At 59.5% G+C, this 115,343-nt stretch carries 106 protein-coding genes (2 of these 106 running past the window's edge); 54 read left to right on the top strand and 52 right to left on the bottom strand.

What is annotated here, in order from left to right; all coding sequences use genetic code 11:
* The 5 genes in view from HCK86_RS10660 to HCK86_RS10640 are tightly spaced (at most 11 nt apart) and all read left to right on the top strand, a layout consistent with a single transcriptional unit that may run on beyond the window.
* Nucleotides 1–69 carry the 3' end of an ABC transporter substrate-binding protein gene (locus HCK86_RS10660; RefSeq protein WP_176084433.1) on the top strand. 1,533 nt of this gene lie to the left of the window's left edge, so only the last 69 of its 1,602 coding nucleotides appear in the window; the start codon falls outside the window, past its left edge; the stop codon is at nt 67–69.
* An 11-nt stretch (nt 70–80) separates the two neighbouring features.
* Nucleotides 81–1,130, top strand: a complete 1,050-nt coding sequence (locus HCK86_RS10655; RefSeq protein WP_176084432.1) for an ABC transporter permease — start codon at nt 81–83, stop codon at nt 1,128–1,130.
* On the top strand, nt 1,127–2,053 hold the full coding sequence (locus HCK86_RS10650; protein ID WP_176084431.1) for an ABC transporter permease: 927 nt from the start codon (nt 1,127–1,129) through the stop codon (nt 2,051–2,053). Before HCK86_RS10655 ends, HCK86_RS10650 begins: the two co-directional genes overlap by 4 nt.
* Nucleotides 2,050–2,907 (top strand): ABC transporter ATP-binding protein, encoded by an 858-nt coding sequence (locus HCK86_RS10645; protein WP_176084430.1) that lies wholly within the window; start codon nt 2,050–2,052, stop codon nt 2,905–2,907. The genes HCK86_RS10650 and HCK86_RS10645 overlap by 4 nt, the downstream gene beginning before the upstream one ends.
* A complete protein-coding gene (locus tag HCK86_RS10640) occupies nt 2,904–3,659 on the top strand; it encodes an ABC transporter ATP-binding protein (protein ID WP_176084429.1) in 756 nt (251 codons plus the stop codon). The genes HCK86_RS10645 and HCK86_RS10640 overlap by 4 nt, the downstream gene beginning before the upstream one ends.
* Before the next feature lie 48 nt (nt 3,660–3,707).
* Here the strand turns inward: HCK86_RS10640 and HCK86_RS10635 are convergent, their stop codons facing one another.
* Together HCK86_RS10635 and HCK86_RS10630 are read right to left on the bottom strand one after the other, a co-directional pair.
* Entirely contained in the window at nt 3,708–4,916 is a 1,209-nt protein-coding gene (locus HCK86_RS10635) for a M20/M25/M40 family metallo-hydrolase (protein ID WP_176084428.1), read from the bottom strand.
* 67 nt (nt 4,917–4,983) lie between these two features.
* Entirely contained in the window at nt 4,984–5,901 is a 918-nt protein-coding gene (locus HCK86_RS10630) for a MurR/RpiR family transcriptional regulator (protein WP_176084427.1), read from the bottom strand.
* Nucleotides 5,902–6,018: 117 nt separating this feature from the next.
* Here HCK86_RS10630 and HCK86_RS10625 point away from each other — a divergent pair, with 117 nt between their 5' ends.
* The 6 genes from HCK86_RS10625 (at nt 6,019) to HCK86_RS10600 (ending at nt 10,609) form a co-directional block, all read left to right on the top strand.
* On the top strand, nt 6,019–7,044 hold the full coding sequence (locus tag HCK86_RS10625; RefSeq protein ID WP_176084426.1) for an ABC transporter substrate-binding protein: 1,026 nt from the start codon (nt 6,019–6,021) through the stop codon (nt 7,042–7,044).
* A 97-nt stretch (nt 7,045–7,141) separates the two neighbouring features.
* Nucleotides 7,142–7,921 (top strand): ABC transporter ATP-binding protein, encoded by a 780-nt coding sequence (locus tag HCK86_RS10620; protein ID WP_246739547.1) that lies wholly within the window; start codon nt 7,142–7,144, stop codon nt 7,919–7,921.
* Nucleotides 7,918–8,673 carry an ABC transporter permease gene (locus HCK86_RS10615; protein WP_176084424.1) on the top strand — a complete coding sequence of 252 codons (756 nt, stop codon included), beginning with the start codon at nt 7,918–7,920 and terminating at the stop codon, nt 8,671–8,673. The genes HCK86_RS10620 and HCK86_RS10615 overlap by 4 nt, the downstream gene beginning before the upstream one ends.
* Nucleotides 8,670–9,416, top strand: coding sequence for an ABC transporter permease subunit (locus HCK86_RS10610; RefSeq protein ID WP_246739546.1), 747 nt, complete (start codon nt 8,670–8,672; stop codon nt 9,414–9,416). The genes HCK86_RS10615 and HCK86_RS10610 overlap by 4 nt, the downstream gene beginning before the upstream one ends.
* Before the next feature lie 24 nt (nt 9,417–9,440).
* Complete coding sequence (locus tag HCK86_RS10605; RefSeq protein WP_210259877.1) at nt 9,441–10,022, top strand: AAA family ATPase; 582 nt, start codon at nt 9,441–9,443, stop codon at nt 10,020–10,022.
* On the top strand, nt 10,019–10,609 hold the full coding sequence (locus tag HCK86_RS10600) for a nucleoside 2-deoxyribosyltransferase (RefSeq protein ID WP_176084423.1): 591 nt from the start codon (nt 10,019–10,021) through the stop codon (nt 10,607–10,609). The genes HCK86_RS10605 and HCK86_RS10600 overlap by 4 nt, the downstream gene beginning before the upstream one ends.
* Nucleotides 10,610–10,648: 39 nt before the next feature.
* On the opposite strand, the gene HCK86_RS10595 is transcribed toward HCK86_RS10600, so the two are convergent.
* From HCK86_RS10595 to HCK86_RS10565, 7 genes are all read right to left on the bottom strand, one after another.
* Complete coding sequence (locus tag HCK86_RS10595; RefSeq protein ID WP_176084422.1) at nt 10,649–11,740, bottom strand: sensor domain-containing diguanylate cyclase; 1,092 nt, start codon at nt 11,738–11,740, stop codon at nt 10,649–10,651.
* A 300-nt stretch (nt 11,741–12,040) separates the two neighbouring features.
* A complete protein-coding gene (locus tag HCK86_RS10590) occupies nt 12,041–12,766 on the bottom strand; it encodes a GntR family transcriptional regulator (RefSeq protein WP_176084421.1) in 726 nt (241 codons plus the stop codon).
* A complete protein-coding gene (locus HCK86_RS10585) occupies nt 12,763–14,052 on the bottom strand; it encodes a TRAP transporter large permease subunit (RefSeq protein WP_210259876.1) in 1,290 nt (429 codons plus the stop codon). Before HCK86_RS10585 ends, HCK86_RS10590 begins: the two co-directional genes overlap by 4 nt.
* A complete protein-coding gene (locus tag HCK86_RS10580; RefSeq protein WP_176084420.1) occupies nt 14,045–14,569 on the bottom strand; it encodes a TRAP transporter small permease in 525 nt (174 codons plus the stop codon). The genes HCK86_RS10585 and HCK86_RS10580 overlap by 8 nt, the downstream gene beginning before the upstream one ends.
* 49 nt (nt 14,570–14,618) lie before the next feature.
* Nucleotides 14,619–15,599 carry a TRAP transporter substrate-binding protein gene (locus HCK86_RS10575; protein ID WP_176084419.1) on the bottom strand — a complete coding sequence of 327 codons (981 nt, stop codon included), beginning with the start codon at nt 15,597–15,599 and terminating at the stop codon, nt 14,619–14,621.
* Between the two features lie 13 nt (nt 15,600–15,612).
* Nucleotides 15,613–17,307 (bottom strand): hydantoinase B/oxoprolinase family protein, encoded by a 1,695-nt coding sequence (locus HCK86_RS10570; protein WP_210259875.1) that lies wholly within the window; start codon nt 17,305–17,307, stop codon nt 15,613–15,615.
* The gene (locus tag HCK86_RS10565; protein ID WP_176084418.1) at nt 17,304–19,379 is read right to left on the bottom strand and encodes a hydantoinase/oxoprolinase family protein; all 2,076 of its coding nucleotides are present in this window, start codon (nt 19,377–19,379) and stop codon (nt 17,304–17,306) included. The genes HCK86_RS10570 and HCK86_RS10565 overlap by 4 nt, the downstream gene beginning before the upstream one ends.
* A 324-nt stretch (nt 19,380–19,703) precedes the next feature.
* On the opposite strand from HCK86_RS10565, the gene HCK86_RS10560 reads away from it, so the two are divergent.
* The 3 genes from HCK86_RS10560 to HCK86_RS10550 all read left to right on the top strand — a co-directional run bounded on the left by HCK86_RS10560 (nt 19,704) and on the right by HCK86_RS10550 (nt 22,241).
* Nucleotides 19,704–21,002, top strand: a complete 1,299-nt coding sequence (locus HCK86_RS10560) for an OmpP1/FadL family transporter (protein ID WP_246739545.1) — start codon at nt 19,704–19,706, stop codon at nt 21,000–21,002.
* Between the two features lie 86 nt (nt 21,003–21,088).
* A complete protein-coding gene (locus HCK86_RS10555; protein WP_176084417.1) occupies nt 21,089–21,502 on the top strand; it encodes a DUF2147 domain-containing protein in 414 nt (137 codons plus the stop codon).
* A gap of 67 nt (nt 21,503–21,569) precedes the next feature.
* Nucleotides 21,570–22,241 (top strand): DUF1176 domain-containing protein, encoded by a 672-nt coding sequence (locus HCK86_RS10550; RefSeq protein ID WP_176084416.1) that lies wholly within the window; start codon nt 21,570–21,572, stop codon nt 22,239–22,241.
* Here the strand turns inward: HCK86_RS10550 and HCK86_RS10545 are convergent.
* From HCK86_RS10545 to HCK86_RS10520, 6 genes are all read right to left on the bottom strand, one after another.
* Nucleotides 22,226–23,647 carry an FGGY-family carbohydrate kinase gene (locus HCK86_RS10545; protein ID WP_176084415.1) on the bottom strand — a complete coding sequence of 474 codons (1,422 nt, stop codon included), beginning with the start codon at nt 23,645–23,647 and terminating at the stop codon, nt 22,226–22,228. The two genes, HCK86_RS10550 and HCK86_RS10545, sit on opposite strands and share 16 nt — an antisense overlap.
* On the bottom strand, nt 23,644–24,651 hold the full coding sequence (locus HCK86_RS10540) for an ABC transporter permease (RefSeq protein ID WP_176084414.1): 1,008 nt from the start codon (nt 24,649–24,651) through the stop codon (nt 23,644–23,646). Before HCK86_RS10540 ends, HCK86_RS10545 begins: the two co-directional genes overlap by 4 nt.
* A complete protein-coding gene (locus HCK86_RS10535) occupies nt 24,648–25,631 on the bottom strand; it encodes an ABC transporter permease (RefSeq protein WP_176084413.1) in 984 nt (327 codons plus the stop codon). Before HCK86_RS10535 ends, HCK86_RS10540 begins: the two co-directional genes overlap by 4 nt.
* Nucleotides 25,631–27,166: a sugar ABC transporter ATP-binding protein gene (locus HCK86_RS10530; RefSeq protein WP_176084412.1), complete on the bottom strand. Its 1,536-nt coding sequence runs from the start codon at nt 27,164–27,166 to the stop codon at nt 25,631–25,633. The genes HCK86_RS10535 and HCK86_RS10530 overlap by 1 nt, the downstream gene beginning before the upstream one ends.
* A 91-nt stretch (nt 27,167–27,257) precedes the next feature.
* Nucleotides 27,258–28,253 carry a rhamnose ABC transporter substrate-binding protein gene (gene rhaS / locus HCK86_RS10525; RefSeq protein ID WP_176084411.1) on the bottom strand — a complete coding sequence of 332 codons (996 nt, stop codon included), beginning with the start codon at nt 28,251–28,253 and terminating at the stop codon, nt 27,258–27,260.
* Nucleotides 28,254–28,451: 198 nt separating this feature from the next.
* On the bottom strand, nt 28,452–29,255 hold the full coding sequence (locus HCK86_RS10520) for a DeoR/GlpR family DNA-binding transcription regulator (RefSeq protein ID WP_176084410.1): 804 nt from the start codon (nt 29,253–29,255) through the stop codon (nt 28,452–28,454).
* Nucleotides 29,256–29,455: 200 nt separating this feature from the next.
* On the opposite strand from HCK86_RS10520, the gene HCK86_RS10515 reads away from it, so the two are divergent.
* Genes HCK86_RS10515 through rhaM form a run of 3 tightly spaced genes read left to right on the top strand, consistent with a single transcriptional unit; the run spans nt 29,456 to nt 33,181 of the window.
* On the top strand, nt 29,456–31,555 hold the full coding sequence (locus HCK86_RS10515; RefSeq protein ID WP_176084409.1) for a bifunctional rhamnulose-1-phosphate aldolase/short-chain dehydrogenase: 2,100 nt from the start codon (nt 29,456–29,458) through the stop codon (nt 31,553–31,555).
* Nucleotides 31,556–31,565: 10 nt separating this feature from the next.
* A complete protein-coding gene (gene rhaI, locus HCK86_RS10510; protein ID WP_176084408.1) occupies nt 31,566–32,858 on the top strand; it encodes an L-rhamnose catabolism isomerase in 1,293 nt (430 codons plus the stop codon).
* An 8-nt stretch (nt 32,859–32,866) separates the two neighbouring features.
* Nucleotides 32,867–33,181, top strand: a complete 315-nt coding sequence (gene rhaM / locus HCK86_RS10505) for an L-rhamnose mutarotase (protein ID WP_176084407.1) — start codon at nt 32,867–32,869, stop codon at nt 33,179–33,181.
* A 297-nt stretch (nt 33,182–33,478) separates the two neighbouring features.
* Here the strand turns inward: rhaM and HCK86_RS10500 are convergent, their stop codons facing one another.
* The 3 genes from HCK86_RS10500 to HCK86_RS10490 form a co-directional block, all read right to left on the bottom strand.
* Nucleotides 33,479–34,444, bottom strand: coding sequence for a glutathione S-transferase family protein (locus HCK86_RS10500; RefSeq protein WP_176084406.1), 966 nt, complete (start codon nt 34,442–34,444; stop codon nt 33,479–33,481).
* Between the two features lie 71 nt (nt 34,445–34,515).
* Nucleotides 34,516–34,926: a DoxX family protein gene (locus HCK86_RS10495; RefSeq protein ID WP_176084405.1), complete on the bottom strand. Its 411-nt coding sequence runs from the start codon at nt 34,924–34,926 to the stop codon at nt 34,516–34,518.
* Between the two features lie 70 nt (nt 34,927–34,996).
* On the bottom strand, nt 34,997–35,626 hold the full coding sequence (locus tag HCK86_RS10490; protein ID WP_176084404.1) for an NADPH-dependent F420 reductase: 630 nt from the start codon (nt 35,624–35,626) through the stop codon (nt 34,997–34,999).
* 154 nt (nt 35,627–35,780) lie between these two features.
* Between HCK86_RS10490 and HCK86_RS10485 the strand changes: the two genes are divergently transcribed.
* The 6 genes from HCK86_RS10485 to HCK86_RS10460 all read left to right on the top strand — a co-directional run bounded on the left by HCK86_RS10485 (nt 35,781) and on the right by HCK86_RS10460 (nt 43,214).
* Entirely contained in the window at nt 35,781–36,671 is an 891-nt protein-coding gene (locus tag HCK86_RS10485) for a LysR family transcriptional regulator (RefSeq protein ID WP_176084403.1), read from the top strand.
* Nucleotides 36,672–36,848: 177 nt separating this feature from the next.
* Nucleotides 36,849–37,271: a universal stress protein gene (locus HCK86_RS10480; protein WP_348641066.1), complete on the top strand. Its 423-nt coding sequence runs from the start codon at nt 36,849–36,851 to the stop codon at nt 37,269–37,271.
* A 136-nt stretch (nt 37,272–37,407) separates the two neighbouring features.
* A complete protein-coding gene (locus HCK86_RS10475) occupies nt 37,408–39,021 on the top strand; it encodes a BCCT family transporter (protein ID WP_176084402.1) in 1,614 nt (537 codons plus the stop codon).
* 445 nt (nt 39,022–39,466) lie between these two features.
* On the top strand, nt 39,467–41,425 hold the full coding sequence (locus tag HCK86_RS10470; RefSeq protein ID WP_176084401.1) for a hypothetical protein: 1,959 nt from the start codon (nt 39,467–39,469) through the stop codon (nt 41,423–41,425).
* Nucleotides 41,426–41,577: 152 nt separating this feature from the next.
* On the top strand, nt 41,578–41,874 hold the full coding sequence (locus tag HCK86_RS10465; protein WP_176084400.1) for a helix-turn-helix domain-containing protein: 297 nt from the start codon (nt 41,578–41,580) through the stop codon (nt 41,872–41,874).
* Between the two features lie 56 nt (nt 41,875–41,930).
* Entirely contained in the window at nt 41,931–43,214 is a 1,284-nt protein-coding gene (locus HCK86_RS10460) for an MFS transporter (protein ID WP_176084399.1), read from the top strand.
* A 300-nt stretch (nt 43,215–43,514) separates the two neighbouring features.
* Here the strand turns inward: HCK86_RS10460 and HCK86_RS10455 are convergent, their stop codons facing one another.
* Nucleotides 43,515–44,912: a hypothetical protein gene (locus tag HCK86_RS10455; protein ID WP_176084398.1), complete on the bottom strand. Its 1,398-nt coding sequence runs from the start codon at nt 44,910–44,912 to the stop codon at nt 43,515–43,517.
* 532 nt (nt 44,913–45,444) lie between these two features.
* On the opposite strand from HCK86_RS10455, the gene HCK86_RS10450 reads away from it, so the two are divergent.
* The 7 genes from HCK86_RS10450 to HCK86_RS10420 all read left to right on the top strand — a co-directional run bounded on the left by HCK86_RS10450 (nt 45,445) and on the right by HCK86_RS10420 (nt 52,818).
* Nucleotides 45,445–47,049, top strand: coding sequence for a peptide ABC transporter substrate-binding protein (locus HCK86_RS10450; protein WP_176084397.1), 1,605 nt, complete (start codon nt 45,445–45,447; stop codon nt 47,047–47,049).
* A gap of 74 nt (nt 47,050–47,123) precedes the next feature.
* Entirely contained in the window at nt 47,124–48,089 is a 966-nt protein-coding gene (locus HCK86_RS10445; RefSeq protein ID WP_210259874.1) for an ABC transporter ATP-binding protein, read from the top strand.
* Nucleotides 48,089–49,009 carry an ABC transporter ATP-binding protein gene (locus tag HCK86_RS10440; RefSeq protein WP_176084396.1) on the top strand — a complete coding sequence of 307 codons (921 nt, stop codon included), beginning with the start codon at nt 48,089–48,091 and terminating at the stop codon, nt 49,007–49,009. The genes HCK86_RS10445 and HCK86_RS10440 overlap by 1 nt, the downstream gene beginning before the upstream one ends.
* A gap of 10 nt (nt 49,010–49,019) precedes the next feature.
* Nucleotides 49,020–49,949 (top strand): ABC transporter permease, encoded by a 930-nt coding sequence (locus HCK86_RS10435; protein WP_176084395.1) that lies wholly within the window; start codon nt 49,020–49,022, stop codon nt 49,947–49,949.
* The gene (locus tag HCK86_RS10430; RefSeq protein ID WP_176084394.1) at nt 49,946–50,836 is read left to right on the top strand and encodes an ABC transporter permease; all 891 of its coding nucleotides are present in this window, start codon (nt 49,946–49,948) and stop codon (nt 50,834–50,836) included. Before HCK86_RS10435 ends, HCK86_RS10430 begins: the two co-directional genes overlap by 4 nt.
* 1 nt (nt 50,837) lies before the next feature.
* Nucleotides 50,838–52,016, top strand: coding sequence for an aminotransferase class V-fold PLP-dependent enzyme (locus tag HCK86_RS10425; RefSeq protein WP_176084393.1), 1,179 nt, complete (start codon nt 50,838–50,840; stop codon nt 52,014–52,016).
* A 58-nt stretch (nt 52,017–52,074) separates the two neighbouring features.
* Entirely contained in the window at nt 52,075–52,818 is a 744-nt protein-coding gene (locus HCK86_RS10420; protein WP_176084392.1) for a FadR/GntR family transcriptional regulator, read from the top strand.
* Nucleotides 52,819–52,858: 40 nt separating this feature from the next.
* Here the strand turns inward: HCK86_RS10420 and HCK86_RS10415 are convergent, their stop codons facing one another.
* The 5 genes from HCK86_RS10415 to HCK86_RS10395 form a co-directional block, all read right to left on the bottom strand.
* Nucleotides 52,859–53,833, bottom strand: coding sequence for a dipeptide ABC transporter ATP-binding protein (locus tag HCK86_RS10415; protein WP_176084391.1), 975 nt, complete (start codon nt 53,831–53,833; stop codon nt 52,859–52,861).
* Nucleotides 53,830–54,846 (bottom strand): ABC transporter ATP-binding protein, encoded by a 1,017-nt coding sequence (locus HCK86_RS10410; protein WP_176084390.1) that lies wholly within the window; start codon nt 54,844–54,846, stop codon nt 53,830–53,832. Before HCK86_RS10410 ends, HCK86_RS10415 begins: the two co-directional genes overlap by 4 nt.
* A 7-nt stretch (nt 54,847–54,853) precedes the next feature.
* Nucleotides 54,854–55,807: an ABC transporter permease gene (locus HCK86_RS10405; RefSeq protein ID WP_176084389.1), complete on the bottom strand. Its 954-nt coding sequence runs from the start codon at nt 55,805–55,807 to the stop codon at nt 54,854–54,856.
* 8 nt (nt 55,808–55,815) lie between these two features.
* Nucleotides 55,816–56,895 (bottom strand): ABC transporter permease, encoded by a 1,080-nt coding sequence (locus HCK86_RS10400; RefSeq protein ID WP_176084388.1) that lies wholly within the window; start codon nt 56,893–56,895, stop codon nt 55,816–55,818.
* Between the two features lie 66 nt (nt 56,896–56,961).
* The gene (locus tag HCK86_RS10395) at nt 56,962–58,578 is read right to left on the bottom strand and encodes an ABC transporter substrate-binding protein (protein ID WP_176084387.1); all 1,617 of its coding nucleotides are present in this window, start codon (nt 58,576–58,578) and stop codon (nt 56,962–56,964) included.
* A 336-nt stretch (nt 58,579–58,914) separates the two neighbouring features.
* Between HCK86_RS10395 and HCK86_RS10390 the strand changes: the two genes are divergently transcribed.
* The 3 genes from HCK86_RS10390 (at nt 58,915) to HCK86_RS10380 (ending at nt 61,637) form a co-directional block, all read left to right on the top strand.
* Nucleotides 58,915–60,327, top strand: coding sequence for a dipeptidase (locus HCK86_RS10390; protein WP_176084386.1), 1,413 nt, complete (start codon nt 58,915–58,917; stop codon nt 60,325–60,327).
* Between the two features lie 522 nt (nt 60,328–60,849).
* Nucleotides 60,850–61,215, top strand: a complete 366-nt coding sequence (locus tag HCK86_RS10385) for a hypothetical protein (protein WP_176084385.1) — start codon at nt 60,850–60,852, stop codon at nt 61,213–61,215.
* A gap of 149 nt (nt 61,216–61,364) precedes the next feature.
* Nucleotides 61,365–61,637 (top strand): hypothetical protein, encoded by a 273-nt coding sequence (locus HCK86_RS10380; RefSeq protein ID WP_176084384.1) that lies wholly within the window; start codon nt 61,365–61,367, stop codon nt 61,635–61,637.
* Nucleotides 61,638–61,982: 345 nt separating this feature from the next.
* On the opposite strand, the gene HCK86_RS10375 is transcribed toward HCK86_RS10380, so the two are convergent.
* Complete coding sequence (locus HCK86_RS10375) at nt 61,983–62,285, bottom strand: hypothetical protein (RefSeq protein ID WP_176084383.1); 303 nt, start codon at nt 62,283–62,285, stop codon at nt 61,983–61,985.
* Nucleotides 62,286–62,383: 98 nt separating this feature from the next.
* Here HCK86_RS10375 and HCK86_RS10370 point away from each other — a divergent pair, with 98 nt between their 5' ends.
* Nucleotides 62,384–62,641 carry a hypothetical protein gene (locus tag HCK86_RS10370; protein ID WP_176084382.1) on the top strand — a complete coding sequence of 86 codons (258 nt, stop codon included), beginning with the start codon at nt 62,384–62,386 and terminating at the stop codon, nt 62,639–62,641.
* A gap of 66 nt (nt 62,642–62,707) precedes the next feature.
* On the opposite strand, the gene HCK86_RS10365 is transcribed toward HCK86_RS10370, so the two are convergent.
* From HCK86_RS10365 to prmB, 4 genes are all read right to left on the bottom strand, one after another.
* Complete coding sequence (locus HCK86_RS10365) at nt 62,708–63,751, bottom strand: TRAP transporter substrate-binding protein (protein WP_176084381.1); 1,044 nt, start codon at nt 63,749–63,751, stop codon at nt 62,708–62,710.
* A 100-nt stretch (nt 63,752–63,851) separates the two neighbouring features.
* Nucleotides 63,852–65,174, bottom strand: a complete 1,323-nt coding sequence (locus HCK86_RS10360) for a TRAP transporter large permease subunit (RefSeq protein ID WP_176084380.1) — start codon at nt 65,172–65,174, stop codon at nt 63,852–63,854.
* Nucleotides 65,171–65,680 carry a TRAP transporter small permease subunit gene (locus tag HCK86_RS10355; protein WP_176084379.1) on the bottom strand — a complete coding sequence of 170 codons (510 nt, stop codon included), beginning with the start codon at nt 65,678–65,680 and terminating at the stop codon, nt 65,171–65,173. Before HCK86_RS10355 ends, HCK86_RS10360 begins: the two co-directional genes overlap by 4 nt.
* A 464-nt stretch (nt 65,681–66,144) precedes the next feature.
* On the bottom strand, nt 66,145–67,065 hold the full coding sequence (gene prmB, locus HCK86_RS10350; protein WP_210259873.1) for a 50S ribosomal protein L3 N(5)-glutamine methyltransferase: 921 nt from the start codon (nt 67,063–67,065) through the stop codon (nt 66,145–66,147).
* Nucleotides 67,066–67,180: 115 nt separating this feature from the next.
* Between prmB and HCK86_RS10345 the strand changes: the two genes are divergently transcribed.
* Both HCK86_RS10345 and HCK86_RS10340 read left to right on the top strand, forming a co-directional pair.
* The gene (locus HCK86_RS10345) at nt 67,181–67,978 is read left to right on the top strand and encodes a pseudouridine synthase (protein ID WP_176084378.1); all 798 of its coding nucleotides are present in this window, start codon (nt 67,181–67,183) and stop codon (nt 67,976–67,978) included.
* 396 nt (nt 67,979–68,374) lie between these two features.
* Nucleotides 68,375–69,442 carry a porin gene (locus tag HCK86_RS10340; protein ID WP_176084377.1) on the top strand — a complete coding sequence of 356 codons (1,068 nt, stop codon included), beginning with the start codon at nt 68,375–68,377 and terminating at the stop codon, nt 69,440–69,442.
* A gap of 129 nt (nt 69,443–69,571) precedes the next feature.
* Here the strand turns inward: HCK86_RS10340 and HCK86_RS10335 are convergent, their stop codons facing one another.
* From HCK86_RS10335 to HCK86_RS10310, 6 genes are all read right to left on the bottom strand, one after another.
* Nucleotides 69,572–70,321: an ABC transporter permease gene (locus HCK86_RS10335; RefSeq protein ID WP_176084376.1), complete on the bottom strand. Its 750-nt coding sequence runs from the start codon at nt 70,319–70,321 to the stop codon at nt 69,572–69,574.
* Complete coding sequence (locus HCK86_RS10330) at nt 70,318–71,253, bottom strand: ABC transporter ATP-binding protein (protein ID WP_176084375.1); 936 nt, start codon at nt 71,251–71,253, stop codon at nt 70,318–70,320. Before HCK86_RS10330 ends, HCK86_RS10335 begins: the two co-directional genes overlap by 4 nt.
* Nucleotides 71,250–72,458 (bottom strand): ABC transporter permease, encoded by a 1,209-nt coding sequence (locus HCK86_RS10325; protein WP_176084374.1) that lies wholly within the window; start codon nt 72,456–72,458, stop codon nt 71,250–71,252. Before HCK86_RS10325 ends, HCK86_RS10330 begins: the two co-directional genes overlap by 4 nt.
* 84 nt (nt 72,459–72,542) lie before the next feature.
* Nucleotides 72,543–73,460: an ABC transporter substrate-binding protein gene (locus HCK86_RS10320; protein ID WP_176084373.1), complete on the bottom strand. Its 918-nt coding sequence runs from the start codon at nt 73,458–73,460 to the stop codon at nt 72,543–72,545.
* 350 nt (nt 73,461–73,810) lie between these two features.
* Nucleotides 73,811–74,494 carry an SMC-Scp complex subunit ScpB gene (locus tag HCK86_RS10315; protein WP_176084542.1) on the bottom strand — a complete coding sequence of 228 codons (684 nt, stop codon included), beginning with the start codon at nt 74,492–74,494 and terminating at the stop codon, nt 73,811–73,813.
* Between the two features lie 2 nt (nt 74,495–74,496).
* The gene (locus HCK86_RS10310) at nt 74,497–75,453 is read right to left on the bottom strand and encodes a DUF1403 family protein (protein ID WP_176084372.1); all 957 of its coding nucleotides are present in this window, start codon (nt 75,451–75,453) and stop codon (nt 74,497–74,499) included.
* A gap of 391 nt (nt 75,454–75,844) precedes the next feature.
* Here HCK86_RS10310 and HCK86_RS10305 point away from each other — a divergent pair, with 391 nt between their 5' ends.
* The 7 genes from HCK86_RS10305 (at nt 75,845) to HCK86_RS10275 (ending at nt 84,297) form a co-directional block, all read left to right on the top strand.
* Entirely contained in the window at nt 75,845–76,447 is a 603-nt protein-coding gene (locus HCK86_RS10305) for a hypothetical protein (RefSeq protein ID WP_176084371.1), read from the top strand.
* A 170-nt stretch (nt 76,448–76,617) separates the two neighbouring features.
* Nucleotides 76,618–77,595, top strand: a complete 978-nt coding sequence (locus HCK86_RS10300; RefSeq protein WP_176084370.1) for a threo-3-hydroxy-L-aspartate ammonia-lyase — start codon at nt 76,618–76,620, stop codon at nt 77,593–77,595.
* A 374-nt stretch (nt 77,596–77,969) separates the two neighbouring features.
* Nucleotides 77,970–79,187, top strand: coding sequence for a plasmid partitioning protein RepA (gene repA, locus HCK86_RS10295; protein ID WP_176084369.1), 1,218 nt, complete (start codon nt 77,970–77,972; stop codon nt 79,185–79,187).
* A gap of 107 nt (nt 79,188–79,294) precedes the next feature.
* Entirely contained in the window at nt 79,295–80,203 is a 909-nt protein-coding gene (repB, locus tag HCK86_RS10290) for a plasmid partitioning protein RepB (protein ID WP_348641064.1), read from the top strand.
* A 225-nt stretch (nt 80,204–80,428) separates the two neighbouring features.
* Nucleotides 80,429–81,688 (top strand): plasmid replication protein RepC, encoded by a 1,260-nt coding sequence (gene repC, locus HCK86_RS10285; RefSeq protein WP_176084367.1) that lies wholly within the window; start codon nt 80,429–80,431, stop codon nt 81,686–81,688.
* 61 nt (nt 81,689–81,749) lie between these two features.
* Nucleotides 81,750–83,975 (top strand): heavy metal translocating P-type ATPase, encoded by a 2,226-nt coding sequence (locus HCK86_RS10280; RefSeq protein ID WP_176084366.1) that lies wholly within the window; start codon nt 81,750–81,752, stop codon nt 83,973–83,975.
* Nucleotides 83,976–84,153: 178 nt separating this feature from the next.
* Nucleotides 84,154–84,297, top strand: a complete 144-nt coding sequence (locus HCK86_RS10275) for a DUF1127 domain-containing protein (RefSeq protein WP_176084365.1) — start codon at nt 84,154–84,156, stop codon at nt 84,295–84,297.
* Nucleotides 84,298–84,399: 102 nt separating this feature from the next.
* On the opposite strand, the gene HCK86_RS10270 is transcribed toward HCK86_RS10275, so the two are convergent.
* The 10 genes from HCK86_RS10270 to HCK86_RS10225 form a co-directional block, all read right to left on the bottom strand.
* Nucleotides 84,400–84,846 carry a hypothetical protein gene (locus HCK86_RS10270; protein ID WP_176084364.1) on the bottom strand — a complete coding sequence of 149 codons (447 nt, stop codon included), beginning with the start codon at nt 84,844–84,846 and terminating at the stop codon, nt 84,400–84,402.
* Nucleotides 84,847–84,948: 102 nt separating this feature from the next.
* On the bottom strand, nt 84,949–85,689 hold the full coding sequence (locus HCK86_RS10265) for a sulfite exporter TauE/SafE family protein (RefSeq protein WP_176084363.1): 741 nt from the start codon (nt 85,687–85,689) through the stop codon (nt 84,949–84,951).
* A 76-nt stretch (nt 85,690–85,765) separates the two neighbouring features.
* Nucleotides 85,766–87,079 (bottom strand): aminotransferase class III-fold pyridoxal phosphate-dependent enzyme, encoded by a 1,314-nt coding sequence (locus HCK86_RS10260; protein ID WP_246739543.1) that lies wholly within the window; start codon nt 87,077–87,079, stop codon nt 85,766–85,768.
* A 108-nt stretch (nt 87,080–87,187) separates the two neighbouring features.
* Nucleotides 87,188–88,126, bottom strand: coding sequence for a LysR family transcriptional regulator (locus tag HCK86_RS10255; RefSeq protein WP_210259871.1), 939 nt, complete (start codon nt 88,124–88,126; stop codon nt 87,188–87,190).
* 49 nt (nt 88,127–88,175) lie between these two features.
* Nucleotides 88,176–89,609, bottom strand: a complete 1,434-nt coding sequence (locus HCK86_RS10250; protein ID WP_176084362.1) for an aminobutyraldehyde dehydrogenase — start codon at nt 89,607–89,609, stop codon at nt 88,176–88,178.
* Nucleotides 89,610–89,651: 42 nt separating this feature from the next.
* A complete protein-coding gene (locus HCK86_RS10245) occupies nt 89,652–90,683 on the bottom strand; it encodes an ABC transporter ATP-binding protein (RefSeq protein ID WP_176084361.1) in 1,032 nt (343 codons plus the stop codon).
* 2 nt (nt 90,684–90,685) lie between these two features.
* Complete coding sequence (locus HCK86_RS10240; RefSeq protein WP_176084360.1) at nt 90,686–91,489, bottom strand: ABC transporter permease; 804 nt, start codon at nt 91,487–91,489, stop codon at nt 90,686–90,688.
* Nucleotides 91,482–92,306 carry an ABC transporter permease gene (locus HCK86_RS10235; RefSeq protein ID WP_176084359.1) on the bottom strand — a complete coding sequence of 275 codons (825 nt, stop codon included), beginning with the start codon at nt 92,304–92,306 and terminating at the stop codon, nt 91,482–91,484. The genes HCK86_RS10240 and HCK86_RS10235 overlap by 8 nt, the downstream gene beginning before the upstream one ends.
* A 316-nt stretch (nt 92,307–92,622) precedes the next feature.
* Nucleotides 92,623–93,654, bottom strand: a complete 1,032-nt coding sequence (locus HCK86_RS10230; protein ID WP_176084358.1) for an ABC transporter substrate-binding protein — start codon at nt 93,652–93,654, stop codon at nt 92,623–92,625.
* A 37-nt stretch (nt 93,655–93,691) separates the two neighbouring features.
* Nucleotides 93,692–94,168, bottom strand: a complete 477-nt coding sequence (locus HCK86_RS10225) for a DUF3830 family protein (RefSeq protein WP_176084357.1) — start codon at nt 94,166–94,168, stop codon at nt 93,692–93,694.
* A 488-nt stretch (nt 94,169–94,656) separates the two neighbouring features.
* Here HCK86_RS10225 and HCK86_RS10220 point away from each other — a divergent pair, with 488 nt between their 5' ends.
* The 5 genes from HCK86_RS10220 to HCK86_RS10200 all read left to right on the top strand — a co-directional run bounded on the left by HCK86_RS10220 (nt 94,657) and on the right by HCK86_RS10200 (nt 99,082).
* Nucleotides 94,657–95,700 (top strand): methionine ABC transporter ATP-binding protein, encoded by a 1,044-nt coding sequence (locus HCK86_RS10220; RefSeq protein ID WP_176084356.1) that lies wholly within the window; start codon nt 94,657–94,659, stop codon nt 95,698–95,700.
* Nucleotides 95,690–96,358, top strand: a complete 669-nt coding sequence (locus HCK86_RS10215; protein WP_176084355.1) for a methionine ABC transporter permease — start codon at nt 95,690–95,692, stop codon at nt 96,356–96,358. Before HCK86_RS10220 ends, HCK86_RS10215 begins: the two co-directional genes overlap by 11 nt.
* Before the next feature lie 30 nt (nt 96,359–96,388).
* Nucleotides 96,389–97,168: a MetQ/NlpA family ABC transporter substrate-binding protein gene (locus HCK86_RS10210; protein ID WP_176084354.1), complete on the top strand. Its 780-nt coding sequence runs from the start codon at nt 96,389–96,391 to the stop codon at nt 97,166–97,168.
* Between the two features lie 136 nt (nt 97,169–97,304).
* Complete coding sequence (locus HCK86_RS10205) at nt 97,305–98,084, top strand: MetQ/NlpA family ABC transporter substrate-binding protein (RefSeq protein WP_176084353.1); 780 nt, start codon at nt 97,305–97,307, stop codon at nt 98,082–98,084.
* A gap of 146 nt (nt 98,085–98,230) precedes the next feature.
* A complete protein-coding gene (locus tag HCK86_RS10200; protein ID WP_176084352.1) occupies nt 98,231–99,082 on the top strand; it encodes a 3-keto-5-aminohexanoate cleavage protein in 852 nt (283 codons plus the stop codon).
* A gap of 17 nt (nt 99,083–99,099) precedes the next feature.
* Here the strand turns inward: HCK86_RS10200 and HCK86_RS10195 are convergent, their stop codons facing one another.
* Nucleotides 99,100–100,575: a PLP-dependent aminotransferase family protein gene (locus tag HCK86_RS10195; protein WP_176084351.1), complete on the bottom strand. Its 1,476-nt coding sequence runs from the start codon at nt 100,573–100,575 to the stop codon at nt 99,100–99,102.
* 261 nt (nt 100,576–100,836) lie between these two features.
* On the opposite strand from HCK86_RS10195, the gene HCK86_RS10190 reads away from it, so the two are divergent.
* The 4 genes from HCK86_RS10190 (at nt 100,837) to HCK86_RS10175 (ending at nt 105,395) form a co-directional block, all read left to right on the top strand.
* A complete protein-coding gene (locus HCK86_RS10190) occupies nt 100,837–101,970 on the top strand; it encodes a substrate-binding domain-containing protein (protein ID WP_176084350.1) in 1,134 nt (377 codons plus the stop codon).
* Nucleotides 101,971–102,155: 185 nt separating this feature from the next.
* Entirely contained in the window at nt 102,156–103,244 is a 1,089-nt protein-coding gene (locus HCK86_RS10185; RefSeq protein ID WP_176084349.1) for an ABC transporter ATP-binding protein, read from the top strand.
* A gap of 1 nt (nt 103,245) precedes the next feature.
* Complete coding sequence (locus HCK86_RS10180) at nt 103,246–104,169, top strand: ABC transporter permease (protein ID WP_176084348.1); 924 nt, start codon at nt 103,246–103,248, stop codon at nt 104,167–104,169.
* Nucleotides 104,166–105,395 (top strand): ABC transporter permease, encoded by a 1,230-nt coding sequence (locus HCK86_RS10175; RefSeq protein WP_176084347.1) that lies wholly within the window; start codon nt 104,166–104,168, stop codon nt 105,393–105,395. Before HCK86_RS10180 ends, HCK86_RS10175 begins: the two co-directional genes overlap by 4 nt.
* A 535-nt stretch (nt 105,396–105,930) precedes the next feature.
* Here the strand turns inward: HCK86_RS10175 and gmd are convergent.
* Nucleotides 105,931–107,049, bottom strand: a complete 1,119-nt coding sequence (gene gmd / locus HCK86_RS10170) for a GDP-mannose 4,6-dehydratase (protein WP_176084346.1) — start codon at nt 107,047–107,049, stop codon at nt 105,931–105,933.
* Nucleotides 107,050–107,320: 271 nt separating this feature from the next.
* Here gmd and HCK86_RS10165 point away from each other — a divergent pair, with 271 nt between their 5' ends.
* Entirely contained in the window at nt 107,321–108,433 is a 1,113-nt protein-coding gene (locus HCK86_RS10165; RefSeq protein ID WP_176084345.1) for an NAD(P)-dependent oxidoreductase, read from the top strand.
* 45 nt (nt 108,434–108,478) lie between these two features.
* On the opposite strand, the gene HCK86_RS10160 is transcribed toward HCK86_RS10165, so the two are convergent.
* The 5 genes from HCK86_RS10160 to HCK86_RS10140 form a co-directional block, all read right to left on the bottom strand.
* Nucleotides 108,479–109,999: an aldehyde dehydrogenase (NADP(+)) gene (locus tag HCK86_RS10160; RefSeq protein WP_176084344.1), complete on the bottom strand. Its 1,521-nt coding sequence runs from the start codon at nt 109,997–109,999 to the stop codon at nt 108,479–108,481.
* Between the two features lie 76 nt (nt 110,000–110,075).
* Complete coding sequence (locus tag HCK86_RS10155; protein WP_176084343.1) at nt 110,076–111,071, bottom strand: 4-hydroxyproline epimerase; 996 nt, start codon at nt 111,069–111,071, stop codon at nt 110,076–110,078.
* Nucleotides 111,072–111,181: 110 nt separating this feature from the next.
* On the bottom strand, nt 111,182–112,312 hold the full coding sequence (locus HCK86_RS10150; protein WP_176084342.1) for a Xaa-Pro peptidase family protein: 1,131 nt from the start codon (nt 112,310–112,312) through the stop codon (nt 111,182–111,184).
* Nucleotides 112,313–112,366: 54 nt separating this feature from the next.
* A complete protein-coding gene (locus HCK86_RS10145; protein WP_176084341.1) occupies nt 112,367–113,626 on the bottom strand; it encodes an FAD-binding oxidoreductase in 1,260 nt (419 codons plus the stop codon).
* A gap of 95 nt (nt 113,627–113,721) precedes the next feature.
* Nucleotides 113,722–114,435 (bottom strand): GntR family transcriptional regulator, encoded by a 714-nt coding sequence (locus HCK86_RS10140; protein ID WP_176084340.1) that lies wholly within the window; start codon nt 114,433–114,435, stop codon nt 113,722–113,724.
* A 210-nt stretch (nt 114,436–114,645) separates the two neighbouring features.
* Here HCK86_RS10140 and HCK86_RS10135 point away from each other — a divergent pair, with 210 nt between their 5' ends.
* Nucleotides 114,646–115,343, top strand: the 5' portion of a protein-coding gene (locus HCK86_RS10135; RefSeq protein ID WP_176084339.1) for a zinc-binding dehydrogenase. Its footprint extends 280 nt past the window's final position; only the first 698 of its 978 coding nucleotides appear in the window; the start codon lies at nt 114,646–114,648; its stop codon lies off the right edge, out of view.

The following is a 115,343-nucleotide window of genomic DNA, read 5'->3' as shown; positions in this document are numbered from 1 at the left end:
GACAATGTCAAGGACTTCAGCATGGGCGCTGCCGTCAACTCGGCTGCGTTCTGGCCGGTCACGAAATAAGGATCGGCATCATGGCAAATCGGGGTGGACAGCGTGAGCTGTCCATACCGCCTGTCGTCAGCAAGACCGTCTCCTTTCTGGTGACGGTCGTTGCAACGATGGTCGGTCTGTTGTTCATCACCTTCGTCATCGGACGGCTGATGCCGGTCGATCCGGTTCTGGCCATCATCGGCGAACGTGCCACCCAGGCCCAGTATGATGCAGCCTATAAGGCACTGGGTCTCGACCAGTCGATCCTGACGCAGTTCTGGATCTACCTCAAAGACGTTGCGCATGGTGATCTCGGCCAGTCCGTCCGCACGGGACAGCCGGTGCTGCATGACATTGCCCGTTTCTTTCCCGCCACGCTGGAACTGGCGACGATCGGCACCATTATCGGTGTCATCATTGGCGTACCGCTTGGCGTTCTGGCCGCCGTCAAACGTGGCAGCATCGCCGACCAGATTGCCCGCTTCGTCGCGCTCTTCGGCTATTCCATGCCGATCTTCTGGCTCGGCCTTGTCGGTCTTCTGATCTTCTACGGAATTCTCGGCTGGGTCGGCGGACCGGGCCGGATCGACATTTTTTACGAGGATATGGTTCCACCGGTGACCGGCATGATCCTGGTCGACAGTTTGCTTGCCGGCGAGACCGACATTTTCTGGAATGCCGTTTCCCATATCATCCTGCCTGCATCGCTGCTCGGCTATTATTCGCTGGCCTATATCAGCCGCATGACCCGTTCCTTCATGCTGGAACAGCTCAATGCCGAATATATCACCACGGCACGGGTCAAGGGCCTGTCCGAACGGCAGGTGATCTGGCGGCATGCCTTTGGCAATATCCAGGTTCAGCTCATCACCGTAATCGCGCTTTCCTATGCCGGTCTGCTTGAAGGCTCGGTTCTGACCGAGATAATCTTCTCCTGGCCCGGCATCGGCAGTTACATCACCACCTCGCTGCTCTCGGCCGACATGGCCGCGGTTCTCGGCGGAACGATCGTGATCGGTCTGGTCTTTATTGGCCTGAACATTTTCTCCGATCTGCTTTACAGATTTCTCGATCCGAGGGCTTCGCGATGACAAACCAGGACGTAGACGCAAAGGGCTGGCGCGCCTGGCTCCTCACCGATGTTCCGACATCACGCAATCACGCCCGCATGGTCTCCTGGTATCAGGGCTGGCTTTCGCTGAAACGAAACACGCTCGCCATGATCGGCCTCGCCATTCTCGTGGCACTGCTTCTGGTGGCGGCCCTTGCCCCGCTGATCGCTCCGCATGATCCCTTCTTTCAGGATCTGTCCAACCGGCTGGCGGCACCCTTTTCTGCAGGGCATGTTCTGGGCACGGATTCGCTCGGTCGCGACATTTTGAGCCGGCTGATCTATGGCTCACGTATCACGCTTTACATCGTCGTTCTCGTCGCTCTGATCGCCCCCGCCGCAGGTTTGATTATCGGCACGGTCGCCGGCTACACCGGCGGTATCGTCGACACGGTGCTGATGCGCCTTACCGATATTTTTCTGGCTTTTCCACGGCTGGTTCTGGCGCTCGCCTTTGCCGCAGCGCTGGGCGCCGGCATTGAAAATGCGGTTCTCGCCATCTCGCTGACCGCCTGGCCACCCTATGCACGCATTGCCCGTGCCGAAACGCTGACGATCCGCAATTCCGATTTCATATCTGCGATCCGACTTCAGGGGGCGGGTGCAATCCGCATCGTCACCCGCCATATCTGGCCGCTCTGCATTTCCTCGCTTGTCGTGCGGGTGACGCTGGATATGGCCGGCATCATTCTGACGGCCGCAGGTCTTGGCTTTCTCGGTCTCGGCGCCCAGCCGCCATCACCGGAATGGGGCGCGATGATTTCGGACGGACGGAAATTCATTCTCGACCACTGGTGGGTTGCCACCATGCCCGGGCTTGCCATCTTCACCATCAGCCTGGCCTTCAACCTTTTGGGCGACGGTCTGCGCGATGTGCTGGACCCGAAGGAGAGCAGCCAATGAGCAATCTTGTCGAGGTTGAAAACCTCTGGGTCCGCTTTCCGACACGCACCGGGATTTTTGATGCCGTGCGCGGCATCAGTTTCTCGCTCGGAAAGGAGCGGCTGGGCATTGTCGGCGAGAGTGGCTCCGGCAAATCCATGACCGGACGCGCGCTTTTGCGCCTCATCCGCAAGCCGGGCATGGTCTCGGCCGACCGAATGCAGGTGCTTGAACATGACCTCCTTACCATATCGGAAAAGGATATGCGGGCCCTGCGCGGGCGCGATATCTCCATGGTGATGCAGGACCCGAAATTCTCGCTTAACCCCGTCATGACGGTGGGGCAGCAGATCGCCGAAGCCCTGCTGACGCACACCAGGCTGAACCGCGGCAAGACCCGCGAACGCGTGCTGGAAATGCTGGAGGCCGTCGCCATCCGTGATCCGGAACGCGTCCATGATGCCTATCCGCACGAACTTTCCGGTGGCATGGGCCAGCGCGTCATGATCGCCATGATGCTGATCGCCGATCCGAAGATCCTGATTGCCGACGAACCGACCTCGGCACTGGACGTTTCGGTGCAGATCCAGGTGCTCGAAATCATGGACAAGCTGGTGCGCGAGCGCGGCATGGGCCTGATATTCATCAGCCACGATCTCCGTCTGGTATCGAATTTCTGCGACCGGATCCTGATCATGTATGGCGGCCGGATCGTCGAGACCTGTGCTGCGGGTGCGCTGGAAGACGCCCAGCACCCCTACACGCGTGGCCTGCTGAACTCGATGCCGCGGCTGGACATGCCGGAACGCCGGCTGGAAACACTGAACCGCGACCCGGAATGGCGCAACGCCCCAAGTGTGAGTGGAATGCTATGAACGCGCTCGAAATCGACGATCTCTATGTCTGGTTCGGGCACGGACCGAACCGTGTCGAAGCCGTAAAAGACGTGTCTTTCGTCGTCCAGAAGGGCTCCAGTTTCGGCCTTGTCGGCGAAAGCGGCTCCGGCAAGTCAACCGTATTGCGTGCGATTACCGGACTGATCGATACGGTGGACGGCACCATGACGGTTGCGGGCAAACAGCTTCTGCACAAGCGCAACCGGCAGTTCTACAAGACAGTGCAAATGGTGTTTCAGGACCCTTACGCCTCGCTGCATCCGCGTCAGACCATCGATCAGGTGCTCTCCGAAACGCTCGGCCTGCATGGCTTCCGTGACAATGTCGACAAGCGGATCTCGAAGCTTCTCGATGATGTCGGCCTGGGATCAGGCTTTCGCTTCCGCTATCCGCACCAGCTTTCCGGCGGTCAGCGCCAGCGGGTGGCGATTGCCCGCGCTCTGGCACCAGAGCCGGAAATCCTACTGCTCGACGAGCCGACCTCCGCGCTGGATGTTTCGGTACAAGCGGAAATTCTGAACCTGCTTTCCGATCAGCGCGCGGAACGCAACCTCACCTATGTGATGGTGTCGCACGATCTCTCTGTCGTCGGCCATATGTGCGAAACCGTCGCCGTGATGCAGCATGGCCAGCTGGTCGAACTGCTGGATGTCGACGCCATGCGCCGGCAGGATGCCAAGGAAAGCTATACCCAGCACCTGCTCGAAAGCAGCATGCATTATCGCAGCTGAGCAAAGGCCAGGGCTTCACCTTTTGTTAGGCCCTGGCGCCGATGACACTCACCCTTCAAATAGACCAGCCGTGCCGAGAATAGCCGCAAGCCCCGCCTGAAGTCCCTTCACGGATGCTTCTGGTTCGACATCGATCCATTCATCCAGAGAATGGGCACGTCCGCCATCGCCGCCAGTTCCAAGGCTGATCGCCGGAATGCCGAGGCTCATCGGAATATTAGCATCGGTGGAGGAAAATTCCGGTTCGGCCGCAAAGCCGAACGCCTGAAGCGCCGCCGTCGTCGCCGACACAATCCGCGCATCCATGGCCGTGCGGCCAGCCGGCCGGTCACCGATCCGCTCCGCCTTTGCGACAATCTCGCCCGCTTCCGTGTTGCCACGCGCGTTCTCGCGCGCAACCGCTTCGCCGATCAGCTGGTGCAGGCGCGCATCAAGCGCGTTCAGCGCGGCGGCATCCTCAGATCTGAGATCAATCTCAAGCCAGACCTGTTCGGGAATGGCATTGATCGAGGTTCCGCCCCCCAGAACAGAGGCGCAATAGGTGGTGCGCGGTTCTGCGGGAACCTCCGTCTCCGACAGACCGGCAATCACATGGGCGAGCGCATGGGCCGGATTGACCGTGCCGAAGGCCATCAGCGAATGACCGCCCGGCCCGGTGAAGCTGACATGATAGCGATAGGAGCCGACCGCACCGGTGACAATCCGGTCGAGGCTGATGCCATCCATGGTGAAAAAGGCAGTGATCTTGTCGCGGTAAATGCTCTCGGTGAAAAGATGGCGGATGCCGCGCAGGTCGCCCTTGCCCTCCTCACCGACATCGCCGACGAAAAGCAGATCGCTTTCGGTCTCGATTCCGGCGGCGTCAAGGCTGCGGATGAAGGTGAGAAGCGTGGCAAGACCGCGCGTATCGTCACCGACGCCAGGGGCGAAAAGCCTTGTACCCTCACGTCGGACGGTGCAATCGGTTCCCTCGGGAAAGACCGTATCGAGATGGGCCGCGACGACGATAAGGCCGCCATTGCCGCGCCCGCGCCTCACCCCCGTGACATTGCCGATCGCATCGCGCCCGACCGCTTCGAGGCCAAGCGTACGGAACATCGCCTCATAGGCCACGCCCCGCTTGTCCTCCTTGAATGGCGGCGCCGGGATCTCCGTTAGCGTGATGATGTCTTCGATGAAATGGTCATGATCCGATTTCAGAAAATCCGCAGCCGCCCGGAACGCGTCGGATGCGAGAATGCTATCCATTTCAAACATAAGCCCCAAACCTTCATGCTCTCATTCTTGAAAATATTGCTACCGCTGCTGCTAGACCAGAGTCCTGTCAGTCATGCTTGCCCCAGTGACCGCCCTTGGCGGCCATATAGGCGTAGCTTTCCTCGACGAACTGTCGGTTCTTCTCGGCAATGGCCGGTTTCAGGCTGTTGACGGCAGCGACAAGGCCTTCAACAACGCCAGCAATCGCGGTCGAAGATGGCGGATTGAAATCATGATCGGCGGAGACGAACAGGCTTTCGGTGGCAAGGGCTGCCAGCGGCGAGCCAAGCCCGTCGGTAATGCCAAGCACCGGCGTGCCGCGATCATGGGCGTATTCGATCAGCTGCAGTGTCTCGCGGAAATAATGCGGGAAAGCAATCCCGATGACGAGATCCTTCGCACCGTAATCGACCAGATGTCGAAGCGCGCCAATGGTGCCGCCGCCACTTTCGACCGTTCGCACGGGTGTGCCGAGATTGGACAGACCGATTGCCAGAAGGCCGCCGAGATGGGCTGAAAGATCGAAACCGGCGATGAAAATCCGCTCGGCCCCGAGGATCAGCCGGGCGGCCCGCATGATCGTCTCCTCCGGGATCATACCAAGCGTCTCTTCCAGATTGGCGATATCTTCCTTCAGCGAGGCCTGAAACACGGTTGCCGGCGTCGGCTTGGCGGCCAGCTTGCGCTCCATCCGGGTGAAGGGCTCCAGCAACGCCTCGAAACCGGCAATCAGCTCGGAGCGGAATTCGGGATAGCCCTCATAGCCAAGGGTCGTGGCAAAGCGGTTGGCGGTCGCCACCGATACATCGATCAGCGCCACGGCATCATGCACGCTCAGCCGTGCCACATGCAGCGGCTCGGAAAGCACCAGATCAGCGAATTTTCGCAGCGCTGCCGGCATGGCCGGATAGGCGTCAGCGATCTTGCGCGCGACCGGCGTATCGGCAGGCAGGCGTGCACGTCTTTGGTCCCGTGGTCGTTCCATCTTGCCTCCGTTACCGGATCATGTAACTATTGTAACAGAGACGCAAAAGAAATATAACAAAACGTACATCGTCTCACCCGCTTCTCTCCCTTTCCTCCTACAGGGTTCCGATTGCCAATGACACAATTTCCTTCGTTTTCCCGCCGCTCCTTCATCGCCCTTGGCGGTGCGGCCATCGCCGGTCTTGCAGCACCGCGTCTCTCCTTCGCCCAGGGCCTGACCCCGGTTACCACCGCGCTCGGCTGGATCCCGAATGCCGAATATGCCGGCCTCTGGGTCGGGATCGAGAACGGCTATTTTGCCGATGAAGGCATCGACATCAAATATACGCCCGGCGGTCCGAATGCCCCTGGCGTGCTGGTGCAGCTGGCAGCCGGTCAGGCCGATTATGCCGGCGGCGACTGGGTGCCTCTGTTTGAAGCGATTAATCGCGGCAATGATTTCGTTGTTCTGGGCGCGGCCTTCCCGCAGAGCCCGGCGGCATTGATGTCGATGGCCAAGGACCCGATCAAGACACCGAAGGATCTGGTCGGCAAGAAGATCCTGAGCCAGTTGCCAGCTGACAAGAACACCATTGATTTTGTGCTGAAGCAGGCCGGCCTGCCGCAGGAATTCGAACTGGTTCCGACCGGCTTCTCGCCCGAGCCGCTTTTGGCCGGTGACGGCGATGCCTATATGGCCTTTGCCACCAACCAGCCGATCACCTTCGAGCAGATGGGTCTGGTTGAGGGCAAGGACTTCTTTGTCACGAAGTTCTCCGATCTCGGCTATAACGTACCGGCAGGCCCGATCGTCGCCTCGCGCGCCTATGTCAAGGAAAACCGCGATCTCGTCGTCGCCTATCTGAAGGCGCTTGCCCGCGGCTGGATTGAAAACGGCAAGGATCCGAGCGTCGGCGCCAAGCTGGCGGTCGAAAAGTTCGGCGCCGATTTCGGCCTCAATATTGATCAGACCACCCGCCAGAGCGAGCTTGAAATGCCGCTCATCACCGCGCCGGGCGCGCCGGGCCCGTTCTGGTTCGACGCAACGCTGGTCGATACCAATTGCGCGCCCGTTGCAGCGGCAGCCGGTATCGAAAATATTCCGGCCGCAGCCGACATCGTTGATCTCGGCCCGCTGGAAGAAGCGCTGAAACAGCTCTGACGCTGAGACAGGATCCGGCAGCTCCGCCCGTTTCAGCTGCCGGTCCCCTTCCTTTTGAACCCGCATTATGCGGAAAGCCGTAAACCCGGAGCAGGCCTTGACCAAGACCGCCGCCATTCGCCTGGCCGATGTCGCCAAACGTTTCCGTCTTGATGACGGGCGCGAACTGACCGCGCTTGAATCGATCAATGTCGACGTGAAAGAGGGCGAGTTCGTCGCCATTCTGGGCCCTTCCGGCTGTGGCAAAAGCACGATCCTACGCCTGGTTGCAGGGCTTGAGGCCGCCAGTGAGGGCACCGTTGAAATCGAACAGTCGACGCCGAAGGCGCTTTCCGCCGATCATCGCCTGGGTGTTGCGTTTCAGGACCATGCGCTGCTCCCCTGGCTTTCAATTGAAAAGAATGTCGAACTGCCGTTCCGCGTTGCAGGCAAGCCGGTCGACAAGGCCCGTATCACAGAACTTCTAGGCCTGGTCGGCCTTACCGGCTTCGAAAAGGCACGTCCGAGCCAGCTTTCCGGCGGCATGCGCCAGCGTGCTTCCATTGCCCGCGCACTGGCTCTCGAACCTGACGTGCTGCTGCTTGATGAACCCTTCGGCGCCCTTGATGCCGTCACCCGCCGGCATATGAATGTCGAATTGCAGCGTATCTGGAGCGCCCGAACGCTGACGACGCTGCTGGTGACCCATTCCGTCGACGAAGCGCTGTTTCTCGCCGACCGCATTCTGGTGATGAGCGGCCGTCCCGGCCGGGTAATCCGCGACCTCGCTGTCCCCTTTGCCCGCCCGCGCGACCCCTCCGTGATGCGTTCTGCCGAATTCCACCATCTGGTCGATGAACTAACGATGGCGCTGGAACCCGAAGGGCATCAGCCATGAGACCTGCCGCCGCCACCAAGCGCGTCCTGCCAGGCATTCTGGGGGTTGCCGTTTTTCTCGGCGCCTGGCAACTGATCGGCGTCTATCGGCTGGCCGGTTTCACTTGGCCGACGCTGACCGCCGTTCTCGCCTATCTCTTCGATCCGGCCCATCACACGCTGATCGGCCGCGCGGCGGCGGCAAGCTTTTCGTCGGTGCTGATCGGTTACGGGCTAGGCATCGTCATCGGGCTTGGCATCGCCATGATTGTCCGTCTTTTCCGCCCGGCGCGCGCCGGTATCGATCAGCTGGTCGCGGTGATCCATGCCACACCGGCCATCGCCCTCGCCCCCGTCTTCATGGTGCTGCTGCCCCGCGACAGCATTCCCCCCGCCATATCCGCCCTTGCGGTCTTCTATCTCGTCTATGTCGCCACCACCTCGGGGCTGGAAAGCGCGCATCGCGCCCATCAGGACCTCTTTTCCGTGCTCGGCGCCAGACCTTTCACCCGCTTTGCCCGGCTGGAGTTTCCAGCCGCGCTGCCGGCCATCGTCTCAGGACTGAAACTCGCCGTCCCGGTTGCCTTCATGGGGGCGATTGTCGGCGAGTGGTTCGGCGCGTCGCGCGGTCTCGGCCTTTTGATGATTTCCGGCATGCAGAATTTCCAGATCCCGCTGCTCTGGTCGGCCGTGCTGGTCGCAACGCTGACCTCGCTGATCGCCTACGGGCTGATGGGGCTTGCCGAACGGGCCGTGCAGCGGAGGTTCGGATGACGATGATGCGCCGTTTTTTTGCCCGCAACTGGTCCATCCTTGCCGTGCTTGCCGCGTGGGAAGCCTGGGTGGCGCTGGCTGAGCTCAATTCGATTGTCCTGCCCGGTCCTATGCCGGTTGCCCGCGATATTATTGCCAATCCGGGCCTTTATCTCGCCAATGCCGGCCAGACGCTTTTCACCGCTGCCGCCGGCCTTGTCATCGGTTTCGTGCTCGGTATTCTGGTGGCCGTGCTCGCCTGGTCGTCGCGACTGCTCTCCGGCATGCTGACCCCGATCGGTCTGATCTTCTCCTCGATCCCGATCGTCGCGCTGATCCCGATCATGGCGCGCGTTCTGGGCTACGACATTTCCACCGTCGTTGCCATTGTCGCCGTCTCGGCCTTCTTCCCGACCTTCGTCTTCACTGGGGCAGGCCTTGCCGATCTGCCAAAGGGCGCCCCCGATCTTTTTGCCGTCTTCGGCGCCAGCCGGTTTCAGCGCTTCGCCCGTCTCGTACTGCCCTCCGCTGTGCCGAACATGATGATCGCCTTCCGGCTGATCGTTCCGGAGGCCGTTCTGGCAGCCATTCTCGCCGAGTTCCTGATGGGGCGGTCAGGTCTTGGCTATCTCTTTCGTGAAGCGACCGGTCGCTTTGCCATGGAGCGTGCCCTTGGCACATCGCTCGTGGCGGCCATCGCCGCGATCATCTGCTTCTTCCTTGCGCAGCGGGCCGAACGTGCCATCAGAGCACGCTGGTCGTAAGCGCCGCAACCAATGGAGACTATCATGATCAAGGTTCAACAACCGCCGGATCCCTGGCAGCGCACGACCACGCATAGCGGCTTTCCGGCCGACGAGGTGATCTCGGCGTTGCAGAAATGCTTACGACGCGGCATGCTGGAAAATGCCATTCTGCTCGGCTGGGAAATGTTTCTTACCAGCCCTGAGATGGAAGAAATGCTGTGGTCGCGGCTCTGTGTCATCGCGGTGGAAGATGTCGGAACCGGCAATGTCAATCTGCCGGTGATTGCCGAAACCCTCTATCAGCAGCACAAGCGCTATCCGCGCCCGATCGGCGACCGCTTCCTGTTCGCCGCCCATCTGATCCGCCTGATTGCCGGGTCCGAAAAAGAGCGCACCTCGGATGATCTCGTCAACTGGGCCCGCCGCTCGATGGAACTTGGCGAGCGCCTGCCGGAAATCCCCGATGTCGCCCTCGACATGCACACCAGGCGTGGTCAGGAAATGGGCCGTGACTACCGCTTCTTCATGGAAGAGGCCTCGAAGGTCATCCCTGAAAAGGACGGCCGCGACACGACCTGGCGCACATGGATCCTTGGCGCTCTGGATGCGGGCAAGCTTGAATGAGTGCGCGTAAAAAAGTCTATATCGCCGGACCTGACGTTTTCTTCCGCAACGCCTCCGAGGTCATGCGGATCAAGGGCGAAATGGCGCTGGAATATGGTTTTGATCCTTCGACACTGGCAGAAGACGATCTCAACCCGGAAGGCCTGACTGCCTTCCGCTTCGGCGTTGCGATCGGCCTTGCCAATGAACGCAAGATGGATGAAGCCGACTTCATCGTCGCCAACCTCACGCCATTTCGCGGCATCTCAGCCGATATCGGAACGGCCTATGAAGTTGGCTATATGCGTGCGCAGAACAAGCCGGTCTTTGCCTATTCCAACAGCGGTCGGGATTATTTCACCCGCCTGACCGGCGATTTTTACAGCGGCATACCGCTGGAAAAGATCGATGGCGTCACTCGAGGCCCCGACGGGCTGATGGTTGAAGATCACGGCATGGCCGATAATCTGATGCTGGACACGGCCGCGGTGGAAAGCGGCGGCGCCTTCATCTGCGAAAATGTCGAAAGTGACGATTTTCTCGGTGACCTCAGCGTCTATCGCAAGTGCCTAGAGCAGGCCCGTGCCTATTTTGACAACCGCACCTGACACTTTGACGATGATCCTGCGCGGCGCGGCCGTGCGGGATCACACCTCTTCCAGCAGGAAACAGCGGTTCCGGCCTTCTGCCTTGGCCCGATAAAGCGCCCGGTCAGCGGCATCTAGCAACCGGCTGAGACCCGCCGTTGACGCCGAATGGGCGGCAACCCCTATGCTCACCGTCACGGAGAACAGCTCTCCTTCAGCATAGAACGACGTCTGCGCCACCTTACCGCGGATACCTTCGGCCACGGCCAGGCCCCGTCGCGCCGAACAGTCGGGCATGATAATCACAATCTCGTCGCCACCGAAACGCACGGCCAGATCGTTGCGCCGCACGCGACGTGAGACAATGCCGGCGATCTCCTTCAGCACGTCATCACCGAGCGAATGCCCGTGGGCGTCGTTGACGGATTTGAAATGATCAACATCGATTAGCATGGCGGTGAAAATCGTATCCGCCGCAAAGGCGCCGGCATGCCAGGAATTGATGAGCCTGTCGAGCTGCCGCCGGTTCTTCAGACCGGTCAGCGGATCCGTCATCGCCGCCAGGCGCAGTTCGCCATAGGCATTCTCAAGCCGGTCTTCGGCGGCCAACGCACCGCCCATGATCATCGCACCCGCAATATTGCTGACCGTGATCGCAACCCAGGTGGATTGCAGCAAAGGCAGCACTGTCGCGGACGGCAAAAACAGAAAGGGCGTGGCGAAGGTTATCGACAGCGACAAGCCGACAAGGCCAAGGCCGATGAGGTTGTGCCGCTGCCCCTTCAGCCCGCGATAGGCAAGGCCTGCAGCCAGCGAGATCATGATCGACAGCACTGCAATCTCGACACCGGCACCACCGATCAGGACCCGCGCACCCGTGACGAGCACCGCCGCCAGCAATCCAGCCCAGAAACCGCCAAAGACCGTCGCCATCGCCACCATGACATTGCGCGCATCAATCATGATGCCGGGAGCAATTTCGAGTGGATTGATCATGCTTGCGATCGCCCCCAGCGCAAAGGCAATCCCCGTCGCCAGCTCAGACCAGCCCACCGGAATGCCGGAATGCCGGATCATGCGGTAGATCAGCACCACCACAGCGGCGATACCGAGCTTGCCGAACAAGGCCGCAATCAGGGAAGGGTCTGCCACGATCATGACGAAGAAAATTGTTGCTCTTGGTGGGGAAGGCTCGGCAGGACACGGAAGGCTTGCCCGTGGCAATGACGGTGTCAGCGCCCTGTGTCCGGACAAACGAGCATGGTCCTAATCTGTTGAACCGCCACATCGCGCTTTGCGAAACTCAAAATCGGTTCGCGATCCGATACGCGATGAAAACGTAAGTGGATATAAACTCATGGAACCGTTCTAGACCGGTTTGGCGACAAAGAACAGTCATATCCTGACAATTGCCACCAAAATCAGGTGAAGGGCTTCGCCCGGCCACTCAACTTACTTGTCGAGCCAGACATCCGAGCGGACACGAAAGCGTGTCGGGTCATAAATCGCCTGGCTGATCTCCACCAGCTGCCCCTTGGCATCGAACAGTTCGGCGTCGATGCTCAGAGCCGGTGCGCCCGGGGTAAGGCCGATGGCATCGGCGGCGATGGCCGGACAGGCAATGGCATCGACAGACTGGGTCAGTCGCGCAATCGGACAGGAGAAGATCTCTTCGATCAGGGCATAGACGGAACCGAGATTTTGCCGTGACAGTGCTGGTTCGATACCGGCAAAGGCACCCGTGACATACATTTTCGTCCAGCTGAACGGGCGGATCCGGTCGGGCATGCGACGCACGCCGACAATCTCGAGCCAGTATCCCGTGGAGCTTTCATGATTGCCGAGAACCGCAACCGAGCCGTTTTCAACATGCCGGGTCGACCAGATATCGAGCACGGTTTCCCGCGTCACCTGCAGCAGTTCCGACATCCCGTTGGTCATCATCCGGAAATGCTGCTGTGGCGTCTGGGAGGCGATCACCGTTCCCACGCGCTTACGCCGCTCCACCAGGCCTTCTGACTCCAGCTCACTCAAAGCGCGCCGCAGGGTTGTCCGGCTGACACCGCATTCCGTGGCAAAATCGACCTCGGGCGGCAACCGCTCTCCGACTTTCCATTTGCCGGCGACGATGCTGTCACGCAGCGAACGGGTCAGGGTCTTATGTCGTGGGGCGCTCATGTCATCTGTCCAGGTAGAAAGAGTACGATTTGAGGAAAAGCTGCAAGAAGCAATGCAAATCCAACCAATATCATGAAAAACGGAAAGACGGCACGAACAAGATTGCCGACAGTCTCACCCGTCTGTGCCTGAATCACGAAGAGATTGAAACCTATTGGCGGCGTTATCTGTGATATTTCCACTGCAATTACAATAAAAATGCCAAACCAGATCGGATCAAAACCTGCGGCTGTAACCAAAGGCAGTGTCACAGGCAGCGTCATGACGATGATCGACGTGCCATCAAGAAACATGCCGATCACCACATAGAAGGCCAGCAGCGCCGCAATCAGTGTGAAGGGCGAGAGGCCGAGACTGGCGATCCAGTCGGCGGCAGCGCGTGGCAGGCCAAGAAATCCGAAGGCGGCATTCAGGAGAGCGGCCCCCAAAAGGATCAGCCCCATCATCGCAGTGGTGCGCACCGCACGGCGTCCGGCGAGCGCCAGATTGTAAAGGCTGAGCTCCCCCCGCACGGCGGCCAGGATAACGGCGCCGAGAACGCCGACCGCAGCCAGTTCCGTCGGGCTTGCCAGCCCGAAATAGAGCGACCCCATGATGCCGGCAATCAGCGCCGCCATCGGCCCGATTTCAGCAAGGCCTTTCCACCGCTCGGTCCAGCTGTAACGGCGCTGGTCTTGATGGCCGCCAATCACGGTGTGATGCACGGCTATGTAAAGACTGTAACAGCAGGCCAGCAGCAGACCGGGAATGATGCCGGCAATGAACAGCCGCAGAATGCTCTGCTCGGAGACCACGCCATAGATAATCATGATGATCGATGGCGGGATCAGGAACCCGAGCGTTCCGGCGCCGGCAAGCGACCCCATGGAGAGACGCCGGTCATAGCCATGGGCTTCAAGCTCGGGCAGCGTAACCCGGCCAACAATGGCCGTCGTCGCAGCCGATGACCCGGAAACAGCGGCAAACAAAGTGGAACCGGCAACATTGACATGAACAAGTCCGCCAGGAAGCCGGCTGACCCAGGGCGCAAGCCCCGAAAACAGCGAACGCCCGAGCTTGGCAGTGACGAGAATATCGCTCATCAGGATGAAGAGCGGCAGCGCCAGAAGCTCCTGCGATGTGCCCGCCGTCCAGAGCAGTTTTCCGGCGAACACGTCCAGCGGAATATTGGGTTTGTAAATCGCAAGCAGAATATAGCCGCCGCCAAACAGCGACAGGCCGATCCAGACGGACCCCACCAGAAGGGCTGCGAATAACAGGACGGCAACAAGCGCGATCTCAATCAAGTGCGTCCTCCTCTTTCTCGATCAGATCCGGCTCAAGGCCACTGACCAGCCGCACCAGCCGGGCAACAAGCGCCAGCACGAACTCCAATGCGCCGATGACCGCGAAGAATTGCGGGATTGCCAGCGGCGTGTTGACATAGCTCGATTGCCTAACGCCGCGCACAAGCGAGGTGTAAAACACGCTCCAGAAGGCATTCAGCATGAGAAGCGCCAGCGCGATTCCGACAAGGGTTGCGAAGATCTCGACGCCGATGCGAAACCCCGGCCCGCCCCGCGCCAGCAGCAGCGACACCCGCACCTGCTTGCCATGACGGAGCGACGGCCCGAGCCCGAGCAGGATGACAGCCGCCATGGCGAAGGCGCTATATTCCCAGGAGACCGCGAGGCTGGTATGCACCACGGCCCGGCTGATCACCTCGGCCAGCATCAACGCGCAGAAACCATAGAGCAGAATCATTGCCATGGTCTCGGCAATGCGCGCCGTCCAGTCGGTGAAGATCAGAAATCTGTTACGCAATCGATCCGTCCTGAAGCGGACTGCCGCCGAGGCGGCAGCCCGGTTTCTGTTACTTTGAAGCAGAGGCCTTGTAGGCTTCGATGATCGGGCCGGCTTCGGGAACCTTGGCGACGAACTCATCCCACATGGCGTGACCGCTGTCGGACATCGCCTGACGCATGCTCGGATCCGCCTCGGTAACGGTCATGCCATTTTCGACCAGGATTTCGGTTTTGCCCTGATCTTCAGCCGCACTCATCGCCCAGAATTCGGGTTCAAGCTTTGCAATCACGTCTTCGATTGCCTGCTGCTCGTCGGCACTGAGGCTGTTCCAGGCATCCAGGCTGACCGTGACGACATCGGTGGAGGTCGACCATTGCAGCGGATTGAAGAAGGCGGTCGTATCCCACAGCTTGCCATCGACGCCCGAAGAGGTCGAGGTTGCGACACCGTCAATCGTGCCGGCAGCAAGCGCGGGAACCACGTCGCCCCAGGGCATTTCCAGCGGTGCGGCGCCGAGCTTGGTCAGGAAGGTGAAGCTTGCCGGATTAAAAGCGCGGATGCGCTGCCCCTTCAGTTCCTCATCCGTGGTGATCTTGGTGCGGGAATATAACCCCGGCGACGGCCACGGGACATAATAGAGGATCTTCTGATTGTGCTTTTCGGCAATCTGATCAAAGGTCGGGCCGGCAACCTTGAGGAAAGCCGCCATCTCGTCCTGGCCCTGAATCAGATAGGGCAGCGTGTCGATCGCCAGAAGCGGCTCTTCACCGGCCTGCAGGAACAGCAGGTAATCGGCCATCTGCACGATACCGCTTTCCACGGCCGCCATGCTTTCGCTGCCGGTAACGCCGATCGAACCAGCTGACAGAACCGAGATATCGACTTCGCCATCCGTTGCCTCACGCACGGCATCGGCAAACTGCTTTGCCGCCTTGGCCTGAAAATTGGTGTCTGGCCATGGGGTCGAGAAATCCCAGGTTGCAGCGGATGCAGCCTGAGCAAATGTGAGGCTCAGAGCCCCGGCAATCAATGCGTAGCGAATGTTCATCTGCTGTCTCCTCTTATGATTGACCAGTTCCACCGCCATCCACTTGGTGGTCCTGACTTGCTTGGTAATAGGTGCCCGCCGCCTCATGGCTGACGAGCCCGCGGGCCACGTCCCGGTTCAGGATTTCGGCCGGTCTCTCCGCCGGATCGCCGAAACCGCCCCCGCCGGGCGTTCTCAAGATCAATTCCTCGCCCGGGCCGATCGCGTAGAGACCCTTGCTGTCGATCACCCGGCCGCCGGATATCTCGGCGTGGCCGGGCAGGCCGGGCAGACCGCCGTCACGTCCCGCAGCCCCCTTCTTCAGCCGCTCAAACGCCGCGGCCGACAATTTTAGCGTCTGGCCGCGCGCCGAGCGGATCCGGATCTCCTGGCCCAGTCCGCCGCGATAGCGACCGGGGCCGCCACTGTCGGTGGCAAATTCCTTGGCCGTGTAGAGCAAAGGTGCGACGGTCTCAGCGATCTCGACGGGAACCGTGCCGACGCCGGACGGGAAAGCCGTGGTCGAAAGGCCATCGGAAGACGGACGCGCGCCCATGCCGCCAAGTGCCACATTGAGTGATGAAAAGCCGTCTTCCCCTTCCGCCGAAATCGCCAGCACCCAGAGTGCGCCAGCACTTTCTGCAAGGATGCGTCCCGGCATAGCCTCCGATAGGCAGCCAAGCATCAGGTCGGGCAAGGCCTGCCCCACGACATGACGCGCGGTGACCGGCCAGGGCCGCTCGGCGCTGACAATCAGCCCCTTGGGCGCAGTCACCCGGATCGGTTCGAGTGAGGCATGGTTGTTCGGCACATGCGGCGCAACTGCGACCTTGATACCAAAAGAGGCATAGGCCTGGCTGTAGCTCAGCGGGCAGTTGATGCCTTTTGCAATCGCCGGCGCCGAACCCGCAAGATCAGCGGTGATCGTGCCATTAGCAATCGTCATCAGCGCCTTGAGCCGGATCGGCGCATCATAGCCATCAAGCTCGACTTCGGCCTCGTAGACGCCTTCTGGCAGCTTTTCGATGGCCGCCTTCGTCGCGTCAGCCGATCGCTCGAAAATAAAGGCCGCCAGACCTGCAAGCGAGGCGAGCCCATATTCGCGCATCAGGTCAACCAGCCGCTTGGCGCCTTCATCATTGCAGCTCATCAGCGACAGGATATCGCCCCGCGCTTCACGCGGGACCCGTGAATTGGTGGCAATGAGATCGAGAAGTTCCTCGTTCAGAACACCGGCACGGCGCAGCCTTGTCACCGGAACGAGCACTCCTTCCTCGAAAACCGACCGGGCTTCCGCCGACCAACCGAGCCCTCCGACGTCAACGACATGGCAGGTCGAGGCGATATAGGCGACGATTGTCCCATCGAGAAAAATCGGCGTGACAACGACAAAGTCGAACACATGGCCAGCACCGAGCCAGGGGTCGTTGGTCACCAGCACATCGCCCTCGACCAGCGCACCATTTGCGACCTTTTCCAGCATCGCATTGACCGATCGCGCCATCGTGTTCACATGACCGGGTGTCCCGGTTACCGCCTGGGCCATCATCCGTCCCTCGGCATCGAAAATACCGGCGGAGAGATCCCCAGCTTCGCGGACGATAGCGCCAAAGGCGACGCGCAGCAGCGCATTGGCCTGTTCCTCGCAGACCGAGATCAACCGGTTCCACATCACGTTCATGGCGATGATTTCGGCATCACTCAGACGGTTTTTCGCCATGTCGCTCATGCCGCATCTCCACGTGTCATGACAATATGCCCCACGGGATGGACCATCGCCGTCCAGCCGGCCGGTCCGTAGGTGGTGGTCTGTTCCTCGCTCAGCAGGAAGGGGCCTTCAAATTGGCTGCCAACCGCGGCTTCCTGCCGCGCAAACCGGCTGGCGGCAACCCGCTCGCCCGACGTCGGATCGAACACCGACGTCGTTCCCAGAAAGCCGGCCGTTCCGCCGGCGCCAAGCGGCGCTGGTGTCAAGGCCTGTTCGGGACCGGTCAGAGCCAGGATCAGGGCAACCAGTTCCACTGCGTTGTCGCGCATCCTTGTGCCGTAAATGTCGTGATAGCTGGCGATAAAGCGTGCCTTCATCGCATCGACGTCATCCTGCGTGGCCACAAGACCATCCAGCGCGATCTTCAGCGCATGGCCCTGCCCCTCGTAACGTAGCTCAGCCGAAAGCGTCGTCTGCGCTGACTGGCCAGCGCCCAGTGCCGGAAGCACAACGGCCGATGCCTCTTCGGCCATCGCCTGCTGCAGATGGTGGATGGCGTCGAGATCGATATGGTCGGTCACGGTCAGCACCGAGCGCGCGACCTCGTAGGCAACCGGTGCACTTAGAAAGCCGACCGCAGAGCCGACACCGGCAAGGGCGGGAATCACGATCCGGCCGATGCCGAGCTTTTCGGCAAGGCGGGCTGCATGGAGCGGCCCCGCACCTCCGGACGCCATCAGCGTGTAGCGTGTGACATCCTTGCCCTGCTCGATGGCGTGGACGCGGGCAGCATTGGCCATCGCCTCCTCACCCATTTCGGCAATTCCGGCGGCAGCCCATTCCGGCGATGAAAGGCCGAGCGGTTCGGCAACGTCGCGGGTGATCGCTTCAAGTGCAAGATCAGGGCGTAGCGTCATCGTACCGCCGGCAAAACCTTCAGGCGACAGCTTACCAAGGACGACATTGGCGTCCGTGATCGTCGGCATGAAACCGCCGAGCCCATAGCTTGCGGGTCCGGGAACCGAGCTTGCGCTTTGCGGCCCAACGGCAAGGCGTCCAAGCGCATCGCGCCTGGCAATCGAACCGCCGCCAGCGCCGATCTCGACCAGTTCGGTTGTCGGGATGCGGACCGGCAGACCGCTGCCCTTCACATCCCGCCAGGCTCTGGCGATCTCAAAGCGTCGCGCCGTTGCCGGTGTCGCATCCTCGAGAAAGCAGATCTTGGCAGTGGTTCCACCCATGTCAAAGGCCAGCATCCGGTCGATCCCGACCTCGCGTGATACCCGGACACCGAGCGCAACACCGCCGGCCGGGCCGCTTTCAACCAGCCGGATCGGAACCTTCTTCGCCTGTTCCAGGCTGGTAAGCCCGCCGCCGGACAGCATCAGCATGAATTCGCCGGCAAAGCCGCGGGCGCGCAGCTCATCATCGAAGCGTTGCAGATAGCGCGACATCAGCGGCCGCACATAGGCATTGGCGACCACGGTGGAAAACCGTTCATATTCGCGAATTTCCGGCGACACTTCGGCGCTGAGGCAGAGCGTGACTGACGGATCGAGCCGGGCCCGCAACCATTCGGCGACCATATGCTCATGGTCCGGATTGACGGTCGAATGCAGGAAGCCAATGGCGACGGCCTCGACCCCTTCCCGGCGCAAAACATCGGCGATGGCATCAATTTCGGCCTCATCCGGTGCGCTCAGCACATTGCCATGCGCGTCGATGCGCTCTGAAACCGTCAGCCGCAATTCGCGCGGTACCAGCGGCTCCGGCAGCTGGATATCAGTGTCATACTGATCGAAACGGCGCTCATAGGCCATTTCCAGGATGTCGCGGAAGCCGCGCGTGGTCACCAGCGCCGTTTTAGCACCCCGGCGCTCGATCAGCGCATTGGTGGCAAGCGTGGTTCCGTGGATCACGGTGCCAATGGCACCGAAATCGAGTTCGTTGCGGGCAAGCAGAGCTGCGCCGCCATCAATTGCTGCCCGTTCGGGCGCGTCGGGGGTCGTCAGAACCTTAAGCGAGGTGAGCGCGTCAGCCTCAAGCACGACGTCGGTAAAGGTTCCGCCAATATCTATAGCAAGTCTCAACATGCTTTAAATAGTTCGTACTTTTCGAGAAAGGTCAACAGATATTAATTGGTACTCACAACCGACGCGCGTTACCGGCTATCGTTATAGCGCTGCGTAATATCTGGGAAAAGCACTTTTCCGACGCAGAACGTCATCTCCCAGTCATCGCCCCGCCGGCAGTCGCGTGCCGCCGATCATGGTCCTTCCATCGCCAGTCCGACCGAATTGACGACCGTCAGACCTCTTGCATGTTTGTTACGTATAGGTAATGTAGATTCTCTATAGGTGTTTTATTGAACTCTTATGATTGTTTTGAAACGTATCGTGATCAGGGAGGAGTGAGCGATGCAGATCTTGACGCGGGGGGTAACGTCCCTTGTTTTTTCGGCCCTTTTGTCTGCAGTGATGACTGGAACGGCCTTTGCCGGCGCCTTTGCCTTGCGCGAGCAGAGCGCTGCCGGGCAGGGACAGGCCTTTGCCGGCGCCGCTGCCGGCAGCGCCTTTGTCGGATCCATGTACTGGAACCCGGCCACGATGACGGATCTTGACGGGCTGCAGTTTCAGCTCGATCTGACCGGGATCCTGCCCTATGCGGATATCACCCCGTCACAGGGGACAAGCCCGACGCTCCTGGGTCTCGGCGGCACGGGTTCGACCGGTGACATCGCCATTGATGCGGTTCTGCCCACCGGCTATGTCAGCTATCAGGTCAATGATCAGATCTGGCTGGGACTGGCGCTGAATTCACCCTTTGGCCTGACGACCAAGAACCCGTTCAATTATGCCGGCCAGATCTATGCCCGCACCTCGGAAGTGCGCAGCTATGACATCAACCCGACGATTGCCGTCAAGGTCAATGACTGGCTGTCGATTGGCGCAGGGGTTGAAGCGCTCTATTTCAAGACCCGGCTGACCCAGGCAATGAGCCCCTATACCAATGCCGCCACCGCTTCGCTTGAGGGCGATGACTGGGGCATCGGCTATACGCTCGGTTTTACCGTGAAGCCCAGCGACAGCACCGAGATCGGTGTTGGCTATCGCTCCTCGGTCAATCTCGGACTCAGCGGCGATCTGGTCCTTGGTGCTGCCAAAGCCCCGCTTCCGGCCGGCACTTATGGCATCGACGCGACCTTGCACACACCGGACCAGATCACCGTCGGCCTGAAGCAGAAGGTCTCCGACCGGCTGACCGTCAATGCCGGTTTCGAATGGACAAACTGGAGCCGCTTCGGCACCATTCCGGTCTATGGCAATGCCGGACTGACCAATGGCATGAAGCTTACGGACCTCGCCTTCGAATATCAGGACGGCTACTACGTCGCTCTTGGCGCGGAATATCAGTGGACCGAGCAATTCACCATCCGCGGTGGGCTTGGCTACGAATGGTCGCCGATTACCACCACCAATCGCGACCTCAGGCTTCCCGACAGTGACCGCATTCACGCGGCCCTTGGCGGCACCTACCAGATCAACAAGAGCCTGGCGCTTGATATGGCCTATGAGCACATCTTTCCGGTGGGCAATGGCGATATCGCGATCACCAACGGCAATCCGCATTATGTCTCCGGCCTGCCTTTCGTCGGCAGCGTGACCTCTGATGTCAACATCATCACGCTGGGATTACGCTACCGGTTCGGCGGCTAAATCCGGCGACAGGCTTGGCAACGGCCAGGTCGCTGATACGGCCCGCCGCCAGAAGCGGGCCACCTCAATCCAGTCGGGAGGATAAAATGAAACGGATCGCCATATCGTCGCTCGCCGCATTTTTCATCGCCATTTGCCTGTCTGCACCGGCATCTGCCGCGTCGCCGCAGGGCACATGGCTGACCCAGAGCGGCAGGACAAGGGTAACGATCGCACCCTGTGACGCCTCGCTTTGTGGCACAATCGTCTGGCTCGCGGCGCCAGCCAGAGATACGAAAAATCCGGACGCCAGTGCAAAAGGCCGGGATCTTGTCGGCGCCCAGATGATCTACGCCATGCAGCCGGATGGGGGCGGCTGGACGGGAAAGCTCTATGACTACGAAACCGGCAAGACCTATACCGGCAAGATGTCGCTGACCGACCAGGGCGGGCTGAAACTCTCCGGCTGCATTCTCGGCGGCGCGCTGTGCAGGAGCCAGATCTGGACCCGCGTGAAATAGCGGACCACCGCTTGCCCGCCCGCTTGGTGCTGCCTATCCTGCCGCCGACGCCGATCGGGGAGACGACATGATGATGCGCGCAGAACTTTATGCGGCAGCGGCACTGCTACTGACGGCCATGCCCGCCATAGCTGCCGATGCCGATCTCGGCCAGGCACGCGCCATGGTGATGGCCGCCCTGCCGGACGATTGCGACGCAACTCTTGCCGGGCGGCTCGAAGGCATTTCCAATGAAACCTATGCCGTAACATGGGGAGAGCAAGACTATGATGGAACGCCGCTGCAGCGGCATGGAACGCTCTTCGCGATCCCCTGCTCGCTCGGCGCCTATAATCTTGGCTACGCCTATGTCTTCGCTCCCGAAGACGATTTCCTGCCGATGGCGATCGTCAGCTTCGCCACCCCTGATTTCGTTCTCGAATATGCCGACGACACCGACACGACGCTTTCCCGAGATCCCGTCGTAACCGGCTTTGCCAGCGAGATGCTGCTGGTCAACCCGCGCTTCGATCCCGAGACCAATACGATCACGAGCTTTTCAAAATGGCGCGGTCTGGGCGATGCCTGGGATTCTGGTGAATGGACCATCGACAGGGGGCGGTTCGTGCTGAAGCGCTACGTGATCGACCCGATCTACGAGGCCAATCTCGAAGCGCCTCAGACTATCGAAAGCCAGCAGGAATTCGTGCTGTTTCAGGCTGAGGTCCACCGAAGAAACGGCGCTCACCAGCGCCGCTGACGGTATTCGACCGGGCTGAAGCCCATATCACCGTCATCTACACGTCTTTTCCACTCAGCGGCATAGGTATAGAGCGCTGGCGCAAGGCCGGTAAGTGGATCATCTTCAAAACGGGCAGACGGGGAGGCCTGGCTGACAAGACCGGCCGCACCGACACTGGTGCCACTGCCCCTGCTTTTCTCAACCGGGCGGCCGGTCGCAGCGGCGAGCATTTCGAGATAGTCTCGGTTCTGGGCAAAGGGGCCTTCGACGACAACCGGCCCTTCGGCGCCGGTCAGTGCCAGACATTCCGCCGTCATCAGCGCCAGATACCAGGAAAGGGTCAGCAGTCTCACACCGGGCGTCAGTGCCTCTTCCGGCATATTCCAGCCGCCGGCCCGGCCCTGATAGGGACCGGTATCGCCGATAACCGAGGGCAACAGCATGATGTCCTGCTCAAGTGCGTCCCTGCGATCAGCCGGTTCGATCACCGCTCCTTTCGGCGCCGCGACCTCGAAAACCCGCCCACCCATGAAACGCGCTGACGGTACGGGATCGCCAAGCGCGTTGACATTGATCAGCGTATCGCGAGCCTCATCAAGGGACGGCACGGCGGAACCAACCGCCATGGCAATCACCCATGTGCCCGTCGATACCACGGAAAAGGGCGCCGCGAGGCTTTTCAGATGCGGCAGCAGGGACGCATTGGAATCGTGAAGACCGCAATAGACCGGACAATCGGGCGACAGCCCGGTCTGCGCGGCGATTTCGCCTCCGACCGGTCCCAGAATATCAGCCGCAGCCTTCAGTGGGGCCATCCTGCCCGTCAAGCCGAGGGCTGCGACCAATGGCGAGAACGTCCCAAGCTGCGGTGCCCAGAGATCCGAATGACAGCCCCAGCTCGTCACCTCACTGGCAACCACGCCTGTCAGGCGAAACCCCCAATATTGCGGATAGGTGATGACATGTTCGGTCCGGGCGAAAGCAGTCGGAAAACTCGTCCGCTGCCAGAACAGCTGTGCACCGATATTGAGACCCGCCACCAGACGCGGGGAACCGGTGACAGAGAAGGGTGGCCGGATCGCGTCATAGCGGGCCTTCATCTCGTCCGGTCCGTCATGTTCATAATCGAGCACCGGAAGCGCCAGTCCGCCCTCGCCATCGACAAGGGCCACGGTCGCCCCATGGGTGGTGATCGAAATGGCGTCGATACCGCATTCGCCATTCAGCTGCTCGAGACTGTTGAGAATGAAGGCGAAGAGCCCGTCGACATCATGATGCGGATAGGGCGCACGGCGGATCACGGCATTGGCGCGGGCGCGCCTGCCGGTCTCCGCCCGAGCCTCAAGATCATAGATGATCACCTTGGCATTGGTCTTGCCGATATCGATCACCGCAACGTTGCGAACGGGACTGGCGGACGTCATGCAGGCTTCCTTTTCAGGCGCCGGCCTACCCGCCGCCACAGGATCGGTATGGCAATCACGCCGATCAGCAACAGGCCGACAAAGATCGACATGACGATGCCCGGCACATTCATCAGACCGAAGCCGAAGGTGACGAGGCCAAGCACGAAGGCGGCGATGACAACACCGAAGATCGAGCCCGAACCGCCGAGAATGCTGACCCCACCGAGCACCACCATGGTCACCACTTCCAGTTCAAAACCGAGTGCGATCGAGGGACGGGTGGAGCCGAGACGCGAGGTCAGACACACAGCCGCGATGCCCGACATCAGCCCGGTCAGCAGAAACAGGATGAATTTCACCCGCCCGACGCGAATGCCGGAAAAGCGCGCGGCAGTGGCATTATTGCCAACGGCATAGACCATGCGGCCGAAGCTTGTCTTGTGCAGCAGGATCGCAAACAGCACCGCCAGCACCGCGAACAGTGCCAGCTCGAAGGAAATGACCCAGAACACATAGCCCTGGCCGAAATAGGCAAAAGCCGGCGGATAGCCGGTAAAGGCCTTGTCGCCCAGAACGACATAGGCAAGGCCGCGATAAAGGCTCATCGTCCCGATGGTGACGACGATGGAAGGCAGGCCAAGCCCGGTGATCAAAAAGCCGTTGAACGCACCGCAGATCAGCCCGGTGACAAGACCGATGGCGACAAGCTCACCCGTGCCCGCGCCGAATTGCAGGGCATAGCCCATGGCGGTGGAGGCAAGTGCGATGATGGCCGCAACGGAGAGATCAATCTCGCCGGAGATGATCACCAGCGCCATCGCAAAGGCGATGATCGCCTTTTCGGTAAAATTATAGGTCGCGTCCGACAGGTTCCACGGATCCAGGAAATAGGGCGAGGCAAAACTGTTGATGATGAAAACCGCGACGGTCACCGCAATCAGCAGCGCCTCCCAGCTTCGTGTGATCCGGGAAAATGTGCCGTGCAGCCGGTCGGGAACGAAGCGCGTCTGAATGTCACTCATATGGCATGCTCCGCTTTTTTCAGAATGACACGGCCCTTCGGCCGGGCGGCGCGCGCATTGACCGCCACGGCAATGATGATCACCGTCCCGGAAATCGCCATCTGCCAGAAGGGCGAAATATCAATCACCGGCAGCGCATTCTTGATAATGCCGAGAAACAGTGCGCCCAACACCGCGCCGATGGCCGTACCGACACCACCGGCAATGGAGATGCCGCCGATGACACAGGCGGCAACGACATCAAGCTCGAAGCCGTTGGCGATATCGACATAGGCAACCGCATAGCGCGCAACCCAGAGATAGCCGGCAAGACCCGCCAGCGTGCCAGCGACGACATAGGCGAAGAAATGGGTGCGTCCGACCGAGATGCCGGTATAGACGGCCGCATTCGGATTGCCGCCGACTGCATAGAAGGCCCGGCCGATCCGCGTAAAGGAAAAGACGAGAATCATCACCGCAATCACGCACAGCGCGATCCAGGACAGCAGCGGCAGGCCGAAAATCACCGCCCGCGGCACGGCCTTGAAGGCATCGCTCATCTCATGGGCATTGATCCAGGCGCCATCGGTCAGCAGGAAAATCATCCCGCGATAGACCGTCATGGTGCCAAGCGTGACGACGATCGGCGGAATGTCGAGTTTCCAGACCAGAAGCCCGTTGATGGCGCCGAGCAATGCGCCAGCCAACACCGACAGAACCAGCAGAAATTCCACCGGCACACCGGGAAAACTGGCGTTGACCAGCGCCGCCACCGTGCCGGAGAGCGCTAGATTGGCGGCAATCGACAGATCAATGCCGCGTGCCAGAATGACGGCGGCTTGACCGAGGGCAAGGATGATCAGGATCGCCGTGTCGTTGAAAATCGCGACCGTGCTTTTCGCCGACAGGAAGCCCGAAAAGCGCATCTCGATGAGCGTCGCGAGGATCACCATCGCCAGAACCAGCAAAGCTTCGCGGCTTTTAAGCAGACGCGTGGCCATCAATGCACCTCCCCGATACCGGCGGCGGCGCGAACCAGCTTTTCCGCACTCATTTCGTGTCGCGTGAACTCCGCCGCTATCCGCCCCTCGCGCATCACGATCACGCGGTCGGACATGCCCAGGATCTCGGGAATTTCGGAAGAGACCATGATCACCGAAAGTCCGCCGGCCGCAAGCTCTGACATAAAGGCGTGGACCGCCGATTTCGAGCCGATATCGATGCCCTTTGTCGGCTCATCAAGAATGATGACCTTGGGATTGGTGGCGAGCCATTTGGCAATCACGACTTTTTGCTGATTGCCGCCGGAAAGCTGCCCGACGTTCTGATCAAGGCTCGCGGCCCTGAGATCGAGCCGTTCGGTATAGGCGCGCGCCAATGCAAACTCCTCCGCCATTTTCAGAAAACCCCGCCGTGAAACGGCGGAAAGCGATGGCAGGGTGACATTTTCGAAGATCGGCATGGCGCCGATCGCGCCTTGCGCGCCGCGCTCTTCCGGAACATAGACGATGCCGGCCCTGACTGCCTCGTTCGGCGTGCGGATCACGGCGATCTCATCATCGATGCGGATTGCACCGGCAGACGGCTTCGTCACGCCGAAAAGCGCCTGCATGAACTCGGACCGGCCCGCGCCCACCAGACCGTAAAAGCCCAGAATCTCGCCGCGTCTGAGCGTGAAATTGATATCCTCGAACTCGGTCGGGTGGCGATAACCGGCGACGGTCAGCACCGGCGGACCGATTTCGACCTCCTGCTTGGGGAAGACCTGGCCAACCGGACGGCCAACCATCATTTCCACCAGCGCATTTTCATCGGTTTCGGCAATCAGCCCCTCGCCGACCATCTCGCCATCACGAAACACCGTATAGCGATCAGCGATGCGGAAAATCTCATCGAATTTGTGGCTGATGAACAGGATCGCCTTGCCCTCGGCCTTCAGCTGTTCGGTCAGCTCGTAAAGCTCTTCGATCTCCTTGTGAGAGAGTGCGGCCGTCGGCTCGTCCATGATGACGACACGCGCATCGACGGAAAGCGCCCGCGCCAGCGCCACCATATGACGGTTGGCAATGCCGAGATCGGCGAGCCTGTGGGTCGGGTCGATCTTCGCGCCGATGCCATCGAGAATAGCCTTGGCCTCGCGGTTGATCTTCTTCCAGTCGATCAGGCCGAAGCGGTTTTTCGGCGCGTGGCCGATAAAGATGTTTTCCGCAACGCTCAGCGCCTCGAACAGCACCGTTTCCTGATGGATCGCGGTGACGCCGTGATGCGCCGCATCATCGGCGCTTTGAAAGGCAACCGGCGCGCCGTCGAGCATGATCGAGCCGCCATCCGGCCGGTAGATACCGGTCAGGATCTTCACCAGTGTCGATTTCCCCGCCCCGTTTTCGCCGACCAGCGCCGTGACCTGCCCGGGATAGAGCGAGAGCGAGACATCCGAAAGCGCCATGACACCGGGGAAGGTCTTGGTCACACCTGCAAGGGTGATCGCAGCGGGCGGTGAGCCGATCCGGGGTGTCTGAACCTCTTTATGCAGCATATCCTTCAAACCATCAGCCTGGATCGTTTCAGCGATCCGTTGAAGAAAAGGGGCCGAGCCCGAAGGCCCGGCGCACCACGCCCTGGGAGGCTCAGAAAATGTCCTTGAACTTGTCGATATTCGACTTGTCGTAGACGAAGGGGTCAGCCATGGCGCCAGCATTATCGTCGTCCAGCGTCAGCGTGCCGAGACGGCCCATCGAAAGTTCGGCGCCCGGCTTGGCCTCTGCCCCATCGATCAGATCATTAGCGAGCATCACCGCCGCATAGCCGAGATCGATCGGGTTCCATATGGCAAAGGAAAGCGATGCGCCATTGTCGACATAGGCCGCCATTTCAGACGGCAGGCCGAGTCCGGTGACATTGATCGCGCCAATCTTGCCCGCATCGGTGACGGCCTGCGCCGCAGCGACGATACCGACCGACGTCGGGGCAATGATCGCCTTCAGATCCGGATAGGACTGTATAAGACCCTGCGCCTCGCGGTAGGACTTGTCGAACAGGTCGTCACCATAAACGGTGGTGACCACATGGACGTTCGGATACTGGTCCATGACCTTGTTCATTTCCTCGATCCAGATGTTCTGGTTCGTGGCCGTCGCCGAGGCCGACAGCACGGCGACATCGCCGCCATCCGGCATGTGATCAGCGGCGAGCTTGATGATCATGTTGCCGATCAGCGGGTTCGAAGAGGGGTTCAGATGAACCTGACGGCCCTCCGGGGCAACACCCGAATCCCAGGAAACGACCTTGATGCCGCGTTGCATCGCCTTTTTCAGCGCCGGAACCAGTGCATCAGTATCATTGGCTGAAATAGCGATCGCGTCGACCTTCTGGGCAATCAGCGCGTTGATCACCTCGATCTGACCTTCGGCGGTCGTATCGGTCGGGCCGGTATAGATGATTTCCGTATCGCCGATCTCGGTGGCAGCCTCTTTGGCGCCTTCGGCGGCGGCTTCGAAGAAGCCGATCCCGAGCGCCTTGACCACAAGTGCGATCTTCTTTTCCGCCGCACTGGCTGTCAGCGGAACGGCAATGGCGGCAACAAGAACTGCACCGGCCGTCAGCATGCGTGTCAGATGTTTCATGATATCCTCCCTCGAAACATCATTTTGCAGAATGGAACCGGCCGCCCCTCCTCCGGGTGGACCGCTTCCGGCAAACCTCCTCAGTCCGCAGCGCGATCGCGCTTGCGTTCCTTATCGTTGCCGGAAGTTCCGGCAACGGCGCGGGCAACAAAGCCCGTCAGAACTGCATTCATCCACTCCTCCCAGGCAAGACCACCCTCAACGGGCGGCTGAAACCTCTTTCTCTCCGGCACTTTCGGCCACGATCAGGGTCACGCCAGCATCCTCCAGCATGGCAGCGTCCTTGTCCGAAATCCGGTCATCGGTAATCACCGTCGCAATCCGCTTCAGCGGGCAGAGGATCAGGCTGGAGCGGCGGCCGAATTTTGATGAATCGGCCAGCACCACCAGTTCGTCGGCCTGATCGATCAGTTTCTGTTCGGCCTGGATCAGCAGCGGATCCGTTTCCATCAGCCCGAGCGGGCCAAGCCCCTGCGCGCCCATGAACATGCGTCTCGCCCAGAAATTCCGTGTCACGTCATTGTCGAACGGGCTCAAGATAATATTCTGCTCCCGATAGATCGTGCCGCCCGAAACCATCACCGTGTTCTTTGTATGTTTCAGAAGATGCTCGGCAATCGGGAACGAATTGGTGAAGACCTGCAGCCGCCGGCTGGCCAGGTAATTCACCATCTGGAATGTTGTCGTGCCGCCATTGATGATGACCGAGTCGCCATCGGCGCACAGCTGAACGGCAGCTTTCGCAATCGCCTGTTTCTGCCGCTGATGCATGGTCTCGTTGACGCGAAAAGGCCGCCCGGCGAGGCCGACAAACTGCGGCGGGCTCAACGCTTCGGCGCCGCCACGCACCCGGCGCAACCGCTTTTGCACATGCAGCGCCGCGATGTCGCGGCGGATCGTCGCCTCCGAACTCTCGGTCAGTTCGACCAGTTCGGAAACGGTGACGACGGGCTTTTCCTGCACCGCCGACAAGATGATCCGGTGACGTTCCTTCTCGTGCATGGCTCCTCCAATATTGACATTCTTCATTTAATTCTCGCATTGTCAATCAACTTCAATCATTTTGCAGCGCAATAACGATTTAAATGATCGTTTTTGATTGTTATTGATTGACAAACGTCATGAAGCGGATGATTTTACCGGCACTTGATGACAGGTGCCGGTGATTGCCGTCAATCGCGCGCCATGGGAGGATGAAAGATATGCTGGAGAAAACCCCGTCTGGAAGCTTGAAAAACCTTTGGGATGAAGCAAGGGCCGCGACGATGAGCGAGCCGGAACGGTTGCTCTACCGCTCCAATCTGCTTGGTTCCGACAAGCGGATCACCAATTATGGCGGCGGCAATACGTCGGCCAAGGTCATGGAGAAAGACCCGCTGACCGGGCAGATGGTCGAGGTCTTGTGGGTCAAGGGGTCGGGCGGCGACGTCGGGACGATCAAGCTCGACGGCTTCTCCACCCTCTACATGGATAAGCTCAACGCGCTCAAGGGACTGTATCGCGGCCTTGAGCACGAAGACGAAATGGTCGGCTATCTGCCGCACTGCACCTTTAATCTGAACCCGCGCGCCGCCTCCATTGACACCCCGCTACATGCCTATGTGCCAAAAAAGCATGTCGACCACATGCACCCTGACGCCATCATCGCCATTGCCGCGTCGGCCGATTCACGGGCGCTGACCGAGAAGATCTTCGGCGGCGAAATCGGCTGGCTGCCCTGGAAGCGGCCGGGCTATGAACTTGGCCTCTGGCTGGAGCGATTCTGCGCCGAGAACCCGGATGCGCGCGGCGTGATCCTCGAGAGCCACGGGCTTTTCACCTGGGGCGATACCGCCAGAGAGAGCTACGAAACCACGCTTGAAATCATCAACAAGGCCATGGCCTGGTTCGCCTCCGAGATCACCGGTGACGTCTTTGGCGGTCAGAAGGTCAAGGTACTGGCGGAAGACGAACGCCGAAAGGTCGCCGAGAAGCTGATGCCTGCCATTCGCGGCATGATCTCCGAAACGGAGGGCAAGCTCGGCCATTTCGATGACAGCGAAGCCGTGCTGGAATTCGTTTCCTCGAACCGGCTTGACGCGCTGGCAGCGCTCGGCACCTCCTGCCCCGACCATTTCCTGCGCACCAAGATCCGTCCGCTGGTGATCGATTTCGACCCCGAAAATCCGGATGTCGAGGCCGTACTCGATGGTCTCCCGGCGGCGATTGCCGCCTACCGTGAAGGCTATGCCGACTATTATGAGCGCTGCAAGCGCGACAACTCGCCGGCAATGCGTGACCCGAATGCCGTCATCTATCTGGTTCCCGGCGTCGGCATGATTTCCTTTGCCAAGGACAAAGCGACAGCCCGCATCTCGGCAGAATTCTACGTCAACGCCATTAATGTAATGCGCGGCGCTTCGTCGGTATCGACCTATTGTGGCCTGCCGGAGCAGGAGGCTTTCGATATCGAATACTGGCTCCTGGAAGAGGCAAAGCTGCAGCGCATGCCGAAGCCGAAGCCGCTGGCTGGCAAGATTGCTCTGGTTACCGGCGGTGCGGGCGGCATCGGCAAGGCAACCGCTTTCCGCCTTGCCGGCGAAGGCGCCTGCGTCATGCTTGCCGATATCGATGACACGGCGCTTGAAAGCGCGCGTTTGGAACTGTCAGCGACCTTCAGCAAGGACATCGTGCGGACCGTGCATCTGAACGTCACCGACGAGCAGGAGGTTGCCTCCGGTTTCTCCGAGACATCGGTCGAATTCGGCGGGCTCGACATTCTCGTGTCCAATGCCGGTCTTGCCTCCTCTGCTCCGATTGAAGACACCACGCTCGATCTGTGGAACCGCAATATCGACATTCTGGCGACCGGCTATTTCCTGGTCTCACGTGCGGCCTTCCGCCTGTTCCGCCACCAGAAAGCGGGCGGCAATGTCGTGTTCGTCTCCTCCAAGAATGGTCTTGCCGCTTCGCCCGGCGCGTCGGCCTATTGCACGGCAAAGGCGGCGGAAATTCATCTCGCCCGATGCCTGGCGCTCGAAGGTGCCGCCGCCGGCATCCGCGTCAACACGGTTAATCCCGACGCCGTTCTGCGCGGCTCGAAGATCTGGACCGGCGAGTGGAAGGAACAGCGCGCCGCAGCCTACAAGATGTCGACCGATGAGCTGGAGGCCCATTACCGCGACCGCTCAATGCTGAAGCGCTCGGTCTTTCCGGAAGACATTGCCGAGGCGATCTACTTCCTTGCCTCCGACATGTCTGCGAAATCCACCGGCAACATCATCAATGTCGATGCGGGCAACGCCCAGTCGTTTACGCGATAAGGGGGCATTCATGGACCAGATGATCGACAGCGGCCTCGTCGCCGCCGAAAACGAACGGCGTATCCGCGATCTGGAGACGGACTATGCCGCGCTCGGATCAAAGCTTGCCCGTCAGGGCATCGATATCAACCAGATCACCGCAAAGGTTGCCGGCTTCGCCGTCGCCGTGCCCTCATGGGGCGTCGGCACGGGCGGCACCCGCTTCGCCCGCTTTCCGGGCGCTGGTGAACCGCGCGGCATTTTCGACAAGCTCGAAGACTGCGCGGTGATCCATCAGCTGACACGGGCCACTCCCACCGTCTCGCTGCATATTCCCTGGGACAAGGTTGATGATCTTTCGGCGCTGCGCCAGAGGGGTGAAGCGCTTGGCCTCGGCTTTGATGCAATGAACTCCAACACGTTTCAGGATCAGCCTGGGCAGGCGCACTCCTATAAATACGGCTCGCTCAGCCATGTCGATGCAGCGACACGACAGCAAGCCATCGACCACAATATCGAATGTATCGAAATTGGCCGTCAGCTCGGATCAACGGCGCTGACGGTGTGGGTCGGCGATGGCTCCAACTTTCCCGGCCAGAGCCACTTCACCGGCAGCTTCGAGCGCTATATCGAGGCGATGAAATCCGTCTATGCCGCCCTTCCCGACGGCTGGCGGGTGTTCACCGAACACAAGATGTATGAACCAGCCTTTTATTCGACCGTGGTGCAGGACTGGGGTACCAATTACCTGATCGCCAAGGAACTTGGTGACAAGGCCTTCTGCCTCGTCGATCTCGGCCACCATGCCCCCAACGTCAATATCGAGATGATCGTCGCCCGCCTGGTTCAGTTTTCAAAGCTCGGCGGCTTCCATTTCAACGATTCCAAATATGGCGACGATGATCTGGATGCTGGTGCGATCGATCCCTACCGGCTGTTCCTGGTCTTCAACGAGCTGGTGGATGCGGAAACGTCCGGCGTTAGCGATTTTCATCCCGCCCATATGCTCGACCAGTCGCACAATGTCACCGACCCGATCGAGAGCCTGATGAATTCGGCGATGGAAGTGACCCGCGCTTATGCATCCGCGCTTCTGGTCGACCGGACAGGCCTTGCCGGCTTCCAGGCCGACAATGATGCGCTGATGGCCTCGGAAACGCTGAAGCGGGCCTTCCGCACCGATGTCTCGCCGATCCTTGCGATGGCCCGCTATCGCGCCGGTGGTGCGATCGATCCGCTCGCCACCTACCGGTCGGCCGGCTATCGCGCCAGCGTCGCGGCGACCCGTCCCGCCGTGACCGGCAGCGGCGGCGGCATCGTCTGAGGCCGAAGATGGAAACAATCGCACTCAGAATGGTCCTCAACCCGGGCCAGAAGGATGAATACAAGCGCCGCCATGATGCGATCTGGCCGGAACTCGCGACAGTTCTGAAAGCGGCGGGCGTTTCAGACTATTCGATCTTCCTCGATGAGGAGACCAACCATCTCTTTGCCGTACTGAAGCGCGCGGATGACCATCATATGGCGGAGATACCGAAAAACGAGATCGTCCGCCGATGGTGGGACTATATGGCCGACATCATGGCCACCAACCCGGATAACAGTCCGGTTGAAGTGCCGCTCGTGCAGGTCTTCCACCTGCCGTGAAACACCAGAAGGGCGGCGCTTCTGTGCTGCCTCAGACTGTCGACAAGCTTCGCCCCTTTTTCTGACGTCATGCCTGTGCTTGTCACAGGCATCCAGCCGACGCGCGTCGGCGCGGCGAAAAGACTTTTTTATTCAATGCCTTATGAATCTTGATCCCCGTGACAAGCACGGGGATGACGACGGAGGGAGGGGCTGCTCCACTTCAAACGTGCAATATGAATGGCTTTGTCAGAAGCCTGAGGGCGGCGCTACTGCACCGCCCTTTTTATCTGTCCTGCTTCGCGCCAGAACCCTGCCTCAGACGGCCTTGTCCAGCAGCGCCTTGATATGGGACGGTCCGACCGGACGGATGCCGGCGGGATTCAGGGCCTTGATCGAATAATAACCAGCGGTGATATGGTCCATATTCACCGTTTCCGCGACGCCAGGCGTCAGATAGATCTTTTCCAGATAGGCCGACAGCCCAGGATAATCGGCGATCCGCTTCCAGTTGGTCTTGAAGATCCCGTGATAGGCGGCATCGAAGCGGATCAGCGTCACGAAAAGACGGATATCCGCCTCAGTCAGCCGATCGCCGAACAGGAAGGGGCCTTCCAGTGTTTCCTCCAGCTCGTCCAGCATGGCGAAGACACCGGCAACGGCTTCATCATAGGCCTGCTGGGTCGAGGCAAAACCTGCCTTGTAGACGCCGTTGTTGAGCTGGTTGTAGACACGCGGGTTCAGCGTATCAATCTTTTCGGCAAGATCGGCCGGATAGAGGTCGAGATCCGACGGGGCAAGCGACTGAAATGCGGTGTTGAACATGCGCAGAATATCTGCGCTTTCATTGTTCACCATCACATTGCGCTTCATGTCCCACAGCACCGGAACCGTGGCGCGGCCGGTAAAATGGGCATCGGCACGGGTGTAGAGTTGGTGGATGTGGTGTGCGCCGAACAGCGGATCCTCGTCAGCGCCTGGATAGCCACCAAAGGCCCAGCCTTCGTCAGTCATCACCGGATTGACCACCGTCACCGGGATCAGATCCTTAAGGCCCTTCAGCGAGCGGCCGATCAGCGTGCGCGAAGCCCAGGGGCAGATCAGCGCGACATAGAGGCGGTAGCGACCGGCTTCTGCCTCAAAACCGCCCTCTCCCGTCGGGCCCGGCGCGCCATCAGGGGTGACCCAGTTGCGGAAGGAGGAGACCTGACGGACAAAGCGGCCTTTTTCATCCTTCTTTTGCACGGGCTGCCAGTTGGCACTCCATTTTCCATCAACAAGCATGGTCATTCTCCTTGGGATATTTTGTTTTTTTGACCGCCGCAGAGATGCTGCGGCGGCCATGATGCTATCGCTTACTTGAGCCGGCGTGAAGGCAGCAGGGCATGAACGCCATCGCCGAGCAGTGCCAGCGCAAACTGGACAAAGGCCCACATGACCGGATATTCCCAGCCGCCGCCATTCGGATTGGCAAAGCTGAAGCCATTCTGGATATGGCCGAACAGGGCAGCGCCCAGAAGTTCGAGGCCGAGAACAAACGAGAATTCGCGGGTTTTGACGCCGAGGATCAGCGCGACGCCGCCGACAATTTCAAGGATCATCACGATGATGCCGAGAAAACCCGGCAGGCCCAGCGATGAGAAATAGCCCATCGTGCCGGCAGGCGTGAACACGAACAGTTTTGTCAGGCCGTGCGTGATAAACAGAAGGCCGGTGACAACACGCAGCAGAAGCGCTGCATAGGGAGCGGTTTTAAGGTCGATCATGATCTTTTCCTTGGGAAGCGCCGCCGCACTGAGGCGGCGGCATGTGTCTGGATGCGATGAAGGGGAAGGCTTAGCGGGCGAGCCAGAGCGGAGCGATTTCCGTGCCCTGACCGAGCATGTAGCCGAACTGGATGTTCATGAAGCCAAGCGGCTCGAGATAGCGGGCGTTCTTCAGACCACCGGCGTTACGGGCGTCAAAGCCAGCATCCTTGGCAAGGGATATGACCGCATCACGGGCCGCCTCGTCATCACTGGCAACGAAGGTCTGCAGCGTGTGTCCGCCGAAGTTGAAGCTTCCGCCATAAAGGCCGGCGAAAACGGTGTTGAAAGCCTTGACCACATGGGCGGCAGGCAGGAGCTTTACAATTTCTTCGGCAGCCGAGCTTTCGCCTGAGACGGAAAGCGCCGAGAAATCTTCGGTGATCGGGTTTGTCACATCAATGACGATCTTGCCGGAAAAATCGGCTGTGGCAGCAATGGTGGCGATGGCGCCATAGGGCACGGCGAAGATGACCGCATCAGCCTGGGCGACGGCTTCAGCGACGGATGCGGCCTGAACTGTCAGACCTTCGCCTTTCAGCGTGTCAGCCAGTGACTGACCGCCCTTGCGGTCAGCAACGACAACGCCGTGGCGCGTCTTTGCGAAAGTGCGGGCGAGGCCCGAGCCGATATTGCCGGTTCCGATAATCGCAATGTTCATCGTTCTTCTCCTTGGGGGCGCTGAGGCGCCTGTCACTGGGCGTTCGGATTGTTCCTGCCCGTTGTTCGATGACCAGAAGATGCGCCTTGCAGATCTTCTTTGAAAGGGCGAATATATGGAATGATATTCGCCGTTTTGTTCTGAAAGGTCGACCATGGACACGCTGGACGGGTTTCGTGTTTTTGTTGCCGCCGTCGAAACCGGCTCCTTTGCCGGCGCCGGCGAGCGGCTGGGCATCTCGGGCAAGCTTGCATCGAAATACATGGCTGAGCTGGAAGAGCGGCTCGGCACACGGCTACTGCAGCGCACGACCCGGCGGCTTGGCATGACGGTTGCCGGTGAGCGGCTTTATCAGCGCCTGCCCGGTTGGCTCGATGCGCTGGAGGACATCCGCAACGACGTCAAGGATGACGGCCGCGGGCTTTCCGGCACATTGCGCATCTCGGCCCCGGTCACATTCGGCGAAATGCATGTGTTGAAAAGCCTTGCCGCTTTCCGCAGCAACCATCCGGATCTGACAATCGACCTCAGGCTTTCCGACGCCTATGCCGACCTCGCTGCTGAGGGCGTCGACCTTGCCATCCGCATTGGCCAGTTACAGAATTCAGCACTGATTGCCCGCAAGATCGGCCACACGGCGCTGGTGCTGGTGGCCGCGCCCGGCTATCTCGAAAGACACGGCACGCCACAGCGTGTCGAAGAACTCGCCGATCACCACTGCATCCGCGACACCAATATGCGCACGCCCGGTGGGACATGGCCGCTGATGCTGAAGGGGGAGGCCGTCAGGATTAGGGTCGGTGGGCATTTTCTGGTCAATTCCGCCCGCTCGGTACGCGAATTGTGCCTTGCCGGCGAAGGCATCGCCCTGGCGCCGGACTACGCTGTTTCGGGTGCAATCACCGATGGCCGGTTGATCCGCATATTGCCGGACAGCGCCGGACCCGGCCTTGATATTCACGCTGTCTACCTTGATGGCCGTCGGATGCCACGGCGCGTCCGCGCCTTCCTTGATCATCTGAAAACCGAGCCGCTGGTGCCCTGACATGTTTGCAGGGCACCAGCCGCTGTTTGCAATGCAATGGAGGCCATGTTAGCTTTCATGGCAATATTACGGCACGGCCGAAAGTTCGAATTCGCTCATCGGCGCATCGAGAACACAGCGTCTTTGAAAAAGGAAGATTAGCGGGACGGCAATCCCGAAAAAAATGAAGGAAGAACGGTGACGACATTTTCCAGAATCATGGCACCGGTTGATCTGATCCATCTGGACAAGCTTCAGCGCGCGCTTGATATTGCCGCTGATCTTTCAGGCTTTTATGGCGCACCCGTCACCTATGTCGGCATCTCCGCCGCGACCCCCGGTGCGCTCGGTCACAACCCCGCCGAATTTGCTGACAGGCTGAGCCAGTTTGCCGATGCCGAAAGTCGCCGCCGTTCCATTGCCACGGCCAGCCACCCGGTTATCACCCATGATCCCGCCCGCGATCTCAATCCGGCGCTTGCCCAAGCGGTCGAAACGATCGGCGCCGATCTGGTCGTGATGGCAACCCATATTCCCAATCTCGCCGACCATTTCTGGCCTTCCCATGGCGGCGCTCTATCTCAGCACACGAAAGCATCTGTCTTCCTGGTGAGACCCTGATCGGGAACACAGTGACAGGTCGGTGCATTGAATAAGGCAGAATTGTGTACGCCAGTCATCGCTGACGCCAATTCCGCCGGGCGGCCTGAGGGAGACGGGCCGCAACTGAGAAACGAACATAACTAGGAGAGACAATATGAGCGACACGGGCATTCCGGAACCGGAAGGCGACACGGACCTGATCGAAACCGATTATGAAATCGGTCAGGACAACATCACCACGTCGATCGGTCCCTTCGGCCTGGATGTCCACAATCCAGTCTTTGCGATCTCAGGTCTGACCATCGTCGCCTTCGTGCTCGTAACCCTGGCCTTTCAGAATGAGGCGGGCGCCCTGTTCAACGGGCTTCGCGACTGGCTGACCTCCACCTTCGACTGGTTCTTTCTGCTGGCCGCCAATGTCTTCGTCGTGCTGTGCCTGTTTCTGATCGTCTCACCTTACGGCAAGATCCGGCTGGGCGGGAGCGAGGCCACGCCCGATTATTCCTATTCCGGCTGGTTTGCCATGCTGTTTGCCGCAGGCATGGGCATCGGCCTGATGTTCTACGGCGTTTCCGAACCGATCTCGCATTACACGTCCTCGGTTGCAGCCAATGCTGGCACGCCGGAAAGCTGGGCACCGCTTGGCGGGGCACCCGGCAACGAGGAAGCTGCGCGCCAGCTTGCCATGGCTGCCACCATATTCCACTGGAGCCTGCACCCTTGGGCGATCTATGCCATTGTCGCCCTGGCGCTGGCGCTCTTCTCGTATAACAAGGGCCTGCCGCTGACGATGCGCTCGGTGTTCTACCCGATCTTCGGCGAACGGGTCTGGGGCTGGACCGGCCACGTGATCGATATTCTGGCGGTGTTTGCAACGCTGTTTGGCCTTGCCACCTCGCTTGGCTTTGGTGCCGAACAGGCCAATGCCGGTCTCAATCACCTGTTCGGCATTCCGATCAACAATGTCTCAAAGGTTGTGCTGATCGTCGTCATCACCGGCATTGCTCTGACGTCGGTGGTTGCAGGCCTTGATGCCGGCGTCAAACGGCTGTCCGAAATCAACATGTATCTCGCCGCCCTGCTGCTGCTTTTCGTCCTGATCGTCGGACCGACGCTTCTGATCATCAGCGGATTTTTCAGCAATCTGGTTGAATATGCCCGCTACCTGCCGGCACTTTCGAACCCGTTCGGACGGACAGACGACAATTTCCGCGATGGCTGGACGGCTTTCTACTGGGCCTGGTGGATTTCCTGGTCACCCTTTGTCGGCATGTTCATCGCCCGCGTCTCGCGCGGACGCACGGTCCGCGAATTTCTCACCTGCGTGCTGATCATCCCGTCGATTGTTTCGGTGCTGTGGATGACGGTCTTTGGCGATACCGCGATCCATGAGCTGATCGACCAGTCCTATTCGGCCCTTGCCGATGCGCCCCTGGCGCTGAAACTCTTCGTCATGCTGGAAAAGCTGCCGCTGCAGGCGATTACTTCGGTGATCGGCATCGTGCTGGTGATCGTCTTCTTCGTCACCTCGTCGGATTCAGGCTCGCTCGTCATCGATACGATCACGGCTGGCGGCAAGGTGGACGCGCCGACGCCGCAGCGGGTTTTCTGGGCTTCTTTCGAAGGGCTGGTTGCCATTGCCCTGCTGCTCGGCGGCGGCCTTGGCGCCTTGCAGGCCATGGCCGTCTCGACCGGCTTTCCCTTCACCATAGTCCTGCTGCTTGCCTGCTATGCCATTCTGAAGGGCCTGCATGCCGAACCGCGCTGACCCGCAGATAATGGAATGATCCTGGTCGAGAGGATGGCATCAGCCATCCTCTTGCCGTTTGAGCCAGCGCAAATCATCGATCGCGCTGGCGGTTTATGCTGCAACGCAACCCGCTGTGAGGGGGCATGAGGCGCGCGCAGTTGAGGGGGTCACTGCGCGCGCTTCTGTTGTCCGGTCAGATTACACTTAAGTAATCACCCTGATACATGCGTTTTTCGGGGCCTCTGCCGGTTTTCAGAAAAAACGAATACTAATTCTGACTTGTTCGTCGTTTGTTATTGGCGCGCCAAAAACATGAGCCAAAGCAATAAGCTAGCTTTAGTCCCATAACTACCTGGGTCATGTTTTCTGCCGTCAAAACTCTTTTGCGCCTGGCATTCTCGCCTTGGCGGGGCGCATCGGCATGCCTGTGAGCAGGCTTCTCGGCCAGAACAAGGATAGCAAAATGCCCATTTTCCCATGTGAAACCCGCATTGACATGCAGCCCGACCTGACAGCGCTTGAACGCGGTGAGCCCCTCCACATTCCCCGGCCAAAATTGCTTCATCCAACCCGCCACAATAACGCGCCGCCCGCCGCCGCAACGGCCAGCGGGAGCAGCGGCACCAACACGAGCAGCGTTGTAACGGTCAACCAGGGACTGAACCGGGCCGTTGACGGCGCGCAAACGGAGACGCCGGAGCTCACAGCCCGCTACATCAAACGTTTCCTCAGATTTCACAATGCCCGGCATGAACTCTACGAAAGGGAGCTGCAGCGCTTCAAGGACCCGCTTCACGACTCAATCTGGGAGACGCTGGTCCGGCTGCGCCAGGCACTTCCGGAGAACAATCAGGCGATTCAACGCCTCGAGAAGTCGTTCGATGAAATGGACAAGCGAATCCGGAAGCACCACAAGCTGCACCAGGAAACCGTTCGCACGCTTGCCCAGACCGATGACAGCTTCGCACAGGGAGAACCGGGTTGTGGCGCCAGAGCGAAAGAGTTTCTGACGGACACATTGGGACCTCTTTACTGTTCCTTAGGCGCATGGGTCGCACTCGGCGCCGCCATACTCGGCAATGCCGCTCTCGGCGCCGTCATTCAGGCCACCCATGCAACCCTTGATCCTTCAGATTGCAGCACAGACTCTCCCTTCCCGGTGACTGATTCCAGCCTCGAGCCCATGCTGGCGACACCATCCGCGACAGGCGGGGAGCACTGCCCGAACGTAAGCAGCGAATTTCTGCTCGCCCCGACATCAGACCTTCAGGCCCTTCTCGCCGATGCCGGCATTAACGGTTTCCACGGGGCCACGACCTTCGTCATCGATGTGCCGCGTGAACGCGAGCTGGAGATGGACAAAATCAAGCGGGATATCGTCGGCCCTGATCTTTCCAGGACCGAACGCTTCGTTTCGGTGATAAAACAATCACTTCCGACCTATGGTTTCCTGGCCACTGTGCAGTCTTTCATCGCATTTATAATTGCCAAAGCGATCAGCCCGGAGGACAGCAATCTGAGACACCTTGCCTCCAGCCTTTGTGTCAGCTGGGGATCAGCGTTCATCAATGCCTCACTCGACGGCGTGCGCGAGGCCGCTATGGCGCATACGAGCGAGCCAGCACGCCAAACGGCGCGCGCAGTCAGCCGCACCCTTTTGAGCAAGACCGTTCCTTTGGCGATCAAGGATCTTTACGCCAACATGGACGCTCGCAAGATCGCTCTTGATGTCGTCTTTCTCGGGGTTGGGGGCGCACTCCGGGAGGAACTCGTCAACCTGAGCGTTGGCAAGCTGCAGCGACATCTGGTGCCCTCCTGGACCGGCGAGCAAGAGGCGTTGCTGGAGTTTGCCGCAGCCCTGAAGGCGTTCCTCACAGAAGCGACCGGTCCCGAGCTCGAAAAAGGGCTGGACGAGGGGCTTGGTGATCATATCACCCGCGCGGAGCTGCAACACAGAATCAACGGGATGCAAACCGAACTCAAGACCCTCCTGAAGGAGCTCACACATATCTATCATCTTCACGACACGTCAGAGAGCCTGATTGAAGGGGCCCAGCTGCTTTCGGAAAAACGGGAATATCTGAAAGCTACGCGCCCCGAGTCGCCGACGCTGTCGTCACTGATCAGCTCGCTTTCGGCAAAGACAGGAAACCTATTTTGCTGTCTGCCCGGGCAAGACCGGCGGTCGATCCACAGTGAAGATCTTGAAGACCGTATCATTCACCCGGATGATATCGAAATGGGCCCTGTCCCATCCACACTCAGGCAAAGGACAAACCGCCCGGGCGCGCCGGTTCATTGGAGTGTTGTCGATGAACGCAGCACCGCTCAGACACAGAGCGTTTTCACCATTCCCCGGCCCTCGATTGCAGGAGGCGCTCCGGTGACGGCAAACAGGCCCCGGGCACCTTTTGCGAACTAGGCGCCGTGCGTCCTTTTGGACGCACCAGGATGCTCTATTTTATTGAATCTACGCATCGTTCCTTTCGAAAATCGATTCCGATTTTCGAGCCTCTGCGCTAGACGCGGCAGATGCCATTGACAACAATTAGATGATAAACTAATTCATTAATCATGGATTTGTTGGCAACTCGAATTTCCGCGCTCGCGAACGAGAAGCGGCTCTGGATCCTTCGATGGCTGAAAGAGCCGGATGCTTTTTTCGATAGCGGCGGCACCACCTCTCGCCATGGCGTCTGCGGGCTGACCATCGCCGAGAGGCTTGGCGTTACCCCGGCCACGGCGTCTGTTCACCTGAAGATATTGACGCAGGCCGGGCTGCTCCATTCAGACAGGATCGGGAAATATACCTATTTCAGCCGTAATGACGCGGCGCTCGCCGCACTCGCGGATGAGATCAGGCACTTTTAATTGCACCCAAGCGGCGCGCTGACTGTCGCCGCACAGCCGACCTCAGGAGACTGCCGATGAAAACCGACGCGCCGCACCGTCAACCCGGCGGAAATCCATGGATTGTCGTCATTCTTGGCTTTGCTACGCTGGCTTTTTCCTTTTCCGTGCGAGGCTCGCTCTCGCTTGCCATGCCCCTGTGGCAGGCAGACTTTGGCTGGTCGCGCAGCACGATCTCCGCCATCGCAGCCATGGCTATGATCGTCATGGCGCTTGTCGCGCCCTTTGCCGGTGGGCTTGCCGACCGCTATGGCGCGCGCGGCCTGCTTGCCGCCGGACTGGCTGCAATCGGCATTGGCATGGCATTGGTCACCATGGCCGTTCCGGGCGTTTCCGCCTATCTGCTGCCGCTGGGCTTTGCCGGTGTTGCGGCCATCGGTTTCGGCAGCATCGCTCAGCATGTTGTTTCCGCCGCAGTGGCGCAGCGGTTCGACAGGAACCGGGGCCTCGCAACGGGGATTGCCACCTCCGGCTCCACGGCAGGACAGCTGGCGCTGATGCCGCTTCTCGCGGCCCTGATGGCGGGTGGCGACTGGCAGCGCCCCTTCATGATGCTGGCCATCGGCTGTTTCATCCTTGTCCCGGTGACCCTGGCACTGCTCAGACGCCCACCAAAGCGGGATCATCCGCAGCAGGACGCCGTTGAAACGGCAACGGCTGACCATGCGCTCGGACGGCGGATCGGCGGTCTGTTTCTCAATCCGGTGTTTCACGCCCTGCTGTGGAGTTTCGCCATTTGCGGCTTCACCTCCACCGGCGTTATCGAGACCCACCTTATGCCCTATGCGTCGGCCTGTGGTTTCGGCCCCGTCCCGAGTGCCACCGCCTACGGCCTGCTCTCCGGCATCAATCTGCTTGGCATGATCACGGCGGGCTATCTCTCCGACCGGATGCATCGGCCGCTATTGCTCGCGATCATCTATCTCATGCGGGCCCTGAGCTTTGTGCTGCTGATCTACATCTCGAACAATTATGCTTTGCTGCTGGTCTTCTCGGTCATGTTCGGCTTCTTCGACTATTCCACCGTACCGGTGCTCGCCTCCTATGTCGCAAGCCGGCTTGGTGTCGGCATGCTGGGCCTAGTCATGGGACTTCTGTCTGCCGGACATGCCCTTGGCGCGGCGGCGGGTGCCTGGGCGGGCGGATTGTTCTTCGACAGCTACGGCTCCTATACCGCCGTATGGCTGATGGCGATCGCCTTTGCGCTGCTCGCCGCCGCCATGGTGGCAGGACTGAAAGACCGCGGCGAAGGCGGACCGTCCCGATCCGGTATCGACGAACGCGTTCCGGTGGCAGGCTGACAGGGTGCGGCAGGGTCAAGCGCTCATAGGACGGGGCCCATGTGACGATTTCGGAAAGGACACGAATGCAATGCGCCCCGCACCAGCATCGTGCAGGGCGCACTGCGACCGCTGACCCAGCTGGCAAGAAATGTCGTAACGCACCGACGGAGGCAGCCGGCAGACATTGATGCCATTTTCTCGACCAGCGGCGCCTGACGCCGTCTGGATGAAATCCCGCCGGAGGAGATGGCCGACATGGAGATTTCTTGCCGCGACGGCTGTTTCAAGCAAAGAACCAGAAGGCAGAACCCGTTTCTGTCAAATTGCCCAGGGTTTCCTCATCAGCCTCTGCATATTTGACCGGAGAACGTTGATGACGCCGGAATCCCGGCGCAGTCCATCCATATAGGCCGTCACACTGTCCCTCACTTTGGCATAGCCAAGCATCTGCTCAGCATGCGTCGCGCTGACAGTGCGAAGCTGTTTCAGTTCGGCTTCCCACCGGCCCTGCATGAGGGTCTCGAGCATCCGATAACATTGCTCGTTTTGCAGCAAGTTTCGTTCGAGTTCCATTCTATTGCCGGTGAACCACCCCAGCCTGTTCGTTGCCGCCTCCCGCAGTTGAGGTGATATGGTCTTGTGCGTCGTGTCGCACCTGGAAAAGTTGTGTTTCTCCAGCAGGCAGGGCAGATCAAATTCGCGCTTGAGCTCGGCGGCAAGACGCAGAGACTGGGCAGCCTGTTCTTCAGTCTCTTCCCGTAGCGAGGAAGCAACACAATCCTTGATCAAGTCGAGGCAGGCAACCGACAGGCTATGCGCGCAAAGCGCCCGGAATCCCGCATCCGTAACCTCCCGCTCCAGCTTGTGGGTGGTTGCCTTGCATATGAGCGTGTCGACGAGTTCCAGATTCTTCCATGACTTGCTGTTGACAGGATCGGCCGCCTGGCACGTATCTGCAATCAGGCTCGCCAGTTCCTGATCCGATGGAAATTTCTGGAAGACCTGCAGCAATTGCTTTATCTGGGCGTCACGCAGACCAATATCGCTGGCGTTGACGTTCAGCCCGATCAGCAAGTTACGCATCGCCGCCTTGCCCTGACTTGCTTCCATGGCCCGCGCAGCCCCCTCAAAGGAGGCCTTCATGTCGCCCGGTGCCAGCGCATTGAGCAGAGACGAGAATGCAACGCCCTTATTCGGCTGCCGGCATGAAAAGCGCCTGATATCCTCGGCATCAAGAGGCGCACCGTCTCTCCGCCTCAGGACAACAACATTGTCCGGCTCTTCGCTTACGGAAAGATCCTCCAGACTGCTTGTCTCCTCATATGCTTCTGACGAAGAAGAGGACGTGCACGGCCTCTGATCATCACCGCCACGCGGCGTCTCGGACTGCGCCTTGTCCGGCAACGGTGCCCGTGCCGTGTCGTCGCTCCGCGTCTTGATGAGCCCGCTCAATGACAGCTGAGACATTTGCGCCGTCGTCTGTGCAATGCGGCGCTGGTTCCATCTTGACTGATGGGTCTGGTGCGCCCTGATTTCATCGTCGAGCGCCGCAGCGATAGCTTTCACGCTGCGCTTCGCCGGCTCCGCGCCTATGGCCGGGTGTTGACTGGCTGGTTCGCCGAAGCTTCTGGAGCAGGAAGGTTCTATCATCACAACACCTTTCAATCGAAATCTGTGCTGGCAGAAGAGGCGATTGCCACGTAATACGAAATTCAATTTCTGTGATAATTTTCATCAGGTTACCATAATTCAAATGCGACATATCATGGCTGCGTAACCGCAGCATTCCGGCCGTACGCCGGTGGACGACAGGCTCTCTGTGAATTCAGGCAGCACACGCTTCAGGTCCGGAATACGTCGTTCTTTGCAGCGTTCAGCTGATGCAGGAACCCTTGAGAGCCGTTCGTCCTTTTGGACGCAGCAGGACGCTCAATCTTATTGAATCGACGCATCGTTCTTTTCGAAAATCGGCTCCGACTTTCGAGCCGGTGCGCTAGCGTGGCACCCCGGTCTACCATCATGCCCTGCAACAAATGGCAGATTCCGGAAATGATGCATTGCAAAGCCATCATAAATTTGTCAGACATATGTCATTAGACATTTATTCCGGGTCTTCGACTATGTTCGGAGCATTCGGTCAACCGACCTCGGGACAAAACCGAGGCGGAAAAAACGGGCATCAGCCGGCAGCGCCTGTGCTGACAAGCCCATCGGGAACAGTGTCGTTGTCAATCAGGAGAGAATCGCGATGAATTTTGTCGCCAAGGCCATAATGGCGGGGTTCATGTCCCTGTCGATGGTGCTGCCAGCCGCCGCCGAAAGCCAGATGACTGCCCCCGGGGATAGCAAGACCGGGACCTATGCAGATTACATGAAAACCGTCTATGCCCGCGCCGGCCAGCCGGAGCTGACGCAGATTCCACTCACCACCTTCGATAAGGACTACACGCTGACGCCGATGGCGGCTGAGAGCTGGGAGGTCAGCGACGACGGCCTGACCTGGACCTTTCATCTGCAGCCGGATCTGGTCTGGAGCGATGGTGAACCACTGACGGCCGGCGATTACATATTCGCGCTCAAGCGCGCCGCGACCGAGGGCTATGATTTTGCCTGGTACTGGGATTTTGCCGGTGGCATTGCAAACTGGAAGGCTGTGACCGAAGGCGAAAAGGATGTCGATACACTCGGCATCAAGGCCGTTGATGACCACACGATTTCCGTCACCACGGCAACGCCGAAACCCTATCTGCCAAGCGTTGTCAGTCTCTGGTATCCGGTGCCTGAACATCAGTGGGACAAATATGGTGACGACTGGGCCGTCAATGTCGATACGCTGCTGGCCTCGGGTCCATTCAAGATCACCAGCTGGGAAAAATCCAACAACTCGATGATGATGGAGAAGAACCCGGACTATCACGGCCCGTGGCAGGCCAAGCTGGACAAGCTTTACATCGACAGCGATCTCGGTGCGCCCGAAGTCGGCATGCCCGCCTACCTCGCGGGTGAAACCGACTGGACCTCGCTCAATGCCGGCCAGATTCCCTTTGCCGAAAAGCGTTTCCCCGACCAGATCCGCAAGAACGCGGTCTTCGCAGTCTCCTATATTTCCTTCGATCTTGATTCCGCCCCCTTCAACAATGTCGATGTCCGCAAGGCGCTCTGGTATGCGATCAACCGCGATGAGATGACCCAGACCGTGCTGAAAAACCTTGCAATTCCGGGACGTTCGCTGCTGGCTCCGGGCTATCCCGGTTACAGCCAGAAAATCGCCGATCTGGCGGTCTTTGACCCGGACAAGGCGCGCGATTATCTGGCCCGCGCCGGCTATCCTGGCGGCAAGGGTTTTCCGGAAATCGAAATCTGGTACCGTGAACAGGGCGGCTATAATGGCGCCATTACCCCGCCCATGCTGCAATATCTGCAGGCCCAGTTCAAAAAGGAACTCGGCATCACCATGAAGATCCGCGTCATGCCGATCAATGACTGGATGGATGCCCTGCTGAACAAGAAGAACAACCTGTTCCTGGCGCCATATGAATATGACTATCTCGACCCGTCCAACTTCTTCGGCCTGTTCTACACGGGCGGCCGTCATGGCTATGAGATTCCCCGCTTCGACACGCTGATCAAGCAGGCCGATGCCGGGACATCCTGGGACGAGCGTGTCAAGCTCTACGAACAGGCCGAAGAGGTGCTGATCGACGAAGCGGCCTTCATTCCGCTGGTCCATCCGATCACCGTCGCGCTGGTATCCGACAAGCTATCCGGCGAAGGCGTTGAACCCAACAAGCAGGGCTTCACGCCGCTCAACCGTCTGGCTCACTATTTCTACACCCATATTGAAAAGCAGTGAGCCGCCAGACCGCTGTTCCCGGCGACTTCGCCGGGAACAGGCCTCGATTGCCTCCACCAGGACATGCCATTGCAATGACCAAGCTAGCAGAGATCCGCGATCTCCATGTCAGTTTCCGCCAGCATGAGGGGAACGTGCAGGCCGTGCGCGGTGTCTCCTTTCATATTGATGAGGGCGAAAGCCTCGGCATTGTCGGCGAGAGCGGCTCGGGAAAATCCGTCACCTGCATGGCGCTGATGCGGCTACTGCGCGAGCCGCCGGCGCAGACGGAGGCCGCGGCTCTCACGCTTGATGGTGTCGATCTGCTGAAGGCGTCAAAACGCCAGCTTGCCGATCTGCGCGGCAGAGTTGCCGCCCTTGTCTTTCAGGATCCGATGAGCTCGTTCGATCCGGTCTTCACCATCGGGCATCAGCTTTCCGAAACCATCCGCACCCACCGCAAATGCAGCAAGGCAGACGCCCGGAGCGAGGCCGAAGCATCGCTCGAGCGGGTTGAGATCCGCAACGCCGCCACTGTTTACGACAGCTACCCGCACCAACTTTCCGGTGGCATGCTGCAGCGCGCCATGATTGCCATGGCGCTTTCCTGCCAGCCACGGCTCCTGATCGCCGACGAGCCGACCACCGCCCTTGATGTCACCATCCAGGCGCAGATCCTTCAGCTGATCAAGGATCTCCAGGCCGAATTCGGCATGGGGCTGATCATGATTACCCATGATCTCGGCGTCATTGCCGAGACGGTGGACCGGGTCGTCGTGCTTTACGGCGGCAAGGTCATGGAGGAAGCGCCGGTGATAACCCTGTTTGACGATGCACGCCACCCTTACACCCAGGCGCTCTTACGCAGTGTTCCCGGCCAGACAGCCGGGCGGCAGCGGCTGATCGCCATTGAAGGCGCGTCACCAAATCCCGCCAGTCCGCCAGCCGGATGCCCGTTCTCGCCACGTTGCGACAAGGCGGAGGCGCGCTGCGCGGCCGAAATGCCCGCGCTGGAAACCATTGATACCGGTCGCAAGGCCGCTTGCTGGAGGCTCAGCTAATGCCCCCTGCCCTTGAACTGCGCGCCCTGACGAAGGATTACGACACGCTGCGCGCCGTCGATGCAGTCGATCTTGTCGTGCCGGAAAACAGCATTGTCGGCCTGGTCGGAGAAAGCGGCTCCGGCAAGAGCACAACCGGCTTGATGGCGATGCGGCTGACCGAGATTACCGCCGGCCAGGTTCTGCTTAGCGGCATGGACATTACCGCACTCAGCCCCGTTGCCATGCGACCACATCGCCGCGCCATGCAGATCATCTTCCAGGACAGCTATTCGGCGCTCGACCCGATGATGACGCTGGCCGACATCATCGCCGAGCCCCTGCGCATCCACAGGATCGGCACGCGCCGCACGCAGCGCCAGGAAGCCCTCTCCTGGTTCGAGCGCGTCGGCCTTTCGCGCGATTATGCCAATCGCTATCCGCATGAACTGTCCGGTGGCCAGCGCCAGCGCGTCGCCGTCGCCCGCGCGCTAATCCTGAAGCCGAAAGTTCTGGTTGCCGACGAGCCGACTTCGGCGCTCGATGTTTCGGTCAAGGCGCAGATCGTCAACCTGCTGCAGGATCTACAGGCTGACATGGGGCTCTCCATCCTGTTCATCAGCCATGATCTGAGCGTGGTACGCTCGCTCACCGACCAGCTAGTGGTGATGTATCATGGCCGGGTGGTGGAAAAGGCGCCGACAGAAATGATCTTTCAGAATGCCCGCCATCCCTATACGCGCGCCTTGCTGAACGCTGTTCCAGTGATGGATCCGCGTGCCCGCAGGCGACGCCATTTCGCAACGGCCGAGGAGATCGCTGCCGCTATTCCGGCTTTCTCAGCTGCCGAGCTCGTCACGCCGCTGGTTCCCACGAACACGGGAACGCGGCTTGCTGAAATCGCCCCGGGTCACTTTGTCGAAGCCCGCATCGAACGCTGAGGAGAACGCCATGCTGACTTATATCCTCCGCCGCCTCATCTCCATCGCCCTGACCTTCTTTGTCGTCTCGCTTCTGATCTTCCTGATGATGCATTCCATTCCCGGCGGCCCCTTCGATGCGCAGGACATGCCACTGTCACAGGCAGTACGCGACAAGCTGATGGCCGAACTGGGCCTCGATAAACCGCTCTATGTGCAGTATCTCAACTATATGAAGGGCGTCATGCATTTCGATTTCGGCGTGCCCTATCAAAGCCCGGGCGAAACCGTGATCGCGCTTCTGGCGCGCGCCTGGCCGCCAAGCCTGATCCTTGGCGGGCTCGGCGTCCTGATCGGCGCACCGCTCGGTATTCTGCTCGGCATGGCGGCGGCATTGAAACGCAACAGCCCGATCGACTACATCGCCTCGGCGGTTGCAACGCTCGGCCTCACCGTACCGGTCTTCGTTATCTCCATGCTGCTGATCCTCGTCTTCGCCGTCTGGCTCAACTGGCTGCCGGCCTCGGGCTGGGGCGAACCGAAGAAATGGATCCTGCCGATTGCAGCCTATGCTGCCATTCCGATGGCGACCTATTCCCGCTACACTCGCTCGGCCATGCTCGATACGCTGAACAAGCCCTTCGTCACCGTGCTGCGCGCCAAGGGGCTTTCGGAACGGCGGATCATTTTCCAGCACGTGCTGCGCAATTCTGCCATTCCGATGGTAACCGTCTTCCTGCCGATGTTCATCGGCACGGCGACCGGTTCGATCTTTGTCGAAGCGATGTTCCGCGTGCCGGGCCTCGGCACCTATTTCGTGTCAAGCATCGAGACCCGTGACTATCCGCTGGAAATGGCCCTGATGCTGATGATCACCATGCTGTTCTGCCTTTCCTTCCTGCTGTCGGATATCGTCTATGCGCTGATCAATCCGCGCATTCGCGTCGGAGGCCGCAAATGAGCGATATTCGGGTCGTGTCCGGTTCAAACGCCAACCGCCAACTGAGCCCACTCTCTCTTGCCTGGCGCCGTCTCGCCGCCAATCGGGGTGCGCTTTTCTCTGGCATCATCCTGCTGGTCATCATCATCGCGGCCATCTTCGCGCCGGTGATTACGGGCCAGGGCTATAATGACCAGGACTTCCTGATGGAGGCCCTATCCTTTCCGTCGTTCCAACATTGGTTCGGTGTCGATGATCTCGGTCGTGATCTGTTCACCCGCGTTGTCTACGGTGCCAGGGTTTCCCTCAGCATCGGCTTCCTGTCGGCGACCGGTGCGGTGGCGATCGGCCTGCCGCTCGGGGCATTGGCCGGCTATTATGGCGGTCGCACCGACTGGGTCATCATGCGTGTGATCGAACTGTTTTCGGTGGTTCCGCCCTTACTGGCGGCGCTGCTTCTGGGCACCATCACCCGCGGCGGCTTTACCACCATTGTTTTCATTGCCGCCCTGTTCGGCTGGGTTCAGGTCTGCCTCCTTGTCCGGGCCCAGGTGAAGGCCCTGCGCGAAAAGGAGTTCGTTACGGCAGCGCACGCACTCGGCGCCTCGTCGTGGTATATCCTCTGGCGCCATCTGATCCCGAATGCCATATCCTCGGTCATCGTTGGATTCGTGCTGGCGATTCCGCTTGCCATGATGCTGGAGGCCAGCCTCAGCTTTCTCGGCATCGGCATTCCGCCGCCGGTTCCAAGCTGGGGGCAGATGATCAATGTCGGTATGGATTTCATGTTTTTCTACTGGTTCATGGCGGTTTTCCCCACCGCCGCCCTCGCACTTGCCATTCTCGCGACCACCTTGTTCGGCGATGGCCTACGCGATGCACTCGATCCCACTTTGAAAGGTCGCTGAGTTGTCCGAAAATCTCGCTCGTCAGTTTCTCCTCGATGAAACCGTCGTCTTCCTCAATCACGGCTCCTATGGCGCCTGCCCGCGGCCGGTCTTTGAAGCCTGGCAGAGCTGGCAGCGTCTGCTCGAGAGCCAGCCGGTCGCCTTTCTCGATCCCAAGCGCGGCTATGTCGAGCGGATGCGCAATTCGCGTGAGGCGCTGGCCGGTGAACTGGGCACGTCGGCCGACAATGTCGTCGGCGTCGTCAATGCAACGGCCGGTCTGAATATTGTTGCCCAGTCGCTGAAGCTTGCACCTGGCGATGAGATCCTGACAACGGATCATGAATATGCCGCTCTCGAGAAGACCTGGGCCTATGTCTGCCGCCGCACCGGCGCGGTGGTGAAATCCGTCACGGTTCCGCTGCCGCTGACCCGTGAAGTCGATTTCACCGCTGCCGTCCTTGACGGCATGAGCGAACGGACCCGCGTGCTGTTCTTAAGCCATATCACCTCGCCAACGGCTCTGGTCTTCCCGATCGAAAGCATCATTGCCGAAGCAAAGCGGCGCGGTATATGGACCGTCATCGACGGGGCCCACACGCCGGGCCATATCCCGCTGGACCTAGAAGCGCTCGACGTCGATTTTTACGCCGGCAACTGCCACAAATGGATGATGGCGCCTAAGGGATCTGCCTTCCTCTATGTCCGTCCAGATTTGCAAACGATGATCGATCCGCTGGTGATCAGCCATGGCTGGACCGCGGACAACAAGAAGCCTGGTGCGGTCGGCCCGTTCGGCAACACGCCCTTCATCGACAGTCTCGAAATGCAGGGCACGCGTGATCCTTCCGCCTGGATGACCGTTGTCGAGGCGATCCGCTTCCGCCATGCCAATGACTGGAACGAGGTCGCGCGCCGCTGCCGTGATCTGGCCCAGGCAACGGCGGCTGAGATGGCTGCCGTCACTGGCCTTCGTCCCCTCAGCGCGCCGCAGTTCTGCGCACCGCAAATGGTGGCAATGCCGATCCCGCCCTGCGATCCGGAATGGGTGCACGACACGCTGATTAGCGATTACAATATCGAGATCCCGGTCTTCCGCTGGAAGGATCATCATATCGCCCGACTTTCGGTTCAGGGCTACAATAATCAGAAGCAGACCGAAGCGCTCGTACATGCGCTCAAGGTCCTCCTGAAGCTCTGAAACAGGGATGTCAAGGCGCTTGTATGTTTGTCCGACAACTGACATATAGGGCGCCTGATTGACAAGAGCATTGGACGACCACGTGACCAGTGAGGAAAGCGCAGCGCGCTACATCGAACCTATCGGCAGGAAAACCCGCGGCGCGCAGGTGCTCGACGCACTTGCCGACATGGTCGAGAAGGCAGGGCTGAAAGTGGGTGACCGGCTGCCGCCGGAAACGACGCTTGCTGAACGTTGCGGCGTTGGTCGCTCCACCGTGCGCGAAGCGCTGAACCGTTGGGAAGGTCTCGGCATTATCCGGCGCAAGCAGGGTGACGGCACCTACCTGACCGCCAGCGTGCGCTCCTATCATGATTTCGTGCCGACCAGTGTCAGGCTCGAGGGCGAAGCATTGCTGCGGCTGATGCAGGTGCGTCGCGCGCTCGAACAATCCGTCGTTCGCATGGCTGCAGAAAATGCATCCACCGCACAAAGCAGGGATATCGCGCAGAAATGCGATGTCCTGCTTGATCTCGTCGCCTCCGGCCAGCCGTGGAGCCGGGCCGATGCCGACTTCCATGCCGCCGTCTATGATGCTTCAGCCAATCCGATGTTCGGACGTATTCTTCAGCGCCTTGACGAGGTGCTGGAGCGCTCCAAGGAATCGCCTTTCGGCCAGAAGGAATTCGGTCTCGCCTCCTTCCCCATGCACCGCGATCTCTCGGACGCGATCACCGCCCGCGACCCGGATGCCGCTGTTCTGGCCATAGACCAGATCATCGACAGTGTCGAAGATGAAATCCGCCGGATGGCGGATCTCTGAGGTCATCATCCTTCATCGCCCTTTTGCCGTACCGGCAGGATCAGTCCCGCCCTTCTTCAACGGCGTGGCAGGCCACGCGGCTTTCACCCGCCGCGATGATGGCCGGAGCCTCGCTTTTGCAGCGATCATTGGCCAGCGGACAGCGCGGATGGAACGGGCAGCCGCTCGGTGGATTGAGCGGCGACGGCAATTCCCCGGAAAGCTTGATGCGCTGACCGCGCCGGTCAGGATCGGCAATCGGCGTCGCTGACAGAAGCGCCCGCGTATAGGGGTGGCGCGGATTGGAAAACAGCGTCGCAGAGGGTGCCATTTCAACCGCATTGCCGAGATACATGACCAGAACATCGTCGGCGATATATTGCACCACCGCCAGATTGTGCGAAATGAACATCAAGGTCAGATCCAGCTGGCTCTTCAGCCGTTTCAGAAGATTGAGGATCTGAGCCTGAACCGAGACATCAAGTGCCGAGGTCGGCTCGTCGCAAACGACGAATTCCGGTTCGAGGATAAGGGCGCGGGCGATCCCGATTCGCTGACGCTGACCACCTGAAAATTCATGCGGATAGCGGTCCGCTGCCTGTGGCGGCAAGCCCACCAGTTGCAGGATATCGAGTACCGCCTTGCGGCGGCTCTGCCGGTCCCCGATACCGTGGATCACCAGACCCTCGGCAATGGAATTGCCGATCGGCTGACGCGGATCGAGCGATGAATAGGGATCCTGAAAGATGATCTGGATCCGCTTGCTGACATCGACATCTGACTGGCCGCCGGCGCTGGCGATCTGGCGCCCGTCGAAACGGATCTCGCCCTCACTCGGCGGAAACAGACCAACGACGATGCGCGCCAGTGTCGACTTGCCACAGCCACTCTCGCCCACCACGCCGAGGGTGCGGCCCTTTTCGATCGCCAGGCTGACACTGTTGACCGCCTTCACTTCCCCCTTGACGCCTTGCAGCAGACCGCCGCGGATGGTGAAGTTCATTGTGACATTGTTGACTTCGAGCAATGTTGTCATGCCTGCTCCACCTTACTTCCGGCCATGTCCGTCTCGCCCTCAACGAGCCAGCAGCGACAGCTGCGCCCCCCGCCGGTCCCGACAATCGGCGGCCGCTCTGTCTCGCAGCGTGGTTCATTTTCCTGCTGTCTGGCCGCGCAGCGCGGTGAGAACAGGCAGCCCGGCGGCAATTGCGTCAGTTGCGGCACCCGCCCGGAGATCACTTCCAGTTCCTCGGTTTCCTCGCCAATCACCGGAACGGAGCGCAGGAGCGCCTGGGTATAGGGGTGCTCCGGCGCCCTGAACAGGCTGCGGACATCGGCATATTCCACCACCTGGCCGGCATACATGACCGCAACATTGTCCGCCATTTCAGCCACGACCCCGAGATCATGAGTGATGAGGATGATTGCGGTCCCGAAATCGCGCTGCAGGTCACGCATCAGATCGAGGATCTGTGCCTGGATCGTCACGTCCAGCGCCGTGGTTGGTTCATCGGCGATCAGCACCTCCGGCCGGCAGGCAAGCGCCATGGCTATCATCACCCGCTGGGCCATGCCGCCGGACATTTCATGCGGATAGGCCTTCATCCGACGCGCCGCATCGGGAATGCCGACATCGGCGAGCATCTTCTCGGCCGCCACCGCTGCTTCGCGCTTGCCCATATTCTGGTGCAGCATGAAGACCTCGGCAATCTGGGCACCAACGGTGTGCACCGGGTTGAGCGAGGATGACGGATCCTGAAAGATCATCGAAATGCGGTTGCCGCGAATACGGCTCAACGCGTCCGGCGACTTCTCAGTCAGATCATCGCCATCAAGCAGGATCTCGCCGCCGACGACCTTTCCGGGATAGGCGACCAGCCCCATGATACTCATGGCCGTCACCGACTTGCCGCAGCCGCTTTCGCCGACAACGCAGAGGGTCTCCCCGGCCTGGAGCCGGATCGAGACCCGGTCCACCGCCGTCGCCGTACCGGCGCGCGTTTCGAAAACCGTGCTCAGATTGCGAATATCTAGGATGGGTCCTGTCATGTCCGCCTCACGTGTTCAGGCGCGGGTCAAGCGCATCACGCAGACCATCGCCCAGTAGGTTGAAGCCCAGCACGGTGATCATGATCGCCAGCCCCGGGAAGAAGACCAGATGCGGTGCGGAGAAGATCTGGTTGCGCTCCGTTCCGAGCATGGTTCCCCATTCAGCCATGGGCGGCTGCGCGCCGAGGCCAAGGAAGGAGAGACCGGCAGCATCGAGAATGGCCGTTGCAATGCCGAGCGTTGCCAGAACCACAATCGGCGTCAGCGCATTGGGAAGGACGCGGCGGAAGAGGATCCGCCACTTGCTGCCGCCAAGCACACGGGTCGCCGCAACGAAATCAAGCGTTTTCACCGACAGGACGCTTGCGCGTGTCACCCGCGCATAGGCTGGCACCGAGACAATCGATATCGCAAGCAGCGCGTTGACGATCCCCGGCCCCAGCACCGCGACAATGGCGATGGCCAGCAACAGCGATGGGAAGCCCAGGATCACATCCATGATCCGCATCACGATATTGTCGATCCAGCCACCGAAATAGCCGGATATGGCACCCAGAAAGACGCCGACAATCAGCGCCGCACTCACCGTCGTGAGACCGATCATCAGGCTGATGCGTGAGCCATAGACGAGACGCGAGAAGTAATCGCGGGTATTGCCGTCAATCCCCATCAAATGCTGGGGATGTTCCGCCGGACAGCCAAGAAGATGGATACAGGGCGGCTCGCGACGCTTGACCTTTTCAATGCCGATCAGAACCTCGTTCGGATCATAGGGTGCGATTACCGGCGCGAAAATGGCGACGAGCAGAAGAATGCCGATAATGGCGAGGCCGATCTGGCCGGAACGCTTTCGCAGCAGACGTAGCCAGGTCTGCTTCCACAGGGGAACCGGATCGCCGATCAGACCCTCTTCGCTGATATTGTCCGCCACGGCGGCGGAAACCTTGTTCAGACGTGTCATGACGGGTCCTATTGCGGCCTGAGGCGCGGATCGAGATATGAGTAGGAGAGATCGACGATCAGGTTGATCACCACATAGGCAATCGCAATCAGCACGGTGAAAGCCTGAACCACCGGATAATCCCGCGCGAAAATGGCGTCGACCAGCATGCGTCCGACGCCGGCCAGTCCGAAGACGGTTTCCGTCAGAACCGCCCCGCCGAGCAGCGCGCCCATCTGCAGTCCAAGAATGGTGACGACCGGCAGCAGCGCATTGCCAAGTGCATGGCGGCGGACCACCTTGCGCTCCAGCACGCCCTTGGCCCGGGCGGTACGGATGTAATCGCGGCCCAGCACATCGAGCAATGACGAGCGGGTGATCCGGGCGATCACCGCCATGGGGATGGTCGAAAGCGCGATCACCGGCAGGATCATATGCCGGATCGCATCCCAGAACACCGGCCAGTTGCCCGTCACCAGCGCATTGAGAATGTAGAGATTGGAGAGGAATTCGAGGAATTTTGCCCAGGTGGAGCCGGCCACGAACTGCAGATGCCAGACCTCGTAGAACGGCACGGAGCTGACACCGGCCGACAGCCGGCCCGATGGCGGCAGCCAGAAGGGCGTACCGCGCAGAAGCACCCCGAAAACATAGGCCAGCATCAGACCAAGCCAGAAAACCGGCATCGATATGCCGACATTGGCCAGCATCATCGTACCGACATCCGCTGCCGAATTATGACGCCTTGCGGCCAGAATGCCGAGACCGATCCCGACAATGGTGGCAACAAACAATGCCATCAGGGACAGTTCGATCGTCATCGGCAGACGCTCGATCATGATCTGGGTCACGGGACGGGAAAAGCGAATGGATTCGCCGAAATTGCCGTGGGCTATGTCGTTGACATAGACGAGAAACTGCGTGGTGATCGGCTTGTCCAGGCCATATTGCACGGTGAAAACGGCACAGGTTTCGTCGGACACCTTGTCGCCAAGCATGGCGCGGCATGGATCACCCGGAATAAGGCGGGCGAGCGCAAAGGTGACGACGAGAATACCGAATATCACCGGGACAGAGACCAGCACGCGTTTGGCTGCATATCCAAGCATGGGAACTCTCAAATCTCATGGAAGAAGGGCGGACGCTTCGCGCGCCCGCCCGCAAGGTGATCCGCCTTACTTGGCGTTCATCAAGCTGCCCCAGAGATAGGTATAATAATCGAAGGCACCGGTATTGCCGACATGGGCCGGATTGGAGGCATCGATACCGGCGGCCCAAGAAGCAACGACGTCATTGGCGTCGAAATCCGAACCATCCGTGAATTTCACGCCTTCGCGCAGATGGCAGGTGTAAACCGTCGAGTCGTCATTGGCATCGCAGGCGGTTGCCAGAGCCGGAACGATCTCGCCGCTGTCCTTGGCGTAATCGAACAGGGCTTCGGTGATCGGCGTGCAGGCGGAAAGCGATTCACCATCGGTTTCATCACCGCAGTAAAGGCTGATCGGCTCGGCATTCTGCATGAAGACCAGCGTGTCCTTGCCCGGATCCTCATCCTGCAGACGCGGCGCACCAAAGGGACGGACGATGGCGTTCTTGACATTGGCGCGGGCAGCATAGGCCGAGGCACCATGAACGATCGGCACCATCGGAACGAATTCCTTCAGCGCATTGTTGGCTTCGGCATAGAGCGGCTCGGCCTTGGCCACATCGGCAATGGTGGAGGCCTTGATCAGCGGCTCATAGACTTCCGGGATGGCATCGCCGAAGGATTTGGTGCCCTTGGTGAAGTGATAATCGAGGAAGTTGGTCACATGCGGGTAGTCCGCACCCCAGCCCAGGAGGAAGAAGCCGTCGAGCGCGCCAGCGCTGGCCTGGCTGATGAACTCACCCGACTCCATCGGCACGACTTCGGCATCAATGCCGAGATTCTGCTTCAGCTGAGTCTGGAATTCGACCGCAATCACGCTCGGCTCCGGCAGATAGGAGCGGAACACATCGCGATAATAGATCTTGGTCTTGAAGCCATCCGGATAGCCGGCCTCGGCAAGAAGCTTCTTGGCAGCATCGGGATCGAAAGAATACCAGTCATCGCCGGCGCAGCCATTCGGCAGCGAGCAGGGCGTGAAGTGCGACGCGACCTCGGATCCGGCGGGATAGAAATTGTCAACGATACGCTGACGGTCAATGCCCATGGCAATGGCCTGACGCACCTTGACATTGTCGAATGGCTTGAAGGTGTTGACCATGCCGAGATAGAGCACGTTCGGGGCGGGCTGCGGCAGGAACTGCAGATCAGGATCGGCCTTGACGCCATCGAAATCGTCGGGGCTGATATTGGTGATCTCGTCGACCGTGCCGGCGCGCAGCTCGTTCAGACGGCCGGCGCCCGAATCGTTCCAGCGCATCACCAGCGTCTTGTAGGCGGGTTCGTCACCCCAGTAGTTATCGTTGCGGGTCATGACGATGGAATCGCCGCGGTTCCAGCTTTCCAGCTTGAACGGACCGGTACCGATCGGATCGTCCAGCAATGCGCCCTTCGGGCCAGCCTCGGCAATATGCTCAGACGGCTGGATGCCGAAGACTACGAAAGCAGCCTTGGCCTCAAAGGCCGGGTCAGGAGAGCACATAGTGAAGGTCACGGTATGCTCATCCGTTGCGACGATCGACTTGATCTTCCCACCATAGTCGCAATTGGGCGCCTCAACGCTCATGCCATCAAAACTATAGGCGGACCCGGCGGCAAGGCACAGCATCGCGGCGCCAGCCAGACCGAAAAGATAGCGGTTTTTCATTGGAAGACTCCAGTTTATTTTCCGTGACAGTGACGCCACGTTGTTATTCCCCTGTGGAACGGCATTTATCGCCATTTTCTATCCCTGAAAGACAGGACAGCTATTTGTGCAATGCATTATATGCTTGTTACTTCGTGACTTTTCAGGAAATATTCGGGCCTTACCCCTCGCAGCCGTGCAAGGCTTGACATTGGCGATAGCGGGAATAATGGTAGGATGTCAGACAAATTGTCAAGGCTGGATTTGGGATTACGTGTCACACATCTTTCCTGCGATGGACCGCCGCTTTTCTGCCGGTGAGACATCCCGTCCGGCACTTCCCTTCAGAGGACATCCATGCCCAAGAATGCCATCGAAACCGTGCTGGCCCAGGTCGACGAAAATCTCACCTCCAGCCTGGACACGCTCTTTGATCTGCTGCGGATCAAATCCATTTCCACCGATCCCGAATATGCTGGCGAATGCCGCAAGGCCGCCGGCTTTCTTTCCAGCTATCTTGAGACGCTCGGCTTTTCCGCCAAGGTGTGCGACACCGAGGGTCACCCCGTCGTTCTCGCCCATCATGCCGCCGACCGCCCGGACCGGCCGCATGTCCTGTTTTACGGTCACTATGATGTGCAGCCCGTCGATCCGCTGAACCTGTGGGACAGCGACCCGTTCGAGCCGCAATTGCGGCTCAGCCCCAAAGGCGACAAGGTGATCGCCGCACGCGGTGCCAATGACGACAAGGGTCAGCTGATGACCTTTGTTGAGGCCATCCGCGCCTACAAGGACGTCAAAGGCGCGATACCGCTCAACCTCACCATCCTGTTCGAGGGCGAGGAAGAGGCTGGCTCCAAATCCCTGCCAGCCTTTCTGAAAGACAATGTCGAAGCGCTGAAGGGCGATTTTGCCATGGTCTGTGATACCGGCATGTGGGACCGCGATACACCGTCCATCTGTGCTGGACTGCGCGGCATGGTCAGCGAGGAGATCTTTGTCCACGCGGCCAACCGGGATCTGCATTCCGGTGGCTTTGGCGGGCTGGCGGCCAACCCGATACACATCGTCTCCGAGATCGTTGCCGGCCTGCATGATGAGACCGGCGCGGTGACCCTTGCGGGCTTCTATGATGGCGTTGCAGAGACGCCGGCAGAGCTGAAGGCCAAATGGGCAAGCCTGGAAAGCAAGCAGGAAGACATGATGCACGAGGTCGGCCTGTCCATTCCAGTCGGGGAAAAGGGCCGCTCGATGCTCGAACTGAACTGGGCGCGGCCGACGGCAGAGGTCAACGGCATTACCGGCGGCTACCAGGGACAGGGTTTCAAGACGGTGATTGCCGCCACAGCGTCAGCCAAGATCTCGTTCCGCCTGGTCGGCAAGCAGGATCCCGAGAAGATCCGCGACAGCTTCCGCAGCTATGTGAAGGCGCATATTCCAGCCGACTGCCGCGTTGACTTCATCGGCCATGGTGCGGCAGCAGCCGTGCAACTGCCCTATGAATCGCCCCTGCTGAGTGCCGCCAAGGCCGCACTTTCCGAGGAATGGCAAAAGCCCGCCATTGTCACCGGCGGCGGCGGCTCGATCCCGATTGTCGGCGATTTCCAGACCACGCTCGGCATGAATTCATTGCTCGTCGGCTTCGGTCTTTCCGATGACAACGGCCATTCCCCCAATGAAAAATACAATCTGGCGTCCTTCCACAAGGGCATCCGGTCCTGGATCCGCATCATTGATGCCGTCAAGGACCTCGCAAACGCGGGCGCCTGATCCCGATCTGTCTCTCTCGCCTGCAAGGCCGGCAGAGCCGGCCGCCGTTCTGCGGACCGGACACGCAGCCTCCTCCACAACCATCCTGCGACACCCACTTCCCCGCGTGGCGTGTGCGCGGGATGCTTTGCGTGGATGCATTCCTTGAATTTGATGCAGACCAAATCGATCTATGTATATCTTAAATATTATACAATAATAAATCATAGTAATATTATTATTAAAATCTATTGTTCCATATTGTCTGCAATCTTTATTTATTTATCTCAAGGAAGCGAACAATATAAACTTCCGAATAGCAACAGACACCTAAAGTAAATTGCGCTTTAAGAAGGTGTCCAGAGTATTGGTGATGTTTTGAAGATCATCTCACGGTGCGAAAGCGGATACCGCTGAGCGAGAGACCTTCATCGCACATACCCGCTACTCGCGTTGTGCCAACAACCCGGCCTTGAGAAAAGGCCTTCCCTAAACCCGCAACTGCCGCAAACGGCAGGCGAAACAAACTGGAAGGATTCAATCATGCTTATCGGCGCTGGCATCGGCCTCCTCGGCAGCTTATTCAAGAAGCACCACCACCATCATCATCATCACCAGCAGCCCCCGCAGGTTGTCAACAACAACAACTACTATTTCGGTTCGCAGGGTGGCGGTGGTTGCCGTGGCTACAACCCGCTGTCACAATTCGGCAATCAACTCTCCGGCATCGGCAGAGAGCTCACAGGCCTCGGCAACCAGATCTCGGGCTTCGGCAGCATGGGCGGCATGGGCGGAGGCGGCTCGATGTTCGGCTCCATCGGCAACATCATCAGCCAGTTCATGGGCGGCATCTTCGGCGGCATGCTCCAGGGACCGATGAGTTCGATGATGGGCGGACTGCGCTTCTGACATCCAAATGGGAAAGCCTCAAGCGGCTTTCCCTTCGTCCTCCCCGGACCGAACAAGAAGAGTGCCTGCAAACCGCGCTTCTATAGCGACCAAGCAGACACTCTCCTGGCGGCTCGATAGATCAGCTTGCAACTTAAAGGAGAAATACAATGGATGTAGGTTCCTACGGCTCAAGTGTTACCGCAACTGCCCTTTCAAACCAGATGTTGGATCAGCAGAATGCGAGTAATACATGGCAATCCCAAATCCAAAATATGCAGATCCAACAGGCTCAGCATGAGCAGAAAATGCTTAATGCTGCTCACGAGCATCACCGTGAGACGATGAACAACCAGCAAAAAATCGCGCGCGAGGCGCAGAGCGACGCAATGAAGATAACCAAAGATTCCCTTCAGACGTTTAGCCAGGAAGCAGCGCCGTAATCCCTTGCAAATATACTTCTTATTTTCAAACGCCGGACGCTCATCGTCCGGCGTTTTTTTTGCGTTCTAGAGGCCATTCTTTTCAATATATAATTCTATCAGAAAATACTAAATTAATTGATATTATTTTTATTGCAGTATATAATATCGCTAATTCTTTCATTACCGATTTTTCATTGGCTTTTATGAAGGAATAATACTAGATCTATATTCGTTGTCACAGACAACCAATAAACAAACCACGACGCGGTTCTTGATACTTTGAAACCTAAACGTCGCTCCAAGAAAAGAAAAAGCCCGCCCCCAGACTATTTCGGGCACCGGAAAGGAACCAAAATGCATGTTTCACAGACCACAAAAGGTCACCATCACCACAATACCGAGACGACAGAAATCGAAACTCGGTTTGGTACCTTGACGATTTCCACCGAGAACAAGAACAAGCTCTTCGGAAAGGACACGCACGACACCACCGTGAGTTTCCAGCCGTCGGAGAAGACCAAAGAGCGTCACGAACATCGCAAGGAACTCAGAGGCAAGTTCCGCGACGGCATCGAACACCACCATGAGCGCATGAAGGACATCCGCGGCAAGCTCGTCGGCGGCCTCAAGAATGTGCATGAACGCGATCAGCAGATTTTCGGTCATCTGTTCCCGCACGGGATCTGAGAACCAACTGAAAATGCCCTCAACAGGATAAGCCGCAAGACAGAGCTTATCCAAAGCACCCAGAAAGGAACTTTATCATGATGCCACTTATCGCTAGCCTCACCGGCAATATTCTTCGCAACGCCCAGCAGGCCCGCCAGACGGAAATTTCTGACGCACAGGCCATGATGAACAGCAAGCGCGAATTCACCCAGCGGGTCTCCGACACCGAGCACGAATGCCAGCGCCAGATCGCCAACGAGCACCTCAAGGTCGCTAACGAAGCGCAGACGGACGCCGGCGGCAACCTGAAGGCCACCAACCAGGCTACCTCGCAGGTCGCTGCGGCTGGCTAACATGCCAGAACTGCGCCGGTGAGAGCCCTCCCGGCGCAGTTTCTTCCTCATTCAGAAAATGTCATATCACGAACGGTAAGGCGGGCCAGCAGCCACCATATCCTTCTGATATTGTTTCAAAATTTCGATGACCTTGGCGTTGCGGTCGCTCTGGGTGGCAATTTCGTCCCAGAATGCACCCGCCGCATCCTCAACCGTTTTCCATTCCTCAGCCGGGATCGTTGTCAGCTTCATCTTGTCGCCATGGGCGCGCAGCTTCGCCTCGCCGCCCCAGTACCAGTGCAGGCGATGCAGGTGGGATGAATCCGTACACATGCGGAACAGGACCTTCAGATAATCCGGCACTTCCGCCCAGCGATCCGCATTGACGAAGAAAGAACCACACCAGCCGCCAGAGATATTGTTGGTGAGGAAATAGTCCGTCACATCGGCCCAGCCAACCGTATAGTCCTCGGTAATACCCGACCAGGCCAGACCGTCCAGTTCGCCGGTCTGCATGGCAACCTGCACATCTTCCCAGGGCAGGGTCACCGGCACGACACCAAACTGCGACAGGAACTTGCCCGCCGTCGGAAAGGTGAAGACCTTCAGACCCTTGAGATCAGCCAGGCTGGTGATCGGCTTCACCGTGGCAAAGTTGCACGGATCCCAGGCACCGGCCGAAATCCACTGAACGCCAACCTCCGCATAGGCCTTGTCCCAGATATCGGCGAGGCCATATTCATAAAACAGCGTCGGCACGTCCATATTGTAGCGTGAGGCAAAGGGGAAGTAGCCGCCGAAGACCTTGATATCGAGTGGCGAGTTCATCGAATCATCATCCGACTGAACGGCATCAATCGTGCCATTCTGCATGGCACGGAACAGTTCACCTGTCGGCACCAGCTGATCGGAGGTGTAAAGTTCGATCTCCATGGCACCATTGGCGGCCTTGTTGAAGGCTTCGATACTCGGCTTGATCACGAATTCGGCGAGCGCCGGACCGGCATAGGTCTGAAGCCGCCAGGTGATCTTCTTGTCCTGGGCACGCACCGCCGGTGCGGCAAGCGCGGTCGCGCCTGCGGCCGTCGCCAGTCCTGCCGATTTCAGAAAAGAACGTCTGCTGTTCATTGCTGTTTCCCTCGTTTATTTTGCGTTTTGGCCGGACGGTCCCCCGCCTCTGGCCGCAGAAACGGAGTGAACCTGCCACTCCGCCTTACCCGCGCCGTCCTCAGCGCGCGTAAACCATGTTCGGCAGCCAGAGCGCGATCTCCGGGAATGCCGTGACAATGCCGAGCCCGATCAGCATGATGATGACGAAGGGCCAGACGGATCGATAAATGTCGGTCAGCGAGATTTCTCGCGGCGCCATCGCCCGCATCAGGAACAGGTTGTAGCCGAAGGGCGGCGTCATATAGGCAATCTGGCAGGTGATCGTGTAGAGCACGCCATACCAGACGAGATCGAAGCCCATATGGCCGACCAGCGGCACGTAAAGCGGCGCAACGATAACCAGCATCGCCGTATCATCCAGAAACGTGCCCATCACCAGATAGGAGATCTGCATCAGGATCAGGATCTGCCAGGGGCTCAGCTCCCAGCGTTCCAGCAGCAGATGTTCCAGCGCCTTGACGGCGCCGAGGCCATCGAAGACCGCACCGAAGCAGAGCGCCGCCAGGATGATCCACATGAACATGCAGGAAATGCCGAGCGTCTGTTCGACCGTGCGCTCCAGCAGTTTCCAGGTCAGCCGCTTCTTGATCAGCGCCGCGGCCATGGCCGACAATGCACCGATCGCCGAACTTTCGGTGAGCGAGGTGATGCCCATCATGAACAGCCCCATCATCAGAAAGAAGATGGCAAAGGGAATGATGCCGGCGCGCAGCAGTTTCAGCTTCTCCGCCATCGGCATGGCGCGTTCTTCCTTCGAAAGCGACGGCCCGAGGGCGGGATTGATGCGGCAGCGGATGACGATGTAGATGATGAACAATGCCGCCAGCAACAGGCCCGGCAGAACACCGGCAATCCAGAGCTTGCCGACCGGTTGACGGGCAATCATGCCGTAAAGCACCAGCACCACGCTTGGCGGTACCAGAATGCCGAGCGAGGAGCCCGCCTGAATAACCCCCGAGACCATGATCTTGTCATAGCCGCGGCGCAAGAGTTCCGGCAGGGCAATCGTGGCACCAATTGCCATGCCGGCGACCGAAAGCCCGTTCATAGCGGAAATCACCACCATCAGGCCGATCGTGCCGACGGCGAGCCCGCCTGGTAGCCCGCCCATCCAGACGTGGAACGCCTTGTAGAGATCCTCGGCGATGCCGGATTCCGAAAGCATGTAGCCCATGAAGATGAACATGGGCAGTGTCAGCATCGGATACCATTTCATCAGCTTCATGCCGGCCGAAAAGCCAAGCTCCGAACCACCCGTCCCCCACAGGAAGGCCGCGGCAACAACGCCGACGACGCCGATGGCCGCGAAGACGCGCTGGCCCGTCAGCATGGTCAGCATCATCGATGCAAACATCAAAAGCGCGATCATCTGATAGCTCATCGGATCGGCCTCCCGATGGCGGTCGCCAGATCCTTGAAAAAGATCGATGTTGTCTGAAGAAAGGTGAGGAAGATGCCGATCACCATGACGATCTTCACCGGCGCCATATAGGGCGCCCAGCTTGAATAGCTGGTTTCACCATATTTCAGCGCATAGCTGGTCGACGAAACACCACCGATCAGCAGGAAAATCAGATAGGTAAAAAGCATGAAGACGGTAACGGCGTCGACAATGGCACGGGTGCGCGGCGTCCAGCGGCCATAGAGCAGATCCATGCGCACATGACTGTCAAGCTGCAGCGCATAGGCGCCGCCGAGCAGGAAATAGCCCGTCATCATGAATTGCGCCATCTCCAGCGTCCATTGCGACGGCATGAAGAAGGTCTTGGAAATCGATGACCAGAGCAGCACCGCCATCATGGCGAAAATGCTCCACATGACGATGCGGCCGATCACCCGGTTGAAGCGGTCGACCAACCGGACATAGGTCTTGATGGCTTCAGGCATCGCAGGCTCCCGGCACGCCATTCCTGTTGCGCTGCGAGGTCACAGAGGATTGCCGGATCGATTGCTCAAAAGAACCCAGAATAGAAGCATGATGAAGGTGTGAAATGCATGGATCGTCCCACCGGCTGTTCAGTTGAAACAGCAAAACGGCCGGACGGCAGCCACTTCCGGGCCGCTGCACGGTATCAAATTGCATGAGATTGTCGTTCCCCGTCTTATTTATAGACAAAATCATCAATCAGAGATCGACGCTTGTCAATCATCCCAGCCTGCTTTGTATTCGCGTTGCAGCATTGAGCCTGTCTTTCGTCAGATTTTGCCGTGACGCGTGGCAAATAGCGGCTGTTTTACTCGGATGAAATTGCCGCTTCGGCCTTTTTCTTGCGCTCAATTCAAAAAAAGACCGCCGGCTCCGAAAGACCGACGGTCAGGTCTGGCGATCTGGTGCGCAAAGGCGGCAGGGTTCAGGACACGCCCAGCGCCTCGGCGGTCACGAAGAAGACGGCATCCTGCGATGCCTCGGTTTCGAGCCAGAGAAATTCAATATGGGGGAATTCTTCCTCGAGGATCTCGCGTCCGGCGCCAATCTCGCAGATCAGCCCGCCGCCCGGATTGAGAAAGGCCGGCGCCGTGACGAGAATACGGCGAACAAGGTCGAGCCCGTCCTCGCCGCCATCATGGGCCATCGCCGGTTCTGCCTGATATTCGGCGGGATAGGCTTCAACCGCATCATGTTCGACATAGGGCGGGTTGGTGATGATGAGATCATAGGTCCGCCCTTCGAGCGGCGCAAAAAGATCGCCCTGAAACAGGCTCACCTGGTTCTCGACATCGTGTTCGGCGACATTCAGTCTGGCAACGTCAAGCGCATCAGCGGAAAGGTCGACGGCGTCGACTTCGGCATTGACGAAGAATTTCGCGGCCAGAACCGCCAGACAGCCCGAGCCGGTGCAGATATCGACCGCCGTTTCCACACTCATCGGATCCGGCAGGAAGGACGATCCGCCCAGGTCGATATATTCGTGAAACAGGATCTCGCCGATATGCGAGCGCGGAACGATCACCCGTTCGTCGACCAGGAAGCGAACACCCTGAATATAGGCATGACCAGTGAGGTAGGAGGACGGCTTGCGCGTTGAAACGCGCGCTTCAATCCGATCCGCCAGCAGCCGGCGCTCCGAGCCAAGCAGACGTGCATCAAGGAAGGGATCCAGCACATCAATCGGTAGATCAAGACTGTCGAGCAGCAGAAAGGCCGCATCGTCCGATGCATTCGATGTGCCGTGGCCGTAGCTCAGATCCGCGGCGCTGAAGCGTGAAATCGCATAGCGCCAGAAATCGCGCAATGTCACGAGCTCGCCGATAATATCGTCTTTCATCGTCATGATCCCGTCCCGAATCCGATTTGACGGCCGATCCCGTCTGCTCCAGCTCTTTACAATCGCACTCGGCTCCGGTCAAAGGCTGATACAGGCAGTTCTATTGTGGCATGGTCGCCCTATGAAAGACACACGCAGACGCCCGGCCTCAGGAAAAAGGTCGCAACGCCGATCCGCAGCCGAAGGCAAGCGGGCAACCTTGCCGCGCGCGCTTTCCAAGCGCGGCTACTGTTCGCGCAGCCAGGCCGAACGGCTTGTCGCCGAGGGGCGCGTGAGCGTCGACGGCAAGATCGTCACCAGCCTCGAGACCTGGGTGGATGTCGAGACGGCCCGGATCTGCGTAGACGGTATGTCTGTCGAAGCGGAGCAGCCGATCTACCTGATGCTGAACAAGCCGCGTGGCCTTGTCACAACCCGGCACGATCCCGAGGGTCGCGAGACGGTCTATGCCTGCCTGAAGGATCATGCGGACGCACACATCTCTCCGGTCGGCCGGCTCGACAAGGCGAGCGAAGGGCTGTTGCTCTTTACCAATGATACAGCTTTTGCCCAGGCGCTTCTCGATCCCGAGACCCATGTTGCAAAGATCTATCACGTCCAGATTGACCGCGTCGCGGATGCGGCGCTGGTGGCGGCCCTTGAGAACGGCGTCGCCCATGACGGCGAATATCTGAAGGCGGCAAAGGCAGAGATCCTGCGCCAGGGCGACAGACATAGCTGGCTCTCGATCACGCTTGAGGAAGGGCGCAACCGGCAGATCCGACGCATGCTCGAAGCGCTCGATATCGCCTGCCTGCGCCTCGTCAGGGTCGCCATCGGCGCGATAACACTCGGGTCGTTGGAAAAGGGATCGGCAAGGGCGCTTTCCGAAACCGAGATCGCCGCGCTGAGGCAGGCCATCGCCGCAAAGCGGCGCTGAGATGGCGCCACGGATGCCGCACCTGCGTTCAACGGCGATGCACAACGAAAATTGTTCCGACTTTTGCCCTTTTCGAGCCATGGCTGCATCATTTCAATCTCGATTAAGGCACTGCCACCTATACGGGTTTTATCTTGGAGACCATATATATCAGTGGATGCGGACCACTGTGCCATGAGATTTAGCCCGGCTTCAACCGGAAATGTGACGATTTTACCACATTTCCGGGTAATGATATAAAAAACACGTATTTATAGAATTTGCAGTTGCACAAACGAAAAGCTGTCGTAATTCTGGCATCAGAAAGACAAAGCGAAAACGGCGCCGCGACCGAGGGACGACTGGCCTGTCTAGACATCTTTCTTCCTGTCAAAGCGATAAAAACTGGGGACTTTCATGAGAACTAAGAGCCTTCTTCTCGGCTCCGTGGCGTTTTTTGCTGCCCATTCGGCAGCCAGCGCCGCCGATCCGGTGGTTGTCGTCGAACCGACCGCAAGCTATGTCGAAGTCTGCGATGCATTCGGTTCCGGTTATTTCTACATTCCAGGCGGCGAGACCTGCCTCAGCCTGTCAGGCTATGTCCGTTTCCAGGTTGAAGCGGTCTATGGTGAGGCGGAAAGCTGGAATGTCTACACCAAGGCCCATCTGGCAATCTCATCCAAGACAGACACTGAGCTTGGTATCCTGACCGGCGATATCGAACTCAACGCCTATGCCTATTCCGGCGGCAACGACAATCTGCTCGAGCCGGGCGGCAGTGTCGTTGAACTCGATACGACCTACCTTGCTCTTGGCGGCTTCCAGGCTGGTTACTTCACCTCCTACTGGGACGAAGATCTCATCGGCGAAATCGATCATCTCTCTGGCAATACCAAGTTCAACTCGATCCGCTATGTCTTCCTGAATGATGGCATTGTCGCCGGCCTCTCCGTTGATGCACTGACGCCTGACATGGTGGGTTCGGATGAATCGAAATTGGCGAAGCTCGGCGTTTCCGGCCGCATCGGCTTCTCGGTCGGCGGCGTGGGCATGAAACTCGACGCTGGCTACGATACCTATAATGAAGAGGGCGCACTGCGCCTGATGTCGGCCTTCAATCTCGGCCCCGGCGAACTGAATATCGGTGCGAACTATGCAACGGGCTGGAACGCCTATGCCAACACCTATACGCCAACGGGTGGAAGCTGGTCGCTCGATGATGTCTATACCAAATGGGCCCTGGCAGCAGGCTACACCTTCAACGTGACCGACAAATTCGCCGTCACACCGTCCTTCCAGTGGACCGAAGCCGACCTGCCGACGGGCTACAAGGACGAAGATTACTGGCAGACTGGCCTGCTGTTCGAATACACCATCGTCGATGGTCTCGTTGCCAAGCTGAACATGGAATATGCCGATCTGCCTGACAGCTATTTCGGTGACGACCTGTTTGGCGGCTGGTTCCGTCTCGAACGGTCGTTCTGAGCACGTCGTTTCCCGGCAAAACGGCTTCAAGCCCCGGCCCTCGGCCGGGGCTTTTGCGTGCCAGAAAGGCCACTCTCCGGCTGCCACTAATGCCGCCGCCAACGCGCTTCTCCGGCGGAAAAGAGGCAGCTATGAAGGCGCAGCGATGCGTCCCGTCTGCCGGATCAGCGCCCGCTCAATCGCGATGAAACCGTCATGGATCAGCAGCGCCAACAGGCCGACCACCAGCCCGCCCTGCAGCACAAAAGCGGTGTTTGACGATAGCAGCCCGGCAATGATCACCTCACCCAGCGTCTTGGCTGCGACCGTCGAACCAATCGTCGCGGTGCCAAGCGAAATAACCGCCGAGAGCCTTATACCCGCAAGGATCACCGGCAGGGCCAGCGGAAACTCGACCTGCACCAGGCGCTGAAAGTCAGTCATGCCAACACCGCGCGCGGCCTCGCAAACGTCGCCGGGAAGTCCGGTAAGCCCGGTCAGTGCATTCTCAAAGATCGGTAGCAATCCGTAGAGAAACAGTGCGATCAGTGTCGGCACGGGACCGAAGCCGAAAACTGGAACCGCCAGCGCCAGCACGGCGACGGGCGGAAAGGTCTGCCCGATATTGGCAATCGAGCGCGACAGCGGCAGAAACTCCGCGCCGAATGGCCGCGTGACGATAATGGCAAGTCCGACAGCAAAAACCGTCGCGGCAAGGGTTGCCACGGCAACGATTGCAAGATGGGAAAGCGTCAGCGACAGAAGGCTGGTTTGGGTGTAGATCGCCGGGGCACCATTCCTTGTCAAGGGCTGAAACAGCGGCGCAAAGCTCTGCGGCGTAACGATGAAGACGACCAGCAGTACGGCCAGGCCGATACGGATGACAGTGCCGGTGCTCATGAGGGCCCCGCTGCATGCGCAAAAATGGCTGCCCGACTGATCCGTCCGATCGCTCTCCCCTCCTGGCGAATCGGCAGCGCATCACGTCCGGACCAGAGCATTTCCGCCAGCGCGTCCTTGAGCGAGGTGGATGCATCGACCGCCTCGCCCGTGGCCGCGCCCTCCTCCACACACTGACCAACGGTCGCAAGCGACATCAGCCGGAAAACACGCTCGCCGCTGCCAAGCAGCTGGGCGACAAGATCAGCCGCCGGCCGGACTATGATCTCGGCGGGCGGCGCATATTGCAAGACCCTGCCCTCGCTCATCACGGCGATCCGCGACCCAAGCATGATCGCCTCATCCATGTCATGGGTCACCAGCACGATCGTGGTGCAGAGTTCGCGCTGGATCGCCAGCAGATCCTCCTGCGCCGAACGGCGGATGATCGGATCAAGCGCACCGAAGGGTTCGTCCATCAACAGGACGCTCGGGCCCGCAGCCAGCGCCCGGGCAACGCCGATGCGCTGCTGCTGGCCTCCGGAGAGTTCATGCGGCATGCGATGGCGATACTGGCCGGGATCGAGATGGAAAAGCGCCAACAGCGCGTCAACGCGACTGTCGATACGCTTTTTCTCCCAGCCGAGCAGGCGCGGCACGGTGGCGATATTCTCGGCGACGGTGCGATGCGGAAACAGGCCATGGCCCTGAATGGCGTAGCCGATGCCGCGTCGCAATTCATAGGCTGGCAGGTCACGATTGTCCCGGCCATCGATGCGGATCGTGCCGGCCGTCGGCTCGACCAGCCGGTTGATCATCCGCATCAAGGTCGTCTTGCCCGAGCCGGACGTGCCGACAATCGCTGTGATTTCTCCGGTCTCGACCGTCAGCGACACATTATCGACGGCAGCGGTGCCATCATAGATCTTGGTAATGGCGTCTATCTCGATCATGCCATCCTCCGTTTGCGTGACCGGTCCTGGCTCTGGCTGAGTTCAACAGCGGCATCGAGCAGGATCGCCGCGGCAAAGGCCATGCCAACCACCGGCATGGCACCGAGCAGCACGAGATCAGTCGCCGTCTGGCTAATGCCCTGAAACACGAAGGTGCCGTAGCCGCCGCCGCCAATCAGACCGGCGATGACAGCAAGGCCGATATTCTGCACCAGAACGATACGGATACCGGTCAGGATCACCGGGAAAGCCAGCGGCAGTTCGATGGAAAACAGCAATTGGCGTGAAGTCATGCCCATGCCGCGCGCCGCATCGCGAACAGCCAGCGGCACACCATCGAGACCAGCCACCGTGTTGGAAACAACCGGCAGCAGCGAATAGGCAAACAGCGCCACAAAGGCCGGTGCGAAGCCGATACCGGCAATGCCGAGCGCCGAAGCGCCCGGGACATGGGTGCCAATCCAGGCGAGCGGTGCGATCAGCAGGCCGAACAGCGCCATGGACGGAATGGTTTGCACGATATTGAGTGTGTTGAGGATGGCAGCACGGATGCCGGACACGCGAAAGCAGACAATGCCAAGCGGAATGCCGACAATGCCTGCTGCAGCAAGGGAACCGAAGGCGAGCGCCACATGGGTGCGCCCCTCGCTCCAGAATGCAGCGGCACGGTTGTGATATTCCTTCAGCAACGACAGATCGCTCCAGCCACCGCAGAGCAACAGAAGCCCGATGGCAGCAATGGCGAGGAGCAGAAAGCCGACCCGTTGCAGCGGCGAAAGCCTCAGCCTGACCGTCGCGTCGGCAAGCGCAATCGAAAACGCAAACAACATCAGATAGAAGCTGCCGCCCGGCGAGATCCGGGCATAATTGTTGTCGGCCGGTGTAAGGTAGGTCCCGGCCCGACCGACGGCGACGGCCAGCAGAGCCAGTGCTGCAATGCTGACGGCCAGACGCAGCCGGACCGGGACAGCAAGAAAAAGTATAAACGCTGCCAGCAGCAGCGCCGCGATCACACCCCACGCCTGGCCTTGCGGCAATGCCGACCAGATCATTTCGCCATTGGCAGGGACAATACGGTTCGCGCGGACAAGCGCAAAAGGCTGCAGGGCGAGCGACAGAACCACGATTGCAGCGACAACGACCCCGAGCTTATCCGGCCGAAACCGGCTTCCTGTAGCAAGCGCAGACGCGCCATGTGCAGGCATTCAGCCCCCCTTCCCGACATCTCTCGGACTGGCGCTTCGTTCCGGGCCGGCGTTCAGCCAGCCCGGAACGAAGCGCACCATCTCCTACTTGAGGAAGCCCCCGGCGGACAGGAAATCAGCCGCCACGGTATCGGCGGGTTCGCCCCCGACCTGAACGCGGCCGTTCAGATCCTGAAGCGTCTCCAGGTCCAGCGCCACAAAGATCGGCTTCAGAATATCAGCAATGGCCGGATAGTCGTTCAGCACGGTCTCGCGGATGATCGGCGTCGGCAGGTAGACCGGCTGAACGCCCTTGTCGTCTGCCATCACCTTAAGGCCGGACGGCGCGATGCCGCCATCAGTCCCATAAACCATGGCGGCATTGGCACCGGAGGTCTCGTTGGCAGCAGCGGCAATGGTTGCCGCCGTATCGCCGCCAGAGAGCGTGATCAGCTGGTTCGAGCCGAGATGAAAATCATAGGCCTTTTCAAATGCCGGAAGTGCCGATGCCGACGTCACGAATTCGGACGAAGCGGCCAGCTTGACCGTGCCACCGCCGGAGACATATTTGCCGAACTCGGTCAGATTGGTGAGATTGTTTGCCGTAGCAACCTCTTCGCGCAGAGCAATCGCCCAGGTGTTATTGGCATTGGCTGGTGTCAGCCACACAATCTTGTTGGCGTCATAGTCGAGTTTCTTGGCTTCCGCATAGCCTTGCTCGGCATTGTTCCAGACAGGAAGGTCCGTCTTGTTGAAGAAGAAGGCCGCATTGCCGGTATATTCGGGATAGATGTCAATCTGTCCCTGAATGATCGCCTCGCGAACGATCGGCGTCCCACCAAGCTGAATCTTGCTCGTGACCGGAATGTCATTGGCCTTCAGAGCCTGAAGAATGATGTTTCCGAGAACGCCGCCCTCCGTGTCGATCTTGGAGGATACAACAACCGGATCGGCAGCAGCGGCAGAGAAGGCAGTGAAGGCGGCAAGAGCGAGCATGCCGGAAAAATGCAAAAGACGTTTCATTCTGGTTCCCTCTTGGTGAAGTTCAGGACCGGCTCAAGAACATCGTGCGGATGGCAGCGGCGCAAGAGCAAAGTCTTCATGGAGAATGGAGAGCGGTGCCAGACGCATCAGCTCCGATTTGGTCGTATCCGATCCGAATGCCCCCGCGATCTCCTCCGCCATTGGCCCGTCCTTAGGATCGATACGGAATGTCTCCGGGCTATTTCCTAGATATAGGCCATGATTTGGCTCGGACAATCACCTGTCAGCCCAAACTTCGCCGCCCCCGTCAGCGGGCAAGCGGCTTCCTCCTCTTTGCAAATTTGCACTTGCAAAACCCTGAGGTCAAATCGGCGCAGCCAATGCGGGTGCTACTCTTCCGGTGGGTCTGCCGGCACATCCGGGTCCATCGGCCCGCTCTCGGACTTCAGCAGTCCGGCATCTTCAAGCGCTTCGATATCCGGCAGTTCGCGCAGGCTTTCCATGCTGAATGCGGACAGGAACTGTTTCGTCGTGACATAGGTATAGGGTGCACCCGGCGTCGGACTGCGCGGCCCCGAGGCAATCATTCCGGCCCCGCGCAGCGACCCGATCGTGTCACGGCTGACCTCCCGGCCGAAGATCGCCGATAGCTGACCGCGGGTGATCGGCTGCAGATAGCTTATCGCCGCAAGCACCGTCGTCTCGTAATCCGACAGGGCGGAAGCTGCCGAGCGGGTCGGCGCCGTCGCTGCCCGGATCGCATCAGCATAGCGCGGACGGGTTCGATGCTGCCAGCCGCCAGCGACAAACACCAGCTCATAGGGACGATCAGCAAGTTCGGCATTGAGATCGTCCATCAGAAGCTCGATGCTGCACGCCTTGCCGACCAGCGGAACAAGAACCGCTGGCGGAACCGGTTCCGAAGCTGCAAAGATCACCGCCTCGACCCGCAGCATCCATTCGCGCCACCTGAGCGCCTGCGGCAGATGCTGCAATTCGCGGTCAAGGGGTCGTTCCTGACGGTTCTCACTCTGTCGCCGCCGGCCCGGCCTTGCTGGTCCTGTCGCTGCCATCATCAAAGCCCGTAAATGCGGAACGAGGAGCGGCCGGACAATTCGCGCACAGCACCGAGCGCCTCGAGCCGCTGAAACATCCGCGCCGACGCCCAGCGCGACAGACCGGACGAGGGCACGGTCGCTGGCACCGCATCCTGTCCCAGCAACATGGTGACGATCCGGTCTGCCCCTTTCGTGCGGACCCGGCGCCGCGCGGCACCCAGGCGAACCGCCCCGCGCTCGATCTCTCCGGCAAGCCGGAGCGCAGTCACCGCACCTTCCGCCAGGGCCGTGACGAATGCCGGCGCAAAACCCGGTTCACCGGGCATCAGACGCCCCCTGCCCTGCCCTGTTCGAAAGACGGTGCTGTAACGCGTCGTCATCATCAGCGGCACGGGATGGACCCAGTTCAGCCGATTGGCGATAACGAGATCGGCCAGTCCCCAGGCCAGAACCTCGGCTTCAGGATGGCTTTCATGCCAGCGCCGGACGAGTTCCGCCGCTGCAACCGGCGGCGCACTTGCAGACTGGAGCGTGTCATCGAGAAGATCCGTTGCCGCCTCTATCATCTGCGGTGAGGGCAGGCCGAGCGACACCGCAAGATGGCGGATCCGCCCTGCCCCGATGCCACTGTCCCGCGCCGAAAGACCGGCAAACCCGGAGAACATCGCACCGGCCGGCCCCGGCGCATCGCCGTCAGATGTCAGCAAAACCGCGTCGCGCAGCATGGCCTCGTCTTCTCGCCGCCCGGCCAGCCGGACCGCCACCGTCGCACAGCGCAGCGCTTGCCTGTTGCGCCAGCAGCCGGCCCAGTCGGCATCGCGAAGAACAAGATCATCTAGGCATTTCAACGCTATACCCGCTGCGAAGGCAGAATCGGCAAGGCTTGCGCGCGACCGTTGCGACAGTGCCCAGCCGGGAAGCTGAAGAACGGGTGGCGGACTGGTTTCAGTCTCCCGCTTAACGGGCCGCGACATGGCAGATCCTTCGATTCGTGCATTTTTATACGATTTTCAAACTATAACCGCACACCTCGTCGATTACAAATGCATGGCCGCTTCAGCGCTGAAAGCATTTTGGACGGAGGAAGGCAGGACGCCGCCCGGCGCGTCCATGTGAACCCCAATTGACTATAGCACCACTATAGAATGAATATAATTCATCAATTCTACTTTATATTGTACTCACACACCAGATGCAGTTCCGTCTACGCGCGCTCATGGATCCGGCAAAGCAAGGACAAGGCTCAGCTATATGATGAAGCCTGCGCCGCCGTCAATGAAGCAGAATGCAAGCACGCCGGCCCGATAGACCTCTCGCCCGGTGCGGCAAGGCATGGATGGCAAGCCTGGTCGAACAGAAGGTGTAATGATGTACAAAAATGCGCGGAGCTACAGCCCCGGCAAGACCGCCTCATCCATGAACGCGCCAATCTATGCGGGGCTTTGCTGCTGCCCGGATCTCGCTACCCCGCTGATGGACGCCCAGACACAGCCACCCTCCCCTGCGACGCTGCTTTTCCCGCGTCGCATTCTCGCGGTCCTCAGGTCGAAGCTGGCGCTGCTGCGTGGCGAACGCGCCGTCCGGACCATTATCGCCCAACGCGCCAGCGCACTTGGGAGCATGCCAAAGACGGACCCCGCAGCGATTTCTATGCTCATCTCCGCCTTCAACGGCCAGACGCCACAGGATTTGTGCAGCCCCCAGGATCTCGGCGCGCTGCTTGCCCTTCTCTATTTTCTTGATGGTGAAGGCTGTCAGGCGGACATTGAATTCATTGACAGCACGGCAGGGCGCAAGTCCAAAGCATGTCTGCATCTGCCAGACCAGCCATCGCCAGCCGCAACGGACGGGACGCCGCACAGGCACGATGAGGTTCGCAGAGACGACAATATGTCAGTCCGACCTCGAGCCGGTCGCCAATGCGCCACCTATGGCAAGTCTCGAGATCTGCAGCCGAACGTGATCTGATCGCAATCATTGCCGTGGTGCGATCAGCCGGGCATGCTGGCGTTCACAAAAGACGGGATCATTCCATAGCCGATCACAGCCTGGATATTATGCCTCAGAAGCTCGCGCTTCACTTCCGTCACGCACCCCGATAGAGTCTGATTCCCGAGACTTTTGACGAAGTGATCGCCATGATTTCCACCACATCCATTCCCGATTATTCAGACGTGCTCGCCGCCGCCGCCAGGATCAAAGGCGCGGCTCACGAGACCCCAGTCCTGACATCGACAACTGCCGATGCCCTGTCCGGCGCCAACCTGTTTTTCAAAGCCGAGAACTTTCAGCGAATTGGCGCTTTCAAATTTCGCGGCGCCTATAATGCAATTGCGGCGCTGAGCGACGACGAGCGCGCCCGCGGAGTCGTCACCTACTCCTCGGGCAACCACGCCCAGGCTGTGGCACTGGCATCACGCCTGCTCGGCTGCGCCGCCACCATCATCATGCCCAGCGACGCCCCAGCCGTTAAAATGGCGGCGACCAAGGGCTATGGCGGCACCATCCGCACTTATGACCGATACAAGGAAAACCGGGAGGCCATTGGCACGGCCCTCGCCGAAGAAAAGGGCATGACGCTGATTCCGCCCTATGACCACCCGCAGGTCATCGCCGGGCAGGGCACCGCCGCGAAAGAATTGCTCGAAACCGTCGGCACGCTGGATATGCTGATAGCACCGCTTGGCGGCGGCGGCCTGCTCGGCGGCACGGCGCTGGCGGCAAAGGCAATCAACCCTTCCATCTCGGTAATCGGCGTTGAGCCCGAAGCCGGGAATGACGGACAGCAATCGTTCCGCAGCGGCAAGATTGTCGAAATCGCCGTTCCCAAGACATTGGCCGATGGCGCGATGACCACGCATCTCGGCCAGCACAACTTTCCCATCATCAGCGATCTGGTCGACGACATCGTCACCGTCGGCGACAGGGACCTGGTCAGGGCGATGGCCTTCTTTCTGGAGCGGCTGAAAATCGTCGTCGAACCGACCGGCTGCCTTGCAGCGGCGGCAGCCCTTTTTGGCATTGCCCCGGTCAAAGGCAAGCGCGTCGGCATTATCATTTCCGGCGGCAATATCGACATTACCAGGATCGGCGAACTCATCGCCTCGCAGGCCTGATCAACGACGAGAAAAGTTTTCAATTGAAAACTAGGCGCCGGTCATTCCGGCGCTGACCTCAGCTGAAGATCAGCGATTCCGGCGCAAAAATCGAAGGAGTCAGTTTTCAATTGAAAACTGACCGGCTACGCGGCTCAGAAATGAAAGAGCGCCCAGACGTCAAACGAAAGGCAGAAATCAGCGCCAGAGACGCTATGCAATAACAGGCCGGACGCCTTTTGTCAGAGGGCTTTGCGTTATTAGACTGTTGCAGATCGCCGCTATACTGGCCGCCGCAGTCATTAACCTTCTGTTAAATAAAAATATCTTGCAGAATCGCAAGCGATCATGCAGCCTTAGCGTAAATTTTGCCGTTTCGGGATGAAAACCGTCAAATGAATGACAAGCTCGCAGAAAACTTCGAAACCAACACGGCCGCGAAGATCGAGGATTATACCCTCCGTCTGTCGAACGAGCTCCAGGATATGCGTCATCGCATGTATCCGCCAGAGGCAGAAAAAGCTTTCACCAGAACTTTTTCGACCTCCGATCTCGTGCGGCTTCTCGATATTCCGGAAAGCACGCTGCGGGCGCTCACCATTGACGGGAAGGGCCCCCAGCCGCATCGCGCCGACAACAATCGCCGGATCTACACGATCGAGCAGATGCTTGAACTGCGCCACTTCCTCGCGGAGCGGCGCCCGGATGATGCGCTGAGACTGTGGCCGCGGCGCCGGCCTGGCGAGAAGCTGCAGATTGTCGCTGTTGCCAATTTCAAGGGCGGCAGCTCCAAGACCACCACATCCTCGCATCTGTCGCATTATCTGGCGTTGCAGGGCTATCGCGTTCTTTGCCTCGATCTCGACCCGCAGGCTTCGCTGACCTCGATCTTCGGGCTGCAGCCGGAGTTTGATGTCGCCGAAAACGAGACGGTTTATGCGGCCCTGCGCTATGATGCCGACCGCCGGCCGCTCGCCGACGTCATCCGCCAGACCTATTTTCCCGGCGTCGACCTCGTCCCCGGCAATCTGGAACTGATGGATTTCGAGTTCGATACCCCGGCCTATCTGGCCTCGCGCGACCGCGACATTCTCGGGCTGTTTTTTGAGCGCCTCAACAATGCCATCGCCTCGGTCGAAGACAGCTATGACTTTGTTATCATCGATACGCCGCCGTCGCTTGGCTATGCCACGCTTGCCGCACTTTATGCCGCGACCGGGCTGATTGTCACCGTTCATCCCGCCATGCTTGATGTCGCCTCCTGCAACCAGTTCCTGATCATGATCTCGGATCTGTCGGAAACGCTTGAGCAGTTCGGCGCCCAGTTCAACCACGATTTCCTCCGGTTCCTTCTCACCCGCGTCAACCCCAATGACGGACCGCAAAAATACATGTCGAGCGTCATGCGCCGGTTGTTCGGCGACGATGTTCTGGTGGCCGATGCAGTGGAATCGACCGCGATCGCCGGCGCCGGTGTGGCGAAGAAATCGCTCTACGAACTGGAAAGCGGTGAAGTGGGACGGGAAACCTATAAGCGCGCGCTTGAAAGCGCCGACGCCGTCAACGGTGAAATTCTCGAACTCCTGAAAAGCGTCTGGGGCAGGCCGGTATGAAGAAAAGCATTCTCAAAATGATGTCGGAGGGCTCGGTGAATCCGCCGGCGGAAGGCGAAACACCGAGGACGCAGGGTCTTGGACATCGCGCGCGCCGAAGCTCCCCCGTGATCGCCAATGTCGGCAAAGCGCTGTCAGGCCTGTCCGAAGACAGCATCGTCAGCCTCGACCCGGCGACAATCGACAGCTCGCCGTTTCAGGACCGGTTTGAAAACGATCCTGAGGTCGAAACGGAAATCGAGGAACTTGCCGCATCCATTGCCTCTGAAGGACAGAAAATCCCGATCCTTGTCCGCCCGCATCCCGATGGCGGCGAACGATATCAGCTTGCCTATGGTCACCGCCGGCTGGCAGCGATCAAATCCCTGCTTGCCCAGAGCGACAAACCCGAGACCATCCGTGTCAAGGCCTATGTCCGGGTCCTCAGCGACAACGACCTGCTGATCGAGCAGAGCCTCGAAAACGGTGTCCGTGAGAACCTCACCTGGATTGAGCAGGCAGTCTGGGCGGCGAAGCTGCGCGATGCCGGCTTTTCCGGCGGCGCCATCGGCCGCACACTCAGCCTGTCGAAGACACCCGTCTCGCTGATGCTGAAGGTCTCATCCAGCCTGCCGCTCGATATCGTCCTGGGCATCGGCCGCGCAAAGAATGTCGGCCGGCCAAAATGGCTTGCCTTTGCCGAATTGCTTGAGCAGGGCGGAACAGATGCCGCTGAGCGCGTGCGGGCGCTGTTTCTCAACGATGACTTTCAGGCCGCCGACGGTATTCGCCGCATGGCGCTCGCCACCAAGGCAGCCAAGGGCAGGGCAGGGGTCGCCACGACGCAACCCGAAAGCCGCGACGTTGCCGCTGACGGCCGCATCTTCGGACGTCTCAAGTCTTCACCCTCCGGCATGACCCTCGTTATTCCCAAGGCAGAAGCCGATTTTGCCGAATGGATGGCCAGCCGGATGGATGAACTAGTCAGTGAATATCTTGAAGCTGACAGCAGCAAAGCGAAAGGAGAAACGCCATAGACCCACGGAGACAGCCTCACAGTGAGGCCACCGAAAACCAGCAATCATCATTTGAAAGAGGAAAAGCAGAACCGCAAAAGAAAGGCCCCCGAATGTGAAATCCGGAAGCCTCTCGAAGTACTAAGCACCCTTTGAGTCGCATTTCCTGAAAACACAGTCAATAGCCTGAAACGAAATTTCTCGTTTTGGGGGCAGATTTCTTTTGCCTGTCGAAAGGTAAAAGACATGCATAGTGAAGTTTTGTCGACGTCCTTCGGACGGCGGGCGTTATCTCATGCGCAAATTTCAACGCAACAGACAATCAAAACGCTGAAAATCGATGCCAGTGCCGACAAATGGACATTGTTCCGAACGCTTCGGGCGGCCGCACCGTCACTCGGCCTTGCCGATCGCGCACTCACGATCCTCAATGCGCTTCTGTCCTTCTACCCCGAGCGCATGCTGCGCCAGGGGCCGGCTCTTGTGGTCTTCCCGAGCAATGTAACCCTTGCCGAACGCGCCAACGGCATCTCTGCGGCAACGTTGCGCCGTCACATTGCCCTTCTGGTCGAAAAGGGGATCATCATCCGCCGAGACAGCCCGAACGGCAAGCGCTATGCCCGCCGCGCCGCCGGTGGCAAGCTTGACTATGCCTATGGGTTTGACCTCACACCACTGATTGCCCGCCAGGCCGAGTTTGAAGCATTGGCCGAAGCGGCTGAAGCGCAACGCCAAGCATCCCGGCGGCTACGCGAGCAGATCACCACCAGCCGCCGTACCCTGGCCAAGGGGATCAGCTTTCTCGTCGCCCATGACAAGACTGATGCGGCCGCCCGTTTTCAGCACGCCTATGCTGAGCTTAGCGGCAAGCTTTCACCGAGGCTTGCACCAGAACAGGCGAGCGCCATTCTCGAGGACTTTTCCGCCTTATTGCGAGATCTCGGCAAGCTTCTGGAAAACATCACAAATGCTGCAAATCTGAGCGCCATTGCACCACAAAATGAGCGCCACAAAGAAGACCCAACACCAGATAAAAAAAATCAAAAGATTTTTAGCACGGACCGCAAAGCCGCTCTTTCGGTCGATATTTTGCAACAATTGCCGAATTTCACCGGGGACATTCTGAACAACCTTACTGCGACATCGGATCGTCTCCTCAGGGCATCCGACCTCGCTGCAAGGCTACTGGCAATACCGACAACGACGGTCAATGCTGCACGTCTCAGACTCGGCAGTCTTGATACGGCTCTCGCCATTGCCATGATCTATGAATTGGGCGAAAAAATCGCCAAGCCGTCAGCCTATCTCATTGTAATTACAAACAAAATTGTAAGAAACCAGCAGACGATCAATGATTTTCTTCCCCGCCGGCAAAACGCGGAATGGTCGCTATCCTCTCAAAGCAGGACATTGTCTGAGAACAGACCGGATTCTCTGATCATCAGCGATCGACTTCGCCAGTTCGCATCTGCCAGCGATGCGAATTTCCGCCCCGTCAGGGCTTGAACCTCTAGTCACTAGAGGCATTAGGAAGGAGAAACACGCAATCAAAACTGCGGAGGACGCAATGGTTCAGACAGCAAATCGGATGGAATGGCAGGTGAAGGGCATGGATTGTGCATCCTGTGTTGCCAAAGTCCGTCACGCTGTGGAACGGGTTCCCGGCGTTTCCAATGTCGACATCACGCTGATGAGCGAACGTCTTAGAGCCGACATTGATCCGGCCAATGGCAACCATCAGGCGGTTGAAAAGGCGGTACGCGCGCTTGGATACAGCATCGCTGCCAGCGATACCGCAGGCCCGGCCCCGCAGACGGCCGATCATGGTCACGCGCATGACTGCAGCTGCGACCATCATCATCATCACGATGATGGCCATGGCGATGCCCATAGCCACAGCCATGATGAGGCCGACGCCGGCCAGAGCTGGTATCAGACATCGAAGGGCCGCCTGGTGCTGCTGACGGCGACCTTGCTGGCGCTGGCCTGGATCGCCGAGCTCACATTGCCGATCCTCGGGCTATGGCCCTTTGTTCTCGCTTCGCTTGTCGGACTTGCTCCAGTTGCGAAACGCGCATTTCTGCTGTTGCGGACCGGCCAGCCATTTACGATCGAAAGCCTGATGACGGTCGCCGCGGTCGGCGCCCTGTTCATCGGAGCGGCCGAGGAAGCCGCACTCGTCGTCTTTCTGTTCGCTGTCGGCGAAGTCCTCGAAGGCGTTGCCGCCAACCGGGCGCGCGCCGGAATCCGATCGCTTGCTGAGCTGGTGCCGAAGACGGCACAGCTTGAAATTGACGGGACAACGCGTGACGTGCCGGCTTCAAGCCTTGTGATCGGTCAGGCCGTTCTGGTCCGGCCGGGAGAACGCATACCTGCCGATGGCGACGTTGTTGAGGGGATTTCAGGCGTTGATGAAAGCCCGGTGACTGGCGAAAGCGTGCCGGTGACCAAACAGCCCGGAAGCCCGGTCTATGCCGGATCGGTCAATGCCGAGGCAGCGCTGCGGGTCTCTGTCACCAAGGCCCCTGAAGACAATACCATTGCCCGCATCATCCGGCTTGTCGAAGAAGCCGAAAGCGCTCGCGCACCAACCGAACGTTTCATCGACCGTTTCAGCCGTTACTACATGCCTGTCATTGTCGGCCTGGCGTTCTTGACCATCATTTTGCCACCGCTTCTTGCAGGCCAGCCATGGGACACCTGGATCTATCGCGGCCTGGCCCTGCTGCTGATCGGCTGCCCATGCGCGCTGGTGATTTCGGTTCCCGCCTCGATTGCCTCCGCGCTATCGGCCGGGGCCCGCCACGGGCTGCTGGTCAAAGGCGGGGCGGCCATCGAGGCAACGGCGAAAATTCGCCACGTCGCATTTGACAAGACCGGAACTTTGACGCGCGGAACGCCCCAGGTCACGGATATTATCGCGCTCGCCCTGGACGAAACCGAATTGTTGCGACTGGCCTCAGCCGTTGAGGCCGGATCGAGCCATCCGCTGGCGCTTGCCATTCTTGCCCGGGCGGAAGCGAGCTGTATCAGTGTTCCGTCAACATCCGCGGCGAAGGCCTTGCCGGGGGAGGGCGCTGAAGCACGCCTCGGTGAAACCCTGCTGCGTGTTGTCAAGCCGGATTTCGCCAGGCGGGCAGGCTGCGTCTCGGCTGCGGTCGACGAGCAGATCAGCGATCTCGAGGCGGCCGGCAAGACCACGGTCGCGGTCCTTCGCAACGAAACGCTGGCAGGACTGATCGCGCTGCGAGATGATCCGAGGCCTGATGCGGGTGCGGCGATTGCGGCGCTCACGGCCATGGGCATTTCTTCCGTCATGCTGACGGGTGACAATGAACGCACCGCCAAGGCGATTGCAAGCGAGCTCGGCATCGCCGCCAAGGCCGGAATGATGCCCGATGACAAGCTCGCCGCCATTCGCGCGATGACGGAAGAGGGCGTCATCATGGTGGGTGACGGCATCAATGATGCGCCGGCACTGAAACAGGCCAATGTCGGTGTTGCCATGGGATCAGGAACCGATGTCGCCATGGAAACGGCAGATGCTGCGATCCTGCGCAGCCGCGTCACCGATATTCCGGCACTGATCCGGCTGTCGCGTGCCGCCATGGGTAATATCCGTCAGAATATCAGCCTCGCACTGGGGCTGAAGGCGATTTTCCTCGTGACGTCAATCCTCGGGATCACCGGTCTGTGGATCGCCATCATGGCGGATACCGGTGCCACGGTTCTGGTGACGCTGAATGCGCTCCGGCTGCTCGGCTACAAGCCATCAGCTGACGGCAAGGGCTGAGCCGCCGCCGCGGCAATGCCGTTTTGAAGGCTCTAGACGCAGCCTTGCGAAAAATGCATGGCCGCCTTGAGTTAAACCCGCTGCCTGAAACGATACAGTTCGCCTATATGAAGTCCATCGAAGTTGATGAGCCCGGACCAAGAGCGGGCTTGGAAAGGTCCCGAAAGGGGATAAGACAATGGACATGGCACGTTCTTTCACCAGCTGGATCAAGTATCGCAAGACGGTCGGCGAGCTGGGCCGCATGAGCGAGCGCGAATTGGCCGATCTGGGCATTGCCCGTCAGGACATTCACCGCGTTGCCCGCAAGGCATCCTTCTAAGACATTTGCCGGTCAGGCATGGCCGGCCATTGGTTTCGAAATCACGCATTCCTCCTCCCAGTGTGGTTTCGATGGGGCTGATGACCCTCCTCCTCCCAATCATCAGTCTGATACAATGACGCTCACCGGATCCTCCTCCCCGGTGGGCGTTTTTGTTGCCAGCTGCCCATCCTTGTGCGAGGCGGTGGGCTGAACCCCGTTGTTCTGCGGTTTTGGATCGGGCAGCAGAGGCGATTTGCGGCGCATAATGGGCGCTGGCAGATGCCGATGCTGCCGAAAGCCTCGCTCTTTCAGGTGAATAGCTGCAAGCCGCTCGATCGTATCGGCAAGAGCGTCTGCGCGGATTTTGGCAATTTCGGCAATATTGGCCGAAAGCGCCTTTTGCCTTTTCTGTTCTTCTTCTCCGCGGAGTTGGCAGAGGCGCATGAAGTTCAGCTGCAAATTTACGTTTGCACATTGCTTTTTCTTGATGATCCGTCGCGGGCAGTCTTCGTCAGGGTTGGCTCTGACCGCGTGTTGCGCATCGAATGCAAGGTGTTTCAGCCCCATGGTTCTCTCTTTATCAGCTGGTGAAAGAACAACTTAAGAGCTTCTTGGCTTACGTAAAATTCAATTTTCTAGATTAACTTGTGATTGTTCCGATTGCCTTTGTCAGAGCCTGAAAGCCGAGGCGGCCGCCCGCACGGCGCCGATAATGGCGATGAAGAACAGGCCGTAGCGGGTGAAGAAGCGCCAGTGCTCGCTTGTCATGCGCCTTACGGCAAAAAGCCCGATCAGATAGCCGCCGAGTGTTGCCGGCAGGAACAGGCCGAGTTGTCCGGCAAACCCATCGGGGACGGTGCCATAGGCAAAGCGCATGATCAGCGTCGTCATGTCGATCAATCCGAAGAACAGCGCGAGCGTGCCGCGAAAGCGGTCCGGCGCGAGCCGTCTGGCCAGAAGCCAGGCAACCACGATCGGCCCGCCAGCGGCGAAGGCTGACAACAGAAAGCCGACGACGAGGGAGGCGATGATGCCGGCCGCCGTCGTTGCCAGCAGGGCAGGGGGCCTTTTCACCATCGAAACAAGGGCTGCGGCCAGAACCGCAAGCCCGATGCAGAATTTGGCGGTGTCATCGTCGATGGCATAGGCAAAAAGCGGGCCTAAGGCCGCACCGATCATGCCGAAGACCAGCATCAGCGTGAAGCTCGGCCAGTCAATGGGGGCGCCTTTGCGTTCGGCAAGGATAAGTCCAGTGATCATCACGTCTGATGCAATGACGAGCGGCGCCAGAAGATTGGCGCCAAAGAACGGGCTGAGGCCGATCATGGCGATCAGGGCGAAGCCGAAGCCGGTAATGCCGCGAAAGGCGGCCGCCAGCAGAATGACGGCCACGGATACTATGATGCTCACAACAGGTGGCCTTCCCAACCCATGTCCGGCGACAAATGCAGACCGCCCGCAACGCCAGACGCTGCGGGCCGAAGGATCAGATGGCTGACAGCACTGATTTCAGCGTATCGAACAGGTGATCATAGTCACTATCAGTCATGATGAAGGACGGCGCCAGAATGATCGTGTCATTGGTGACGCGCAGAACAGCGCCGGCCGCGTAAAGCGCCTTCAGCGTTGCAAAGCCACGGCTTCCGGGTTTTTCGCCTTGGGCAAGGTCTATGCCAGCGAGGAGGCCGTAACCGCGCACGCCCGTGACGACCGGCATGGTCGCGGCGAGATCCTCGACGCGGGCAAGGAAGCCGGAGCTTGCGGCTTCCGCACGGGCAAACAGGTCCTCGTCGCGGTAGATCTTCAGCGTTGCCATGGAGGCCGCACAGGCAATGGGGCTGGCGGACCAGGTATAGCCATGGAGAAATTCGATGGCATCGGGCGAATTGTCGACGATCTGGTGATAGATGGTGTCCTTCACCGCGACGGCCGCCATGGGAATATTGCCGTTGGTGATCGCCTTGGCCATAGTCATCAGGTCCGGTGTCACGCCGAAGCTCTGGGCGGCAAAGGCCTTGCCGGTACGGCCGAAGCCGGTGATGACCTCGTCGAAGATCAGCAGGATACCGTTGTCGGAGCAGATCTTGCGCAGGTGTTCCAGATAGCCCTTCGGCGGTACGAGAATGCCGACGGAACCGGAAATCGGTTCGACGATGCAGGCTGCAATCGTGTCCGCGCCATAAAGGTCGATCTGCCGCTGAAGATCATCGGCGAGATCAGCACCCGTTTCGGCCTGCCCGGTGGTCTTGACGGAAAAATCCTGCTGCGTGTGTCGGATATGGGAGACGCCGGGCATTCCAAGGCCGAACTGCTCGCGGTTCTTTACCATGCCTCCGACCGACCAGCCGGCGAAATTGACGCCATGATAGGCCTTTTCGCGGCCGACGATGCGCTGGCGCTGAGCTTCGCCGCGGCGGCGATGATATTGAATGGCGATCTTGATGGCCGATTCGACGGCTTCCGAACCGGAATTGCCGAAGAAGATCTTGTTCATGCCGTCCGGCGTCAGCCGGGCGATCTCGGTGGCGAGCCTGAAGGCGCCGGGCGTGCCGAATTGAAACGGCGGCGCAAAATCCAGGGCCGTCACCTGGGCGGCGATGGCCTCGGCGATTTCGCGCCTTCCATGGCCGGCAGGGGTGGTGAAGAGGCCCGAAACGCCATCGATCAGTTTCTCGCCGCGATCATTCCAGTAGTGGACACCTTCGGCGCGCGCCAGAATGCGCGGATCCGCCTTAAAGGCGCGATTGGCCGTGAAAGGCATCCAGTAATCGTCGAGAGTCTGGTTCGCGATGGCATCCATGGTCATGCAGTCCTTGAAATTTATTGCTTTGGCCGCACCAAATCATGGCAGCTGCGTGACAGGGAGAGCCAGAGCGGGGTCATTCACTGGGCCAGAGATGATAAAGCGTCAGCGCGGCGGCATCGGCGCCCAGGCACTGTCGGGCGCGGCTGTCTCGCAGAAGCGCTCGGCCGAACGGCGCGCTTCTTCGGCGACGAGGCGCAGTACATTCTGGCCAACCGCCGTCTGATAGGTGGCGACAATGGGCATGGGCGGAAAGGGCTTGGTCACCTTCATCCGCTCCAGCAGTCCGTCACGCAGTTCCCGCGCGATGGCCACAGTCGGCAGCGCTGCCGCGCCGAAGCCGCCGATCACCAGATTGATCATCGCGAACAGCGAGTTGGAGCTCGTCAGTTTCGATGCCAGTACCCGCTCATCCTGAAAATAGGGAGCGACATAGGCATAGGGCGGGGTACCCTTCGGAAAGGTCACAAGCGGCATCTGTGACAGTTCATCAACGCCATATACCAGTTCACGCTCGATCGTGGCCGGTGCTGCCGCCCAGACCATTTCGAAATAGCACAGAATGAAGGATCGGAAGGCATCGCCGATTGCCGGCTCGATGCCGAAAATCAGATCAAGCTCGCCGCGCTGAATGCCGGCGACCAGATCGCGTGTGCCCTCAATCGTCAGTTCGACGCGCAGCTTCGGCATGGACTGGCGAAGTGCCTCGATGAAATCCGGCATCCAGGTGCCGACGACGCTGTCGATGGCGCCGATGCGGACGATATGTGAGGCCCCTTCGCCACCATTCTTCAGTTCCGAGCGCAGGTCGGTCAGCTGATCCAGCACATCCTGAAAGGTCGAAAGCGCCCTTTCACCTTCCGCCGTCAGTCGGAACTCGCGGTCGCCGCGCTCGATCAGCCGGCAGCCATATTCGCGCTCCAATATGGTCAGCCGGGAGGAGATTGCCGGCTGGGTCGTGTTCAGCTCCTGCGCCGTCCGGCCGAAATGCCGGTTGCGGGCCAGAGAGACAAAGGTGGCCATATCGATGATGCGCATTGGCATGGTCTAGCAGGCCTCCCTTGTCTTGCCAATCAGGGGGCGACGCGTGGTGTCACATCGCCGCCGTCATGATGTGTCGGACCTGGGTGTAGTCGAGCAGCGACTGCATCGAGAGATCCGAACCGTAGCCGGAATTCTTCATGCCGCCATGGGGCATCTCGGTGGCAAAAACGCCATGCGTATTGATCCAGGTGACGCCATATTCGAGACGAGCCGCAAGGGCTGCAGCACGGGCGGCGTCCCGCGACCAGATCGAGGAGGCAAGGCCATATTCTGACTGGTTGGCGAAGCAAAGGGCGTCTTCGGCACTGTCGAAGGGGGTGAGCGAAATCACCGGTCCGAAGACTTCCTTGTTGACGATCTCGGCGTCGGCGTCGGCCCGCACCAGGGTCGGCTCGAAGAAGAAACCGTCGAGATCCGGCGCTTTGCCGCCGATGACGATATCCGCGCCACCAGTCTTCGCACGATCGATAAACCCGGCAATCCTGTCGCGATGGGCGGCTGTGATGACGGGGCCGAATTCGACATCGTCGCGCTCCGGTGCACCATAGGTCAGCGATGCGATCATGGCTTCCAACCGTGCCGTCAGTTCGCTCTCCAGACGGCGGTCAACGAGAATGCGGCAGGCAGCGGTGCAGTCCTGCCCGGCATTGTAGAAGCTTGCCTCGCGCAGGGTCTCGACCAGCACATCGAGATCGGCATCGTCTGCAACGATGACAGGCGCCTTGCCGCCGAGTTCGAGATGCGTACGCTTGATCATGGGGCCGGCAGCGGCTGCAAGCACGGCCCGGCCGGTGCGCACATCGCCGGTGAGTGAGATCATCCGCACCAGATCGTGGGAAATCAGGGCCTGGCCGACATCAGAACCATTGCCGGCGATGACATTGACAACACCCTCGGGCAGGTGACGGGCGAATATTTCGCAGAGCTTGAGCAGGCTCAGCGGCGTGTGCTCCGACGGCTTGATGACGATGGTATTGCCTGCTGCCAGCGCCGGGGCCACCTTCCAGGCAGCCATCAGCAGAGGATAGTTCCACGGGGCAATCTGGGCGATCACACCGATCGGATCGCGCCGCATGGCGCTCGTCATCCTTGCCGAGCGGTAGTTTCCGGCGGCCGATGCCGGCATGGTGCGGGCGGCGGCGGCAAAAAAACGGAACACATCGGCGACATTGGCCAGCTCCCCGGCTTTGACATAGCGCAGCGGCTTGCCGGCATTGATGGATTCGATTGCGGCTAGCTCGTCATTGCCCTCGATCTCCGCAGCGATGGCGAGAAGCGCAAGCGAACGCTCCTTCGGTGTCGTCAGGCGGAAAGACTGGAAGGCGCGGTGGGCAGCTTGAACCGCCAGATCGACCTGCGCGGGCGAGGCGGAGGCCACCCAGGTCAGCGCCCGGCCGGTCGCCGGTTCATAGGCGGTATCGCTGACACCTTGGCCTTGAACGAAGCTGCCATTGATGAAGAGGCGGGTCTCGAAATTCGTCATGCAACACCCTGGTGCAGGAGAAAAATGGAAGAGGGGAGGGGATCAGCGATCAAGGACGCGGATACGGTCTGCCGCGATCTGCAGCGTGACGCTGGCCCCGGGTTCAAGAATGATTTCATTTCCGGTCAGAAGTCTTATGGTTTTCCCGGCGAGCTCCAGAACATAGCGGTTGCGGGCGCCGAGGAAAACGCGGGTTCTGACCGTTGCCGCAAGGCCGTTGCCCTTTGTTGCAAGCGACAGGTCTTCCTGCCGCAGCACCAGCTGTACATCGCCCGTCAGCGATGTCGGTGGGATGGCGACGATCTGCCCGTCTGTCAGCTTTGCTGTGCCGTCAGCGCCAAGCCGGGCCGGCAGGATATTGGCGGAGCCCAGAAAGCCTGAGACGAAAGCGGTTGCCGGCTCCGCATAGATTTCGGCTGGCGCGCCCTCCTGTTCGACCGTGCCGGCGTTGAGGAGCACCACGCGGTCGGAAAGGCTCAGGGCCTCTTCCTGGTCATGGGTAACGAACAGGGTTGTGAGCCCGAGCCGGCGGTGGATCTCGATCAGTTCCACCTGCATGTCCTCGCGCAGCCTGGCATCCAGGTTCGACAGCGGTTCGTCAAGCAGCAGCACTTTCGGATTGGAGACGATGGCGCGCGCCAGCGCGACGCGCTGCTGCTGTCCGCCGGAAAGCTGACGCGGCAAGCGCTCGGAAAGATGGGCAAGCTGCACGGTCTCCAGCGCCGCCTTCACCCTTTCCGCCTGTTCCTCACGATTGCCGATCCGGCGCATGCGCAAGGGGAAACGGACATTTTCGCTGACGGAAAGATGCGGAAGAAGGGCATAGGACTGGAACATCATGGCGATATCGCGCTTTTCCGGCGGCAGTTGTGTTACATCCTGTCCATCAATGATGATGCGGCCGGCGGTGACGCTTTCAAGGCCGGCAACTGAGCGCAGCAGCGTTGTCTTGCCACAGCCGGATGCTCCGAGAAGGCTGACGAATTCACCGGAGGCAAGTTCCAGCGAAATTCCGTGCAGCACTTCGGTTCGGCCATAGGATTTGCGGATATTGTCAAGATGGATATCGGACATTTTCAGCTACTCGCGAATTTCTTGATGCCGAGGACGCGGTCGATCACCAGGATCAGCACGACGGTCAGCCCGATCATGATGGTTGAGACGGCGGCAACGGAGGGGTCCGGCGAAAATTCGAGCTGGCCATAGATCTGCACGGGAAGCGTGGTGAGATCCGGCGTCCGCAGGAAGAGCGACAGAACAGCCTCGTCGAATGAGATGTTGAAGGCGAAGAAGGCGCCGGCAGCGAGCCCCGGCCCGCATTGCGGCAGCACGACAAAGATCAGCCGCTGAATACGCCCGGCCCCCATGGTACGGGCGGCTTCCTCGACGAAGGGATCGGCTTCCGACAGCACGGCGAGCGTGGTCCGTACGACATAGGGAAGCGTGATCACCGTATGGCCGATCCACAGCGTTACAAAGGAGACCGGACCGAAGGTGGAACTCCAGAACATCAAGAGGCCGATGGCGTAGATGATAGTCGGCAGGATCAGCGGCGACAGAAAGGCGGCGCCGATCAGATCCGATTTCGGCAGCTGACGGCGATGGATGGCAATGGCCGCCGCGCCGCCGATCGTGACGGAGGAGAGCGTGACCATCAGCGCCAGCGCGAGGCTTAAGCCGCCGGCGGCAAGGTAGGCGCTGGACGACAGGACCTTGTGATACCATTCAAGCGAAAAGCCTTTGGGCGGAAAGGCGATGAACTGGTTCGCCGAAAAGGACGTGCCGATCACCACGACAAGCGGGCCGAGCATGACGAGGACGACAAGGGCGATGAAGATGGCCGTGACGATCTTCAGCCAGAGCGGAACGGCCTTAACCATGACGGCCTCCGGTGAGTTTCATATAGGGCAGAAGCGTCAGCGCTATGCCGATGAACAAAATGACCGCTTGGGCTGCAGCGAAGTGCCAGTCTAGCGTCTGCGTCACCGATGTGTAGATCGATGTCGCCAGAACCTGAAGGCGCGGTCCGCCGAGAAGATTGGGGGTGACGAAGGAACTGGCCGACAGCGTGAAGGCCAGAAGCGAGCCTGCGGCAATCCCGGGCATGGCCAGCGGCAGCACCACATGGCGGAAGGATTGCAGGAAGGAGCAGCCCATGGTGCGGGCCGCTTCTTCAAGGCGGATATCGATGCGCGAGATCACGCCAAGGATTGACAGTGTCATGAAGGGCAGCAGCACTTGCACCATGCCGATGACGATGGCGGTTTCGGTGCGCATCAGGGTGAAGTTGCGCTTGACGAGGCCGAGCGAATGCAGCGTCGTTGCAATGATGCCGCCGCGCTCGAAAATCACCATCCAGCCGAAGGTGCGGATCACCACGCTGGTCATCAGCGGCAGCAGGATGACGATGATCAGCCATAGCCGGACCCGTGGGCCGGACCGCGCCATGATATAGGCAAGTGGAAAGCCGACAGCCGCAGAGATCACCGTGATGATGAAGGACAGCCGGATCGTTCGCCACAGGACATAGAGATAGAACGGTTCGCTGAAGAACTGCACGAACCATGCGAGCGTGAAGCCTTCCGGACCGAAGACCGAGAGGGACAGCATGCGCAGGATCGGCAGCAGAAAGGCGAATGCAAGAAGCAAAAGCCCCGGCGCGACCAGAAGCATGTTCTCGTTGCGGTCGGTTGTCATCCGGGTTTCCAAGTCCTTGTTCGGTGTCGTGGCCAAAGCCGTTCAAACTGCTCTGTTATGCTTTAGCGCGCCGTGCATCCTTTTGGACGCACCAGGACGCTCTATCTTGTTGAATCGACACATCGTTCTTTTCGAAAGGAACGATGTGCTAGTGCTGGCTTCGATCAGATCGGCGAGATCATGCCTCGAAGACGGGCAGCGACCATTTACGCCTAGTACAGCGCTTCGGACAAGTAACAGCACCGCCGCCGGCAAACCGGGCGGCTGCAGAAAACCGGCGCCGAAACGGTTCGGCGCCGGCATGATTGCCTCAGAATTACTGGGCGATCGCCTTGTTCCACTCGACAACCCAGTCGGCGCGGTTGGCTTCGATCTTGGCCGGATCAAAGCGGATGAGATCCTTCACGCCGTCTTCGCCATAAGCGACGTCGGCAGCGACTTCCGGATCAAGCACCGTCTTGGAATTGGTCGGCGTGTAGCGCAGCGCATCGGCAAAGCACTTCTGTGCTTCCGGCGACAATTCCATATCGATGAACTTCAGCGCCAGATCCTGGTTCGGACGGCCGGCGACGAGGTTGGTGGTGATATAGCTTGCCGGTGTGCCTTCTTCGCCCTGTTGGAACTTGATCGGCAGATCAGCCTTGCGCAGCGTATAGGCATAGTCGGAAGCATAGGGCGCGATGGTGGCGCCGCCCTGAGCAAAGGCCTGCTGGATTTCCGGCGACTTGGAAACGACATAGGCACCGTTTTCCAGCATCGTCTTGACCGCATCAAGGCCGGGGGTGATGTCATCGAGGCTGCCGCCTGCGACCTGGTTCAGCATCAGAAAGCCGAACAGGCCGTAGGAGTTGGAAATGTCGGTCAGAACCAGACCGTCCGCCAGTTCCGGCTTCATCAGGTCGGCCCATTTGGTCGGCGCTTCGGAAAGCGCGTCGCTGTCATAAAGCATGCCGATGGCGGCGATCTGATAGGCCGGGCCTTCGCCCTTTTCCAGCCCCGCCTTGGCGAAGGGATAGAGATCGGCTGCATTGGAAAGCTTGGCCGGATCGATCGGCGATAGCAGGCCTTCGGCGGCACCAACGATTTCCTGGCCGCCGGAGAAGTGGATCACGTCATATTGCGGCGCGTCCTTCTGGGCGCGCAGCTGGGCAAAGGCATCGGCCGAATAGGCGGTGATGATTTTCACGTCGGCGCCGGTCTCGGCGGTAAAGGGGTCGATGACGCATTTGCGATGCGCTTCTTCATAAGCACCACCAAAGGAATTGATGGTGATTTCCGCAGCCTGGGCCGAGGCGGCGGCGGCGGCCAGAACCGAGGTCGCTGCAAGCAGTTTGGTTATGCGTTTCATGCTATTTCCCTCTCTCGTTTTGGTGTGTCGTCAAGTCTCAGATCAGATGGCCGAGCTCGACATGTTTCGCGCCTTCAATACGGATCTTTCGGCATTCAGCAGCAATGCCGTCGAGATTTTCCGTCATTTTTCCGAAATAGGTGCAGGAGATCCAGCCGGTAGGGCCGAAGGTACGGCCGCCCTGACCATAGAACATGCCGATTTCCCAGAATTCTTCCGGGTCGATCTTGAAGAAATTCTTCGGCTGGTAGAACCAAAGCAGCTCGCCCGGCTCAGGCAGAACGGTCTGGTTCTCCGGCGGCAGTTTGGTCGGATCGAAATTGCGGGCTTCTTCCGGCAGGCCCATCATGATTTCCGGACCGGAAAAGATTGCGTGGGTTGCCTGCCACTGGATCGGCTTTTCCAGAGCGCCCCAGATAGCCTTGCAGGTTTCCGGCGCGTGATCCCAATAAAGGGAAATTATGCCGGTGACGTCGGATTCGAGAAATTTGAGATAGAGTTTCTTTTCACTCATGGACCGCTTTCCGTTGTTTTGTCGGTCTATGAAACCGGATATCGGCAAAAATTGTCCAATTTCAAATTCACATGCACATATAAAAAGTTTTTATCAAGCTGGGGGTTTGCGAAAGCATTCTACGCTCTCATCTGCTGTAGCGGGTCGTCAAAATCAGCACGTGTCAGAATTTAATTTCAAAAGAGCGGTTGAAACTGGAATTATTTTGCTGTTGTTTCGCAGGTGGTCGGCGCATAAATCCGCTCAAATCGGGTGGAGCAAAAGTGGACCATTCGATTCCCGTTTGAAAAGGCTTGTGCGAAGATGCTAACGGCTAGAACAATCTTTCGAATGTGTCGCTTTGGTGCCTGAGGCCTGAAGCTGTCCGTTCTTCCTTGCGTTTTTGAAAGCGCACCATCGATGAGATTGTCATGTCCGTTACCCCTTCCGCCGCGGCGGGTGCTGTGCCTTTAGCAGGCGCTTCACAAGCAGAAAATCAGACCGAGCCGATGGTGCGCTTTGACGCCGTATCAAAGGTGTTTGCCGGTTCATCGCGATCCAAGAAACCTTTTACCGCCCTCGACAAGGTCAGCTACAGCGTACCGCATGGCGCGATTACCGGTATTATCGGCCGCTCGGGCGCCGGCAAGTCGACATTGATCCGGCTCGTCAACGGGCTGGAAAAGCCGTCGGAAGGGACGGTGACCGTCGATGGGACCGTGGTGTCAGCGCTGGATGAGCGGGCCCTGCGCAATGTGCGCCGATCGATCGGCATGATCTTCCAGCATTTCAATCTCCTGTCTTCGCGCACCGTCTATGACAATGTGGCGATGCCTCTGGAGATTGCCGGCATGAGCCGCAGCGCCATCAAGGCGCGGATCGAACCGCTCATCGACATGGTCGGGCTTGCTGAGATGATGCGGCGTTATCCGTCCGAACTTTCCGGCGGCCAGAAACAGCGTGTCGGTATTGCCAGGGCACTGGCGACCGAGCCGTCACTGCTGTTGTCGGACGAGGCGACGTCGGCGCTCGATCCCGAAACAACGCAGCAGATCCTGGATCTCCTGAAGCGGATCAATCAGGAGCTTGGACTGACCGTGCTTCTGATCACCCATGAGATGGAAGTGGTGAAGGCGGTGACCTCCGAAGTGGCGGTGATGGACAAGGGGCGTATCGTCGAATCCGGCCGTACCTTTGATGTCTTTACCCGGCCTGAACATCCCGTCACCAAGGTTCTGCTGGCTTCCCTGCCTGGCGCTGACCTGCCGAACTGGATCGGCAGACGTGTGCACGCTCAGCCGGAAGCCGGCGACAACATGCTTGTCCGGCTGACATTCTTTGGCGCCACTGCCGATCAGCCGCTGGTGGTGCGTCTGGCAGCTGAGATCGGCGCTCCGGTCAACATCATCGCCGGCACGGTGGATGAAATTGCCGGCGATCCTTACGGCTCGCTGGTAGTCTCTTATTCGGCCGACCGTGCCGTCGTCGCGCGGGCCAGCGCCTTCTTTTCTGAAACCGGTCTGCTGTCGGAGGTCATTGGTTATGTCGCCTGATATGCTCGCCAGTCTTCTACTCAAGGCACTGATACAGACCATCAACATGGTGGTGGTTTCAGGTGTCATCGGAACCGTGATCGGCCTGCCGATCGGCGTCTTTCTTGCCACCAGCGGCAAGGGGGAACTGTTTCCCGCACCGATCCTCAACAAGATCGTCGGTGTGATCGTCAACGCTGCGCGCTCGACGCCCTTCATCATTCTGGTGGTCGCCATCATTCCGTTTACCCGGTTTGTAGCGGGCACGTCGATCGGCACCAAAGCGGCGATCGTGCCGCTGACCGTGGCAACCATTCCCTTTATCGCCCGCCTGATCGAAGCGGCGATCCGGGAGGTTGACAAGGGACTGGTGGAAGCTGCCCGTGCCATGGGCGCGTCGCCCCTGCAGATCGTCATCAAGGTGCTGCTTGCCGAAGCGCGGCCGGCGATCACGCTGGCGCTGACGCTGACCGTGGTCAGCCTGATCGGTTATTCCGCCATGGTCGGCGCTGTTGGCGGCGGTGGTCTCGGCGACCTTGGCATCCGCTACGGCTATCAGCGCTTCATGCCCGGCGTCATGCTGGCCGTGGTGATTGTCCTAATCGTGCTTGTTCAGGCGATCCAGAGCGCAGGCGATGCGCTGGCCCGTTCCTTTGACAAGCGTAACCGCAAATCCTGATTTCCTGTCCTTGCGAACGGAGTGTGTTCGATGAAAAAACTGATTGCTGCAGCCCTTTTCGCTGCGCTCGCCACCGCCGGTATTGCCCATGCTGAAACCAAGAAGATTGGCGTGACACCCGGCCCGCATGCCCAGATCCTGGAGAAGGTTAAGGAAGTCGCCGCCACCAAGGGGCTGGATCTCGACGTGATCGAATTCTCCGATTATGTGGTGCCGAACCAGGCGCTGAATGATGGCGACCTCGACGCAAACTCCTTTCAGCACCAGCCCTATCTCGACGCCCAGGTCGCAGATCGCGGCTTTGATATCGTCTCGGTAGCCCAGACTGTCAACTTCCCGATGGCCGGCTATTCGAAAAAGATCACGTCGAAGGACGCCATCCCCGATGGTGCGACGATCGCGCTGCCCAACGATCCGTCCAACGGCGCGCGCGCCCTTCTGATGCTTGAAGATCAGGGCCTGATCACGTTGACGGAAGGTGTTGGCGTTAAGGCAACGGTGGCGGATGTCACCGGCAACCCGCATAACTTCAATTTCGTCGAGCTGGATGCCGCCCAGCTGCCGCGCTCGCTCGATGATGTCGATATCGCTCTGATCACCACCAATTATGCGCTTGATGCCGGGCTCAACCCGGTCAAGGACTCGATCTTCCGCGAAGGCACCAAGGCACCCTATGTCGGTATTCTCGCCGTGCGGACTGAAGACAAGGACGCTGACTGGGTCAAGACGCTGATCGAAAGCTATCACAGCGCGGAAGTGAAGCAGTTCGTCAACGACACCTTCAAGGGTGCGATCACGCCGACCTGGTGAGCGCAACGGATTGCGCCCGGGTGATGCCCTGGCGCGAGACGGCAGTCCTGGGGCTGCCGCTGAGAAAAACCGTGGCGGGCGACAGCCTGCCACTCCCAAAATCAATGTCTCAACCCTTCTAAGACGGAGCTTACCGATGAAGAGACTGATTATTGCCGCGGCTTTTGCCGCACTCGCGACCGCCGGCATTGCCCATGCCGAGACTAAGAAGATCGGCGTGACGCCCGGTCCGCACGCCCAGATCATGGAAAAGGTCAAGGAAATTGCCGCGACCAAGGGACTTGATCTCGATGTGATCGAATTCTCTGATTATGTCGTGCCGAACCAGGCGCTGAATGATGGCGACCTCGACGCCAACTCCTTCCAGCACCAGCCCTATCTCGATGCCCAGGTCGCCGATCGCGGCTTTGACATTGTTTCGGTCGCAAAAAACATCAATACGCCGATGTCAGCCTATTCGAAGAAGCTTGCATCGAAGGCTGATATTCCCGATGGCGCAACGATTGCCATTCCGAACGATCCGTCAAACGGTGCGCGCGCCCTGCTGCTTCTGGACGATCAGGGGCTGATCAAGCTGAACGACAATACCAATCTTCAGTCATCGGTTGCCGATATCGCCGAAAATCCGCACAACTTCAACATCATCGAACTGGATGCCGCCCAGCTGCCGCGTTCGCTGGATGATGTCGATCTGGCGGTGATCAACACCAATTATGCGCTGGAAGCTGGCCTGAGCCCGGTGGATGACTCGCTGTTCCAGGAGAGCACCAAGGCACCTTATGTCAACGTGATCGCTGTGCGCACCGAAGACAAGGATGCCGACTGGGTGAAGACGCTGATCGAAAGCTATCACTCCCCGGAAGTGAAGCAGTATGTGAACGACACCTTCAAGGGTGCAGTCGTTCCGGTCTGGTAATAACGCCAGCCTAATCGGCTATGAGATGAGGAGCCCCGAACACAGTTCGGGGCTTTTTTATGGCAAATTGAAAAGTGGCGTTGAATTATAACCGGTAAAATGCAGGATGAAGGCTGAAGCTCAAACGTCGGGGACGGGCGACGGGCATGAAAGCAGAAGCAGACTATCATAGCGGTATCGTCGCCAAGGTTGACGTGTGGTCCACGGAGAACCCGGCCCGACGCTTGCCGAGGATAATGGTCAAGGCCAATGTCCTGATCGGAGATGGCGTCGCCATATTTGACGGTCTTGGCGATCTGATCGAGGATGTCGGCGACAGGGCACTTGTCTGTCAGCGTGCCGGTGCTAGCGGTATCAGTCTACGCCTGCAAAATGAAACAGGCCAGCTTTTGCGGGATCTGGAGTTCTGCCACGCCATCATGATGGAGGTCGATTACCGGACGCCCGGGCTTTACGTTCAGCTTGCTCTGGAGAATATCGGCCATCCATCCCTTGCCGAACTGCAGAAACTGGTCGCAGTTCTGCGGCCCAATGCTATTTCTCTGTCTTTGAAAGAGATGACGGCCTGCGCTGACCTTGACACGCTTGGTTATTTCTACCACCGCTGCTGGGCGGCAGGCATCGATCTGCAGCATGTGCTTCGGGCAGAGGCAGAGGTGCTGCAGCTGGCTGAAATGATTGATGACGGTATTGTTCCGGAGGAGGACCTCAAGGTTCTGTTTGAAGTCGAGAGCCAGGCGTGGGGGGATTTCTCGCCCGTCACGCCCGCCGTGACCGCCATTCAGCGGCATTTACCGGATTCCGACTGGGCGCTTGGTGCGAACGGACCCGGAGAAAGTGCCTGCCTTTATGCGGCGATGATGCTGGGCGGCAAAGTCCGCATCGATAGCGACGCATCGTTTTCCGGCTCAGGCTACGGATCCGGCCCGGCACTTCCCGGAGGCCGGATCAACGAATTGGTCCAGATGCTCGGTTTCGACAATGCCGGCCGGGCCTGAGCGGCAAAAGCGCGCTGTCAAGCGAGGCCGCGCAGGCTCGCGATGGTCGCGGCAAGCCGGGCGATACCTGGTGTAATCCTGTCTTTCGGGATCGCGGCAAAGCCAAGCCGGAGCCGATTTGTCGGCGCATCATCTTTCAGATAGTGAACGTCGCCAGCCTCAACGAGAATGCCATGCCGCGCAGCCTCTGCCTGAACGGTCGTCGCCCGCAGGTCTTCGGGAAGACGCAGCCAGAGGCCCGATCCCCCCGTCGTCATCGTAACGCTGCATTCCGGCATCTGGCGGTGGATCTCCGACAGCATCAGCCGCCATTTTGCCGACAGTTCGGCCCGGTGGCGGCGGATATGGGCGTCATAATGGCCCTCGGCGAGAAAAATCGCCAGCGCCCGCTGGTCAAGTGCTGACGGATGACGGCAGATCAGCCGGCGAAGTGCGCGCAGGTGGCGGATGATCGGCGGCGTAGCGGCGATGAAACCGAGCCTCAATCCCGGAAAGAGCGGCTTTGTCAGGCTCGAGACGTGGATAACCCGGCCACGTTCGTCAAGCGCTTTGAGGGCTGGTTTCTGAGCGCCGACAAAATTGAGTTCATGTTCGTAGTCGTCCTCGATGATCAGAAAGTCATGGGTTTCCGCCGCTGTAAGCAGTGACAGCCGCCGTTCCATGCCCATCGTGACATTGGTCGGGCATTGATGCCCGGGCGTGACATAGACGAGATCGGCGCCGGCCAGGGCAGGCGAAACCTTGAGGCCGTTGCCGTCAATCGGATGCGGGCGGATTTCCGCGCCGAAACCGCGAAAGATGTTATGCGCATCGACATAGCCGGGATCTTCAACATCAACACGCTTTCCCGGGCCGCAGAAGGCCATCGCCGCCGTGAACAGCGCATTCTGGGCGCCGACCGTGACCAGAATTTCCTCTGGCGTGGCGCGAAAGCCGCGTTGCGGCAGGATGCGGCGGATAATATGCTCGACCAGCATCGGATCGTCGCCATCGACCTGGTCGAAGACCCAGGATGGCGTGTGCTGTGTCGTCCCGGCGAGGCGAACGGCGTCACGCCAGCGGCTGACGGAAACCTTGTCCGGTATCAGCTGCCCGTAGACGAAGGGAAATTCATAGTCACGCCAGTTGCTCGCCTTGACGATACTGGTCTGATCGGCGAAGCGCCGGTTGAGCCGCGCGGTGGCGTCGAATGTGTCGGAGCGCTGTTCCTTGTGCTCCATCCTGATATTGAGCTGCTCGCGCAGCGTCCGCTCATTGATGAAATAGCCGCGGCGGTTGACCGGTTTCAGAAAACCGTCCTCGGCAAGGCGCTCATAGACAAGCGTCACCGTATTGCGCGCAACGCCGATCCGCCGGGCCATCACCCGCGTCGCTGGCAGCGGCTCGTGCAGGGGCAGAGCGCCGGCAAGAATGGCCTCGATCAAGCGTTCCTGAATTTGTTGCTGCAGGCGTTTGCCCGGATCCAGCGGCGTGGTGAAAAACTGTTCGATCATGGTTTTCGACGTTATGCGCCCTCACGCTGGCTGGCAATGGAAGCAATGCTGGACCAAGGTTGGGATTGTTGCGCGGAAAGCGCGACTGGCCCCATAGTTTTCCCCCCGTGGCTCTAAGCCGTCAACCATCGGGCACATAACATTTTTCCACCATGGGCACGCAGGCGGAAAATGGCATCAAGACCGCGCCTTCGCGGGCACACAGGCAAAGACCGGGCGAGGGTCGCCCGGCATCAGGACACGACATCGAAGGGGAACAGCATGTCGCATTTCATTACCAAGGCACCGATTGCCCGCCGCTCCTTTCTGAAGGGCTCGGCGGCCGTTGGCGCAGGGCTTGCCATGCCGGCCATCATCTCGTCCAAGGCGCTTGCCTCGTCTGGTGAGATCAACATCATGATGTGGTCGGACTATCTGCCGGAAGTCTTCGTCGACGCATTCGAGAGCTCGACCGGGATCAAGATCAATTTCACCGGCATCGGCTCGAATGAAGAACTGCTCAACAAGCTCAAGGCTACCAATGGCGAGGGCTTTGATATTGTCTCGCCAACCAATAATCGCAATCTGCAATGGCAGCCGGCCGAATTGCTTCAGCCTTTCGACATGAACCGGGTTCCGATCGACCATGTTCAGGCGTCGATGGCAATTGGCGAGAAGTACTGGAATTTCGGTGGCTGCTGCTGGATTCCGCACATCTGGGGAACCGAAGGCATTGGCTGGCGCACCGACCTGTTTACACCGGCTGGCGAGTTTCCGAGCTATTACGATGTCTGGGACGATGCCAATGCCGGCAAGACCATGGGTCGCGGCCATTCGATGATCCTCGGCCTTGGCCTGGCGCTGGAACGCATGGGCCAGCTGGAGCCAGGCTCGATGTGGGCGGCTTATGAAACGCCGGAGAAGATGACCGAAGTCTGGACCAAGGTCACCGATATCGCCATCTCCAAGAAGAAGAACATCAAGATCATCTGGAATGACGCCGATACCCAGAAGGCTGGCCTCCTGAACGAGGGCGTGATTGTCGGCCAGACCTGGGACGGACCGCCGCTGGCGCTGAAGACCGATGGTGAGCCGGTGATGTACCGCGCGCCGATCGAAGGCGCGATGGCCTGGATCGACGGCATGGCCATGCCGAAGGGTGCGAAGAATATCGACCAGATCTATGCCTTTATCGAAGCCGCCTACACGCCTGAACTGGCCGGCAAGGCGATTGATTTCCACGGTTACAACTCGCCGGTGATCGGCGCTGCCGATTTTGCCAGCGCCACCTATTCGCAGAACTTCGCCGATGCCTATCCGGGTGATGCTCTGGCCAATCTCAATGCCTGGCCGGCAGAAGCCCCCTGGTATGCCGACATGCGCACGGAATTTACCAATAAATTCATGAGCGCCTGATCTTTCAGACGCCAAGGATGCGCATGGTCGGCAGCCATTTTCACGGTTGCCGGCATCCGGGATCGGAAGCGCCGTTCTTGTCGATTAGGTTGCATGTCTGGATGAAGATCCGGGAGATGCGCGAAGGCGGGGCGTGATGATGCGAGGCGTCACGACCCGCCGACCATGATTTTTCAAGGGTTCTCATGAGCAGCAAAGACGTCGTTCTCGATCACGTGTCGATCCGCTTCGGTTCTTTCACCGCCGTGGACAATGCCAACCTGCAGATATCGGGCGGCGAGTTCTTTTCCTTCCTCGGTCCGTCCGGCTGCGGCAAGACGACTCTGCTCAGATGCATATCGGGTTTTGTCGAGCCGACCGAAGGCCGGGTGATGATCGGAGGCAAGAACATGCGCAATATCGGACCGAACAAACGGCCGACCGCGCTGATCTTTCAGAACCTTGCCCTGTTCCCGCTGATGAGTGTTGCCGACAATATTGCCTTTCCTCTGGAAGTGCGCGGGATCTCGAAGAAGGACCGCCGCAAGCGCGCTGACGAACTGCTCGATATGATCGCCTTGCCGGGGCAGGGCGACAAGAAGGTGCATGAGCTTTCCGGCGGTCAGCGCCAGCGCGTCGCCATTGCCCGCGCACTGGCGGTCGAACCCGATATCCTGCTGCTCGACGAGCCATTGTCGGCGCTGGATCTGAAACTGCGCCAGCACATGCGCAGTGAGCTGCGGGCCATCCAGCAGCGTGTCGGACTGACCTTCATCTATATCACCCATGACCAGGGTGAGGCGCTGACCATGAGTGACCGGGTTGCGGTGATGAATTCCGGCGTCATTGAACAGGTGGCAGCACCCGAGGCCATCTATAACCGGCCGAAGACGGCCTTTGTTGCCTCCTTTGTCGGTGAAACAAATGCCATCGCCGGGAAAATCGCCAGCCAGACCGGCGACATCGCCATGCTGGAAACAAATTTCGGTCTGCTGGCAGGCCGTGCGGCCGGCGGCCGGCGCTACAAACCTGGTGAGGACTGTGTTCTCTTCGTCCGGCCCGAACTGCTGGAACCGGCTGAGCCCGGCGTCAGCGAGAACATGATTTCAGCGAAGATTGCCAAGGAGGAGTTCGAAGGCTCCAATCGCCACCTCTTCCTCCAGGCTGCCGGTACGGAATTGCGTGTCAGCCGGGTCAACGGCCTCGGCCCGTCGCTGAGCCCTGATGGCAATGGCCAGATCCATGTTTCCTTCAACGCGGCGCGCGCAACGGTGCTGCCGGCAGATGGGGTGTGACATGGAGCGGTTCAAAGCGGCCTGGAACGATTTCTCCTCACGCCACGGCCTTGGCGTGGCACTGTTTGTCGGGTTCGGCGTGTTTTTCTGGGTCGTATTCCTGATCTTCCTGCCGCAGCTGGCGATGCTGGACTATTCCTTCTCGCACAATCTGGCGGCCAGCGACGTTGGCGGACCGAAGGATAGTTTCACGCTCGAAAACTACAGCTATTTCCTGACCGGCAATGATGCCGGCCTCAACACGCTCGATATGGGCATTTTGCTGCGCACCATCATCGCTGCGGTCTTCGTCACCATCATGGACGTGGCGATCTGTTATCCGGTGGCCTTTATCCTTGCCCACTCGGCCACCGGCGTTGCCGCGCGGCTGATGGTCGTCGGTCTGATCGTGCCTTACTGGGTCAACGAGATTCTGCGCGCCTTTGCGTTCCGCGTGCTGTTTGGCGCGACCGGGCTCATCAACGGCATCGGCATGACGGCAGGGCTCTGGGACCAGCCGATCGACTTTATCCGTGCTGATGTGGCGCTCTATTCCGGTCTCACCTATGCCTATGTGCTGTTGATGATCTTCCCGATCTACAACGCCGTCGAAGCGCTTGACCGCAACCAGATCGAGGCGGCGCGGGATATGGGGGCGAGCTGGATCAGAGTGCACTGGCGCGTTGTGCTGCCGATTGCCAAGCCCGGTATCGCCTCCGGGGCCACCATGGTCTTCATGCTGACTGCCGGTGCGCTTGCCGCACCGCAGATCCTCGGCGGGCCGTCGAGTCTGTGGTTCACCCAGGTGATCTATCAGTGGTTCAACGAGGCTTCGAACTGGCCGCGCGGCGCTGCCTATGCTGTGATCCTGCTGGGCGTCTGTATCGGCTTTGTCACGCTGATGATGAAGATCTTCAAGGTCTCGGTCGCGGAGATCGGCCGATGAACCGTGGCACTGGCGGCGGCCTATTCGCGACGCTTTATTCGCTTCTCTTTTTCGCTTTCCTGTTCGGGCCGCTGGTGATCATGGTGGTCACGGCGTTCAACTCATCATCCTTTCCGCGCATTGTCCCCTGGGAATGCTTCACCACCAACTGGTTTGATGTGCTGTTTGCCAATGACCGGCTGATGAGCGGGCTTCTGACCAGTGCCGTGATCGGTTTCGGCGTCGTCGTGATCGCCGTGCCGCTCGGCCTCGCCGGTGCGATCGCCCTTTCCGAGGTCAGCCCGCGGCTGCGCTCGACGCTCTATACGGTGCTGATCGTGCCGATCCTGATCCCCGGTGTGGTGCTCGGGATCTCGACCATCGTTTTCTGGGGTGCGCTTGGACGCTTCTTCGGTGCGTCGTATGACTCGTTGTTCTTCAATGGTATTTTCCTGACGCTTGCCGGTCAGGTAACCTTCATCGCGGCCTATGCGATGTTGGTTTTCATTGCCAGACTACAGCGTTTCGATCCGACGCTGACCGAGGCGGCCCTTGATCTCGGCGCGACACCGGGCCAGGCCTTCCGCAAGATCCTGCTGCCCTTTCTCGGGCCGGCGATCGGTTCGGCCGCCTTTCTGACGCTGCTGGCCTCGTTCGAGAACTACAACACCACCGTCTTCACCATCCTGTCCGGCAACACCTTCACCACCGCGCTGGCCTCGAAGGTTCGGCTCGGAACCGACCCTTCGCTCTCGGCGCTGGCCGTGATCATCATTTCGATCACGCTGATCGGTGCGATCGTGCACGAAGCCTATGCGCGGCGGCGCACGCTGATCCTGTCCGGCAAGGCGGAGAAATCCCGCGCCTATGCCAATCCGGTACTGCGCGTTCTCACGCATCCGGCCGGTGTCTTCGCGCTTCTGGCGCTGTTTGCCGGATTGCTGTTCTTCTCCGGCAGCCGCTATGATTCCTCCGTCTGCGAGCAGAAGGTCATCGATGACAAGCGTGCCCGGCAGCAGCAGCTGATGGAAGAACAGCGCGCCCGCACCAAAGCACTCGAACAGCAGCGCGTGAACGAGCAGGCTGCACCTGCAGCCGGCGGCAGCGGCTCTGCTTTCGGCGGTGCTTTCAGTTCAGGCGCACTGGTACCCGATGCGGACAAAACCGCCCCTGCGGCCCCCGCCAGTCCGTCACCCTTCGGCGGCGCCTTCAGCCCAGGGACCCTGGCGCCCGCCAAACCGGAGTGACGCAGCTTGGGGAAAACTGAATGATGGAAGCTCTTCTTGGTCGCTGCCATTGCGAACGGAGCGCGGTTCGTTGGCTCAACTTCAGCCAATATCGTGTGTGCCGTCGCTCACTGGTACAGCTGAGTGCACCTTTCTAGACGATGTCCTGCAGACTAAAGTAGGCCTTGGGCATCTTCTCGGCTAAGATCTCCGATGAAAAAAATGCTTCGAAGTTGACTATCGGCCGGTCGAGATACCCGGAATCGATCCGCCGCTTGTCTGTATGCCGCGAATGGCTTCCAGACAAGCTGACACGGGGCAGAAGTATCCGATTTTGCCAGGGGGCTATCCGGAGATGATCAGGTGAGGTCCGAAATGATTGTCAGGATGACAGCCCGGAAGCGGAAAATCGGGTCCCTTTGCCCTACCTCGGTTCCTTGACCCGGATGACTGTCTGAGTGCAGATCATCGATCTTTGGGTAAGGCGCTGAAGCGAGCTGGTGGATCGCAAGAGGAACGTTTGGCGCGTTTCACTCGAGTATCCTGCGAGAGAGAGTTAACTCTCGAGACTTACCGGCACCTCGAGTCCATGCTCTTTCAGCAGTGCGAAGCGACGAGCAGCCTTGTGGTCATTACTCACCATTTCCGCACACATTTCTCGAGCCGTGATTTCCGGTACCCAGCCAAGTTTTTCCTTGGCCTTGGAGGGATCGCCAAGAAGAGTATCAACTTCAGCGGGACGGAAATAGCGCGGATCGATACGCACGACAATGTCGCCAACCTTCACATTCGGTGCCATGTCGCCGGCCACAGCGGCAACAGTAGCGATTTCGTCGACGCCATGACCAGAGAACTTCAGCTCAATACCAAGATCTTTCGCTGCCCAGGTGATGAATTCTCGGACCGAATATTGTTTTCCAGTTGCTATCACGAAGTCAGCCGGTTGCTCCTGCTGCAACATCATCCACTGCATGCGCACATAGTCTTTGGCATGTCCCCAGTCACGAAGGCTGTCGATATTGCCCATATAGAGACAAGTCTCCAAGCCCAGCGCAATATTGGCCAAACCGCGGGTGATCTTGCGCGTGACGAAAGTTTCACCGCGCCGCGGACTCTCGTGATTAAACAGGATGCCGTTACAGGCATACATACCGTAAGATTCGCGATAGTTTACCGTTATCCAGTAGGCATAGAGTTTTGCTGCCGCGTATGGGGATCGCGGGTAAAATGGCGTCGTCTCGCGTTGCGGACTCTCCTGCACGCGACCATAAAGCTCTGATGTCGATGCCTGATAGAAACGGGTCTTCTTTTCAAGCCCTAGAAAGCGTATCGCCTCGAGGAGCCGAAGCGTTCCAATTGCGTCAACATCGGCGGTGTATTCCGGCGCCTCAAAGGAGACTGCCACATGTGACTGTGCACCTAAATTATAGACCTCATCAGGTTGAATGTCGCTGATTAGTCTCGTGAGGTTAGATGTATCTGAAAGGTCGCCGTAATGCAGTTTCATCCTTGCTGAGCCGCTATGAGGGTCCTCATAAAGATGGTCAATACGCTGTGTATTGAAAAGCGAGGCACGGCGCTTGATGCCATGCACTTCATACCCCTTGTCCAACAGGAACTCGGTAAGATAGGAACCATCCTGCCCAGTTATGCCAGTAATGAGCGCCTTTTTCATAAACATTCCTCAGCGTCTGATTCGAGATTATCAGGAGTATTATCTGCTGGTTATCCTTGACGGAAGTCCTGTCATTGATTCAGAGCTTTTGGTCCAATTTTCAAGAATTCAACAATGCAGACTGATATCGCACCCGCGCAATGTCGTGGTGCTGACGCCCTTCAGTTGGGAAACGATCGAGCTGCGCGTCGAATGGCCGAGCTGATGTCAAATCTTTCGCTTTTAAAATGAGCTATTGCTGTGCCAGAACGGAGCGATACAGGAGTGCCTCATGACTGACATTACGCTTGACTGGGCTTCACGGCACATGCCGCGCGTTGCCCGCGCCATCGCCAATCTACCCGATCTCTCCGCGATCCGGCTTTCCATGAGCATGCATCTCGACATGAAGATGCTGCCGCTGGTCTATGGGCTCTGCCGGCGTGGGGCCAGCCTTTACATCACGACCTGCAACCCGGCCACGGTGCGCGATGATGTCGTCGCTCACATGCGCGCCTCCGGCGCAAATGTTGCGGCATGGAAGGACATGCCGGCCGAGGCCTGGTCGGATGCGATCGCAGGCGGTATCGCATTCGGCCCGACCCACCTGTCAGAGATGGGGGCAGATTACACCCATTACCTGATGGAGACCGGTACGGCGCTTCCCGATGTCAGATGCGGACTTGAGGCGACGGGATCCGGCATCAACCGGCTGAAGGGCAAGCTGCCGCCCTGGCCTATTTTCAACTGGGATGATGTGCCGGTGAAGGAGGGGCTTCACAACCGCCACATGGTTGGTCTGACAACCTGGAACGCGTTTTTTAGCCGCACACTTCTGAGCCTGCATGAAAAGAATGTTCTGGTGGTTGGCTACGGTTCTGTGGGGCAGGGGCTGGCGGCGTCAGCGCGCGCATTCGGCGGCACGGTGATGGTCGCCGAGATCGATCCGGGCAGGCTCTTGCAGGCGCGCTATGATGGCTGGCAGACGGGTTCGGTGGCAGAATTGGCGCCGCGCGCCGATGTCATTGTCACCGGTACCGGCGGCCATCATGTTCTGCCCTTCAGCGTTATCGAGAGGCTGCGCGATGGCTGTTTCCTGCTCAATTCCGGCCATCGCATCGATGAAATAGAGCTTGAACCGCTTCTGGCACTGCCCTGCGAAGCACCGGTGCCCTATGTCACCAGTCACCGCCTTGCTTCCGGCAGGACGGTGCATCTGCTGGCAAATGGTGCCATGGCCAATCTCACCGCCGGTGAGGGCGACAGCCTCAATTCCTTCGATATCACGCTTGCGGTGATGGCAGAGGGCATCGGCCATATTGTCCGTGATGGCGAAGTGGCGAAGGCGGGCGTCCACCTTCTGCCCGATCCGATCTGGGGCCGGGCCTGCGCTGATTTTGGATGACGATGGAGCCCGGCATGCCGGGCTCTTGATCCGTGCCGTTGAGGTTCAGGCGAGCACGGCGGGCAGTAATTCTGCCGGCATGTCCTGATAGCATACGGGCCGGAGGAACCGGTCGATCGCGAGTGTTCCAACCGAGGTCGTGCGCACATCGGAGGTCGACGGGTAGGGGCCGCCATGAACCATGGCTGGTGATACTTCAACACCGGTGCCAAACCCATTGACCAGAAGCCGCCCGGCAATGGCTTCGAGTTTTGGCATCAGCGTTTTGGCGGCCGGATAGTCGTCGGCGTCAATGTGAAGGGCAGCCGTCAACTGTCCTTCTGTCCCTTCCAGCACTGCTGCGAGCTCTGCCATGTCATCGCAGGCGACGATCAGCCCCGCAGCACCGAAGACCTCGTCCTGCAGATGCGGCTCGGACAGATAGGCTTTCGCATCGGTTTCAAAGAGAGCGGCTCTGCCCTGCTGCGGTGAACCGGAAAGCCCTTCGGCCAGCTGGGTGACGCCGGGATGCGCCTGAAGCTTCGTCACTCCCTCGCGATAGGCGTTGCAGATTCCGGGCGTCAGCATGGTCTGGGCTGCAATCGCGCTCAGCGCCGTTGCCGCTGCGGTCTTGAAGGCATCAAGGCCTTCGCTCCTGATGGCGAGGATCAGGCCGGGATTGGTGCAGAACTGGCCGGCGCCAAGCGTCAGCGATCCGGCAAATGCCTTGCCGATCGCCTCGCCGCGCGTTGCAAGGGCTGCGGGGAACAGAAGCACCGGGTTGATGGCGCTCATTTCCGCATAGACCGGGATCGGCACTTTGCGCTCGGAGGCGATCTTCATCAGGGCCATGCCGCCGCGCCGCGAGCCGGTAAAGCCGACAGCCTTGATGCGTGGATCGGCGACCAGAGCGGCCCCGATCTCGTAGCCGGCATCATGCAGCATGGAGAAGGTCCCTTCCGGCATGGCGCAATCGGCAACCGCCTTCTGAAGCGCCAGGCCGATGAGTTCAGACGTGCCGGGATGGGCCGGATGCGCCTTGACGATGACCGGGCAACCCGCTGCCAGTGCCGAGGCGGTGTCACCACCGGCAACGGAGAAGGCAAGCGGGAAATTGGAAGCACCGAAGACGGCGACAGGGCCGATCGCCATTTTGCGAAGCCGCAGATCCGGCTTTGGCGGTGTGCGGGCCGGATCAGCGGCATCAAAACGCAGGTCCAGATATTTGCCGTCCCGTAGAACGGAGGCGAACAGGCGCAGTTGGCCGACGGTGCGCATGCGCTCGCCTTCAAGGCGTCCGCGCGGCAGGCCGCTTTCCGCCATGGCCCGGGTGATCAGCGCGTCGCCGATGGCAAGAATGTTTTCGCCGACCCTTTCAAGAAACTGTGCGCGCTCTTCTGCGGCGGTCTCGCAATAAAGCGGGAAGGCGGCAGCGGCAAGGGCTGCGGCATCGTTGAGGTCTTTCAGCGATGCGCCGCCAAACGTCTCCGGCAGAGCCATGCCGGTCGCAGCCTCGATCGCGGTGAGCGTGCCGTTTTCTCCGGTTCTCGTTTCAGCGCCGATCAGCAGTTTTCCGGTAAGCGTCATGATTTCCTCGTTCATTTTAATGTAAGGTGATACTGCCGGCCGGGCAAATGTGGGGGTGTCCGGCCGGCGGGCAGGGTCATTTGACCTGGAAACCCTGCCAGAATGTGTCTTCTCGGTCGATCCAGATGGTATTGAAGCCGGTGGAAACGGCAGACCCCTCAATGGAGGGGATAATGGCGGCGGTCCCGTTCAGCGACGTCGCCTTTTCGACCCGGCCGATGAATTTGCTGCCGATATAGCTTTCATGGACGAAAGTATCGCCGGGCTTCAGCACCCCCTTGGCCGTCAGATGGGCCAGGCGTGCCGATGTACCGGTGCCACAGGGCGAGCGGTCGATGGCGCGTTCGCCGTAGAAGACGGCATTGCGGCCGTCACCACCATGTTTCGGCCTGTCGGTCCACATCACGTGGGACACGCCGGCAATGGTCGGATCGAGCGGATGGACGGGGTTGACCTTTTCGCGCATGGCGATGCGGACCCGGGATGAAAGTTCGACGATCCGCGATGCACCGAGATCATCAAGGCCAGTGTAATTGCCCTGCGGCTCGATGATGGCGTAGTAATTGCCGCCATAGGACACATCGACGGTGAGCGGACCGATGCCGTCAATGTCGATCTCGATGCCGCTGGCGGCGAGATAGGCCGGCACATTGGTGATCTTCACCGATGTGACCTTGTTGCCGTCTGCCTTGTAATCGATGTCGATGATGCCCGCCGGCACTTCGAGCTTCAGTTTGCCGGGCGTGCGCGGTGTGATGAGCCCGTTTTCAAGACCGAAGGTGACAAGACCGATGGTGCCATGGCCACACATCGGCAGGCAGCCCGAGGTCTCGATGAACAGAATGCCGGCATCGGTATCCGGCAGCGTCGGCGGAAACAGGAACCCCCCTGACATCATGTCATGGCCGCGCGGCTCGTAGCAGAGCCCGGTGCGGATCCAGTCGAAGCGGGCGAGAAAATCCTGCCGGCGCTCTGACATGTTGGCGCCGGAAAGAAGCGGCGCACCGCCAGCCACAAGACGGACCGGATTGCCGGCCGTGTGGCCGTCGATGCAGAAAAATGTATTGCGCATGGGTGTGTCCAAAACCTCGGGCCCGTCATCACGGGCGAAATCCAGGGCGGGTCATTCACCAGACCCGGCCCAAAAGACGTATGCAACTTGTCGACAGAATACAAGCCCCTTTATGAAAAGGGTTCGGTTGGGCTCTTTGCTGGTGTGGTAAACCATTCTGCGCCAGTTTCGGTAATCCGGATAAAGTCTTCCAGCCGGACACCGAACTGGCCGGGAACGACGATCATCGGCTCGTCGGAAAAGACATTGCCCGGCGCCAGCGGCACCTTGTTGCCACGCACGATATAGGGTGCTTCGTGAATATCGAGGCCGAGACCGTGACCGGCTCGGTGCGGCAATCCCGGCAGATGATAATCGGGGCCGAGACCGTGCGCGATCATCACCTTGCGGGCGACCTCGTCCAGCGTATCGGGTAGTACGCCCGGCGCTGCCGCGTCGAACACCGCCTGTTCCGCCTCGCGCTCGATGGCCCAGATCCTGGCGAATTCTTTCGTCGGTTCCGCCTTCACATAGGTCCGCGTCAGATCGGATTGATAGCCCATGACCTGCGTTCCGGTATCGATCAGGATCACGTCACCTTCGGCATAGGTCTGGTCGCCATCGGCGCCGTGGGGCAGAGAGCTTGCCGTGCCAAAGGAGGCGATGGCGAAAGTATTGCCGGCGCCGCAGAGCTCACGATGGGTTCTGTCAATGAAGGAAACGACGTCGGAGGCACGGATGCCCGGTTCGATCAGCTTGTGAACGCGCTTCTGCACTTCCAGTGTGACATTCATCGCATATTGAATGATGGCAATCTCGTCGGCGGATTTCGCGGCGCGGATCGCTGAAATCATGGCGCTGCCATCGGCAAGCCGTGCCGGGCCCATCGCTGCCGCCAGCGGGTAATAGACAAAGAGCGGCAGATCGGGATCAAGCGCCAGCGTGCCGCTGGCTCCGAACAGGCGGGCGATCAGCGCAGCCGGGCTTTCTTCCTCTTCCCAGATCGCGATGTCCGCGTCGACGCGGGGCAGGGTCTCGACCCGCGATTTCTCGAAGCCGGGCACGATATAGGTCAGCCGGTCGGCGGTGACGAGGGCACCGACGAGGCGCTCGCTCTGATGCCATTCCAGCCCTGTGAAATAGCGAAGACTGGATGTCGAACCCAAGAGCACGCCGGAGCAGGGACTTTTGTCGAGGCTTTCGCGCAGGCGTGCAAGATGCGCCTTGTGGTCAATGGTGACGGCGGGCAGTGCAAAACCCATGATGGCGTCCTTCTTCTCTCATCCGATTGTCGGTTATGCGGTCCGGGTTCTGGCTCAGAAAATCCGGAATCGGTCGAAACGCAGATTGGCAATGTCAATTTCAGGCGTGCGGGCGGCAGCCAGCGCGGCAACCAGCCGACCGGTGGCGGCGGCCTGTGTCAGCCCCAGATGGCCGTGGCCGAAGGCGTAGATGACAGCGGGCGCCTTCTTCGAACGGTCGATCACCGGCAGGTAATCCGGCATGGATGGCCGGAAGCCCATCCATTCGACACCACCCTCTGTCTTCAGATCCGGCAGGAAGCGGGTGGCAAGCTTCAGCAACGCCTTGGAGCGGGCAAAGTTTGCGGGAAGGTCAAGACCACCGAACTCAACCGCGCCACCGACACGGATGCCGGCGGAAAGTGGCGTGACGACGAAGGAGTGATCGTTGAAATAGAGCTGCCGACTGAGGGCGAAATCCTGCAGCGGCAGGGTCGTGTTATAGCCGCGCTCGGTGTCGAGCGGAACGGCTTCGCCAAGGCTTGCAGCCAGATGGTTCGACCAGGCACCGGCCGCCACCACGGCATTGGCGGCGGCGATGGTGGTGCCGTCCTCCATCAGGATATCGACACCGTTTTCGCGAGGGGCGAGGGCCTTGGCCGTTGCACGCAGGAATGTGGCGCCTCTTGCCTGGCATAGCGCTACGACGGCGCGGGTGAAATCGCCCGGATCGGCAATCTGCATGCCGCCTTCCGACCAGATCGCATGTCTGAAACGGGAATCGAGGCCCGGCTGCAGGGTCTCGATTTCGGCACGGCCAACCCGTTTGAAGCTAAAACCGGCGGTCTTCTTGCGGGCCCAGTCGGGAGCGGCAGCATTGAAGCTTTTTTCGCTGTCATAGAGATCCAGCGTGCCGGAATTGATGAAGAAGGGTGAGAGCGCCTCTTCAGTGCTGACGGCTTCATAGGCCAGCATGGAAAGCTTCATCAGCGCCGTCTGGGTGACAATGCCGCGCTCGTAATTTTTGCGGAAGCTCGCCTTCCAGAAATGCCAGAACCACGGTACCAGCTTCGGCGCATAGGGCCAGCGGATCGACAGCGGGCCGAGCGGGTCGATCAGCCAGGCGGGTGCCTTCCAGGTAACGCCGGGCGCGGCGATCGGTGTGATTTCCGGAAAGGCGAGGATGCCTGCGTTGCCCTGACTGGCACCGGCGGCGACGCTTTCCTTATCCAGGATCGTGACGCTGCGACCATCTCTGATGAGTTGCAATGCGCTCAGCGCACCGATGATTCCGCCGCCAATGACGACACAATCAAGCTGTTGTTTTTCTGACATTGTCTTGTTCCCCGGAGGCGCGGTCCGGCGGGCCACGCAAGGTGCTATTTTATTCTGTCATGCGATCATTGCCGATTTTCGGTCGGAACGATGCGTTAGCCGAGTTTCAGCCCGCGGGCCTGACCGGTATCGCGGGCGAGATATTCCTGAATCTGACGGACGATCTGGTCGGCATGGGCAATTGCCAGCCGGTCGGCCTCTTCAATTTCGCCATTTTCGATCACTGCGATCATCGCCTCGTGCTCGTCGACATATTGGCGCGGCAGACGATCATCAAAGGTCTGGTAGTAGAGCCTGAGAATGCGGCGGCCTTCATCGAGAAGCCGGGCGAAAAAAGCGGTGTAATAAGGATTGCCGGCACATTCGGCCGTGGCGACGTGGAATTCGCGATTGGCCTCGATCATGGCAAAGGCGTCCTGCGCCTCGACGGCGGCGATGAAATCATTCTGGCAGGCGCGCATCTTTTCCATGGCTGGCTTGTCGCGCTTGGTCGCCGCGCCGCGCATGGAGAGACGATACATCAGCGTCAGAGCATCGAAATAGGGGGGCAGATCGGCAAAATTGATCGCCGAGACAATGGTGTTGCGGTTGGGCAGCGTCGTCACCAGACCTTCGCCTGCAAGACGCAGCAGCGCTTCGCGAACCGGCGTGCGCGACATGCCGAAGCGATCGGACAGGCGGACTTCATCCAGCGGTGAACTCGGCGCAAGTTTCATCGACAGAATCTCATGGCGCAGTGCCTCGTAGACTTTCTGTGTCCCTGAACCGCGCGTCTTGACCTTCTCGATTGGATGTTCTTCTGCCGTCATCTGGGTTCCTGCGCTCCGTCTTGCCTGTTTCTTCATAAAATTCTGAACACAAATTGTCGACAAAAATCGACATTGATCTTTCATGTCAAAATCCGGCAAGACGCGGTTTGATACGGCGCAAGTGCCGGCTTAAATACGGGACAACCGGTGTTGGTATGATGCCGCTGGGCAAAACCACTCTGTGTCGTCAACCCAAAGGAGCACGAGACGATGAAGGCTGCAATCCACGATATTTTTGGCGATCCGGCCGAAGTCCTGAAACCCGGTACGGTGGCACGCCCTGAGGCCGGTGCTGGCGAGGTGTTGCTGAAGGTGCTGCTGTCTCCGATCCACAATCACGATCTGTGGACCGTGCGCGGCAGCTACGGCGTCAAGCCTGCCTTGCCGGCCATCGGCGGCTCGGAAGCCGTCGGCATCATTGAGGCCGTCGGCGCGGGCGTGGATTCCGGGCTGATCGGCAAGCGCGTCGCCGCCGCCGGGCTTGCCGGCAGCTGGGCGGATTATGTCACCACATCGGCTGGCTCGATTATTCCCCTGCCGGATGCCGTGTCCGATGAAATCGGCGCGCAGCTGGTTGCCATGCCCTTCAGCGCGATCACGCTTCTTGACTTCGTTGATGTCGCGCCGGGCGATTGTGTGGTGCAGACGGCGGCCAACGGCGCGGTTGGCAAGGTGTTTGCCGCGCTTGCAAAGGCGCGGGGCGTCAGGACCGTCAATCTTGTCCGCCGCAAGGAGGCTGTGGCCGAGCTGGAAGCGCTCGGAATGGAGAATATCATCGCCACCGATCTGCCGGGCTGGCAGGAAAAGGCGCTGGCGCTGGTAGGCGAAAAGGGCGCGAAGGCCGCCGTTGATTCCGTCGGCGGCGAAATGGCACTGGCGCTTTGCGATCTCATCGGCGATGACGGGCT

The sequence above is a fragment of the Martelella sp. HB161492 genome (assembly GCF_013184775.1).
GTDB lineage: Bacteria > Pseudomonadota > Alphaproteobacteria > Rhizobiales > Rhizobiaceae > Martelella.
This window is presented reverse-complemented; position numbering and strand designations above follow the sequence as displayed.

Bases quoted from the DNA above. Each gene is read 5' to 3' on its own strand.
- HCK86_RS10655 (WP_176084432.1), top strand. From the start codon at position 81: ATGGCAAATCGGGGTGGACAGCGTGAGCTGTCCATACCGCCTGTCGTC.
- HCK86_RS10650 (WP_176084431.1), top strand. From the start codon at position 1,127: ATGACAAACCAGGACGTAGACGCAAAGGGCTGGCGCGCCTGGCTCCTC.
- HCK86_RS10645 (WP_176084430.1), top strand. From the start codon at position 2,050: ATGAGCAATCTTGTCGAGGTTGAAAACCTCTGGGTCCGCTTTCCGACA.
- HCK86_RS10640 (WP_176084429.1), top strand. From the start codon at position 2,904: ATGAACGCGCTCGAAATCGACGATCTCTATGTCTGGTTCGGGCACGGA.
- HCK86_RS10635 (WP_176084428.1), bottom strand. From the start codon at position 4,916: ATGTTTGAAATGGATAGCATTCTCGCATCCGACGCGTTCCGGGCGGCT.
- HCK86_RS10630 (WP_176084427.1), bottom strand. From the start codon at position 5,901: ATGGAACGACCACGGGACCAAAGACGTGCACGCCTGCCTGCCGATACG.
- HCK86_RS10625 (WP_176084426.1), top strand. From the start codon at position 6,019: ATGACACAATTTCCTTCGTTTTCCCGCCGCTCCTTCATCGCCCTTGGC.
- HCK86_RS10615 (WP_176084424.1), top strand. From the start codon at position 7,918: ATGAGACCTGCCGCCGCCACCAAGCGCGTCCTGCCAGGCATTCTGGGG.
- HCK86_RS10610 (WP_246739546.1), top strand. From the start codon at position 8,670: ATGACGATGATGCGCCGTTTTTTTGCCCGCAACTGGTCCATCCTTGCC.
- HCK86_RS10605 (WP_210259877.1), top strand. From the start codon at position 9,441: ATGATCAAGGTTCAACAACCGCCGGATCCCTGGCAGCGCACGACCACG.
- HCK86_RS10600 (WP_176084423.1), top strand. From the start codon at position 10,019: ATGAGTGCGCGTAAAAAAGTCTATATCGCCGGACCTGACGTTTTCTTC.
- HCK86_RS10590 (WP_176084421.1), bottom strand. From the start codon at position 12,766: ATGAGCGCCCCACGACATAAGACCCTGACCCGTTCGCTGCGTGACAGC.
- HCK86_RS10575 (WP_176084419.1), bottom strand. From the start codon at position 15,599: ATGAACATTCGCTACGCATTGATTGCCGGGGCTCTGAGCCTCACATTT.
- HCK86_RS10570 (WP_210259875.1), bottom strand. From the start codon at position 17,307: ATGAGCGACATGGCGAAAAACCGTCTGAGTGATGCCGAAATCATCGCC.
- HCK86_RS10565 (WP_176084418.1), bottom strand. From the start codon at position 19,379: ATGTTGAGACTTGCTATAGATATTGGCGGAACCTTTACCGACGTCGTG.
- HCK86_RS10560 (WP_246739545.1), top strand. From the start codon at position 19,704: ATGCAGATCTTGACGCGGGGGGTAACGTCCCTTGTTTTTTCGGCCCTT.
- HCK86_RS10555 (WP_176084417.1), top strand. From the start codon at position 21,089: ATGAAACGGATCGCCATATCGTCGCTCGCCGCATTTTTCATCGCCATT.
- HCK86_RS10550 (WP_176084416.1), top strand. From the start codon at position 21,570: ATGATGATGCGCGCAGAACTTTATGCGGCAGCGGCACTGCTACTGACG.
- HCK86_RS10545 (WP_176084415.1), bottom strand. From the start codon at position 23,647: ATGACGTCCGCCAGTCCCGTTCGCAACGTTGCGGTGATCGATATCGGC.
- HCK86_RS10540 (WP_176084414.1), bottom strand. From the start codon at position 24,651: ATGAGTGACATTCAGACGCGCTTCGTTCCCGACCGGCTGCACGGCACA.
- HCK86_RS10535 (WP_176084413.1), bottom strand. From the start codon at position 25,631: ATGGCCACGCGTCTGCTTAAAAGCCGCGAAGCTTTGCTGGTTCTGGCG.
- HCK86_RS10530 (WP_176084412.1), bottom strand. From the start codon at position 27,166: ATGCTGCATAAAGAGGTTCAGACACCCCGGATCGGCTCACCGCCCGCT.
- rhaS (WP_176084411.1), bottom strand. From the start codon at position 28,253: ATGAAACATCTGACACGCATGCTGACGGCCGGTGCAGTTCTTGTTGCC.
- HCK86_RS10520 (WP_176084410.1), bottom strand. From the start codon at position 29,255: ATGCACGAGAAGGAACGTCACCGGATCATCTTGTCGGCGGTGCAGGAA.
- HCK86_RS10515 (WP_176084409.1), top strand. From the start codon at position 29,456: ATGCTGGAGAAAACCCCGTCTGGAAGCTTGAAAAACCTTTGGGATGAA.
- rhaI (WP_176084408.1), top strand. From the start codon at position 31,566: ATGGACCAGATGATCGACAGCGGCCTCGTCGCCGCCGAAAACGAACGG.
- rhaM (WP_176084407.1), top strand. From the start codon at position 32,867: ATGGAAACAATCGCACTCAGAATGGTCCTCAACCCGGGCCAGAAGGAT.
- HCK86_RS10500 (WP_176084406.1), bottom strand. From the start codon at position 34,444: ATGCTTGTTGATGGAAAATGGAGTGCCAACTGGCAGCCCGTGCAAAAG.
- HCK86_RS10495 (WP_176084405.1), bottom strand. From the start codon at position 34,926: ATGATCGACCTTAAAACCGCTCCCTATGCAGCGCTTCTGCTGCGTGTT.
- HCK86_RS10490 (WP_176084404.1), bottom strand. From the start codon at position 35,626: ATGAACATTGCGATTATCGGAACCGGCAATATCGGCTCGGGCCTCGCC.
- HCK86_RS10485 (WP_176084403.1), top strand. From the start codon at position 35,781: ATGGACACGCTGGACGGGTTTCGTGTTTTTGTTGCCGCCGTCGAAACC.
- HCK86_RS10475 (WP_176084402.1), top strand. From the start codon at position 37,408: ATGAGCGACACGGGCATTCCGGAACCGGAAGGCGACACGGACCTGATC.
- HCK86_RS10470 (WP_176084401.1), top strand. From the start codon at position 39,467: ATGCCCATTTTCCCATGTGAAACCCGCATTGACATGCAGCCCGACCTG.
- HCK86_RS10465 (WP_176084400.1), top strand. From the start codon at position 41,578: ATGGATTTGTTGGCAACTCGAATTTCCGCGCTCGCGAACGAGAAGCGG.
- HCK86_RS10460 (WP_176084399.1), top strand. From the start codon at position 41,931: ATGAAAACCGACGCGCCGCACCGTCAACCCGGCGGAAATCCATGGATT.
- HCK86_RS10450 (WP_176084397.1), top strand. From the start codon at position 45,445: ATGAATTTTGTCGCCAAGGCCATAATGGCGGGGTTCATGTCCCTGTCG.
- HCK86_RS10445 (WP_210259874.1), top strand. From the start codon at position 47,124: ATGACCAAGCTAGCAGAGATCCGCGATCTCCATGTCAGTTTCCGCCAG.
- HCK86_RS10440 (WP_176084396.1), top strand. From the start codon at position 48,089: ATGCCCCCTGCCCTTGAACTGCGCGCCCTGACGAAGGATTACGACACG.
- HCK86_RS10435 (WP_176084395.1), top strand. From the start codon at position 49,020: ATGCTGACTTATATCCTCCGCCGCCTCATCTCCATCGCCCTGACCTTC.
- HCK86_RS10430 (WP_176084394.1), top strand. From the start codon at position 49,946: ATGAGCGATATTCGGGTCGTGTCCGGTTCAAACGCCAACCGCCAACTG.
- HCK86_RS10415 (WP_176084391.1), bottom strand. From the start codon at position 53,833: ATGACAACATTGCTCGAAGTCAACAATGTCACAATGAACTTCACCATC.
- HCK86_RS10410 (WP_176084390.1), bottom strand. From the start codon at position 54,846: ATGACAGGACCCATCCTAGATATTCGCAATCTGAGCACGGTTTTCGAA.
- HCK86_RS10405 (WP_176084389.1), bottom strand. From the start codon at position 55,807: ATGACACGTCTGAACAAGGTTTCCGCCGCCGTGGCGGACAATATCAGC.
- HCK86_RS10400 (WP_176084388.1), bottom strand. From the start codon at position 56,895: ATGCTTGGATATGCAGCCAAACGCGTGCTGGTCTCTGTCCCGGTGATA.
- HCK86_RS10395 (WP_176084387.1), bottom strand. From the start codon at position 58,578: ATGAAAAACCGCTATCTTTTCGGTCTGGCTGGCGCCGCGATGCTGTGC.
- HCK86_RS10390 (WP_176084386.1), top strand. From the start codon at position 58,915: ATGCCCAAGAATGCCATCGAAACCGTGCTGGCCCAGGTCGACGAAAAT.
- HCK86_RS10385 (WP_176084385.1), top strand. From the start codon at position 60,850: ATGCTTATCGGCGCTGGCATCGGCCTCCTCGGCAGCTTATTCAAGAAG.
- HCK86_RS10380 (WP_176084384.1), top strand. From the start codon at position 61,365: ATGGATGTAGGTTCCTACGGCTCAAGTGTTACCGCAACTGCCCTTTCA.
- HCK86_RS10375 (WP_176084383.1), bottom strand. From the start codon at position 62,285: ATGACCGAAAATCTGCTGATCGCGTTCATGCACATTCTTGAGGCCGCC.
- HCK86_RS10370 (WP_176084382.1), top strand. From the start codon at position 62,384: ATGATGCCACTTATCGCTAGCCTCACCGGCAATATTCTTCGCAACGCC.
- HCK86_RS10365 (WP_176084381.1), bottom strand. From the start codon at position 63,751: ATGAACAGCAGACGTTCTTTTCTGAAATCGGCAGGACTGGCGACGGCC.
- HCK86_RS10360 (WP_176084380.1), bottom strand. From the start codon at position 65,174: ATGAGCTATCAGATGATCGCGCTTTTGATGTTTGCATCGATGATGCTG.
- HCK86_RS10355 (WP_176084379.1), bottom strand. From the start codon at position 65,680: ATGCCTGAAGCCATCAAGACCTATGTCCGGTTGGTCGACCGCTTCAAC.
- prmB (WP_210259873.1), bottom strand. From the start codon at position 67,065: ATGACGATGAAAGACGATATTATCGGCGAGCTCGTGACATTGCGCGAT.
- HCK86_RS10345 (WP_176084378.1), top strand. From the start codon at position 67,181: ATGAAAGACACACGCAGACGCCCGGCCTCAGGAAAAAGGTCGCAACGC.
- HCK86_RS10340 (WP_176084377.1), top strand. From the start codon at position 68,375: ATGAGAACTAAGAGCCTTCTTCTCGGCTCCGTGGCGTTTTTTGCTGCC.
- HCK86_RS10335 (WP_176084376.1), bottom strand. From the start codon at position 70,321: ATGAGCACCGGCACTGTCATCCGTATCGGCCTGGCCGTACTGCTGGTC.
- HCK86_RS10330 (WP_176084375.1), bottom strand. From the start codon at position 71,253: ATGATCGAGATAGACGCCATTACCAAGATCTATGATGGCACCGCTGCC.
- HCK86_RS10325 (WP_176084374.1), bottom strand. From the start codon at position 72,458: ATGCCTGCACATGGCGCGTCTGCGCTTGCTACAGGAAGCCGGTTTCGG.
- HCK86_RS10320 (WP_176084373.1), bottom strand. From the start codon at position 73,460: ATGAAACGTCTTTTGCATTTTTCCGGCATGCTCGCTCTTGCCGCCTTC.
- HCK86_RS10315 (WP_176084542.1), bottom strand. From the start codon at position 74,494: ATGGCAGCGACAGGACCAGCAAGGCCGGGCCGGCGGCGACAGAGTGAG.
- HCK86_RS10310 (WP_176084372.1), bottom strand. From the start codon at position 75,453: ATGTCGCGGCCCGTTAAGCGGGAGACTGAAACCAGTCCGCCACCCGTT.
- HCK86_RS10305 (WP_176084371.1), top strand. From the start codon at position 75,845: ATGATGTACAAAAATGCGCGGAGCTACAGCCCCGGCAAGACCGCCTCA.
- HCK86_RS10300 (WP_176084370.1), top strand. From the start codon at position 76,618: ATGATTTCCACCACATCCATTCCCGATTATTCAGACGTGCTCGCCGCC.
- repA (WP_176084369.1), top strand. From the start codon at position 77,970: ATGAATGACAAGCTCGCAGAAAACTTCGAAACCAACACGGCCGCGAAG.
- repC (WP_176084367.1), top strand. From the start codon at position 80,429: ATGCATAGTGAAGTTTTGTCGACGTCCTTCGGACGGCGGGCGTTATCT.
- HCK86_RS10280 (WP_176084366.1), top strand. From the start codon at position 81,750: ATGGTTCAGACAGCAAATCGGATGGAATGGCAGGTGAAGGGCATGGAT.
- HCK86_RS10275 (WP_176084365.1), top strand. From the start codon at position 84,154: ATGGACATGGCACGTTCTTTCACCAGCTGGATCAAGTATCGCAAGACG.
- HCK86_RS10270 (WP_176084364.1), bottom strand. From the start codon at position 84,846: ATGGGGCTGAAACACCTTGCATTCGATGCGCAACACGCGGTCAGAGCC.
- HCK86_RS10260 (WP_246739543.1), bottom strand. From the start codon at position 87,079: ATGGATGCCATCGCGAACCAGACTCTCGACGATTACTGGATGCCTTTC.
- HCK86_RS10255 (WP_210259871.1), bottom strand. From the start codon at position 88,126: ATGCCAATGCGCATCATCGATATGGCCACCTTTGTCTCTCTGGCCCGC.
- HCK86_RS10250 (WP_176084362.1), bottom strand. From the start codon at position 89,609: ATGACGAATTTCGAGACCCGCCTCTTCATCAATGGCAGCTTCGTTCAA.
- HCK86_RS10245 (WP_176084361.1), bottom strand. From the start codon at position 90,683: ATGTCCGATATCCATCTTGACAATATCCGCAAATCCTATGGCCGAACC.
- HCK86_RS10240 (WP_176084360.1), bottom strand. From the start codon at position 91,489: ATGGTTAAGGCCGTTCCGCTCTGGCTGAAGATCGTCACGGCCATCTTC.
- HCK86_RS10235 (WP_176084359.1), bottom strand. From the start codon at position 92,306: ATGACAACCGACCGCAACGAGAACATGCTTCTGGTCGCGCCGGGGCTT.
- HCK86_RS10230 (WP_176084358.1), bottom strand. From the start codon at position 93,654: ATGAAACGCATAACCAAACTGCTTGCAGCGACCTCGGTTCTGGCCGCC.
- HCK86_RS10225 (WP_176084357.1), bottom strand. From the start codon at position 94,168: ATGAGTGAAAAGAAACTCTATCTCAAATTTCTCGAATCCGACGTCACC.
- HCK86_RS10220 (WP_176084356.1), top strand. From the start codon at position 94,657: ATGGTGCGCTTTGACGCCGTATCAAAGGTGTTTGCCGGTTCATCGCGA.
- HCK86_RS10215 (WP_176084355.1), top strand. From the start codon at position 95,690: ATGTCGCCTGATATGCTCGCCAGTCTTCTACTCAAGGCACTGATACAG.
- HCK86_RS10210 (WP_176084354.1), top strand. From the start codon at position 96,389: ATGAAAAAACTGATTGCTGCAGCCCTTTTCGCTGCGCTCGCCACCGCC.
- HCK86_RS10205 (WP_176084353.1), top strand. From the start codon at position 97,305: ATGAAGAGACTGATTATTGCCGCGGCTTTTGCCGCACTCGCGACCGCC.
- HCK86_RS10200 (WP_176084352.1), top strand. From the start codon at position 98,231: ATGAAAGCAGAAGCAGACTATCATAGCGGTATCGTCGCCAAGGTTGAC.
- HCK86_RS10195 (WP_176084351.1), bottom strand. From the start codon at position 100,575: ATGATCGAACAGTTTTTCACCACGCCGCTGGATCCGGGCAAACGCCTG.
- HCK86_RS10190 (WP_176084350.1), top strand. From the start codon at position 100,837: ATGTCGCATTTCATTACCAAGGCACCGATTGCCCGCCGCTCCTTTCTG.
- HCK86_RS10185 (WP_176084349.1), top strand. From the start codon at position 102,156: ATGAGCAGCAAAGACGTCGTTCTCGATCACGTGTCGATCCGCTTCGGT.
- HCK86_RS10180 (WP_176084348.1), top strand. From the start codon at position 103,246: ATGGAGCGGTTCAAAGCGGCCTGGAACGATTTCTCCTCACGCCACGGC.
- HCK86_RS10175 (WP_176084347.1), top strand. From the start codon at position 104,166: ATGAACCGTGGCACTGGCGGCGGCCTATTCGCGACGCTTTATTCGCTT.
- gmd (WP_176084346.1), bottom strand. From the start codon at position 107,049: ATGAAAAAGGCGCTCATTACTGGCATAACTGGGCAGGATGGTTCCTAT.
- HCK86_RS10165 (WP_176084345.1), top strand. From the start codon at position 107,321: ATGACTGACATTACGCTTGACTGGGCTTCACGGCACATGCCGCGCGTT.
- HCK86_RS10160 (WP_176084344.1), bottom strand. From the start codon at position 109,999: ATGACGCTTACCGGAAAACTGCTGATCGGCGCTGAAACGAGAACCGGA.
- HCK86_RS10155 (WP_176084343.1), bottom strand. From the start codon at position 111,071: ATGCGCAATACATTTTTCTGCATCGACGGCCACACGGCCGGCAATCCG.
- HCK86_RS10150 (WP_176084342.1), bottom strand. From the start codon at position 112,312: ATGGGTTTTGCACTGCCCGCCGTCACCATTGACCACAAGGCGCATCTT.
- HCK86_RS10145 (WP_176084341.1), bottom strand. From the start codon at position 113,626: ATGTCAGAAAAACAACAGCTTGATTGTGTCGTCATTGGCGGCGGAATC.
- HCK86_RS10140 (WP_176084340.1), bottom strand. From the start codon at position 114,435: ATGACGGCAGAAGAACATCCAATCGAGAAGGTCAAGACGCGCGGTTCA.